Consider the following 108,942-nt stretch of genomic DNA (forward strand, 5'->3'; position numbering starts at 1 on the left):
AGTACCATCTTTCTGATCTCCCCAATGCCTCCAGGCTCCCCATTCCGGCTGATTCTGGGCCATACCTGCGAAAGCAGCCAACGTTAGGCTTATGGTAATTAAAAAGGTTTTTCTTACTACGTGTTTCACTGCATGAATAAGTTTGGATTAATCATTACCTGAATAGAGTTAGGGACAGGATCTAAAAGTCTTCGGGGGAGTACTAAAAGTCGAGAAGAAACTGGGCTTTTTCCCATCCCTGAAATCCACACTGTTTGTTATTCATACTTCTCCTTGAGGTCGCTTCTCTTGTATGAACTCCGGGATGACTGAAGGTAATCTTGCCCTAAGACGCATGGTCTAAAAGAGTATTATTAGTAAGAGAAAGAAACATCAAGTTGCTCCGTACCTGATTTAGAAGGAGTCGATTTATAACGTTCCAAATCGCGAGCAAAGCCCATTATTTGACAGTCAGTAAGTGAACTCATACGTTATTAAATTGAAAAAAACAGGTTAACAAGACAATACACAAGCGTCTGGAACGAAGACGTCGTATCACAGGAGCTTATATCTCTCGCTTTTACTAAGAGCTCAAGAAAAACCTAATAGGGCTAAGGCCTGAATGCTCTCCGATATATATCAATCAGCTAGGATCAATAAGCGGCGATAAAATCTGTCTTGTGCTTTAGGATTTTATCCTAGGCTAGTTGAAATACCCCTGTGTAATATACGTTTACGGAAATCAGCTACTGCTATCTTTGAATACCGGGAATACAGTGAAGCGTGTTCAGGGTAAAGTGCAATTCATTCGTAATCATTTTTACTTTAACCCTTGTTTAAACCATGAGTCAGGCAATTCCCAGGATGGTGGCATAAATTAGATTGGGGTTTGATTTCCAGTATCTGAACGATAAGTCCTTTTGGGATTTATGCTTTTAAGAGCAGTTCTAAAATTTATAAGTAACGCCAGAGTAATGCAAAACATCTTCAGTGGCACTTGTAATACTACAAATGTATTGTATAGTAAAATATTTAAATTGTACAAAAAGGCTTTTAATTTTAACAAAAAGGGTTTCATAAATAGATACTAAATAATTCCTTGTAAACAAACGTTTGCTACTTTATCGGATTAATTTTAGTGTTTCAGCCGATCAATTTCCTCAGGGTTGCTATTGCGTTGATTAGTTAAGACCACCTTTGAACGGCCAAACGTGTAGTTCAGACTTATCCGTACCGTGCGGCTTTGCCACTTTCGAACGGTCTTCTGTCGAATGTCCTCGTAATGATAAATCGTCTTGGATCGATCACTATAGAAGAGATCATTACCCTCCACGGCTACAAAGCCTTTTCCTTTCGCAATCCCTTTTTTCAGTCCCATGGAAACGGTGCTGACCGAGAAGATACGGGATAACTCATACAAACTGGGGGACGCATACTTAGCGAGTAACCAGGCCGACCAGCCCTTTTTGAATTGCCAATCGGAATTCAGCAGAGCCGTCCAGCTCCATTGTCCCAGATGCGTGGGCTGGTCAACGCGATTGTACAGGACCGCCAGATCCGTACTCAGGGACCAGCCCTTAGCGAGTTCCAGGGCTTGACCAGTCGCGATATACCAGGTCTGTAGCTGGCCCACGCTTTGGGGCCTGGATTGATTGACTTGCTGATGCGGGTCGTAAGTGAGTACATCAAGTGTCGCATCTTTCAAGTAAATGTAGTTGACCGTTAGAAGCCGGGTGTTTTTGAAGACGTAATTGAATTCCCCAATCTGAGCCAGTGCCGGATTGAGTGCTGGATTCCCGGCCACCACATTATAAGAGTCTAAGTAGTAAGCGAAGGGGTTTAAATTTGTGTATAGGGGCCGCATGATACTCTTGCGATACGAAAATGTCAGTTGATGAACTCTGCACTGGGCCGTCAACGAAGCGGATGGAAACAGATACTGATAGTGGCGATGCACGAGTTGACGCGTATAGTCAAAGCCCAACGTGTATTCATAACGTAAACCCGTCTTAAAGTTCAGATGCCTGAACGGTTTATGGATGGACAGGTAAATCGCCTGAATCCGCTCCCGGTACGTAAATGCATTGGCGTAGCCCGGTGTAGACTGTTGGTCGGCTCCCAGTAGCGAATCCTGATTTACTGTACTACGGTTTGCAACTGAGCTGGTCTTAAAGCCCGATTCTAGGGTAGCAAACGCCATTTTTTTAATCCAATCAACTTTGAAAGCGTAGATAGCAGAAGTACGCGATTGATCTTGCTGCGAATCAAACTGAAAATCAGGTACTGAGTTTTGTTTGTAAAGATTACTGAATTGATCTTCCTGATGCGATCCGGTGCGGTAATAGTCTCCGTCCAGACTTAGACTGGAACCCAGCGTATCCAGGGTCCAGACATAATATGCATGGAGTGCTTCACTCTGGGCTTGTGCATGATTCGTACGTTGCAGGTAAACCTGCAGTGGTATACCTGATCCCATTTGATATAACTGACCCTGGGTTCGTTCGGTAGTCCATCGGAGCATACCTTTGCCGTCTATACCAATGACCTGGTGAGAGGACAGTTGGTAGCTGATGCCGAGCATGCCCGAAAAATCCCTTGGCTGAGTGTTTTGCCGATTTACCTGGTGAAAACGATCGCCTGCGACCTGTCGGTTGTTGGTTTCGATCTCATAGGTGGGGCTATGATCCAGACTAAATTGACCATAGCCCTGCCATTTCCCCTGTCGCATGGTAGCCATCATGGTTAGGCTGGATCGGGTTCTGGCCAAGGGGGTTACCGAAAGCGTAGTATGTACCGAATAGCCATCTTCGCTACGCTGTTTGAGGTGAATGTCTATGACGCCCCCGAGCCAGCTGCATCGTAGGAAGCAGAGGGCGTCGGCAGGAAATCAATCGAGGCGATATCGCTCGCCGGTAAGCTCTTCAAATAACTTAGCAAGGCATTGCCCGTCAGGTAGCTTTGCTTACCATTGATGTATACTAAAACACCGGTTTTGCCCTGTAAGCTCAACTCGCCATCGCGATCCAGTTTTACCCCTGGAATACGGCCTAAAAGATCAATTCCCTGGTCTCCTCGCGTATGCATGGCCTGAACATCGACCCGGAATCGATCCGACTCATAATGAATCACTGGCTTTTTTGTCCGAATCACTACTTCTTCCAACGCTTGCTGACTCAGGGCAAGGGTCAACTCACCCAGTTCGATTCGCTGCTGATGACAAGCAATCGAATCTATAACTAAGGTTTGATACCCTACGTGTGAGAGCGTGAGTCGGTACAGTCCTTTGTGCACATTTTCGAAGGCGAATCGTCCTTCGTTCCCCGAAACAGCATACTGGGTAGTGATTGGAGCCGAATAGGAAGTCAGGACGGCATGAACGCCTACTAATCCCCGGGTTTCGGTGACACTATTGACTTGACCGCTGAGCAGGGAGGTCTGACTGAATGCGGTACTGAGTGACAGAATTGCTAAACCTATCACACCGCATAGAAAGTAGAAAGTAAAGACAAATCGGGGCGTTAATAGCATGAGAGAGACGTTTGTAGCAAAGATTTTGCTCTAGCCGGAAGCATGCCAATTTGTTATTTCAATGCCCTTTTTGAGTATGTCAAGGTGGGGGAGCTGGCATTCACATAATAGATGAAGCCATTCACATAATCTTTAGCTGTTGGTTGGGTTAAACCGTATTTTTGAGTGATGAAGCGAAGTCAATTACCCCTAATTTTCGTGCTGGTCTGGTTTGGCTCTACCTTATATCTATTGGTAGGAGCGATCGTCTTCAATCGGGTATCGCTACAAAGTATCTCACTCATTGTAAGTTCGCAGGTATTGCAAATGGGCGTTATTTTACCTTGTGCCCTCTTTATTTTTCCTCGGTACTGGAAACGGAGCACCTGGTTTCAGCTGGTGGGTAGTCTGAGCAGTCTTCTGGTGGGTTTTGTCTTGACTCGGTATGTAGTGGAGGAAATTCTCTTTGTTCACTGGTTAGGTTTAGCGAAGCAGGAGCGGATCGATTTGTTCTTTTTCATCTACGAGAACATGTATTACTCGTTTCCCGGCGTCTTTATCGGCTTCATCATTTACCTATTGACCAAATCCTATACCACGGAGGCCCAGAACCAGGCACTGGCTCAAGAGCTTCGGCAAGCGGAACTTTCCTTGTTAAAATCGCAACTGAATCCGCATTTTCTTTATAATACGCTGAATTATCTCTATGCAATGGCCTTACCCATGCCCGGTCCACTAGCTCCCGCAATACTAAAGCTTTCAAAGACATTACAATACACGCTCACCCAGAACCGGAGTAGACTAGTAGCCTTGAGCGAGGAGATACAGTTCATCCAGGATTATCTAAACTTATACCAGCTACGCTTTTCACCGTCCTTTTATTACCAGTTACAGATCGACGGACCCGTTGAATCTGTGGAGTTACCGCCCTTATTGCTGCTGCCGTTCATTGAAAATGCTCTCAAGCATGGCGTTACCAGTGACCCTACTTGCCCCATCTCCATTGAGCTATCTACAAACGATTCCCAGCTGATTTTCAGAGTTACAAACCGTATCAATCGGCAATCCCGCATACCATCGACGAGTATTGGACTAAAAAATTTGGAACGACGCTTAACCTTACTTTATCCCGACCGGTATACGTTGACGATTCAAAACCAGGCAGATATTTTTGATGCGTCCCTGATTCTTAGCTTATGACTAATGTAACTCCTTACCGTTGCCTGGCACTCGATGATGAGTTGTATGCCACGCAAGTCATTGAGACGTACTTAACTCAAACTCCTGACTTTACCCTAGTAAAAGCAACCACGGATGTCTACGAGAGCATACGCCTGGTCAACGCGGGACTCATTGATCTGGTCTTTCTGGACATTCAGATGCCGGAGCTGACGGGACTGCAATTCATGAAAATTTGTGGGGAGACGTGTAAAGTTATTTTGACTACCGCTTACCCTGATTATGCCTTAGAGGGATTCAATCTGGATGCGGTGGATTACCTGATCAAGCCAATTGAGTTTGAACGCTTTCAAAAGGCTTTGTCTAAGTTTTTAGCCCTTCAGGGCAGCTCTTCACCTAATGCCAGCCAGGCGAAAACCCATATTTTTCTTAAGGGGGACGCCAAACATACGTTTCACCGGGTAGCCTTCAGTGATATTCTTTACATCGAGGGCTTGAATAACTACATATCGGTATATACTACACAGCAACGCATTGTGACGTATATGGCCCTGAAAGACATCCTGGAACTACTACCGGATACGCAGTTTTGCCGGGTCCATCGCTCCTATATAGTCTCACTTGTCCATATTCGACTTATCGATGGAGGGATGGTATACATTGGCTCTAAAGGAATTCCTGTCAGTGATAGTTATAAGGCCAGTTTTTATGAATTAATCAATAGTCGGTAACGTGGCTTTATTAAGGCTAGACTTATGTAATCAACGGAAATGGTTTTTATTAAGAAAATTCTAGAAGTGATCATACATCAGAATTCATTTTTGAATGACTGATATATTTTTGATCACTTCTTTAGTTAGCTAGTTTTACATAACATTTGATTATACAACACAGCTATGTTGTCCAAATTAGCGTTTTCCAGCATGAAATGTATCAGAATTGTCTACTTGATCGCTGCTTTGCACCAAACCTGTTATGCTCAAAGCCCAAAGCTTCCCCCCCAAGCAATCCAGCAGATTGATTCGTTGTTTGCTCCTTATGCTAAAGTACCCGGCTTTTCTCTAGGCATTTTCACCCCATCTAAGGTTCTTTTCAGCAAAGGATATGGACTAGCTAATTTGGATTACAACCTTCCCAATACTTCAGCCACGGTTTTCAACATTGCTTCCCTTTCCAAACAGTTTACTGCGGCGTGTGTAGCCCTTTTAATCTTGCAGGACTCACTTTCTTTGGAAGATCCGGTAGCGAAGTATCTACCCCAAGTCGGTCAATATACAGATACGATTCGAATCAAACACTTGGTTTACATGACCAGTGGTATTGCGGAGTATCATCGCTTACCTCGTAAAAATGGCTTGCACTGGAATCTTTATGATTATTTCACCGTGGACACTGCTATTCAAGCTTCTTTAAGTCAGCCCAAGCTTGATTTTGTTCCTGGTATGCAATGGGCCTACAGTAATGTTAACTATATGCTGCTGACCAAAATTGTCGAGAAAGTCAGTGGCAAACGCTTTAGCCAATTCGCCAGAGAGCACTTATTTCTACCGCTGGGCATGAAGAGTACTCATGTGGATGACGATGTAACCTTAATAGTGCCTAATCGGGCTACGGGTTATATGCCACTCACACCAGCACTGATCGAGCAGACCCGGCAAGCCGGGTATTATCTGGAAGATCGGCATGGTTACGCTCAAATGCATCGTAATGCCCCGCACCACGGGGGAAGTGGCGTATTCACTTCCATTAATGACTGGTTTTTGTGGAATCAGAATTTTTACACCCACAAAATAGGTGGTCAAGCTTTCTATGACTTGATGCACCAACGCTTAAAATTCAATCACCCGAAGGATAATGATGCCTTTGGCTTAGTATTTGGCCGTTTCGAAGGGGAAGAAATTATTTGGTACTCGGGAGGGGATATTGGCTTTAATAGCTACTTCATGCGTTTTCCCCAGCAGCAAGTAACCGTAGTGTGTTTTTCTAACTTTGATTCAGCAGGACTAGCTGAAAAACTAGCTCACCAGGTAGGGAATATTTTAAAGAAAAACAAGGTATTAGTAAAGCTAAAGTAACTATTGAACCTGTAGTAGCAGAATTTTAAGCTATCGCTCTTCTTAAATTTCCGCTTATAACGTTTTACAAACGACCGTTTATAAAAGGTTATATTTGTATGTTTTCCCCCCGTGGAACACTAAAAATGTAAAGAGTCATTTTGTCATGCTTCAATCGTACGTAGCGTACTTCCGGGTTTCCACCCAAAAGCAAGGGCGTTCAGGCTTGGGACTGGAAGCCCAACGGTCCACCGTAGATTCCTATTTAAAGGGGCGGGGTGTGATGATTGCTAACTTTACGGACATCGAATCGGGTAAGAAAGCCGACCGTCCCCAGTTACAGGCCGCTATTGCTTACTGTAAAGAATACCGGGCTGTCTTGCTGATTGCCAAGCTCGATCGCCTCACCCGGAATGTAGCTTTTATTTTTACCCTGCGGGATTCAGGGGTAGAGTTTGTGTGTGCAGATATGCCCGAGGCCAATACGCTTACCATTGGTGTGATGGCTACAATGGCCCAATACGAGCGTGAGCTAATTGCCGATCGTACTAAAAAAGCTTTAGCTGAAAAGAAAAAACAGGGCGTAGCCTTGGGAAAGCCCGAAAATCTAACGGATTCAGCAAAATTAAAAAGCCTGAATATTCGGCAACAGAATGCCCGTATGCACGAAAATAATCGCCGGGCGGGCATATTGGCTCAGGCTTTACGCAAAAGCGGTCATAATTGGAGTACGATTGCTACCGTACTCAATGAAAATGGCTTTCGGACTCGACGCGGCAAAACCTTTCAAGCCGTTCAGGTACAGCGAATTATCAAGTTAATGGAAAGCTAGCTTTGTAGATAAAAACACGATTCACATTTGTAATCAGGTTTTCTGGTTAAATAAAACCGTCGTTGCTAAGGTAAGATTTACTGAATTCTCAAAACATTGTTTCCGAGTAAAGGCCATGGTAGCGTTACCTCTGGGTCAAATCCCGTACCTTCGTACTATACGTTTGATCTATTCCTATGAATATACTGGATTTGGATATGCCCTTTCGAATTCAGCTAAGTTTTGCTGCAATTCTTGATCGGCTCTATAGTATTGCTCAAGGTTCGGATTCCGACCAGGCTCGTTCCGCTCAAACCCTGTTGGATGAGCTGGCCCCATTTCCAGAATTCCGGGAGGGAATCACGAGTATCAAACAGGTACAGGAACACGCCGATCTGATTCGGCGTCTTTTGGAAAATTACTTCCCGCCCGAACTAACCTACAATGAAATTAAAGCGGTTAGTATTCCGCTTCTCCCGATTATTTTCAACCATACGGAACGCTTTAAGCATATCTTAGCGGCTGCAGGGCCCGACTTTGAAATGGGTATCCGTGATTTCGATGCTCATCAATTTTACGTTCTAAGTTGCTGCATCATTCTCAATGATGTATACGGTACGAAACTCGACTTTTCTAAACCACTCTTTTACGACATTCCCACGGCTCAGGGTATTATTCGGCATTACCGCATTTTGTACAACGCCGATTTTTTAGATATAATTCCTACCGAACAGGCTCTACAACTGAGTCAGGCAGATATTGAGGAACTACTGGATAACTACGACAATCTGGACCTTTGGAAAGCAAAATTTCCACCCAATAGCTGGTTGATGAAGGGATTTGCCCTGATGGTGTTGTACGACGCAACCACTGAAAATGCGGTTTCCTTATTGAAAGAAAAACTACTGGGCTCGTACCAGATTGATTTTCACGAAAACCTGCTACCCATTTTTCAATCCATATTCAATTCCAAATCGCTGCAGATTGGATTTACGATGTACAACGCAGCGAACGATACGTTCACAAAAGCCGCTTTTGGGGAGCCTTTGCCTAGCTTCATCCTTTCCGGACATGATTCCTGTGAGGCTCGGCAAACTTTATGCGAGAAATCCTACCAGAAAATTGTGAACGATCACATCTACTTTGCCGTAGCAGATACCCGGGAATATGCCGTTCATAGTTTGCTCATTGAGCACCTGAATCAACAGCAGATCCGTAGTTTTATTCTGGCTCCAGTCGTCAAAAATCAACAGCTGTGGGGCGTTTTGGAGGTGGTTTCTTCGCGACCGAGGGAATTCAACAGTATCAATGCTCATAAACTGGAGGTACTGATGCCCTTTTTAACGGAGACTATCGATCGGATGGAGGCGGAGCTACAGAACCATATTCAGGCCTTTATTCAAAACGTGTATACAACCATTCATCCGAGTGTGTACTGGAAATTTCGGCAGGAGGCTTTAGCGTATTTGTATCATCAGCAAGCAGGACAACCACATACGCTAGCCGATATTGCTTTTCCTGACGTGCATCCCCTGTATGGTCAGGTGGATGTCAAAGGATCTTCCGAAGCCCGTAACTTAAGTACACAAAAAGATCTACAGACGCAACTTGAGACCTTACAACGTGTACTGGATCAGGTAGGAATGGAAACGTTTGAAAAACAACAGGTCGCTCACTTTTTGATTGACATTTCCCAGCCCCTGCAAGCCAGTACGGAACCGTACATCACCGCGTATTTGGATCATCGCATCCATCCGCATTTACTTACGTTGAACGATCCTAGCATAGACGATTATTTTCGGGAGACGGCTTTAGACACAGGCCGATTTTATCACCACCGGCGGAAATACGATCGAGCCATTCAGCAGATCAATGATAACCTGACGCGTACCATCGACCAGCGGCAACAGGAAGCTCAGGCCATTTTTCCGCATTACTATGAACGATTCCGAACCGATGGGGTAGAGCATAATCTGTACATCGGTGCTTCTATTGCCCCAACCCTCGGCTTTCATACCGAACACCTGCGTAAGTTGCGATTGTGGCAACTTCGCGTAGTGTGTGAAATGGAAGCGAGTCATCAGCAATTGCGACCAGTGTTGCCGTATCCATTCGATGTAACAACCTTGATCCTGGTATTTCCCAGTACCATCACCATAGCTTTTCGCCTGGATGAAAAGCGGTTCGACGTGCAAGGAACCTACAATGCCCGCTTTGAAATCGTAAAAAAACGCATTGATAAAGCCCATGTAAAGGGTACTCAGGAACGTATCACGCAGTCGGGGAAACTGTGCGTGGTATATTCGGGAGAAGAAGAGGAGGCGGAATACGATCAGTACCTGACTCAGCTACAAAAGGAAGGACTGCTTGACTCCACCATAGAAAAATTGGATGTAGAAGATTTACAGGGAGTGGCTGGTTTAAAAGTACTGCGAGTCGGAATTACTGTACCAAGGGGAAAGGATTTTGCCTCCATACCGGTTGAATCCGGCCGTATTACTAAAGAACCCACTCCTAACTAGAAGTGGGTTCTAACAACTCTCCGCTTGATTTTATGTACTGTAATTTTTACCAAGAGCCTGGGGTCATTAATAAACCGTCATACTCGGTGGCATCCGGAATGGTTGAAATCAAGATGGCGGGTTTTCCCTTACTCTCGGTGACGGTATAGTAATAGACTTTCTTGTGTTCCTTTAATTCGGAAGCCGTCATTTTGCGTTTGAAATTGTGATTGTTTACGCAATTGTCCTTGCTTTTAAAATTCCCTTCGGTAGGCGTAACCGTTAATGTGCCCTCTTCTTCATTAAACTTCACATGTCCTTTTTCAAAGGAGAACACTTCCGTGCGGCAATTGTAGGCGGTAACGTTATTGATCGTATAACATTCATAGGTACCATTCTTCTTAAACTCAAAAGACATGGACTGCTCGTTGGCATGGCCTACGTAATTATCGCCATTGTCCCAGTAACTACCCGCTGACGAGCGACCAAAACTCCATTTTCCGACCACTTCATTCGGGGCGGGCGACTGGGTTGCCGGATCCAGATCGTCTCCCTTTTTACAGGAACTAGTAACCATACTCAATACCGTTAGTACTAACGCAAATACCTTTTTCATAAAATTATGATTCGTTTGATAGATTGAACGGATCAAAATTGGCCACTAATACAGCCGGTGGAAATGTACATTATTCCGAATTGTCATTATCTCCGTATGAATTGTAGATAGGTGAGGAGTAATTTGTGTAGATGAGTATAGAGTAGGATTAGATAGATGAGTGAATAATACAGTAAACAGAAATATAGGAATCTTATAACTATTAAAATTATTATAACGTAAATATAACGTTATAATAATTTTAACACTGTTTCTAATTTACATGGTATGATCTCTTTATCTACTCCACTTTACTATGAAATCTCATCTACTATTAATTGGTTTTTTACTCCTTACCTTCATAAGCAAAGGTCAATCACCACGTATCACTGATCATAATGCGATTGGTTGGTGGGTCTACATGGGTGACCACACCCTCAGTAAACGTTGGCAACTCCATACCGAATACCAATGGCGTCGGGTTGATTTCGTCAAAAGTTGGCAGCAATCATTGGCTCGGGTTGGGCTGAGGTATGACCTACGGAAAGATTTAACCCTTGGGGCTGGGTACACTCATTTCACAACATACCCCTACGGGAAACATCCCGTAGCCGATCAGGAAGTGCCAACTTTTGAGCATCGCCTCTACGAAGACGTCCAGTGGTCAGGGAGTTTGGCGGCAGCCGAGCTTCAGCATCGGATTCGTCTAGAACAACGCTGGCTGGGCGAGCCCGAAGGACTAGGCCAGCACGCCATGGGCAGCTGGGAGTATGCCAATCGTATTCGCTATCAACTGGAAGTAAATTATCCGCTGCAGGGTATAACCCTGGACGATCAGGAATTTTACCTTACTGCCTTAGATGAATTGTTTCTGAATCTTGGCCACGACGATAATGTATATAATCAGAATCGACTTTTAGGCGGATTAGGCTATCAGTTTACAAAGGATTTTCAGCTTGAACTAAGCTACCTACATCAGATTTCACGGCACACTGATCCAGATCCTGTGAGCCAACGACCCGTTTATGAAATAAACCGTGGCTTTCGTTTAACCCTGCAATACAACCTGAATTTTACAAAAACTCAACTGGAAAATAAATAATGCCTGGCCATTCGTTTAAACACTCGTTTAATATACTTTTTATAATTACTACCTGTTTATACCTTTCATAGAACGTATAAGCCGTATCTAGAGGCAAGATTGTACAAATAATTACAGTTTTAGGGGACTTTAGCTCCAAAGACTTTAGAAAACGTCCACTGACTCCTCCAAATTAATTAATAAAAAAAGTATTTACTTATTGACACGTCTTCCATTTAAAATTCTTTATGGCTAGACAAGGAGGAGCTAGCCCTCCGGCAGTAAGCCTATTTTTCGGCAGTATTTAAACGTATAGCTGTACAGACCTGCCTGCATTTTCATTTTATTTATAAATTTTTTAATTATTTGACTTAAAAATGTTGACATGGTATAGGAAAAAAAATACCTTTGCTCACGCACTTATAAACTCCTCTATGATGAACCTATGTACAATTTTATCTTATGACGTTTGTAGTTTAGCTACCGGATCATCCTTGCTTTAGCCCGTCCATTTCTGCTTTTAATTGCACGACTTATTCTCTTATTACTAACGTAAAACTTAGTTATTGGTCCACTATAAAACTGGCACTCTGTAGGTCTGTTATCATTCCATACATTCATCTGTTTACGTAGTAATTAATTGTTACTACGCTCCGTTTTGCTTTATCCTTAGTTTCTTTTTAAGAAGGGGAAAACTCATATTTCCTCACTTAATCGGATTTGTCATTGCCTTCTGTTTTCACACCTATTTGTCCGCAGTACCCTTAACTAATTTATTTTTTAACGTTCACAAACCGTTTTTCTTAACCTCAATGCCGCACCAGCGGCGAGAACCCGTATGATTAAACCCCTACTTTTTCAAGTCAGGAGGCTATTCAAGGTAAGCCTGAGTCCAATTCTCATGGCTAGCGTCTGTTTGACAACCAGTTACGCCGCAAGTAATCGGCCGGGTACCCTGAAAACCTCCGTTGTTGACCGGATTATTACCGGAAAAGTTACCGACGAAACGAATGCTCCGTTACCAGGGGTCAGCATTATTTTAAAAGGTACGCAACGCGGTACGGTTACCGATGCCGAGGGCCAATTCCGCCTGGAAGTTCCCGAATCGGGAGCTACGCTTAGTTTCTCTTCCGTTGGTTTTACGCCTCAGGAAGTCGTAGTAGGTAGCCAGACGAACCTGACGGTTTCGATGAAACCCGATAATAAAGAACTCACAGAGGTCGTAGTCGTAGGGTACGGTACTGCTCGTAAATCCGATTTGACGGGATCGGTCGGTTCGGTGAAAGAAGCTCAGCTTTTGGAACGTCCGGCTCCTTCGCTTAATCAAACTTTATCGGGCAAAGTATCTGGTGTTCAAGTAAATACCAACTCCGGACGTCCTGGCGGACGTACGACGGTACGGATTCGGGGTTTCAGCTCCATCAACTCCTCCAACAACCCCTTGTACGTAGTGGATGGGGTGATGTTACCGCAGGGTAATCAGTCGCAGTTTAGCTCTGCCATCGACTACATCAACCCGAATGACATTGTATCAGTTGAAGTACTGAAAGATGCCTCTTCGACGGCTATTTACGGGGCTCGGGGTGCCAACGGGGTAATTCTGGTTACCACTCGTAAGGGGAAAGCCGGTGAGGGTCAGGTGACGTATAACGCCGATTTCAGCGTGAATACCATCGGTCCCAACAAACCGAAAGTACTCAACGCTAAAGAATATTTGGCCGTTGAAGACCTGGCGTACGCCAACATGGCCAAGTACGATCCCGTGGGCTGGGCCGAGGGAAAATGGAGTTACCTTAATCCCAAACTCCGTCGCACGGATCCCCGTATCTTTGATAGCAATGGTAATCCGCTGTACGACACGGACTGGTTCAAAGAAGCTACGCAGAACAAACTGTCTCAGAACCACCAGTTAGGTTTTAGCGGCGGTAACGAGCGGACGCAGTACTCCGTTTCATTGGGTTATCGGGACGATCAGGGTTTGATTAAAACCTCTTATCTGAAACGTTACTCTGGACGTTTAACCATCGACGATCAGGTTAAAAAATGGCTCAAAATTGGCGGTACGCTTAGCTACAACAACCAGTCCGAAAACCTGGTCGATATTAACGATGCCGTTCCTCGCCAGATGGTGGAAGATTTTCCCTTCCTGCCCGTGAAGTACGCCGATGGTACGTATGCCAATAACCGGGATTATCCGTACGCCGAAGGTAGCATGAGCTCCGTACACCGGCTCATGGGTCGTAAGTACGTGCTGAATACGCAAACGAGTCTGGGTAGCCTGTACTCCAACATCAAGTTTATGGAAGGGTTGGAAATGCGTACGGTACTCGGCGTAAACGTGCTGACGCAGGAAATCAACGAATCCAGCACGCGTACGCTTGAAATCGGAGCTCAGGGTACCGCCGCCACCCGGAATCGGAAAGAAAGTTTCTGGTCGCTGGAAAACTACCTGACTTACAACAAGCAGTTCAACGAAAATCACTCTTTGAATGCGGTATTAGGGATTTCTTGGCAGGAAACGAACTTCTTCCGGATTGGAGCAACGGTTCAGGGTTTCTCTACCGACTACTTTGGTTACAACAACCTGGGAGCCGGTTCACGGCAACCGACGGTTGAATCGGAAGCGTCACGGAATGCCTTTAATTCGTACTTCGGCCGCATTAACTATGGCTTCATGGACAAATACCTGTTCACCTTTACGGGCCGGGCTGATGGTTCATCGAAATTCGGAGCCAATCACAAATTTGCCTTCTTCCCCTCGGCAGCCTTCGCCTGGCGGGTTTCAGAAGAGCAATTCCTGAAATCCAGTACTATTCTTTCCAACCTGAAACTGCGGACGAGCTTCGGGATGACGGGTAACTCCGAAATTCCTCCCTATACTTCGCTGTCGCTGCTGAGTGCCAACTTCGCAACGGTATTCAACGATGCACGGGCAGGTGGTACGGGTATCAGCCGCTTGGCTAACCCCGACCTTCGCTGGGAAAAAACGGCTCAGTCGGATATTGGTCTGGAAGTGGGTTTACTCAAAAACCGGATCAGCATGGAGCTGGATTTCTATTACCGCAAGACCACGGATATGTTGTTGGATGCTCCCGTACCCCGTACGAGTGGCTACGCAACCATCCGTCGTAACGTAGGCTCGATGGAAAACAAGGGTCTGGAATTCACGGTCAACACGGTCAACATTGAAAAGACCAACTTCTCCTGGAATACATCCTTCAATATTTCGCTGAACAAAAACAAGGTGCTCTCACTGGCTACGCCTTCGGACATTTTTGGCGTAGGTGGTCCGAACTTCACCAACCAGACCAACATCATCCGGATTGGCGAACCCGTAGGTTCCTTCTGGGGTCTGACCCGTCTGGGTACCTGGAGTGAAGCTGAACGCGAAGAAGCCGCTAAGTTTACTAGCTACCGGAACGGTCTGACCATTCTGCCCGGCGATATCAAATACGAAGACGTCAATGGTGACAAAGCCATTACGGATGCAGACCGTAAAATCATCGGTAACGGTAGCCCTAAAGGCTGGGGTGCCATGACGAACACCGTTCGGTACAAGAACTTAGATTTCACGCTGGAATTGCAATACATGTTTGGCAACGACGTCATGTTGATGAACCTCCACGCGAGCGAAGACCGTCAGGCCATTGCCAACAGCTACCGTACGGTACTCGATGCCTGGAGACCTGATCACCAGAATACACCGATTGCTGAGATTCGCGAAACGCGTGCGGGTTACGTAACCAACGTGGATAGCCACTGGATCAAGGATGGATCATTCCTGCGGGGCCGTAATGCTCTGTTGGGTTATACCTTCCCAGCTTCGGTAACGAGCAAGCTGAAACTCAGCCGTCTGCGGGTCTATACTTCGGCTCAGAACTTCTTCGTGCTGGTGAAAGATCCCGTCATTGGCGATCCTGAAGTAACGCCGACCAACCAGGGCGATAACAGCAGTGCCTTTACGCAGGGTATGATCTGGCACAACTACCCCAAACCGACGACGTATATGGTTGGCTTACAGGTAGGTTTTTAAGGATTCCATGGTATCAACATTGTTACAAATGAAACTTCATAGATTCAAATCCATCGGTCAGGTGGCTCTTCTTAGTGCCGTATTGCTGGCCCCAACGGGGTGTAAAAGTTTCCTGGAAGAAGAAGCTCCATCAAGTTTATCCCCGGATATTTTTTATACGTTACCGGATCACGCGACGGCTGGTCTGAATGCGGTTTACGCGGACCTTCGCTTTGTGGGTGACGGGGCCGGTATCTTCTCCTCCAACTGGCAGTTGCTCGAAGCAATGACGGGTACCGCTACGACGGAAACGGCTCAGAACTCGGACTTGAATAACCTCTACGGGTTAATTCACGACGGTAATACGGCCCACGTCGTCAACTACTGGAATGGTCTGTACCGGGTGATTGCTCAGGCCAATCAGGTACTCGACAAAGTTCCCGGTATTACGATGGATGAAGCTCAAAAAACGCGAGTACTCGGCGAAACCCGGTTTTTACGGGCTTGGGCGTACTTCACTGCGGTACGGCTTTGGGGCGACATTCCGCTCATTACCAAACCACAGACCATTACGTCAGAAGATTTCCGTCCGAGCCGTACGCCACAGGAACAAGTCTACAACCTGATTATTGAAGACTTGAAATACGCTGAAGCCGCTGGACTTCCCTGGATGGATCCGACTGGTCACGTGAACCAAGCAGCCGTTAAAACCCAGCTGGCTAAAGTATACCTGACCATGGCTGGATTTCCGCTGCGGAAGGGAGCTACGCACTACAAGCTAGCCGCCGATAAGGCTTTGGAAGTGATTACCTATGCTAAGGCCAATCCATCGACGATCAATCTGTTTTCTACCTACGGAGAAGTTCACCAGGAAGGACTGAAGAACCGGACGGAACATCTGTTCATGCTTCAGTACAATGCCGTTGTAGCTAGTAACCCCATGGATAACTACTATCCAAACTTCAAACCCGTGACTTACAATGGTCCTTCGGGTACGGGTAGTACGGTTCCTACGGCTTCCTTCTACGCTTCCTACGAAACGGGCGATTTGCGGGCCAAAGACCGTGAAGGTTACTTCTTTACTAACTACTACACCAACGGTAGCGGTGCTCTGTTCTCGCTGGGTGCTCCTTACGTGTTCAAGCACTTCAACACCACGGCCAACGGAACGCAGGGCGTACCCGGTACGCGGCAGAATAACCTGAACGTACCCCAGATTCGCTACGCCGAAACGCTGCTCATCTACGCTGAAGCTCAGAACGAAGTAGGCGGCCCCAACCAGGAAGCCTACGATGCTCTCAAACGAATCCGTGACCGGGCTAAGTTAACTACCCCGGCGTTGGGTACGTTCTCAGCCAATAGTTTCCGGGAAGCTGTATGGCGGGAACGCTGGTACGAATTCTGCTACGAGGGTATTACTTGGTTTGATATGGTTCGCCTCCGCAAAGTGTTCAACGAAAAGACGAAAGGTTTCGATGATTTTGTGGGTCACGTAAACCTGAACTCTAACCGTCCTCTGCAGGAGAAGCACCTGTTACTGCCCCTGCCGCGTCAGGAAATGCTGAACAACCCGAACCTGCGGCCTCAAAACCCGAATTATCCGGGCGTTTAGTACTGTAATTGATTTTCATGAAAAAGCCTCGATTCCCACCGGAGTCGGGGCTTTTTTTCAGGGATACGGCTAATTCTACTTTTACTAACTGTAGTTCCTGATCTTTTTTGAAACTAATCTTTCCGAATGAATACTTCTGAGCGACAATACTGATTCATTCCCCACTGGAGCTAAATGTGAGCTTTTTAGCAAAGTTACTTTGAGCTTTTTAACAAAGCAGCCCCTAGGCCAGACCACGAATTTTGTAATCGAAACAATAAACAAACATTCGCTATGAAAAAGGTTTGGTTCATTACCGGAAGTTCCCGTGGTTTAGGCCGTCAGTTAACCGAAGCCGTACTGGCTCAGGGCGATCGAGTAGCCGCTACGGCTCGTCAACCCGAATCCTTGCAGGCTCTCAAAAATCAGTATCCCGATCAACTGGAACTCCTCACGCTGGACGTTACGAACCCGGAACAAATTCAGGCCGCCGTAACGCTTACCGTAGAACGATTGGGTCGCATCGACGTACTAGTCAATAATGCAGGGTTTGGGATTATCGGTGCCGCCGAAGCGTTCACGGAAGAGCAGGTACGTAGCCAGCTCGAAACGAATTTGTACGCTCCCATTGCTATTACGCGGGCCGTACTACCCGTGATGCGGAAGCAACGCAGTGGCCGCATTCTGCAAATTAGCTCCGTAGGAGGTCGCGTGGGTGCCGCTGGGTTGACTATGTATCAGGCCGCTAAGTTTGGACTGGGTGGTTTTACCGAAGCCCTCGTCAATGAAGTGGTTCCGCTCGGGATACAAGTGACGTCCGTTGAACCCGGTGGTTTCCGTACCGATTGGGCCGGAGCTTCCATGACTTACGCCACCCCGGTTGAAGGATATGAAACCAGCGTGGGCCAGCGTGCCGAGTATTTCGCCAGCGGTCAATACATTCCCATGGGCGATCCGGCCAAAGCGGCTCAGGTCCTGATTGATGTGGTCAACCATCCGGAACCTCCGATTCATTTAATTCTGGGAAGTGAAGCCGCTAGCATTTTACAGGAAGCTGACGCCCGCCGAAAGACTGAGTTTGAAGCTTGGCTACCCGTTTCCGTTTCCACGGATCACGACGATTCAGACAATTTTCTGGATAGCGAACTGGGCCAGACTTATCTCAAAGGGAAGGCGTGAGCTTGTACCTTTGGTTGATCCACCACCATCGAACCTTCTTATCCGTAACTTGTTGCGTACACACGTACGCAGCAAGTTTTTTGATTCAGCCATGTCCGAAGTGCCACCCAATTCCCGCATTATCTATTCCTGCTACTACAACATCAGTAGGGACGGGGAGCAGTTTATCCCCGAACACGTATTCAGCTATCAGATTTCCGGTTCGCTGACGGTCAATGATGGCTTGCAGGTGTACGAGTTTAAGCCCGGCGATTTCCGTTTCAGTCGCCGTAATCAGTTGGCGAAATTCGTGAAGCATCCGCCCGTAGGAGGGGAGTTCACTTCCATTTCTGTTTTCCTCGACCAAAAAACGTTAGTAAACCTAAGTCAGGAATACGGGTATACCGCTCAGAAACGGCACCTGCCAGCTCCAGCGGTCATTCCTCTATCGCCGCACCCGCTGTACCAGGGATACATGGATTCCCTGATGCCCTATGTACCCTTGTCCGGAACTACGGACGATCCACTGTTTGCTTTAAAAGTAAAAGAAGCGGTGCTGCTGCTATTGCGTACTGAACCTGAGTTAAAGGACATTCTGTTCGATTTCGCCGAACCGGGTAAGCTCGATCTGGAAGAGTTTATGATGCAGCATTACCAGTTTAATGTCAGTCTGAATCGATTTGCGTATTTGAGTGGCCGTAGTCTGGCTACATTCAAACGCGATTTTGAGAAAATTTTTCATCTGTCGCCGCATCGCTGGCTCTTAAATAAACGCTTGCAGGATGCTTATTTCCTGATTAAAGAAAAAGGACGAAAACCATCGGAGGTTTACCTGGAAGTGGGCTTTGAAGATCTGTCGCATTTTTCCTTCGCTTTTAAAAAAGCCTTTGGTCAGGCCCCTTCGTTAGTATAAGCGGGCTATTGTTTGAATTTTATAAGTATGCCTTTGTTTTTCGTAAGTCTCAATACTCGATATACCGTACTTTTGCTACTGTATATCAACCCAAGGGATTTGAATTAAACACCCGCGAAGCGTATGGCAACGATTGAAACCTTAGAAGATTTTTATCAAACTAAATTCAATGAGCAGCCCCCCAATCTTCAACAGAATTTGGGGCATTTCAACGTATTTCGGCTGGAAGACTGCCATGGCCCGCACGGTGCCCCGGTGAAATACACCCGTCGGGATTTCTACAAAATCAGTCTGATTCGGGGAAAGAACGTCTTTCACTACGCCGATAAAAGTCTGGAAGTAGAAGGGCCGACCCTTATGTTTTTTAATCCCAAGGTACCTTACACTTGGGAGTCGCGTTCGGAAGATTATACGGGCTTTTTCTGCATTTTCAAGGATGCTTTTTTCACGGAAAAAATGCGGGACCCTTTATCCGAAATGCCCATGTTCGCCAGCGGCGGTAAACCGGCTTTCATTTTGCCGGAAGCTCAGGAACAGCAGGTGAGTGCTTTATTCGAAAAAATGCTCGCTGAAATGCAGTCGGACTACCGGTTTAAATACGATCTGCTTCGCAATTACGTCATCGAGCTGATTCACGTAGCTTTAAAAGTCCAGCCCTCGCAAACGCTCTACCAGCATCCGGATGCGAATGCCCGCATTACGGCGATTTTCTCTGAGTTATTGGAAAGACAGTTCCCCATTGAAACGCCTTCACAACGATTCAAGCTGCGGTCGGCCAAGGATTTTGCTGAGCACTTATCCGTACACGTTAACCACCTCAATCGAGCCATTCGGCAAACGACGGGTAAAACGACGACCGATCACATTACCGAACGACTGACCAGCGAAGCCAAAGCCCTGCTTAAACATACCAACTGGAATATTGCCGAAATCAGTTATTGCCTGGGTTTTGAGGAACCTTCACACTTTAATAACTTCTTCAAAAAACACGTATCCTTAACGCCTTCAGCGTACCGTTATCTCTAAGGGGTATGGGCCATCAACTTTCCGAACTTGTAGCTTTAGTTCGGAAAGTTGATGGCCTAACCCTTTCACTATACGTTAAATATTCTTCGAGATTACTAAAATTTAAACCTCCGAGTTCAAATTTGGGTTTTACCTTCGCACGTCGCAGCCACTGATTTATTCTTACAGCCCTGAATGGCCTGTATCCATTAAGCTTTTTATGATCTGGTACGAAGAAGAAGTAAAACAATTAAAACAACGAATTAACCCGGCTCAACTAAACCGTACTGTCTTTTACGGTAGTTCCTCCATTCGTTTATGGTCAACACTGGCTCAGGATTTTCCTGATACGCCCGTACTCAATCTCGGCTTCGGTGGCTCGACCCTGGCCGCCTGCTCGTGGTACTTTGAAGAGATCGTGGTGCCGAGTAAGCCTCGGGCGATCGTTTTTTACGCGGGCGACAATGACCTTGGTGATCAAAGACATCCCGAAGAGGTGTACCTGTTCTTTTGTACGCTGGTCGAACGTATGAAAAAGAATTTACCCGATGTTCCGCTCGTGTATGTATCCATCAAGCCAAGTCTGGCCCGCTGGGATTTGATTGAAAAAATCAAACATACGAACGCACTCATTGCCGAAAAAATCAAGCTGACGCCCGGATTTACGTATTTGGATATAACGCATGCCATGCTGGGAGCGAACCACCGACCCCGACCCGAACTATTCGAAGCGGACGGTTTACACCTTAGCCCGGCGGGTTATCAGGTCTGGACGAAGCTACTGCGGCCTCACGTAGAGAAATTTTAATGATTTATTCATACCAACGATACGACCAGATTTAGAAATCATTGAGAACTTAGGGGTCTTTCTTGTCATCCTTACCTATGCTTCGTAACCCACACGGCTGGTACAGTCCAGTGCTTGAGCGACACATGGATTTACTCGTCTACGGCCACGCAGGGGCTCGCGTTTTGATCTTTCCAACCCGTCGGGGTCGGTTTTACGAATACGAGAAACTGGGTCTGGTCGAGGCTCTTCGGGATAAAATCGAACAAGGGTGGCTACAACTCATCTGCGTCGATTCGATTGACGCCGAAAGCCTGTACAGCGAGAGTATTCCACCCGCCGAGCGTATTCAGCGGCACATTGCCTACGAAGCGTACATCTTACAGGAAGTACTGCCTTTTTCGGAGAAACTGAATCCGGGTTCTTTTCTGATTTCCCACGGTTGTAGTTTCGGAGCTTTTCACGCCGTGAATATTGCCCTGCGGCATCCCGAGCAATTTGGTAAAGTGGTGGCCTTCAGTGGCCGCTACAACCTAGCGGTTCCTACCTCCGAGTTCCGTGGACTATTCGACGATTACTACGACGAAAACATCTATTACCACACGCCTAATCACTTTCTACCTAACCTGCACGACGAGCAGTTGCTAGCCAAAATTCGCCAGCTGGAATTTGTCATCGTCATTGGTAGCGACGATCCCTTCCTGGAAAGTAATTTCCAGCTCGAACGCGATCTGACACACAAAGGCATTGCTCACGAATTCTACGTTTGGGAGGGCCGGGCTCACCAGGCCGATGCCTGGCAAAAGATGGTAGATATCTATCTGTAACGGGCTACTGGCTCTAAAAACTTCACTTCTGCAGATTATTCCTCAACTTTCTGTATTTGGATACCCATGCTGTATATACGGACGGGGCTTCTCTAGTCTCTTCACAGTAGAACGGATTTGACCGTTCCATAAGTTCTGAATGTTTCATGAGAGATTGTGAGGAATACGAACTCTTCTCGCTTGATACCTTGCCCGCAAGTATGGTTTCTAGATGGTCAGTTAATTCGAAAAGGTTTTAGGATCAGTATACTAGCTGTAATTATAATTTTTATTTGGACTCATTATAAATAGATATGTAATTTAGCCGTTAGAAAGAAGAAAAAAGGCCGTTAATTGTCCTTTTTGCCTGTAAGTAAACAAGCCTTCTCACTTTTCTTTAACGACTATTTTATGAAAGTAAAAGCTACTTTGTTATCGCTGGCTCTGTTTTTGAGCATCAGTAGTGCCTTCGCCCACGCCCTTTGGTTGCAAACGCCCGCTATCGGCAAAAAAGGACAGGCTCAAACCGTCAAAATTAGCTACGCCGAACCGGGTGAAACGCCGGAAAAAGTTGCCGACTGGTATTCTGACGTAAAGGAATTTAGCCTTTGGCTGATTGCTCCCGATCAGACCAAGACCAAACTTTCGGTAAGTCCGGCTAATGACCATTTTACGGCTACGTTCACGCCAACGCAGGATGGCGTGTACACGCTGGCTGTTGGACACGAAGCTAAAGACTTGGGTGGTACGACCAAGTATCAGTTCAATGCAACGGCTACCGTTACGGTGGGTAAAGCAAGCGGCAAATCCGCCACTCCCAATGAACTCAATGTCGCGTTGGCTCAAGACAAGTCTTTCAAAGTAGGAAAGCCGGTTTCACTCGAAAGTGTATTTAAAAATACGCCTTCTGAAAAAATCTATATCTCCGTTCACTCACCCAGTGGTTGGAGCCGTCAGGTCGTTACGAACGCTCAGGGTGTAGCCGAGTTCACGCCGCTATGGCCGGGTACGTACTACGTGGAAGGCTCTAAAACGGAAAAAGAACAGGGTCAGCTTCAGGGAAAAGAGTACAAATCGGTTTGGCGTTGTGCTACGTTAACCTTCGATGTTGCTCCCTAGGTCTTAACGTTCAGCGGCAGGGGATCGAAAAGAGGACCTGCCGCTTTTTTCATAAGTGATGATGTACAACATTAATAATCGGATTGACACGTACTGCATAGAACGGGGCATTCGGAAGTCCATTAAACGAAATCAGGTAGCCACAGTACTCGAGCGTATCCACGAAAGCATGGATGCCGAACAGGTTTGGTTACTACTTAAGAAGAATCACTTTCAGATCAGCATTGGTGCCGTTTATCAGGCCCTGAATTGGCTGGTCGAGCATGGCTTTGTCGAAAAACATATCCAGGCTGATCGTAAGTTTATTTATTATCTCACCACTAAAGAATCAGAGCTTTCTTGAATTTCAAAGTGTACTACTTAACAACTATTTGTATGCTGCTAAACATGCGTTTACAGAAAAAAGAGAAGTCTGTTGATCGGACTTCTCTTTTTATATAAGGGATATTCCAACAAGCTATTCCTCTCAGGAGTACCTCTTTAGACTTTTGATATACTTGATTTATTACAATCAGATCAAAAAACTGTCTTCAAGACTTTTGCTACAGGTTTTACTTAACCTTATTTCGTACAGGGAGCTTCTTAGTGCTGGTACTACCCCAGTACACCTGCCCATCATTAAAAGCTATTACCTACCTATCCATCAATATGTTATAAAAGGCTAGTTCTGTACATTTCCAGAAATTTTCGCTAAAAAGCGACCCGTTCCTTTTTCTTCGTTCGCTGACGTATCTAATCTCAATACGTAAAGACTTAAAAACCTTTTAAGTACCAAAATATTCTACTTACACGGCAAACCTTTCCATTAGTCGAATATACCCCTGCCTAAGCTAAGAAGGCGGCAACTTTGTATCACTGAATTGGTCAGAGGAGTGGCGGCTTTGCTGACCGTGTATGAACAAACTCCAAGACTTACCTGCGACGACAGACAGGCCTTAACTATGCCCCTCTGCAACAGTAGAAGGACTTTTATTTGAAGATTATATTTTATACTAATGCTTAGTTACCATTTGAACTACAGACCCATGAATAAGACAACACCCGCGATAGTAAGCCCAATGTCCGTTCAGGATTATCTGGATGCACTCATTACCATTTACGTGGACGAATATCTTAAGGGAGTAGAACAAGCTCCTACTGACTTGCCCTACCAATCCCCCTATGAGCCTCTGGTGAAGCGTGCCATGAAAGCCTACGAAGGAATCATTAAGCACCCTGGCCTTTTTGAAGATATTTACGATGACTTTAAACTTGAATTTCAGGAATACGGACTTGAGATATCTAAAGTCATAGCCGTACGGCAACACGTCTGGTAATTGTCTTTTTTTAAGATTGCAAATACGTTCTTCTTCAGAAGAATACCCTGGTAACGTCTATTATCTTGATTACCTGAAAAGGTCTAGACGATTTTCAAAGCATTAGCGTAGGGCATCGGGGCTTGATGGCCGGGTAGCTGCATCACCGGACCCTGACTCGTCTGCTCAAACGACAACGACTCCGCCCCCCAGGAGTCGGATATAAACCCTTCTCGCTAGCCAGCGACTTGATCACCACCTTTCCCCCTCGGGCCAGCCCATCACCGTGGCATATAAGGCCTCTCCCTTGCTGGCAAACCGAATAGCTGCCCCATTAAAAGCTTTGCCTTCGTTGAAACCCTGAGTCGACAGCGGAGCTGCTCCTTATTGGGCTAGTCCCTACCCGAATGTTCATAAATGTCTTCACTGTTCACTTAAAACCAAGCCCAAATCTGGCTGACAATCGCCTGCTCATCAAGCACTTTGCCAAACACCATCGCGTGCTGGTCCATACTCTTATTTGAGCCTTTCTGAGCCGTTTGTCCAAGAACGACTCTGGAAAGGCTCAATGCAGGTAGCGTACTCTTACGAGTAATCTGCGGTTCATAAATAGTATTGGGGTGAGAGCTTGAAGACCTCAAGTGCTCTAATTCATATAAAAGTATAGTATAATTAATTATTTAAATTGTATAAAAATGGTTTAAATTGTCACAAATCGGGTTTTCAATTATCTTTGGTAGCAGGAGAGAATAGGAAATGCATGGCATTTATAGCTATAAATCTGTCATTTATGCATAATACTGGATTTAAGGCGAGCTTTTCGCTATTACACACGGATTACGTACAGTTGAACAAATCGTGGAATTATCGGGAGGTAATGAGTCCGTTCTATCGAATCTATCTCATCGATGGTGGCCAAGGCTCCCTCGGCGATACCGATCAGGCTTTGGTCTTAGAGCAAGGCTATTTGTATCTCATTCCCAGTTTCACGCGGTGCGATCATTCCTGCCAAGATTGGCTAAGTCAGTATTATGTGCACATCTTAGAAGAGAACCCGACTGGATTATCACTATTTGCCTATAGTAGGCGGGTGATCAAAATAGAATCCAAACCGGAAGATGTTATTCTTTTCAAACGGCTCCTGCACTTAAATCCAGGACGTGATTTAAGAAGAAGTGATGACCCCCGAGAATATCAAAAGCAGCCCTTACTTAAAGATTTCAAGCAGCGAAACAATGATATCCCCTTTGCTGATTATCTGGAGACGAATGGCCTGATTTTACAATTACTGTCACGCTTCTTAATCAATGAGGAATGGTTGTTAGCTCAGCAAACGCGAATACCTGCCAAAATTCAGTTGGCCATCAATTACATTCAAATGCATTTGAGCAGCCCAATAACGGTGACAGCGTTAGCAGAACACGTGAATCAAAGTGCTCACTACTTTTCTAAACTGTTTTTACAGGCTACGGGTCAGCGACCCTTGGAATATCTGGTACAAAAGAGAATCGAGAAGGCTCAATTCTTAATGTTGACAACCTCGTTGAGCTTATCAGAGATTGCCATAGAAACGGGGTTTGACAGTTTATCTTATTTTTCTCGCAGCTTCAAAAAAGTTACCGGACAAAGTGCCAGCCAGTACAGCAGAGCAAATATTTTCTAATCATCGATTTATTGAAATGTTTGCTACATTACCTAAAACTTAACGCCTGCTTTCAAAATCAGCATGGAAGAATTTATCAAATTCATCAGAGAAATGATCTGGATCGATGAGGTGGATTTACAGCTCGTCCATTCCAGATGCAGAGAACGAATGCTTCTCAAAAACAAACTGATTTTACAGAAAGGACAAATTGCCCAGCAGTATTTTTTCATCGTATCCGGGGGCGTCCGTTTTTTTTACGAGAGTGAAGGGCAGGAAAATACAAGCTGGGTAATGTTTAAAAATGAATTCTTCACTGAAATATCCAGCTTACATCCCCAAAAGCCATCCCGATTCAATATTGAAGCGATCGAAGAAACGAAGTTGATTGTGATTGACAAAAAGGATATGGATTTTCTGTATGGCCAGGTGGCAGCCTGGGAAGAATTTGGCAGAAAAATCTGGGAAGCGACCACGATACGTATGATTGACCAGCTTTTGAATTTCCAAACCCTATCTGCCGAGGAACGTTACCTCTCTTTTCTCAAGAATTCCCAACTTATTCAAAAAGCCCCCGTAAAGCAGGTCGCCGCTGTACTAGGGATTACCCCCAATGCCTTGAGCCGAATCAGAAAAAAAATTCGGTAAACCTCATTCTCTACCTTTTGGTAGTTTTGCCCCTTTGCCATCCGGGTACTTTTGAGTCATAAAAAAACAACAATGACTCAACCCAAAGAAAACCCAGCGATGACTCAGAATCCGTATTCTGACGAAGCATTAATTAAAAACTTTCCGGACTTTACGAATCAGTATGCGACCGTAAACGGCGTTCGCCTGCACTACGTCGAAGGGGGCAGTGGCTTGCCCTTACTTTGTTTGCCCGGCTGGCCGCAAACTTGGTATTCCTACCAACCCGTTGCTTTGCAACTCGCCCAGAAATACCGGGTAATCATTGTCGATATCCGAGGTATGGGTAGTTCCGAGAAGCCTCCATTCGGTTACGATAAAAAAACCATGGCGGCTGATATTCTGGCCTTAGTACAGCATCTTGGTTTACTACGCGTTTCGATCATGGGTCACGATATTGGCGGGATGGTCGCCATGAGTTTTGCGTTTAATTATCCCGGCTTCGTCGAAAAGCTGATTATTCTGGATGGCTCACATCCAACCGAGGGAATACTACAGATGAGTTTGATACCTCCGGCGGGTACTTTTAGCGAGAAGATGGATGCCAATCGACCCTACGCCTGGTGGATGGGATTTAATCAGGTGAAAGGATTACCCGAACAGCTACTGGCCGGCCGCTTCCAGTACTTGCTGGACTGGCTTTTTCACTACGTCATGATTGACGATCGGAAAATGACTTCCCTGGAAAGAGACGTTTATGCCGCTTCCTACAACGATGCCGAAAGCATCCGGGCCGCTAACGCCTGGTACCAAATGTTTGTTCAGGACATCGAAGATGCCAAAAACTATCCGCCCTTGGAAATGCCCGTGTTAGCAATCGGCAGCTACATAAGTTACCAATACATGAAGATGGGACTACCTCACGTCGCCAAAGACTTACACCTGGTTGGGATTCTGGATAGTGGGCATTATCTATTCGAGGAGCAACCAACGCAGGTACTTGAGGCGGTATTCAACTTTCTGATCTAATTCAATTCACCAATCATTTTGAAGAATAAAAACAGCCATGCAAAAGAAGATTGTAGTATTCGGTGCTACGGGCAATTTAGGCCGTAGAATTACGCGTGAACTTTTACAAAGAGGGGCGGCAGTACAGGCAATCGTTCGACCATCTGCCGATCCCGAAAAAACGAAAGCGTTGGAGCAACTGGGAGCGACCGTACAAGAGGTAGATACGGATCGCGTAGAGGCCCTGGCCCTGGCGAGTGCCGGAGCCCATTGCGTGGTATCCGCTGTCGCCGGTTTGGGTGACGTAATTATTGATCTACAGAAGAGAATCCTGGATGCGGCAGTACAGGCCGGTGTCCCCCGATTTATTCCTTCTGACTTCTGTACGGATTATACCGATTTAGTACCGGGTGAAAACAGAAATTTTGATTTACGGAGAGAATTCAGAAGTTACCTTGACCGTACCCCCGTTCAGGCTTCTTCGGTTTTCAACGGTGCTTTTGCGGACATCCTCCAGTACAACACGCCAATTCTAAACCTGAAAGAGAAGAGTATCGGTTACTGGGGTGACAAGGCAGATTGGAAACTGGATTTCACGACGATGGACGATACGGCCGCCTTTACGGCGGAGGTAGCCTTGGATGCAGAAGCTCCCAGAAACCTACCGATTGCTAGTTTTCAGGTAAGTCCTAATGACCTATGGCAAGCAGTAAAACAGCTAACGCATCAGGAGTTTAGAATTCATCAATTATCCAGTCTTGACGATTTTGCACAGTTTATAAAAAAGCAACGAGCCGATTACCCCGCCGGAGAACAGGAGTTGTATGCTAAATGGCAACAGGGTCAGTATATGTATTCCATGTTTACGACCCAACATACGCAGTTAGCCAATGACCGATACAAAAACCTGACCTGGACAACAAGCTTAGATTTTATCAAGTCATTTGTTCACTAAACGAACGAAATTGTAAGTACTGCGTCTCGAATAGCTTGCGTAGAATCGTATACCAATTAATGTAGGTACGACTGCTCGTTAATAGGAGGAAGCTTTTCGAATTATCTTATAACCAGCACCGACTTTCAAAACGACGCCAATCAATTTCCGCGACTGCTTTCGAGACTATGCTCCGTCAGAAAAGCAGTCCGGAAATTGGATGGCGATTCGCCCGTTTTCGTCAGGAACAAGCGACTAAAATAAGCGGGATCCTGATAACCCAAATCGTAGGCAATTTCCTTGGCCGTAAGCGAAGTATGTACCAAAAGCCGTTTTGCCTCCAGAACAATGCGATCTTTGATTACTTCATTGGGCTGTGGTAAGCGTAAACGGTTGAACTTATGAGTAATGGTTTTGGGAGATATACACAGCAAATCGGCGTAATCGGCAACCGTATGTTTGGATTTGTAATGCTCCTCTACCAATCGGGTGAATTTGCGAAAAAATTCCAGATCACTTTGCGGTTCGTTTACTGCATTCTCCAAGTGTTGTCTTTTCCAGGAACGAGTCGCCCGGATCAACAATTGTTTCAAATAAGTCCGGACCATTTCTTCCAGAGAGCTGTCGTTAAGCTTGAATTCGTGTACCATTTCCGTAAACAAACCCTTGATAAACGCGATTTCTTCTTCCGCAGCCTCCACTTTCGGCATGTTGTGAATGTTGTTGAACAGCAATCCATCACAGGCCACCTCCTGATCGTGAATCTGTATGCAATAAAAATCACGATTGTAGAAAATGAAATAGCCATCATCCGAACCCGCTTCTTCTAGCTTCAGGTATTGGTTAGGACTAACGAAGAAAAGGGCTGGCCGCTGGGTTTCATAAACTGAAAAATCGACTCTGACCTTGTAGCCGGGAGGCAGAAACAGGATCTTGATATACTGCTTATACTCCGGGCCGTTGATGAAATCGGTCTGATCCTGACTAACAGACAGTAAGCCAAACGTTTTCAATTTATGCTCAAACAGATTTTTTTGCATGATTTTATACGCACGTTGATGGTTAGTATGGCTGATAGCAAGCGAATAACTTTAATTGACGTAAAAAGCGGAGAGTTGATTCAATCGTTGCTTCACCAGCTCGTTACGCATGGGCTCGAACCGAGCGAGCTCCTTTCCGTCTTTCATAACAATCACGTAAAAGGGTTGATTGAACTGGGTGGTCAGGTGATAAATTGTGGCCAGTTCAGCAATGTCTTCAAACCAGGCGGCCATACCGTATAACGAGGCAAATGGCGTCTTAGCGAGTTTTTGATACACTTCCGGTGCCTGGTTAATCGGCAGGGCTTGACCGCTTCGGAAACGGGTTTGTTCCAGCAAGGAATCCATATAGTTCGCGTCAGGCTTGTTCATCATACGCCAGACCCCTTTGGTGAACGGTGTTGGCTCAACGACTGCGTCTCGTTTGGAGGGATGTGGCGTAATCTCCGTCACCGCATCGACGATATGCGTAGCCTCGTGCATTAACACGTAAATAAGAGCGTCCAGGTTGCCTGCTTCCACACGTAAAGTATACTTCGCACCCGTTACCGGCTCGAAACACGTATTTTCTTTCTTCGTCGCCCATTCAGAAATGGTCTCGTCCAACAAACCCGCCCGGAAAGTAATATTAAACAGCTTGGATACGCCGCTGGTATCAATGGGTGAAATCAATGCCGTATTGGGCATGTCATCCATGAAGCTAATGCTATACAGATGCTTTCTCAGAATTCGCTGATGCATAGGGGGCAACAAGGCAAAAGCATTTTTCACCTTTTTCTGTTGAGCCGCCGTCAGCGTGCGGTTGACGGGCTTCATTCCAGCCGCCTGGAACATCGTCCATACACTGGCAGGAGCCGATTTTACGCGTTGCGAGGGATCATCTTTGGGAGTGGAAGGGGACGTTTGTGCCGCAGTAGTGAGTACTGCGAACAACAGCATGGTCAAGGCTGAAACAGCCGATATAAAGCCTGATTTTTTGATCATAGATTTCCGTATGTTGAACTTGTAATCCTTTTTGCAGCATGCTCCGGTAAGGCAATCCGCATCTTACCGGAGCATGTTCTGCGAACGTATGTACTTCATTTTTAACCTGAAATCCGTAGTGAGTTGATCCAGTTATTCTTCAGGTTCCGATGATAGGGTAGCTTAGCCGGGATTCCGGGAAAGGTACCGGTTACCCGTGCGATTTTGCCTGCCAGTTCGTTTTCAAAGGTAAAGTCCATGAACTTGCTGTTTTCTGTAGGGCAAATTTCAGTACTATACCGGCGGCCGACAAGTACGGATTTACGATTCAGATGGGGATAAATTTTTCCTATTGAACCGCAAACTTGGTATGTTTATCTTTGTACAATGTACGAACGAAAGACCTTACCCAACCTGAACTGTGGACTCGACCTGATCGGCGAAGTCCTGTACGGTAAATGGAAAATACGGCTTTTATGGTTTATCAACCAAGGGTTTCAACGACCCAGCGAGCTGCAAAGAAAAATTCCGGATGCCTCCCGACGGGTACTGAATGTACAGTTAAAGGAATTGGAAAACCACGAGTTGGTGGGCAAGGTGATTTATCCAGTCGTTCCGCCCAAAGTTGAATATTACCTCACCGATTTCGGCAAATCGCTAATCCCCGTCATTGGTGCCATCGGAGAATGGGGTGACCAGCATGAACAGCGTTTACGAACGCTCATTCTAAAGAACCTCAATACTACACCGAGCCCCGATCAAGACTAGTACAGCTTCGATCTAGTGATCATACGAAGCCGCCGAAACGGCTTCGTACGGGCTGCTTTTACACCAGGAAACACGAGGCTTCTTTCTCGCCATCGGCCTTTGAAAGGACACTTGCCGGTCCCTGACAAGCTTGTTGCAGAATGTTTTCCATTTCCCCGAGCAGACCGGGTATGGGTGAATCACTCGTGTTAGTCAAGCACAGCGAACCATTCGTCGTTAATGCCCCAATCGTCTGCTCCATTCCTTTTCCGGATCGTACCATCGGGCCATAGAGTGCATTCAATTTCAGCTTACCAAAGTCAGTATTGTACTTGACCTTAACCAGATTCGTTACCATAATCTGATGGTTGAATGCGGTCTTCAACACCTCTATCATCTGTTGCAGGTCATTCGTACCGAAAACGATACTGCGGAAAAATGATACATAGTTGGCCACGTACTCCACCGAGTGAGTTCCTTCAAGTCCGGCTTTGGCAAGTCTGGCCAAAGCCCAGAAGGAAAGCTTTTGCTCGTTTTCGAAAAACACGGATTGCGTAGTGATATTCAGGCCAAAATTATCGTCCAGTTGAAGAGCACCTCTCGTACAAATAGGCGAAACCAATTCCATTTTGACCTCACGCCATTCCGCACGCATCTTGCGGGAAGCCAGTACTACGGCAGCACAAAGGGCTCCGTGAACAGTAGTCTGTTCCTGCTTAGCCCGTTCAACAATAGTCCGGGTCGTTTGCTCGGAAATGCGTAGCGAAGAAATGAGTGGTTTGACGATACGGGTGTTCACACCTAGTTCGAGTACTTTATCGACCGTCTGAATGGGCTGATCTTCCGGAAGCCCCAGCGTTTGATCGTTGGATACTTGCGGGTCCATAGCCTTAAGCTCGGTTCCGGTGACGGCTAGCAGTAGATCCCGTACCAGATAATTTAAGGAAGTACCATCGGCAACCATATGGTTAGCTACCAGAATTAAAACGGTACGCTGCGGCTTCTGAACCAAGACCACCCGTAACAGGGGGCCTTGTGCGGTGTTGAACCGTACGGAAAGTTCCTTTTCAACCTCCGCTTCCCAGCGGTACTCTTCCTCAACCTCGATCATTCTCAGGGGAATGATCAGGCTTTCCACTGCCTGTAACGTGGGTCTCGACCGTTCGTCCATCCCAATCTTGACGGAAAGGTTGGGATGACGTTGTTGTACCAACTGTAAAGCCTTCTGCCAGTTCTCCAGGGGTTGCCTTCCCGAAATATCGGCGGCAAGGGCAAAATCTTTGGAGTCGATTTGGTCGAGCAGCCAAAAGGTCTTTTCGAAGGCACCCAAGGTGCGGTTCTGATACTTTTTCATGATAAATATATGGAGTTACGCTAACGGGGGTGAATAGTGAAGTGCCGATGAGTTCTGGCCTTAGTAATTGTTGCGTACAGTGGTTTACTGCGTCAACTCCGTTAGCGAATGCAAAGTTGGAGGACCGCAAAACGGCAGAGAATGGACAAAAGTCGAACCTTCATGCACATTTCGCCATCGGTCTACTTTCTGTTCTCCGAGAATAGGATGGGTTTACTAAAGTTAAAAAGGAGCTGAATGAGGTCAGGGAAAAATGTACAAGGTGCTTAGCTTTTTATCCATTTTTCAAGGGGAATCTTCCTGCCACCTTTGTAAAGTCAAAACGAAGCACAAACAGCTAACTACTAGCTACTTATCATTTAAACACAAACCTTCTATTCACATGAGAACTTTTGCACTTGCCCTCGGATTAGTACTGACTTTTATCCATAGCCAATTCGTAAATGCCCAGACGCGTAAGCCAGCATCGGCAGGACGGGCCGAGTATATTGAAGTAGAAAAGAACGTTAAACTTCACGTCGTTGACTTGGGCGAAGGCCAGCCCATCGTACTCATCCACGGATGGCCTTTGAATAATGCGATGTATGAATATCAGTACCAATACCTGGTGGAGAAAGGATTCAGAGTCATTGGCATTTCGCTTCGCGGTTTCGGCAAGTCCGACCGACCCTACGGAACTTACGATTTCGACACCTTCTCCGACGATATCAAAGTGGTCCTAGAAAAACTCAAGATTGAAAATGCCGTACTCGGCGGCTTTTCGATGGGAACCGCAGTAACGATGCACTACGTCACTAAATACAACGGAGCCCATATCCGCAAACTGGCTTTATTCGGTTCGTCGGGGCCATCCTGGAAGAAGCGGGCCGATTATCCCTACGGCATATCGGATGAGGACGCGGCTTCGCTCATCCAGCAGACGAAAACGAATCGGGAGCAACTTGTAGCTGGTTTCGGTAAAGGATTCGCCGGTCAGGAGGAAGGACTTTCTCCAGAAACTACGAAATGGTTGGAAAGCATCAACCTGGATGCCTCACCCTACGCCACTACGCAGGCAATTACCGCCTTACGTGACCTCGACCTGCGTCCCCAGCTGGAAAAAATCAAAATTCCCGTAGCCATCTTTCACGGAGTAAAAGACAAATTGTGTGATTTTGCTCAGGCCGAACAATTGCACCAGCGAATCAAAGGCTCTTACCTCGTACGATTTGAAAAAAGCGGACACGGTTTGTTTTTAGAGGAAATGGATAAATTCAATACTGAACTTGAAAAGTTTGCCAGAAGCTAAAGAGCCTGCTACTACCCGTGATGCCGCTAACGGTGTCACGGGTAATTGTTTTTGTAAGTTGCGTCGAATACCTAGCCATTATGAGTGCTGAAAAGAACGGGGGTCATTCCATTACAAACTGAATCAGTTGGAAGCTCTTTATCGCGATGCACGCCAGCTTTTTACCGATTGATTACACCTCCAGCACCTACCATTTCCCTGCGTTTTTCAACAGCTGTTTAATTTTTGAAGCGGCATCCTGACTGGGCCGGCTGGTGTAGTTTTCTGCGATACGGCCCTCGCTATCAATGAGTACGTAATGCGGATATACCTGAATTCCGTAGCTCTTCTCCAGTCTTTTCTCCCAAGACGCGTTGGCGTACAGATTTAGCGTGTTCAGTTTATGTTTGGCAATACTGTTTCGCCACTGTTGCGGACTGGACTGGGTACAAATGCTAATAATTTCAACGGGTTTACCTGCAAAGGTATCCACCAGTTGCTTTTCATGGGGGAATTCATGAATACAGCCCCCACATCCCGTAAACCAAAAGCACAAGTACACTACCTTCCCCTTGAATTGGCTTAAGGAAACAAGTGAATCACGGGTATCGGTCAAGAAGAACGGTGGAGCTTTGGCATCCTTGGAAAGCGTTGCCAACTGAGTTGTAGCCCGTCGGTCTAAGTAGGTTCGAAGGTACTGGTATTCAGGCAGAAAGGGATGCTGAGCTAATTCCTGCTGGACCTGTTTGGGTTCACCGAGCAAATCCAGGCCGGTGGACCAAAGTCTAAAATAGTCGGCTTGTTTTCTTCCTAAAATCTGGTTTACGTAGCGATTAAAAGCGGCTTGGTACCCTTTGGAACGATACGAAAGACCCGTCTTTTGGCGAATGTAATACGGTACATACTGGCTTAAGAACTGCTGATAATTAGAATGATACTGAGCGGAGTCATTTCGAATCGGAAGTCGCTCGAGAAAACGATAATAATGAGCCGGTAGCGTCTGCTGCTTTCTTTGGTAATCAAGTTGATAAAACGTCATATACAGTCGCAGCTCCGCATCCTGATACCGGATACCATTTTTCTCATATGCAATAAACCAGTCGGGTAAAGAATGACTTTGTAGGTACTCCTGCAGGAAATTAGTAACCTGCTGAGTAATGGAATCCAGCTGAACACTGAATTGAGCCAGGTTAGGAGCCTGGGCTCCGGTATTTAGGGCCTGCTGAGAAGGCGTCACAGGAAACGTTATCCCCTTAGCCAAATAATATTCCTGAAGCGGTTGGGAAGGCCCCCGAAAGAGAAAACGTTTACTTAATGGTTGGGAAAAAGAAGTGACCTGAATATGAACGGTATCATTCGGCGTAAGCCAGAGCTGCAGGCGATCCTCCCCAATAAAAATGCGGGCGTCCTGAGCCAAGCGAATGGGTATCTGAAGCCAGATATCTTTTCGCTCCGCGGTTAACGAATCCTGCACTTCCGTGTATTCATACGAGGGAAAGCTATGAAAGATCTGGGCAGTAACAGACCGAGTCGTATCTACCGAGGGTACCGAAAGGTGCACGGTAGTAAAGATATCCCACCGGATCACTTGGGTCCAGGCGGTGGTCGACAGGCCTAGGAAAACACTACTTAAGACTAGCCAAAATTTCATGATCGCTAAGGATATGACTACAGATTGCTTTAAGGTAGGTTAATTTACGATTATTCTGATTTACCTAAAGTGATTTTCTCTTTCGTGAACGTTGCCAATACCTAGCCAGTAATTGTCCGAAGTAGCTACCTAGCCTGCCTGGAAGGTTGGTGAGTACTGCCGCGACGAAGTACATTTTTTTGACCCAATGCATTCTAGTTGTAATTTAACGGTGTCCTTCCCACAAGGGGTTCTTACACAGGAGGCCATAGAACAAAATCTCATCCGCAGGAGTAATTCGTCTGTTCTTGCTTACTCTCATGAATCGCTTTTAACACTAAAAGCAGGCAATTGAAGATCGACTCCGGTATCGTCTCTGCAAGCTGTTTTCGTATCTGCTCGATCTGCTCAAAGCCGTCTTTGACAGCCTTACGACCTCTAGTAGTCATCGTGATCTGCAAAACTCTGGCGTCCTGATGATCTGGCTTCAAATGGATGTACGCTGCCTGAGCCAAACCTTCACAGATTTGGCTCATGGCTTGCTTGGAAACGCCCCGTAGTTGGGCTAATTCTTTTAAACTTTTTCCCTCCTGAATCAGAGCCAGGGTCAACCATTGCCGAAGGGTTAAGGAAGGCTGCCCTTTTTGAGCCAAGCTACGTTCGAGGCGATTAACGAGGATTTGTTTAGTCTCTACCAAAGCCAATAGAAAAGCCAGGGTTTCTGGTTCGTTCGTTCGTGAAGGATGGTCTAACATAGAGGTCTTTTTTAGGGAATCGGGTAGGGAATGGGCTCCAGACGACGCCATCTTCTTCTCAGATTTACCAGCTTTCGTTTATTCACGGGCTGGAAGCTTCGCAGACTTACAAAGGCCATACTGGCAAAACCCGCCAGCACGATATACCCCATCCATTCCTTCACCGTCAAAAGCACCGCCTGCATTTGTACGCTACCGAGCAAAGCTCGGGCTCCCATCATTTGGGCGGCTTCTGGCCCCAAGCTGGTCCCCGATTGACGAGCGGCCAGGTAGCGACTCGTTACCAGGGGGTCCAGGGCATCCATTTTCCCGGCCAGATTTACCAAATGTTGCTGCTGCCCCTGATAAAGCCCAAAGGCGTACACCGCGGAAAAGAGGGCAGGACCTACGAAGGAACGAAAGAGGATCATTAAGGCCCCGCTGTTAATCATGCCTACCATGGTCATTTTATTAGCTAGGTAAAGCCCTAAACCGACGTACAACAGCAACAAGCCCAAACCCTTAAACACCAGGGGTATGTAAAAATCATGCAGACCCATGTCCGGACTTACGGTAAAGTAGAGTAGGAGGTGATACAAGGTGAAGGCCGCAAATCCGAGAAGAATGATTCCTTTGAAACCGCCTTGGTACTTAAACCAGACCAGGCAAACGATGCCTCCCAGCAGTACGCCCGGTAACATCCAAAGATTAAGTTTGGCGGAAGTCAATGCATCGTAGCGAAGAATACCAGTGGTGATCGCACTTTGTAAACTACTACTGGCAAAAAAGATACCCATAACCAGAATCAGGAACAGAGCCAGCCGTACGTTTTTGCTCTTCATCACCGAAAGGTCCAAAAAGGGATGAGTCAGGTAATTCTGACGACCAATGAAGCCTATTAGTGTGAGGAGAAAGCCGAAGCTTGCCCCCTGGAGGGTGAGTGACTCGCCCCAGTTTTCGTACTTAGCAAAGCAAAGCACGTAATTCAGTAGCATCAAACTACTGAAGAGTAACACCACACTTAGCCCGTCGATGCTCTGGATGGGTGCTCGCTTCTCTAAGGGATCATTGTGATAAAGGAGCAGCGTTAAAATCAGGCAAACTAACGTAGCAAGGACCATCACGTAGTACACATACGACCAGCCATACGTATACGATATAGCGGCCGTTACGTAAGCTGACCCCTGACCAATACCAATCGAGAGGGGATAGAAAAACGCATAAAAACGGGCCCGATCACCAACGGAACTAATCATAAACATGATGGGAATGATCAGCTCAATCATGGCAAACATCTTGAAAAAGCCAATCAGGAAGCTGGCCCCAACCATTACTTCGGGATACGTAGTTTCAGCACAGAGTACACTTAGCACTAGAGTAGCTCCATACGAAAGCAGTAAGACAGTCCTCGAATTCCAGTACCCTTTTACTTTCAACAGCAGGGGATACGAACAGAGCATGCCGATGGTGGACGCATAATTGGCCATCATCACGTATTCACTCAGAGTACCCAAACCTCCTACCAGGTCAGCCGAGTTGGCGGGGTACACCCCACTTAAGGCTAGGGTAGGAACCAGCAGGATGAGTACACCAAGCGGAATGAGGGCTTTAGGTAGCCAGGCATTAAACGGACTTTTCATAATTTTTGGGCTTCGACTTCTACGTTCATCCCTGCTCGGAGCAATTTCAGATCTTCCGCCGTATTGTTTTCCAGATCAATGCGTACGGGAATTCGCTGTTGGATTTTCACGAAGTTTCCCGTCGAGTTATCCGTCGGTACCATTGAGTATTTAGAACCCGTCGCCTGCGAGATGGCCGTTACCGTGCCTTTAAACGTTTTGCCCTCCAAGGCATCGACTTTAATTGTAACGGGTTGACCTATACGAATGTGACTCATTTGGGTTTCCTTGTAGTTGGCGGTAATCCATTTTTGATCATCACGAACAATGGAAACCAAGGCCTGACCGGGCTGAATCAGCTGACCTTCCTGGAGCGTACGCCGACCCACATACCCATCGTAAGGAGCGGTAATGACTGTATAGCTCAAATTCAAGCGGGCCATGTCCAGAGCAGCCTGAGCCCGTTTGATACTCGCCGCGTTTACCGTCAAGCGTTTGCTGACTTCCGAAGTGGCCAGCTCGGTACTCTGCCGCTGGGTGATCATAGCCTGATATTTAGCCTTCATAGCCTCGTATTCAGTACTTACCATCTCAAATTGCTGACGACTCACGGATTCGTCCTTCAATAGATTCACGTACCGATTATAGTTCTGTTCGGCATTGGCCAGACGAACTTTCATTTCAGCCAGATTGGCATCGGCTACAGAGGTATTATTCCGAACGGTATTGATACTGGAACTCGTAACGCCTTGTCCGGCCTGAGCTTCCAAATAGGCCGCTTCCGCCTGAGCCACTTGGATTTTTAATTCCCGGTCGTCAATTACTAACAGCGTATCGCCCTTTTTGACGGCTTGGTGCTCGGTAAAACGAATGGACTTAATATAGCCACCGATGCGAGAATTGATAGGATTGATGAATTCCTCAATCTGGGCATCATTGGTAACTTCCTGATCTTCAAAACGGGCGAAATGTACATAGGCCCACCAGGCTCCACCTCCTATACAGGCCACGAGCAAGACATTAGTGACGATTTTTGCCAGGTTTACTTTCTTCGTTTTCTTATGGGTATGACCTTCGGTCGTTGCTTTGGTACTCATGGTTGAAAAGGAGTTTAATGAATGGGATTTCCTAAAGCTTTTTGGAGTTTATAGTAATTAAGCTGAGCGTCGATTTTGCTACTGAGCAGGTTCAGTTGCGATTGCAGCAGCAGGGATTGAGCTTCGAGTAAATCACTGGAAAGCAGCAGTCCGTTTCTGAATTTAGAATCGGTAAGCTGATAGCTGCGGGCGGCCTGGGCCAAGGCTTTTTCCGAAACGTGTACTTTCTCGGAGGCCGTTTCATTGGCGGTATACAGACCAAAAACTTCCGTACGGATGTGCTCCTGCTGAAGTTGATTACCGTGCTGAGCCTGAGCAATGCCTAGTTTCGCTTCCTGAATCCGGCCCTTGCTTGCGTACAGGGAAGAAATGCTGTACTTCACCGATACACCCAGATTGACGGCCTGTAGAAACGTATGCGTAGCCGGAATGACGTTTTTGTTCGGATTCAAATACACGAACATCGCTGAGGCGTCTACGTGCGGATACCGTATACTTTTCGTCTGAGTCAAACCATTTTCGGCGGCTTTGATGCGTAGGGCATTGGCTTTCAATTCGGGACGATTGATTTCGGCTTGTTCAAAGAGTTCCAGAGCTTTGCCCTGCACGTGGGTACCTACCGTAAGATTCGTATCAATGGCCATTTCTTCCCCTATACCAATCAGCGTTGCCAGGTTAAAGAGAGCCGTTTTCTGAGCATTGGCAAGGTCTACTTTCGAAAGTTCCAGGTTACTTTTCTGCAATTGAATTTTCAGAAGTTCATTCGAAGTTAGTACCCCTTCCCGAAGCATATTTTCTACTTCATGCTCTTTGCGGTCCAGGAGCTTCATGTTCTCTTCGAGAATCTGAGCCGATTTTATGATTTTGTAGAGGTTGTAGTAGGAGGCAACGACGCCGTATTCGAGTTCCTTGCGGTCTTTCTCTACATCCAGGCGGCTAGCTTCCGCCAAGAGTTCGGCTGACTTATGAGCGGATTTTTCGGCAAAACCCGAGAAGATTTCTTTACTGGCCGAAACCATGCCAATGGTTGCCCAAAAGGATGAAGGGTGCAAAGCAAATGCGGGCTCAGGACCACCCATTGAGAGTTCAAACGGGGAAATCACGGACAGCCGACTCACCTGCAAGGAAGATCCGACCTGAGGTAAGGCTTTTTCTTTTACTTGTTGAAATCGGGCATCGGCCACTGCGATGCGATCCATAGAAAGCTTTAGGGCTGCATTGTTTTGAAAAGCCAATTGAACGGCTTCTTCTAATGGAATAACTCGCTGGGCCTGCGAAGTCAGCGAGGCTAGGACAAGTAAAATTCCACTCAGGTACTGATAAGGTTTCATCGTTTCAAGGGAAAAAGTAAAAGGACAAACATTAAATAGCTTTACTGTAAAGTATTTAACTATTTTTTTAAAAATTTTATTCTTTCAGATTTTGTGTAATTTTTGACAATACGTTGATTACCAATTGAATCTCATAGGGTGATACATCCTGCATTGCTACCGCATACATTTCATCCGCCCAGGGCATGATGGTTGAGTTAAGGAGCTGGCTACCTTTTTCTGTTAAAAAAATACGTTTATTTCGGCGATCTTGCTCATCTTCCCGTCGGTGTACCAGCCCTCGTTTGGTCAGGTTATCGATCAAATACGTAAGGCTTGCTTTGTCTTTGACGGTTGCATTCGCAATTTCCTGCTGATTAGAACCCTCATTTTCGCTCAGAAAAGACATCACCTGTACCATTTCGAAGGTCAGATCTACTTTATAGCTCTTAAATTTCTGTTGAATAAATTGACGAAAAGCCATTGTTGCTTGAGAAGACATCTTGAAGTATCGTTTTGCTAATTCAGAGGCTTCTTCCGTAAGGGGTGCTATCGTTTGGTCTTTCATGGCATGCAATGTTCTTACTTAGGAGAACAACACAAAGGTAAAGCAAATAGTTAAATAATTAACTAATATTTTTATTCTTTCTTTAAGTTAGGTAAAAAGTAATACCATAGAAATTGTTTTATAACTTGGATTATGTTAAGTAATACATAAATTAGGATGTAGTTCGTTGCCTATTCTACCCTAGTAGTTAAGCTTAGTTACTTTTGATTCTCTTCTGCTAGCCAACGAGCCATATTTTGCTCACTCTCGGTAAGCATCATGGCAAAGGTGGCTTTAAAGTACGTACGCTCGTCATCAACGTCAAATTCAGCCACTGGAGACCCATTTTGCTTTAAAGCTTTCATGATTAGGGCTATACTCGTGGCATGACCTTCCGTCAATCGTAAGGGTTCAGGAAATCGCCTAATCTGCGATTCCGATATCGTTTAGGTCTGGGATGCTCAAGGCGTAAATCTTCTAGCTTCACGGACCGATCAGGCCCTCCCAAATTAAAAAGTATGTCTTCTCTGGATAGATAAATACCTTAGAGCAACTAGTACCCTTGGTCACTTTAGAGGGGTTAATTGCTAATGGTACATACACGAATGGATAATTAATCGGAAAGAGGCATGACGTTCCATTCTCAAGAATTTATTGGTAAGTCGGGTCTTTCATAAGAAGGGCCCTTGCTCTCTTTCCAGCTTAGGATGTCTGAAACTTTATTTTAACTTATCTAAATGCTCGTTTGTAAAACGCTATAGAGCTACACTCAAGTAAAAGGAACGTATTTTGTTAGAAGTCATATACTCTCTGGCGACCTTGAGTGATTTGAAAAGTAAAATGAGCATTAAGATAGGAGAAGACAATTACGTAATTGCCTGGGTTTAGATCTTCCACTATTACTTCATATTTGTTTGGTTTCTGTGATAAGAGTTTTGAATACTTACCACTAATAAGAGGACGCCTATCAAATCCAGCTTCTGTGTATATCGAATACGGTAATGAAATCTGCTCCAAACTTGAAGTGAATGTAATTTTAGCACTCCCAACAGGAGAAACTTCATTTTTTTGGCAAGAAAATAGAGATAAAAGACAAAAGGTAAGGAAAATCTTAAGTTTCATAGAAAGGTTGATTTAATTTGCTTGAATGCAAGATACTATACTTAGTAAATTATCGTGTTTCAAATGATAAGGAAGATCATACAATTACTTATTATAAAATCCTATATAAGTATAGTTTATGTTGAATGAGCCGCAGTCCTTAATAGAAATCGCTGTGTTACTGGCTTTTCTTCCCTACCCTATTACGTATTAGGCGTAACGGCTTAAAGCTTAAATTATAAAAGCCCCAGCATTCGGTGTCGAACGCTGGGGCTTTTGTAATCAATGCAGCTGTGTATTAGTGCTGAATAATGAGTTTGTGCACGCTTTGCGAACCCTCACCAGCGGTGATTTGTAAGAAATACAGCCCAGGCGTTACCTGTGACACGTTTAATTCGTAATGTGTATCTTTCAGTACCGCAGGTACCTTTGTATTCTGCCAGGAAGCGTTAAACAACTGAACGGTAACGTCCTTGCTGATCTGCGGGATTTTTACCAGTACCCTATTGTTAGCCGGATTCGGATAAATGTTAATCTGCCCAATCTGCTCCTGCACATACGGATTTTTCACCGAACGAATGGGTGACGTATGGCGGGTTTTATCGAAATCGACCTGACGCAATTGGTAGTAGGAAATCCCACCCAAAGGTTTTTCGTCAATAAATTGATAAGACTGCTTGGTTTGCGTGGTTCCTTGTCCTTTCACGCGACCCAGCGGTAACCAGTCCTGTAAATTTGTACTCCGCATAACTTCGAAGTAATCGTTGTTGATTTCGGTGTACGTATCCCAGCTTAGCAAGACAGACGTCCCTTCAAACTTCGCGTCAAATCGGCCCAACGTTACGGGAAGAGCTTGACTCACACTGCCAATACCCAGAGCCGTGATGGTGGTACCCGCGGGAATGGTCCCACTCAAGGTACTGCCTTCCGTTGTGCCACTAGCGGTTTGGCCGAGGCTCACCCACTGCGTACCATTCCAGCCCACCAATCTCAAGTTTTGAGCAGTAGCAAAACCGGATACGTCCGGAATTGAAACGGATACCGCTCCGGCTACGGCAGCTGATACGGGCCAGCTCCCAACCGTACTTACGGCCATAAGGTCCGTTCCCAAGCTATTCACCCCCTGCGGTGGCGTTCCCTGAATATATGCAACGGAGACAAAATCAGCGGCAGCGGTGGGTCGGTACGTTACCGGGCGATAATCCCCGCCGTTACCTACGGGAAAGTCGTACGTCGTATTCGCACTCATTACCCGGGATACGTACCCGTCGACGTGACGCGTGTCGCTAAAGTCCCCCGTAATGGCCCCAGCGTTCGTCGTATTGATTCGAACACTGTTCGCCAAAGGACTATTGCGTTGCGTAGTGGTAATACCATTGGTCAGGGTCAAGGTCCGGTTCACCGTAATTCCAGCGGAATTGGCAATGTTCATCGCTCCATTTTGAAAAACCAGATTATTAAAAATGGGAGCTGAACTACCGTTAATTTCCATAGCCTGCCTGGCCGTACCATTGCCGAAGTAATCCGTAGCCGCCGTGCCCGTAGTATACGTACCATTCGTAATAAACGTACCGGCCGTGTTGGTATTGAGCCAGTAAATGCTACCAATGTTGGTGTAGGTAGCGAGGGCATTTACCCGAAAATAGTCCGAAAAATCAGCTACGCTTGAATTCGTATTTCGGTTGGTCGCCTCTATGGTGGGGGTATTATAGACTTCATGACCAACCTGAGCTAGAGCCGGTATCGACGCTATCTGCAGAGCTAGCAGTACACCCCCTAATCGCTTGTTCATATTCGATAAGTGAAGGGTGAAACTTAATTCGTGGCCGTAATCTGCCAGTTGGCTCCGTCGGAAATGAGGGTAATGACCCGAACATTCGCTCCGGGATCCAGCGTATAGGTTAAATTGCCAACGTTCGCTACAACGAAGCGTCCACCCGCTGAACTCAGCGTCGCGGCTACCGACGTGTTGTTTTTAATGATCAACATCAAACCTGCATTGGCACTAGCTGCGGGCACCTGATAGACATCCGCTCCGGCAGCCGGTGAAAGGGCAATGTAGGAGGAAGCCGTATTGCTCAAAACCGTCGGACTTCCAGCGGCTCCACCCGCTACGTTATTGGTAACACCCAGCTTCGTTACCTTCGAAGAAATACCTCCGTTTACCGTCAAGTTTCCGTCGCGTACGGTCACATCTCCGCCGCTCGTGATGACGAGTTTATCGGCCGTAGCTTCGCCAGGACTGTAAGGGTCCGCTGCAATGCCTAAACTCAAGGTACCATTGCTTCGGTACGATATGCCCGCGTTAACCTGACCAGCCGTCACCTGATCGTAACCGCCGCTTACAAAACCGTACATGCCTTTAAAAGAATTACCCGCCGCATTACCTACGACAATATTAGACGCCGGTGCCGAGTTAAATCCCGTCGAGTTTTCCACGTACAGGCCTGGAATGGCCGTTCCCGGAGCAGGACGGGCAATATAAAGGCGTGGCACGGCCATATTCGCTCCCCCGAATAAGGTTTGTCCGGTTTCTGCACTAATGGAAATTCGGTTGGAGCCATTAGCCCGAATGTTTAAATTCTGATCGTTATTGGTACCTAATACCTGGTTGGCATTAATATTATTTCCGCCCAGTGACCAGTCAGTAATGGGATTCCAACCCGTTCCGGCATACCAGATGTAAGCCCCTACCCCGTTGGCTCGGGCACCGGCAATGTCAGCGTTCGTATTGTAGATCGTCATACCGGGAGCTGCCGAGCCAGCCATGGGAGCCCAGGTACCGGTATTCGTTAATGCAACTCGGGGAAGCTGTAAACCCCGCTGGTTATTACCGTTGGCTGTTTCGTTCTCCAACTCGAGTAACGAACCGCCCTGAATAGTGGTAGGATTAGCTCCGATTTTTACCTGAGCTTGTACAGCGAAGAAACTACCCGCCGACAACATGATTCCTAAGAGTATTCTTTTTTTCATAAAAATGGATGGTTTATGGTTGATTAGTCAGCAGGAGAAGTAACCTAGAACCGTATGGGCATAGCGAACCCGTCCCGTTCGGTGCTGTACCGCTGGTCTGTTTGGTGCTGGATTAAATGAAAGTTGGGAGATGCCTGATCAACAAGTAGCCAGAATAAGTGAGGGCTTTGGGGCTACGGAATACAGGTACTTTTGAAAAACGAAAGCGACAAATAGACGAATATCCGGCGAAAGTGAGGTCATGAGATTTGGTTGTAGCGGTTTGAAGACGCGAAACTAAATCTCTTTAATGGATATAGTTTGTAGTAATCATTGTAAACCTTTGTAGTAATAGTTGAATTTTTGCAAAAACTATAGGCATTTATACGCATAATAATCAAATATGCTGATCTTATAAAAACAGCAGCCGATTCGCTGGAAATCCAGAAAACCGGCTGCTGCTTCGTTAGGTTAGACTGGCTATTTTTCCCACCAAACCTTTGTCATTACATCATCCCCACCCATCCGTTCGGCGGCAACTTTATAATTTTGAGGATTGAATCGCCGTACATCATTGTGGTACATGAATCGCGTGGGCATTACGCCATCGTGAAGCATATATTGCGTTTTGGGCAATTTAGGAAAACCCGTCCGGCGGTACTCAAACCACTGCTGGTAATCGTTGAAAAACAGGGCCAGATACTTTTGGGTCAGTACCTGTTCGAGCGTACCGTTAAATGCCGCCTTGGGATTATTGAAATACGTGGCCGGAAATACACCGCCTTTCCATTGGGTAATCGCTGCTGCTACCCCTTTCTCGTAGGCCGTTTTAGCCGCCGCCTGATCGCCCGTTTGCAGAGCTACTTCGGCTTTGATGAACTCTACTTCGGCGTACGACATGATCACTTCAATGATTTCCGTACCTAGCGTGGTGTGTACCATTAAATCGGCATTGGGTGTACTGGGTTCGTAATCGACCTTCAGCTCATTGCGGGTCGGGTTGTGCCCACTGACAATGCCCTTGTATCCGATGTTGATTTCTTTTCCGTTTTCCACGCGTCGGGCGTTCGTCATAAACAGCGGTCGGCGGGGGTCTTCCAGTTCATTCAACAGATCAATGAAAAAAGCACTCATGGCCTCGGCGTTCGTATAATCCTGCCGACGACCCCAGGCGTAATCGTACGGAGCCAAGCCTGTAATTTTAACTAAAGCGGCGTCGGCATTACTGGTGAAAATGGGATATTCGCTCGGATTCGCTAAAATAGCTTTCAGGCGTTCAAAGCTATTGAAACCGGTTTTTTTGCTCGTCCGAAGCAGCATTCGCAGTAAAAGTGAATTATTGAATTTCTGCCATTTGCTCTTGTCATTCCCGTACAGCAGATCGTTGCCCACCATCGTACCACTTTCCTTGTAGGTTTTATTAGCTTCTTCCAGTTTGGTAATCAGTGTAGCATATACCTGCTTCTGCTCATCAAAAACGGGCTGACTAAGGCCTTCCTCCGCGTTGAGTGCTTCCGTGTACGGGATGTCGCCAAAAGAATCCGTCAGAATACCGACGATGTACGCCTCAAGCGTCGTAGCGACCGCCTGATAGATAGGTTGCTGATAAATTTCGGCGGCTTCTTTCATTTCCCGCACGTTACGCAGCCAGGTGTAGCAAGTATTCCAAGTACCATTCCCCGCCGTTTCACTTACGTTGTAATGGTGTACACCATAGCCCTCACTATTCTGAGCGTACGGTAAGCTGACTTGCATCAACTGGTTGGTAAAATCGCTATTGCGTACGGTAAAGTACGTACTCATGCCATACACAATCGGCGTGACCAAACTACCTGGTGTGACGCGATCAATGCGGTTCGGATCGGTATTGAGTTCTTCGAAACCCGTGGTACAGGCAGTGGTCAGCAATCCCAGGGTCAGTAAAGAGAGAATGTATTTTTTCATCGCTGTTTCGTCCAAATAAAAATTACAGCTTAAGATTTAAGTTAACACCCCAGGTACGCGGCGTGGGCAACTGGCCCATTTCTACGCCGGGTACAATGGTAGCACCGTTGAGTGAAGCCGTCTCGGGATCGAAAATGGGAAACTTGGAAATCATAGCCAGATCGCGACCGAAGAAGCCGATGCTTGCCGCCGAGAGTTTCCAGCGGTTGACCAGGCTACGGGGCAGATTGTACTCCAATCGTACTTCACGAAGTTTGAGGTACGAAGCATCAAAGCTATTGGTCTCCACGTTGGCCCGGCGGTAGTAATCACCGTACCAGGTCGAAATGGCTACCGGCGTGGTGTTGGGAGCGTAAGAACCATCTGCATTCCGAATTACACCCTGCCCAACGATAGTGCCCGTTTCCCGACCCGCCAGGGTATGTTTGAGCTTTCCTTGTTCGGACATCTTGTGGTGGGTCTGCGAGTACACGATGCCGCCAAACTGACCATCGAGCAGAACATTCAAACGGAGGTTCTTATACGAAAACTCGTTTTGCAGACCGCCCCGCCAGTCGGCATAGGCATTGCCAATTTTAGTAATATCCGCCGGACGAAGGGCCAAGCCCGTTTTCGCATCAAAAACCACCTGTCCTTCTGGATTCCGTACCAGACCAAACCCCCAGATGTCGCCCGTACTACCGCCCTTGGTAGCAATGATGGAAGCGTTACCGCTGGAGGCAATGATCTGCTGCTCGCTTTCAATGTCGTTACTCAGAGCCAGAATGCGATTTTGGTTTTTCGACCACGTTCCCGTCAGGGTCCAGTTAAAGTTTTTTGACTGAACGGGCTGTACACTTAGCATCACTTCAACCCCTCGGTTTTGTACTTTGCCACTATTAATAAAAGCCGAACTATAACCCGTCGTAATGTCCATCGGTACAGTTAACACTTGGTTGACCGTTGTATTGGAGTAGAAGTTCACATCCGCATTGACGCGTTTCTTGAACAGATATACGTTCAGTCCCGCTTCCCAGGAAGTAGAAATCTCGGGCTTTAGCGTCCCGTTGTACAAGATCGAGGGCGAATTGGCTGAGCCGGGGAAAGGCGACTTGTCGTAGTACTTGGCAATGCGGTAAGGCTCGGTATCGGTCCCCACCTGAGCCCAGGAAAGCCGGGCTTTGGCAAAGGAAATCACCGTGGGTAAGGGCATGAGTTCGCTCAGTACGTAGCTCGTACTGACCGAGGGATAAAAGTACGAGTTGTTACCAGCAGGCAGCGTCGAGGACCAGTCGTTACGACCCGTAATATCCACGAAAATCTTATTCTGCCAGTCCAGATTGATCAATCCGTATAAGCTATTGATCTTTCGTTGAATCAGCGAGTTATCCGCAATGGGCTGCTCCAGGGCGTTCGAGAGTTTGTAAACGCCGGGTAGCAGCAATCCGCGAGCGACGGCATTATTCTGCTTGACGTCACTGCTCATGCGGTTACCCCCTACGGAGGCGGTCAGGTCAATCGTTCGGGTCAGTTTGCTTTTGTAGGTAGCCAGGAAGTCGGTGTTTGATTCCAAAAATGCTACGTCCTGCTGTTTATAGTAACCCTGGGGGAAGTTGGAGGTATTCCAGGGACGGCGTTGTTCGCGACGATCCTGCCGACTGTTCAGACCCGAACGAATCATGAATTCCCACTTCGGAGACAGCGTATACGTCGCCTGAATATTCCCGATGATGTTCGTACTGTTCAAACTGTTCGTCATCTCGTAGGCAATCAGGTACGGGTTTTCGATGAAAGAACTGAAGGGGTGAATCTGCTGAATTTGATCCTGCCCTTTTTTCCAGCGAGGTTCGTACCAGGCCAGATCAACGTTCGGATTCTGGAAAATCATGAAGTACGAAATCGACTGGTTATTGTAACCCGTGCCCGGCAAGTTATCGCTGGTTTTGCTGGTGTAGCTCAGTTTCGTATTCAACTTAATCCGTTTGGAAAGCGAAACGCTGGAGTTAAGCGAAGCGACCAGCCGATCAAAACCCGTATTGGGCATGATCCACTCGTTGTTGGTATAAGTTAGCGACGCCCGGGCTGAGTAGTTCTCCCCGCCCCCTTCGACGGCGACATTATTGGTGAAAGTATGTCCCGTACGCCAGAAACCTTTGATGTTGTCTTTATACGGACGCCAGGGCCGACGTTCGGGGGACTGACCTTCCACGACCGGATCGTACTGAAAATATTCCTGGCCATCAAATTTCGGGCCGAAGGCACTTGACGTGGAGCCCGTATTCGATCCATCCGGCGACAGACCGTACGAGTAATACTTCGCACCGCTTCCCTGTCCGTACTCATATTGGTATTCCGGCCAGCGGAGTACATCATTAATACTGAAATTGGAATTGACGGTTACGCCTACCCCTTTGCCCTTCCGCTTGCCCGATTTCGTAGTGATAATCAACGCACCATTCCCGGCCCTGCTTCCGTACAGAGCCGTAGCAGCGGCTCCTTTCAGTACGGTAACACTCTCAATATCATCGGGATTGATGTCGCCCAAACCATTCCCGAAGTCAATGGGGATGTCTTTATCCGCTCCACTGGCACCTGCTCCGTACGCCTGATCGACGCCGGAACTTACTTTGCCGTTGATCATCGGTACGCCATCGATGACAACCAGAGCTTCGTTTTTATTGGGATCCAGCGAACGGTCGCCGCGAAGGTTAATCCGGGCTGAATTTAACGGTCCGGAACCCGATTGTAGAATGTTCAGACCCGCCACTTTTCCTTTTAAGGCGTCCGACCAGTTATTGGGCATGGCCTGCGTCAGCTGGTCTTCTTTAATCGTGGAAACACTGTACCCCAGGGCTTTTTCTTCGCGTTTGATACCCAGTGCCGTTACGACTACTTCATTTAAATCTTTCTGCCCATTTTCTAAATAGACGGTCAGGCTCGCATCATTTTTCTCCGCTTTGAACTGGTGGGGTTGATAGCCGATAAAAGTAAAACCGATGGTACTGCCCACCTCTACCTGCAACTCAAATCGGCCCTGAGCATTCGTCAGGTCAACGGCTTTATTATTCACCGAAATGGCAACACCTGGCAGCGGCTCGTTGCTGGTACGATCAATGACGGAACCTTGCAGGGTAAGCGGAGTACTTTGGGCCTGGACCTGTGAGCCCCAGCCCAGCAACACGGCATACAGACCCGCTAAAATTCCAAAACGCTTCAACAGCACAGGGAACAATGAGGTAGCGGGGCTTACGGAGCCGTAAGCTTTCTTTTCATTCATCTTTCTTCAGAGTAGTGATTTTGGAAAAACAGCCGCAAGTTTAGACCTTCAAGGTTATCTGGTCATTACGTCAATGTTACCAAATCAAGAAATGACCTTAGTCTGACTATCAGCACTCTGAGAAGAAAATGTTAAGTAAATAGATGAAAATGACCGCTATAGAATCATCTCCGCTAAAGGGAATGACTCTATAACGGTCAGCACTTTTATCTAAGAAACAGGGTATTACATTACCCTAAATTTGACCCCTTATCCCTCAGCATTTAAAAGAATGTGCGGTGACGTTCATCCCTATAGGTAACTCAGGGACAATCCCTTGACTCATTCCTATCCTGACGCTAGGTTACGGAAGTTGAATCAAATAGTTTACCTCTTCGCCCTGGCTTAAAATTTGCTCATTAAAACGGGCTTCGCTCAAGTTCATCCAGCTATTACATTTAGTAGTGTTTTTTTTACTGGTGAGCTGAAGCCGACCCAATGATTCTATACCAAGGGTGACCGTGTACAGACGGGTTTGCGGTTTTGGATTTTCAATTAAAGCATAGGAAGATTCAAAAACGACGCCATATGGTTTCGACGCAATGACTTTAAAGTCTTCGGGGGCAACCGTCTGTTCCATCCCCCAAGCATCTTTATACGTCAAGCGTACTTGCATCGCCCGGGTGCTATCCAAGGCAGCTGATCCTTGTTTATTTACAAACGCAAATTGATACGTGGGAGGCGGCGACATACAGGCCCTCTGTTCACAAGAATAGAAAGCCGTCAAAGAAGCGAGCCCTAACAGGGGAAGAACTTTCATGAGGATACGAAGATAGGTTATAAGGCTTTGTTGGGTTAGCATTAAACAACCTACGCAAGAAAGATCTTTTGCTTATAAAATCCTCGGCTGTTCTGCTTTTTTCCGGGCAAAGACTACATCCAGCAATCGCTGACTTGCAGTAATGGCCTGAGCGTAGGGTTCGTACAGAACGCGGCGGGGCGATTGTCCCGGTATGAGTTCAGCATCCCACAATCCCGACCGATGCCAGTGATCCAGATGATCCCAGTCCGGTCGATCAATGATGGGGTACAAACACAGTCCCCACAGCGGAATACCCTGCTCGATAGCCGCGGCACATTCCTCGGCCACAAAACGAATCCAGTGCGGTCGATGCTCACCCGGATGGCTCGTCTCACTTAGCACGATCGGTTTTCCATACCGTTCAAAAGCTTCGTGGAACAAACTGCGTAAAGGTCGCCAGCGAGGATCGTTCCCCTCATTAACCCAGGGAAGAAACGTATTACCACTGCCCTCATTCACGACCCATTGGTTATTGTAATAATAGTTGAGTCCCTGAATGTCCAGATAGTCTGGCGAGCCGCCCAGCTCCGGGCAAGTTCGTCCCGTCAACATATCCATGGCCTGAAACTGAGCGTGATGAGCCAGGGCTGCCTTCCGCTGCTGTTCGTAGGTAGCGTTCATTGGCGGCACCATATTCACCAGCGGTTCCGTGGACATAATTTTGACGTGAGCGTCCATTTCACGAATGGCAGCCACTCCTTCAATATAGGCCCGCATCAGGTGATACTTCACGTCCCAGCCCTGTTTGACGCAGTAAGGAGAAGTACCGCGAGCATCCCCGCCCAGCCAGGAAATGAAACTTACCTCGTTGATCGGCGTGATGATCAGGGTGCCGTCTGGATCAACGGTTCGGTAAAAGTCAACGAAGGCCCGGCATAACGCCGCAAACCGTCGGGCAAAGAGTGGATGCAGGGGCGTTAGATCGTCCGGATAACCAAAATGGCACAGATCCCACACCTGCTGAATACCCTGCTGGCGGCCTTTCTCAATCATCTGACGAACTACCGTCCAGTTATAATGATAGGGTTGTTTTTCAACGGAACTCCAGCAAATCCCTTCGCGTACCGTACGAATTTGAAAGGGCTGTAGCTGTTTATAATCATCATCCAACTGATCTAAATGTCCGGAAATCGTCAACAGATCAACCCGATTTCCGAAGCAATTGAGTTGATCTGAACATTCATAACCAGCCATCCAGAACGATTGAAAAGGATTTTCGAACCCAAGTGGCGTTGCGTGTAGGAGATTCATAGTCATTGAAAGGTGAACGAATGCTACATCCCTCCAAAAAATAGTGCCTGTTTACAAAAGCCTGGGTTAGGTACTTCCCGAAAGATCATTGTACAGGCCTGAAAATTATCGCTACTTTATTGCCTCAAATGCCCCCTATGGAAGAAATCATTCAGGCCTATCTTACGGCGTATAATGCCAAAGACGTACCGGCGATGCTGGCTTTGCTCGATGAAGCCGTCTTTTTTGAGAACGTTTCGAATGCCTCAGGGATTACGACCACGCAGTCCAAGTCCGAATTTGAAACGCTGGCTCTTCAATCGCTTAACTTTTTCAGCGAACGCCGACAATCGGTACGCTTCCAGGTGCTGAGTGATACAGCAGCAGCCGTAGAAATTGACTACCACGCGACGCTGGCCCAGGATCTGCCCAATGGCTTGAAAGCGGGTGAAACCTTACGCCTGCGGGGCGTCAGCATTTTTGAAGTTAGCCACGGTAAGATTATCCGAATCAGCGACTATAGTTAGACGATTCCAATACTAATTTATGGGTTTACGCACGCACAATTAACTAATAGTTAACGTACACTATAGCCCATTATTCCGTAGCTTTGATTCCATTACAGATTGAAACCTCTTGATCTATGTATTGGTATTATTCGCTTTGTATGACCTGGGCTTTGCTTTTGGGAAGTTTTTCTGCATCCCAGAGCCAGCCCTTTTCTCCCGTTGGTAACTCCCGTAAAATTGTACTTATTGCAGGAGAGAAAAGTCACCCGCCGGGTACGCACGAATACGTAAAAACCGTACGTCTGCTCAAAACCATGCTGGATCATTGCCAGGTACCGGGCCTTCGCACGGAGGTACACCTGCACGGCTGGCCCGAACAGGAACAGACGCTCGACGACGCCGACCTGATTTTTTTCGTATCGGACGGACGGGATGGCAATTTATTTTCGGATGTCCCTTTCATGACGCCCGAACGTATTCAGGTTATGGAGAAGCAGATGAAGCGGGGTTGTAGTCTGGCTTTGTTACATTTCTCCAACTTTGCTTCGTATCCCTACGGTCAGAAACTGCTGGAGTGGACGGGCGGTTACTATGACTGGGAGGACGCGACGGGAAAGTACCGAACCTATTCCGCCCTCAAAATCCTGGAAGCGGACGTCCGCCTGCCTTCACCCGAGCATCCCATCAGCCGGGGTGTGAAGCCCTTTCGTATCAACGATGAATTTTACTACAACCTGCGTTTCCGGGAAAATGACGCACGTCTGACGCCCATTATGGACGTTCCAGCCCTACAGGGACGGCCTGAGCAGGGGAATTTGGTTGCCTGGGCGTTGCAACGGGTTGACGGGGGCCGTGGTTTCTGTGCCACCTTTAATCACTTTTATACGAACTGGGAAAATCCGGATTACCGTAAACTGCTCCTGAACGGACTGGTTTGGGCCGCCGGAGCAGAAGTACCCGCCACTGGCGTGGATGCGAGCTTTTATACCGATGCCCAGGTTACGGAGCTTACGTACCACCAATCAAAAAAAGCACTTCTCTTTCACGATAAAAAAACAAAATCCTCCTTACAGCAGACGCTTGAAAAAGATCCAGAACTTCTGGTGGATGTTTGTACGGACCTCAACGATCTCTCGACCTACAACTTGAGTGACTACAGCTTTCTGGCTTTTGATCGCCCCGATACCAATGGCATCCACCGTACTTCCAAGGCAGCTCTGGAACAGTACGTTCAAAAGGGTGGCGGCTTGCTGGCCTTAGCCTTTCGGGCCAAAACCGATACCACGGTTCGCTCGGGCTGGGCAACGTATTCGCAATTGTTTCGTCGGGAAAAGACAACGGATTTTCGGATGGATGAACGCGTAAAGCAGGAGTCACATCCCCTTACCAAAGGACTTCCCTCCTTTCGGAGCAAGGCAGCTTTTCAGTTAAAAGGGACGGAACCGATTGAGGTGATCGTACGAAGCAAGTCCACGCCCCTGGCCTGGGTCTATACATTCGGACAAGGGCGAGTTTTTCAAACGGTACTCGATCCAGAAACCAGCCCCAAGGAGTTGTGGCAAAGGGCCGCGAACTGGGTTTCGAAAAAGCAGTAATCTAGGCTGGGTTGGTTCAGGAGGCTTGGTTAGGACGTAGAATTTTGTGCTTTACCCTTTCCAAGATTGCCGAAAAATGATGACCTTTCCGGCCCATGTCTCTTTGGATTAAGACGGATTCTAATCTGTTTTGACACTAAACAATTGCTGCTTTTTCGAGTCTTTATCAACAGTTCACCTTTTTAAATTACTCCTTATGAAAACTAGCATTGGCATCTCAGAAGAAAACCGGGCCGTAGTAGCCCATGAATTAGCTAAAATTCTGGCAGACGAATTCTTAGTCTATACCAAAACCCTTAATGCTCACTGGAACCTGGAAGGGATGGACTTCCACTCAGTTCACCTGTATTTCGAAGAATTGTACAAAGATTCCGCGGAGATCGTCGATTCACTGGCGGAGCGTATTCGTCAACTGGGTCACTATGCTCCCGGTACGATGAAGGAATTCCTGCAACTGACGCACCTGACCGAAGCTGACGGTGGCGGAAACGACAGCCGCAGCTGGATTCACAAGCTGTTGGGCGATCACGAAAGCATCATCGAATTTCTGCGGGGTAATGTCGACGATTTTGCCGATGCCCATAAAGACGCCGGTACGAGCGATTTCATCACTGGGCTGATGGAAAAACACGAAAAAATTGCCTGGATGCTTCGGGCTCACCTGAAGTAAGTTTCACTCCTAAAAAAGAGCCGTGGGAATCGATTCCCACGGCTCTTTTCGTTAACGGCCCCCGGTTACCGGAAACTGGGCGATTCGCAGACGGGTACAACCGTAGGGAATTAAAATGATTTCCTCCTCGGGTCCGTACTCCAGATTGTACGTTACGCTGTACGGAATGGGTCCGGTCATGTCATTGTACAAGCCCCAGGAAGGAATACGACGGCCTTTGGTCCGAATTCGGATCGGAGCACTTTCGGTAGTCCAGGGGGAGTTCGACACCTTTCCAGTTTTCTCCACGATATATCGCTCGGCTAGTTTGGCGTCCGAACTGACGATGAGACTGTAATTCCAGGGTGTAGTCGGCCGAACTTCTTCGTACGCATCACCGTAGTCAATGGGGTCTTTCGTATTGGTAACTTTTTTTACCTCTTCACCGAGGGGCAGGGCGTACGTCAGCGGGCCTCGTTCGATGGAATGGGAGTTTTCGTACCAACTACTTTGTCTGAGCGGCATGGGGAGTTGTACTTCGACAACATCCCCGGATTTCCAGGTACGATTGATCACTGTCACGGCATTGCCTACTACTTCTTTGTAGGGTTTACCGTTAATGGTCAGACTGGCTTTCGGACACCATTCGGGGATTCGCAGGTGCAGGGGAAACGTAACACTACGAGCCTCGGTCGTCAGTGTGAAACGAATCGTTTCTTCAAACGGATAGCCCGTTTCTTCCTTGAAGGTCACGGGCACATTTTTTCCAACCACCGTTTTAACTTCGCTCGGAGCATATACTAAAGCCGCCAAACCCTGATCGGACGTTTTGTACCACAGGTTTTGGGTAAACTTGGGCCAGCCCTGGTGCATATTCGAAGTACAGCAGGGATAGCCCGTCAGCAATCCGAAACACACATCCGTACCGCCGTGGTTTACGTCAAAGTTGCGGGTATGCCGCGTCAACATTACCTGATTGGCCTGTTGGAAGTACTGCCGACTCATAAAATCATCCGAAATCTGGGTAGGCAAGGCATTGAAGGCAATCTTTTCGAGCTGATCGGCCCAGGCTACCTTGCCCGTAATTTCAAGCATGCTTTCCAGCGAAAACATCATCTCCACGGCCGAACACAGCTCGGAGCCCTGCGTCGGGTTATTACCGTGCAGGGCCTCGTCACCGCCGTACAGGCCATGAGCCATGCCATTGTATTTTCGAATATCTGCCAGTCCACGATCCACCGCCTGTATATATTCCGCTTTCGGATGGTGCTGATATTGAATCACCGGTGTTTTCAAACCCTGAGCCAGGTTTACGCAGTGAATACTACCGGGCTGACTCAGCATGTCAGTTTGCAGGAACGCGTTGGTATAGTCAAAGGTTTGTTTGTGAATCAGGTCGCCGAGTTGCAGTAAAAAAGCATCGCCCGTAATTCGGTGCAGCCAATACACCAGCAACAGGTTATCACCGCCCCGATAACGGGCCCAGAAGGTCCAGTGGTCCAGCGGCGTTTTGGGTAATTCTTTGAGTTGGTACTTAAAATAATTGGTCATCAGACGAATCACCCGTTGATCCCCCGTGGCGGAATAATATTGCTTTAAAATCTTCAACGCAACCATTTTAGGCCACCAGTCCCGACTATTATCCCGTTGTAGTCCGGCTTCTGGACCGTAATCGTGGGAAGGGCCAAAGTAGCCGTCCGGTTGCTGGCTGTTCAACGCCCATTCGACCCAGGGTTTGGTTTTGGCAATCAGTTCGGCATCGTTTAGCAGGTACGCCAGTGGTAGTAGTCCGTCTACCCAGTACGGTCCCCGCTCCCACTGATCACCATCGCCGCCCAGCCAGCCATTTCGCGGGCCCATTACGGAAGGATACAGCACATCGAGTTTACCCGTGGCACCCTCTTTCTGGCGTATGAGCCTTTCGCGTAACCAGCCCTCGGGCCGAATCGCTCCCAAGGGCAATTCCTGGTACGGGTTCGGGCGAAGCGAGGCAGCCGGTTGGTTCGATTGCCCGCTAGCGAACAAGGTCCATCCACAAAGGATTACAGCAAGCGTTTTTTTCATACGTGAACTTAATTTCAATAGGTTTAGTAAATGCCGCGGAAAGATAGGTCCCAATTACTCAAACCCGGAAGTACCCACCTGTTTTTAGGCCTTTTCTACTTACGAAATCCTTTACCAACGCAAAAAGCCCGGATGAACCGGGCCTTTGCCATCACCTACATTCGTCTGCTTTCACTGATACTGATAGCTCACTGTCACGGCGGGCAGCGGATGGGTTGTGCTGAGTTGCTGCGTTTTTTGCAACGGATACCCCTGAGCGTCGTAGGTATACGCATAGGTTTCGACGCTTAACAGCGATTCATCCCGAGCATCCCGAACCGTCATTTTTCCGGGATTATTCACCTGAGTAGCCGTTGCTACTACGAAGGGATACGAAACCTGGGACAGATGGGGATTTTTCTTCGTATCGTAGTGCTCGTAGTACACATTTTGCCAGGGTGTAAACGTAGGATCATTTACATTTTTTCGGAATGAAAGTACACGTTGCACATTCCGCTGCCCCTCGTATTCGTAGCGGTGCTTAATAAAACTTTGTACGGCTGCCGTTTCGGTATCGTGAATCTGATCGAGTAATTCGACCAGTTGCCCTTCCCCATTGAACAGATAGAAATGCGTAACCACCAGCCGACCTTTGTGGTCGTATTCTTCGGTTTTATCGAGCAGCTTGCCTTCGTATAAAAACTTTACGTAAGGCTTCCCATCGTATAAAATCTGGGACATTCGTTTTTCTGTATCGTAAGTAAAGGCCGTCGTAGAGCTAACCGTCGATGAATCGTTGTACCTCCAGTGTAGATTCGAGCTTTGCAGCAAGCCCTGGTCATTATACTGATAACTCTGCTGATTCTGCTCGCCCGACGTAATTTTTACCAACCGATGGCTTTCAGAGCCTGCGGGTGGATCTACCGGGCGAGTCGGCTCTGGTTTAGAACAGGCCGTCACTGCTACAATAACACTCAACCAACTAAAGAACAGGTATTTTTTCATGACTTGTATCCGTCAAAACAGAGGGTTAAAGCTCACGCCTGCTGCTTCGTTAAATGATGAAAACCAGGCTTTTTTTTCGTCCACCAAATCGGATGGTCTGTCGTTGCCCCGCTATTTCAGTAGTCCAGTCCACGAGCAAACTTCGGGTGCTGGGTTCTCCCGAAAAGTGAAACAAGTTTTGTTCATTATCCGAAAGAAAAATAGTGGTTCCGGAATGGGCCAGGCGTTGAATAATGAAGGATTTGAACTCGGGGCTGCTTACCTCCACGGTTGTTGCCGTCAGGGGTTTCAGCGTAATTTCGATTTCTGCGTACGAGGTAAGGCCCCCCTGGGATGCCTGTACTGAACCGGGTCCGACAAATGTTCCCTCCAGTACCCGCGTGGGCAGGGTGGGCTGACAGGCCATCATCGTGAGTACCAGCAGGTACCCCAAGAGCATTCGTTTCATTGGTTTTGAGCAGAACGTTTCGTAGCCGTATGCACCAGGAGCTTCTGCCAGCTACGCTAGTAAGGGCTGACGGCCCTGAATCGCATGGTGATGCTGGCTTCATCACAGTTCCGGGTTAAGGCATTGAGGTGATGTACCGTACCCGATACCGTTCCCGCGACGAGTTTTTTAGCCTTATCGTATTCCGTAATATGCACGGTAATGGGTCCGTACATTTTTCTTCCGTTAGCGGAGCATTCCTCATCGTACTGGACCCCATCCCGATCATTCGCCGCTACCTTTACGGGTGATCCTTCCCCCTTCATTTCGTACGTACCCGTACCCGTAAAAGGCAAAATGGATACGTTGACAAGAGCCTGTTTTTCCTGGGGTGATTTGCCCTCCGACAGGCTAACAATCAGCAGCGTATTATCCACCACGGTAATCGCCGCCAGATCTGCGTTTTCTACTTTAGCACCCAGAAATTGAAAGGCATTCGCCGTCGTCAGCAGTACCCGGGATACCAGCATTAATTTTGCCTTGCTCTCTTTCAGTACTACTTCTACACTTACATCAAGACTGTCCGTTTCGGTAATCTTCGTGGGAGGCAAATAATGGGCTACTGCGTCCACTTTCCCCAGGCTCATCATCCCCAAAACCGGATGGGCTACGTCGATTATATCCTGACCATCCACCCGCCAGTTTTTCACTTCTTCCTGCTTGAGGGCTACGGGCTTTACCAAGGGATACGGCTCGGCAGGATCATCTCTCCGGCCCTTTTGAAAGAAAACCGTGAACGTTTCGCCCTGCCCCGCTACCAGTGTCGTTCGCTCGGGCACCATGAAAAACTGTTCGTAGAAAGCGTACGTTTGCAGACGTTTAAACGGCGTTGAGGCTTTCCGTTTGGTTTTATCCAGGGTCATGTTCTGACGACCTTTCCAGCTATGGTCGGCTTCCTGCTGGGCGATACCCAAAGCTTCGGGAGCCGATCCCGTTAATTCCGATTCTTTGTAGGTCAGAGTCAGTATTGCTTCTTTAGCTAGTTCCAGATTTTCCGGACTTATGCGGTAAGCTAGCCCCGTACCGCCAAAGGCTTTGTTTTCGACGGGCTGTACCGAAATAAGCGTTTCCTTACTCAAAGCCCCGGCGGGAATCGTAACTGTAATTCGCTGATCCAACGTCGTCAGTGTCCCTCCGGCAGAACCGATGGTTTGTTGAATCGGCATTCCCACGGGTTTCCCCACTTCGGTAGGCGTGCCCTGTGTAATGGGCTCGGGCTCCACCGTCGAAGGATTGGATGTACAGGAGGTCAATACGCCGCCTATTAACAATAGATACGAAATAGATTTCATGAAAATGTGGAAGGAAATGTTACAACTACCCGGCTCACCCAACTGTACGGACCATTCCCTAACCGCAGGAGCTGGTAACACTATTTCAAAAAAGGATGAAGGTAAACTAGTAGGTAATGGAGGCCCGGGAGGTACCGCCTGGACCGTGTTTTACTTTTTCCGTTGGCAAACCCTGTTCGTTGTAGGTATACGAGAAGGTTTCCCGACTAAGCTCCTTCCCGTTACGATCCGACACTACTTTAAGTCGATAATTATTAACCTGCAGTGGTACATTCGGCAGGAAGGGTTCTCCCGTCAGTAAATGTTCCACGTATTTCTGATCGTCGTAGTCACCGTAGGTAATTGAAAACTGCCGGACGTAGGTATCCATTTGCGGGTCTTTCACCCCTTCTATCACTTCAGTTACATTTCCCTTGCGATCATAGGTGTAAGTCAACCGAATTATGGATTTACTCAGCGGCCGATCCGTTTCCGTTTGTTTCAGGCGATTATCACTGGTGTACAGGAAGCGGTGAATCGCCGTAAGATTTCCTGCCGGAGCATACACTTCCACCCGGTGGATTTGATCACCTTCGTAGAAATACTTGCTGGTACTAACCTTTCCTAAATACGTAGTTTCAACTCGTATAAGCCGTTGATTTTCATCGTACACAAAGCGATTTTCGTGCCGCTTCACATCTCCAGTACCCATATTATAGAGATACTGACTTATGTGATGTAAAGGTAAGCCCTGAGCGTCCAGCTCCAGCTCCTGAAAATCCGTCGCAGCCCAGGTAATCCTTAGCCTCCGACCACTCACCACAGAATCGGGTCGATTCAGCGAATCTTTAGGTATTTGGCTCGTCGGAGTTGGTTTACCAAGTTTCGGTTCTATCGCATCCGGTTGGCAGGCCGTGAACCACAGGCATAGACCCATACTAAGCCTTACTAGGCACAGACGAAAGCCTACACGACTTGTCTTAATCATTATTGTTTGCATGGAAATAAAAGAAGGTTGAACGTACGCTACATTTTCTCGCCGAGATTCTCTGAAAATTACCTACCGCTAAAAAGTATACGCTAAATCTTTACTCATTTGACCAGATAAAATTCGCCGCTGAAAGAGACACTCTCCGTGGAGCAGTCATCCGTATCCGGAACCAGAAGATTTCCCGTAAAGGTGCCTTTGGCCAATTTGCCCGCTTCAAAGGCTTCTACCACTACTTTGCCCTGCGTCGAATAATAACCCGAAGAGGTGGGACAGACTAAAGCTTTATAGTTGTCATAGGAACCTTTCGTCTGCTGGTATTGTACGATGCTGATGTTGTGGTAATCGCTCATGCTTTGCCGGTAAGGAAAGGTTCCCAGGGCACGGGAGAAGATGCCAATCGACAGGTAATCTCCGTGATTACTTCCGGCCGTCATCGACCAGCCTTCAACGGTGCCGGTACCCCCGCCTCCCATCAGGGACATCGTCACATCCTTATAGGTTTTCGTGTGACCGTTAAAATTTACTTTGATGTAACTCTTCCCATTCGTCGAACCGGAGTCATCCGGTGATACGCCCGAATTTTTCTGGCAGGCAAAGGACAGCAGTGTCAATAAAAAGGTAATCAGATTCATGCGTTTCATGGCTAAACAAGGGGATAATAACGGTTGATGGGTACGATAAAATTGACACCGGCGAATTCCGAAACGTATAGACGGTGTGCTCGAATTGCTAAATACAGGGGATGAACGCACCGAAAAAGCGGCTGAATTGGTACTTGTCTGGGTTGAACTACCTTGGCCTCGTTCCTACTGCAATTGGACCTTGCAAAATTGGCGGAAAAACGGACCGGCGTCAATCGCATAAAAATGTGAAATACCAAAATAGATCTTTTTGAAGTAGCTGACTACCACCGACTTTCACGCATTTTCTACGCTCGACACAACGATTACCGCCTCACATTCGGCCTGGATTGCGAGTACGGCCAGGGTTTGCTCCGATGCCTTACCTCGTTGCCAATACAATTCACATTTTTATGCGATCCGGCAAATTTGTCTTTGGCTGGATTTCGGTGAATCTTTGTCCCCATACGTTTTCACTCACATGCGAAAAAGGCTGGAGCTTCTGCTTTTCTTTTTCTGGATCATTTCCGGTTTCCGCGTGCTGGCTCAAACCAGCCCGATTGCTTTTACCCGCTTTACGACGCAACACGGCTTATCGAGCAATGTCATAACCTCCCTGGCCAAAGATCGGCGGGGCTTTTTATGGATTGGTACCATCAATGGCCTCAACCGATTCGATGGCCTGAGTTTTAAAGTTTTCAAAAGTACCGGAGCGACTAACGGCCTTCCCAGTAATTACATCAACCTGAATGGGCTAACTACTGATTCGCAGGGCTATCTCTGGATTTCGACAACCCGAGGATTACTACGTTTTGATCCATGGAGCGAAACGGGCATACGCATCCCCTTACCCCAGAACCAGGATCAGCAGGGTGATAATGATTTCACATCGCCCGTTTTTTTCGACCGCGAAGGCTGGGGCTGGTTCACGACCTACGATAAACTGTACCGCATTCATCCGCGTACGCTGGCAAAGCAAGCGTTTGACTTACCCTTCGCCATTCCAAGTTACTATCCCGAACCTTTTCTGGATTCCAAAGGCCGCCTGTGGTTAAGCCTGTTTCGGGTGCTGTACCGGTTTGATCGGAAAAAAAGGCAGTTTCAGTACGTGCAGGGCCACGACCGGTTTCATCCGAATGAAGTCCCGTTCCATTCCCAGCGAATGCTGGAAACAAAATCGGGAGACCTGTACACCTTTTCGCACCCACTGTCCTTCCGACTAGGCCTTTGCCGCTATGATGCAGTCAAAAAAAAATTCATTCTGCATCCTACACCGGCTGTGAATGTATCGACCATGACCGAGGAGTTCGAAAAAAACGGCTCCTCTATCCTTTGGCTGGGAAGTTTCGACCGGATCTTCAGTTATCAACCCCAAACGCAAGAGCTAACCCCTTTCAAGAACGTTCCCGAAGACCCGGCCAGTTACCCCGGCGGTCGAACCAATATTTTCCTAAAAGATACGGCTACCCATATTATCTGGCTGGGAACAACCCAGGGCCTGGCGGCGAAAGATCCCAACGCCCAGAAATTATACCGACGAATCATTGAAAGTCGGGACGATAGTCGCTTGCCCATGATCCAGACCGTCCGGCAGGATATTGTTCACGATGAGGTCTACTGGGCTCTGACGCAGCAATCCGGACTAATCCGCTGGGATCGTCGGCAGAATACGCTGGAAAGGCTCACCGCCCCTCAGCCTACGGTTGGGGCGTATGGCTTCATTCAGGACCGTTCGGGTAAGCTTTGGGTAGGTTCCAAGGATGGGGTGAGCACCTACGAGCCCCGTAGCCGACAGTGGGAAACGATTAAAATAACCCCGTTCCAGGGTTCTAATTATCCCAAGGTCAACACCCACATGCCCGTATTGTGTCAGGACGCCAGCGGAAAAATCTGGATTGGCTCACTGATTAATGGCTTGTTCTGGTACGATCCGGCCAGCCATCAACTGAAACGTTGGCCCCATCCCTTGAACGGCCAGCCTAACTTTACGATCAACCGTATTCAGGAAGATGCTCAACGACGACTTTGGCTACTAACGAATCGGGGTATTCTGCGGCTGGATGCGGAACGAAAAAACTTCGAATGGCTCACCTTTCGGGGACTGCCGTCGGGTATTTCGCCCACGGATGAATTACACAGTACCTTTTATCTGGATCGAAACGGAAACTGGTGGCACTCGGGCATTGGTTTTCTGGTCAAGGCCGATTACGACGGGAAAGTCCTGCAAACTTACACCTTGAAAAATGGACTTACGTCCGACCATATTTTTGGTATTTGTGAAGACCAGCGGGGCCATCTGTGGCTGCATACGGACGAACGCCTGCACGAACTTGACCCGACTAAAAAACCCGGACAGGCGGGCTTGTTTCAGTATTACAGTCAGTCGAGTGACGGCTTAATGGGCAGTGATGGCATTCTGTCCGGCAATTTATTTGATCCCATTACCCGCAATCGTTCGGGTGAACTGTTCATCAGTGCTTCCGAAGGATTCAATTATTTCAAACCCGGAGATCTGCGTAAGAATACGCTGATTCCGCCCGTATGGCTTACGGAAATTCGAATTAACAATCAGGTTCAGCCGCTGGATACTACCCAGCAGATTACGCTCCATCCCGGCGACAATACGCTGACGGTTTCCTTCACCACTCTAAACTTCAGTCAGTCCCGAAAAAATCAGTACGCGTATCGGTTACTGGGCTTTGATAAGGAATGGTTGGTGACGTCCGCCCGGACTGCTACGTATACCAATCTGGCTCCCGGCGATTACGAACTCTGGGTCCGGGCGTCTAATAACGATGGCGTCTGGAACAAGCGGGGCACCCGCCTGTGGATTCACGTCATTCCGGCGTATTACCAGACCTACTGGTTCAAGGCCCTGATTGGCTTGCTAGTCCTCGGCATTTTGTACGGCATTTTCCGCTACCGCATGGCCCAGCAGCAGCATCTCGCTCTCATTCGCGACCGCATTGCCACGGATTTACACGATGACATTGGCTCAACGCTGAGTAGCATTCGCATTTTCAGTGAAGTGGTACAGGGGCAAATTGCCGACGTTCGGCCCGACTCCGTTCCCCTGCTCAAACGCATCAGCGATAACGCCAGTACGCTGGCCGAATCCATGCAGGATATTATCTGGACTATCAAATCCAATCAGGAAGGCCTCGACGACCTGGTGAGCCGGATGCGGGAGTTTGCCCTTCGCCTGACCGAAGCCCGGGGAATTGTCCTCAATATGACCGTCGGTGAACCCTTTCCCATCCTTCGGCTCAGCGTCGAACAACGTCGCAATCTGTATTTGATTTTCAAGGAAAGTATTAACAATGCCGTCAAGTACTCCGCCTGTAGCCGCATCGACGTGCGACTCAGTGTGGAGGGTCGCGTGTTACATCTTAAGATTCAGGACAATGGTACTGGCTTTGATCAGGACCATACCCGCTCGGGCAATGGGCTGCCCAACCTGCACGCCCGAGCCCGCGACATTCGGGGTACGATTGTGCTGCATACCGCACCGGGTCAGGGTACTTCTATTACGTTAACCGCAACGATACGTTGAGATCATATGAGCGAAATTGGAATTGTTTATTACGAAGATAACCGCGAACTCCGCGAAGGTTTGTCCTTTTTAATCCAGGCTACGCCGGGCTTACAACTGCTGGGAGCTTTTTCCAACTGCCAGAGCCTTACCCAGGAAATCCAAAGCCTGCAACCCCACGTGGTACTCATGGATATTGACCTGCCGGGTATGAGCGGTATCGATGCTGTACCACTGGTGAAAGCCGTTTCCCCGCAGAGTCAGGTGTTGATGTTGACGGTTTTTGACGATGAGGACAAAATTTTTCGGGCGATCCGTAATGGAGCCAGCGGTTACCTACTCAAACATACCTCCCCTTCGGAGCTGATCTTGGCTATTTTTGATTTGCACCGGGGCGGATCACCCATGACGGCCAGCGTCGCCCGCAAAGTGCTAGTCCACTTTCAGCAACCGCAGAGTGCCCCTTCGGAAGGAACGCTGCTATCGCCCCGCGAACTCGACATTATCAAAGGCTTAGTCGCCGGATACAGCTACAAGCTGCTCGCCGATCACCTGTACATCAGCATTGATACCGTTCGCTCGCACATTCGCAGCATTTATGACAAACTTCAGGTGAATTCCAAGACGGAAGCGGTACTCAAGGCCATGCGGGAAGGACTCGTATAGTGCCTGTACCAGGCTGGGGGTGGGCACGGGCTACCTCAAAAAGAGGCACATACGGAACGGAATAAGGCCTGACTATTAATTACTTAATACTAGGCTTTGAATGGATAGTACTAGGTAAGATGGGTGGAACGGTTGTTTTTGCAGGGTTTGACGTATAACCAATTTCACGTTAAACTTTTAACTTTCTACCAGTATGGCAAATGAATTCAATCCCGAACACAAAGAAGGGAAAGTAGCTACCGCTATCGAAGAACAAACGGCAAAATTGCCCTCTGACGTATTTTTATGGGCTGCCCTGGCCTCTATGGGCGTTTCAGCAACGCTTAAAATCCTGGGTGAGCGTCACACTTCATTATTTGTAGGCCAATGGGCCGCACCCTTCCTGCTCCTGGGAATTTATAATAAATTGGTAAAACTGGAAGGTCACGATTAATGCCTTGTCAGTAAACCACAAAAGCCGTTTTTAGCCATGCTAAGAACGGCTTTTCGTTTTTAGCATGGCCGTTTATTTGGGTAAATACCGAGTCTTGTAACGCCGCACCAGGTAGGCTCCAACCGTAACCGTCGCTAGCGAAGCCCCCAGCACTAATGGCCAGAATTGCCTTCCCTGATTCATCCGCGTAAGGGTTTCGGCCCAAAAGGCCGCGTACAGGCCAATGACCGACCAGTTCATGAAGAAGTAGTGAAAATATAACCAGCCCGCAATACGAGCCCGTTGATACATGGGAATCATACCGCCCGCGATACAAATCGTGCTGAAAATAGCCGCGATGTGAAAGGGTCCGAAGCGGCCAAACAGATTGTAAATGCTGAAAGCCGTCAGATTTAGCACAAGCATCGCTACGACATATACATACCCAATTTTCCGGTGAGTAGCGGTACCTTTCGTTAAAAGGAGTACACCCGCTCCTGTCAACATGGCGAGCACCGCAGCCACGGTGTGCGTCAGGCCCAGAGGATTCGTAAAAAAGTTCATAGAGGTTAAAAAATGGAGGACCCCAGTAAGATACGACAATAGGATGGATGAGTTTCTTCATTCCGCCCTAAAAATTAGTTTTCACTTCAGAAAAGGCTTTCCGATCGGGAAAATACCGGTTCTCATTGTCTATCCAGGATTCTTTTCCGTAGTTGCCGCCATGCAATGGACGAACCCGATTACTCAGCTCTACGGTATTGATTACCCCATTATTCAGGCTCCCATGCTGGGCGTAACAACGCCAGCGATGGTGGCAGGCGTTTCGAATGCGGGCGGATTGGGTTCACTTCCGGTAGGAGGCCTATCCGCTGATCTAACGCAAACCCTGATTCGGCAGACGAAGGCTCTGACAAATCGGCCCTTTGCCGTCAACTTGTTCACCCACGCGATTCCGGAGCCGGAACCCACGCAGGTAGAGGCGATGCAAGCTTACCTTAGTCGCCTCGCTCAACGCCACGCACTTCCCTATGAATCCCCGGATTTTTCGAAATTAAAGGGCCATTCGTACACGGAACAGCTGGAAGTTTTGGTGCAGGAAAAAATACCTATCGTTAGTTTCACCTTTGGCCGACTCAGTCCGGAAGCGATCAGGCTGCTGAAAAATGCGGGTTGCCTGCTCAATGGTACCGCCACTTCCGTTGCTGAAGCCGAAGTACTGGCCAAAGATGGCATGGACGTCATAACCGTACAGGGCATTGAAGCAGGCGGACACCGCGGGACGTTTCTAACCGAAGAACCGCTCCCACAGGTAGGACTCATGGCTTTGCTCCCGCAAGTAGCCGAGCGGGTTTCCATACCGCTACTGGCCGCCGGAGGAATCTATAACGGTCGGGGTATTCGAGCCGCTTTCACGCTGGGAGCCTCGGGCGTTCAGATGGGTACGGCCTTCACCGCGAGTGCGGAAAGTGCGGCCATTCCGGCGTATAAGGACAAATTGTTTGAATCTTCCGAAACTGATACGGCTCTTACCCGGTCTTTTTCGGGTCGTTGGGCACGGGGGATTCGAAACGCGTTTTTGCAGGAAGTAGAACAATCGGGGCTTGTCATTCCGGCTTACCCCATTCAAAACAGCCTGACGACGCCCCTCCGAAAAGTCGCTCAACAGCAAAACAACGCTGCCTGTACTACCCTGTGGGCCGGGCAGGCCGCATCCAAAGCCGAAGCAAAATCGGTGGCGGATATTATCAAACGATTGGTGGCAGAAACGGAAGCCGTATCCGCTTTACACTTTTAATGTGCCTTCGTTCGCAACAAGAATAGTACAGCCAGTAAGATTAGCTGTACACCGTTGACCAGCAAGAGAATACGAATGAAAGGAATGTGTTCGGTATTCGTATAATAATACAAACCAATGGTTACCAGAAAGCAGGCAAAGACGGTTACCAGGGCCATGGTACTGGGTTTATCTCGGGAAGTAAAGGCATTAATCGACCGTACAAACAGCAATGATTGGACGAGAATAAAGGTAAACAGACTAATGACCGAGCCTAACTGATGTAAGAAATTCATACTTGGTTACTGGCTACTTGAAACGAAGCGTACTGGTTTATAAGTCCCAAAGTACCTCAATTGATTCCCTTCCGCTCATTTTCTTTTAAAAGAACACCCGTCAGTTGTAGCCGAAATGCCTCCTGCAACAGGTATAGTAACTTATCTACGGCTAATTCGATGGATAGGCCCTGGGGGCGGATGTTTGAGATACAGTTTCTTCGCTCATCCGTTAGGCCAGGCTTAGGGTCGAAGGTCAGATAGAGTCCCATGCTATTGAAGGAACTTAAGCCGGGTCGTTCGCCAATGAGTACGACCACCAGCCGGGCTCGTAGCAACTTTCCAATTTCATCCCCAATCGCTACCCGCCCCTGTTCCACCAGACAGAGCGGAGCCAGTGAATAACCCCGTTCCCCCGCTTTCGTCCAGAAACGATCCAAAAAAGGCTCCGCGTTTTCCGTAAGGGCCGTTGCGGAAAGGCCATCTGCTATGACTACAGCAACATCGACCGGATTCGCATGCAGGGCTTCCAGCAACTGTACCGACTCTTCATGCAGCTTACGACCCAGATCGGGCCGTTGCAGGTACTGATCCCGGTGAAGTGCCTGCGTTTTCAGGGTGTACACGGGCATCCCGTACTTCTGCCAGCGAGTCGCCAAAGCCTGCGTATCAAGGCTAGAGTATACGGCATCTTTGGCATGAGCGTGAGCCAGCTTGAACGCTAGTGACTCCCGTAGGGGAATGGAAACGCCGGTTTTGCCCAGGGCAATGCGAGCATCCGTAAACGTTTTCAGCGACGCCCATTCGTCGGGAGGTGTAGGGTATTTTTGAATTTCATTCATTAGATAAAAGGTTTAGTGTATATCGTAACAGTTCTGTTCTACTCTCGTCGACACGGCTGGTCTTTTAGGTCGTATGTATTCCAAGCGGGGCATTCCATACTGAAATCTGTTAATAATCCACTAGTAATATAAAATCAGTATCTCGTCCTACTGAGACGGCTGATCATTTAGTCCGTATGCATTCCATGCCGGGCATCGCATGCGGGGCATCCCATGCCGGCACGCCCACCGCTCTTTTCATCCTGCTCCGTGCCACCGCGTTGCGGATGAAGCCGCCATGGAATGGAAGGCGGCTTTTCGCGATAGGACGGGGGCTGGTTTTATGCTGTCCACTATACTAACTCGCCAATAACTCACAACCATCAACTATTACTGGAAGATGAAAACCTCTCCCGCCCCTGAGCCATTCCATGGGGCCACCATGGAATGGCAACGGAACGACCTACGACAGCCGCAATAAGGTGGCCTAAAGCGGGCCGGTCGCCGCCATGGAATGATCAGGCGTGGAGAGGTCCTGCCTGGAAGGCTCAGGGGCTACCGAACAGCCGTGCTTAAAGGACCAAACGCAGTCTAGGTGAATAACGAGGTATCTATACTCTGAAACATAATTTACACTTACTCTCTTTAAGAAGACTTCATCAAAAGCTCATACATCCGTTCAGAAATGCCTTTTTTCAGCTGTCCTGTATCCAGAATTCCCTGCCGCAGCAGCCACGCTTCGAATTCGGGAGCGGGCCGGAGTCCCAGCGTCCGGCGGAGGTACAGGGCATCGTGAAAGGACGTAGACTGGTAATTCAGCATAATATCATCGGCACCAGGTACCCCCATGATGAAATTCACGCCCGCCACACCGAGCAGCGTCAACAGCGTATCCATATCATCCTGATCCGCCTGAGCGTGGTTGGTGTAGCAGATGTCCATGCCCATGGGTAAACCCAGCAGTTTCCCGCAAAAATGGTCTTCGAGTCCGGCTCGTATAATCTGTTTTCCGTCGAAGAGGTACTCCGGACCGATGAATCCGACCACTGAGTTCACCATAAAAGGTTTAAAATGACGGGCCACTGCATAGGCACGGGCTTCGCAGGTTTGCTGATCCACGCCGTGGTGACTTTGGGAAGACAATGCACTGCCCTGACCCGTTTCGAAATACATAACATTCGTACCGACCGTACCCCGATTCAGCGACAGTCCCGCCTCGTAAGCTTCCTGCAAAAGACCCAGCGAAATCCCAAAACTGGCATTCGCCTGCTCGGTGCCAGCAATGGATTGAAAAATCAGATCCACCGGAACGCCCTGCTGGATGAGTTCCAGCGTCGTGGTCACGTGACTCAGTACGCAGCTTTGGGTGGGCATTTCGAACCGCTCGCGTAGGCCATCGAGCATGTACAGCAAGCGGGAAACAGTAGTCGGACTATCCGTAGCCGGATTAATGCCGATGACCGCATCGCCACTGCCGTAGAGTAATCCATCGATGATGCTGGCGGCAATGCCCTTGGCGTCGTCGGTGGGGTGATTGGGCTGTAAGCGTACGGATAGATGGCCTTTTAAACCTAGCGTATTCCGAAATCGCGTAATGACTTCACACTTCTGAGCCACCAGAATCAAATCCTGATTTCGCATCAGTTTGGATACGGCGGCCACCATTTCGGGCGTCAGAGCCGGGGCAATCTCTTGGAGTTGTAGCGTGTCAGCGTCGTCGCTTAGTAGCCAGTCGCGTAAATCACCCACGGTAAAATGATGAATACGAGCAAAAACCTCCGCCAGATGCGTATCCACTATCAGCCGCGTCACTTCATCCCGTTCATATGGAACTACCGCTTCGTTCAGAAAAGTCGGTAAAGGTACCTCGGCCAGGGCCATCTGAGCGGCAATGCGTTCTTCATAGCTTTCAGCCGCCAATCCCGCCAGCTGGTCACCCGACCGGAGCGGACTTGCCTTGGCCAGCAGTTCCCGCAGGGAAGGGAACCGGTACGTAAATCCCCGGATGGTAAAATGGTAGCTCATAGGAAAATCGTGGTTTCATTCAGTTAAAGGGCTTTCCTCCGGCTTCGACGCAGGCGGAAGCCGTAGCCCAGTAATAAAACCAGCAGTCCGCCAAAAAACAGCAGGGCCAGTGGCCAGTAAAAATACGCCATCGCAATCAAAGCCAGGGTAGCCAGACCCAGGGCAATTGCCGGGAAATACGGATACAAGGGAGCCCGAAACGGACGGTTCAGTCTGGGTTCGGTCCGGCGAAGCTGAAACAGAGCCAGCATACTGATGATATAGACCACCACGGCTCCAATGGTTGAAAGAATGACAAGCTTACTGGTATCCAGCACCAGTAGAGCAGTCATCCCCAACACAGCCCCCACGAGTAACGCAACGTATGGTACCCGACGTCGGGAACTGACCAAGGCCAGAGAAGCGGGCAGGTATTCCTCACGGGCCAGGGCGAAGAGTTGTCGCGAATAACTAATGATGATGCCGTGAAAGGAAGCAATCAGCCCAAACAGGCCGACGCTGGCAAAAAGCTTCGTCAAGGGATTTTCCCGTCCTAGAATCAAGGCAATGGACTCGGGTAGCGGATAATCGATGGTGCTCAGGTTTTCCCAATGCGTCACGCCGCCTATACTGATCATAACGCCTAAAGCCAGCAACGCAAGTGTCAACAAAGCGGAAATGTATCCTCGAGCTAAGGCCCGATTGGTATCTTTCACTTCTTCGGCCACCATGGCAATACCTTCCAGACAAACAAACAGCCAGATCGCGAATGGTAAAGCCGCAAATACGCCCGCCCAGCCATACGGAAACGGACGATACAGGAACGTTTGCAGGTCGAAATGCGGCAGTACGACCCCCAGAAACACGAGCAGTTCGGCAATGGCGAGGAGCGTCATAATCAGCGAAAACCAAGCCGCTTCCTCAACCCCCAGCAAATTGATCGCTGTGAACAAAGCGTACGAAGCCAGCGAGGCCGGAATGACGGCAATACCAGGATAAAGAAAGTGAACGTAACTACCCAGAGCCAGAGCAATGGCGGGCGTCGCGAACAGGAATTCGATAAGGGTAGCGTATCCGGCAATGATGGCTCCCCAGGGGCCAAAGGCCTTAAGAGCGTAGGCAAAAGGCCCACCGGCCTGCGGAATGGCCGTGGTGAGTTCGGTAAAGCTAAAAATGAAGGTCACGTACAGCAACGTGATAAGAAGCGTAGCCAGCAGCAGGCCCAGCGTTCCGGCCACGCCCCAGCCGTAATTCCAGCCAAAGTATTCGCCCGAGATGACCAGTCCCACGCCAATGGCCCAGACGTGTACAGCCGTCAGAGCTTTCTTTAATTCTGCCATGTTCAATAGGATTAAGGGAAGAAAAGGGAAGATAGGTTTTTCTGGACAAAAGCGGAAGGGATTGGGCAAGGAATCCCTGAGTCTTTGCTCGATACGTAACCATTCAAAGCATTGGCGGCACGAACGCAGGGCATCAGGTGCGGAAGTACAAAGCTGAATCTGTAATCAGACGGGTACGAAAACCAATCTTAATGATTCGGTAACAATTCCTTTGTTTACAAATAATAAACACTGTTTACTATTGTATTCGTAACCCAATCACTCTAAACATGGCAATCAAGTTAGTAGTATTTGATATGGCGGGAACGACCGTCTACGATGAAAACCACGTAAGTCAGGCCTTGCAAAAGGCCTTGCAGAAACACGGCTTTTCGTTTTCGCTGGAAAGCATTAATCCCCTAATGGGCTATAAAAAGCCCCTGGCGATCCGGATGTTATTGAACGAAGCAGGAGCCGAGATTACGGATACGCTGATCGATCAGATTCACGAAGATTTTGTGCGGGACATGCTAACCTTTTACCAGACGTCGACCGACCTGCGAGCCCTGCCCGACGTCGAAGAAACCTTCCTCCGACTTCGGCAGGCTGGGATCAAAGTGGGTTTGGATACGGGTTTCTCCCGGGATATTGCCGAAGTGATTGTGCAGCGTCTCGACTGGCAGGATGCCATTGATCACCTCGTAGCCAGCGACGAAGTTGCCAATGGCCGTCCGTACCCGGACATGATTTACCAGACCATGCAAACCCTGGGCATCACGCACACCGAAGAAGTAGCCAAAGTCGGCGATACGGAAGTCGACATGAACGAGGGCCGAAATGCGGGTTGCCGGTACGTCGTTGGCGTGACAACGGGGACGTTTACGCGGGAGGAACTTCTCCAGTACGAGCCCACCCATACGGTTGATTCGGTGGCTGAGGTGGTAGACATTGTTCTGGCCTGATACTCCTGGTATGACTACCCTATCGCGTAAGCGGGTAACCCCTTCCTGGCTGGTTTCACTGGTGGCCGGACTAGCCGCCTTTGGGACGTACAGCTGCATGTACGCTTTCCGGAAAGCTTTTACGGCGGGTACTTACAGCACGTTACAGCTGGGTCCGCTGGATTATAAAGTCTGGTTGATTCTGGCTCAGATGCTGGGGTACACGTTGAGTAAATTTTACGGAATCCGGTTTCTGGCCCAGCGTCGGCCGCAACAACGCATCCCTACCCTGATTGCGTTGCTGAGTATGGCCGGGCTGGCGTTGCTGGGTTTTGCCCTGTGTCCCGTGCCGTATAACATCGTATTTCTGTTTTTGAACGGACTGCCCCTGGGCATGATCTGGGGTCTAGTTTTTTCTTTTCTGGAAGGCCGACGGCATACGGAACTCATGGGGGCCGTCATGGCGATCAGTTTGATTTTTGCTTCGGGACTGGTGAAAACGGTGGGACTTCTACTCATTCGCTGGGGAGGAATATCGGAATTCTGGATGCCCTTTCTGACTGGACTGGTCTTCAGTGTACCGTTGGCGGGATGTCTTTACGTATTGTCGCAGATTCCGGCCCCGAGTGCCGAAGACAAACGTCTGCGGACCGAACGGCGACCCATGAACCGAACCCAACGCCGTTTGTTCATTCGGCAATTCCTACCCGGTATTGTTTTGACGGTTCTGGTCTACACGCTGCTTACAGTGGCTCGGGACATCCGCGACAATTTTGAAGTAGAAATCTGGCAACGATTAGGTTACGGCAATCAGCCCGGCATTTATACGCAGGTAGACGGCCCCGTGGCGTTGAGCGTACTGCTGTTACTGAGCTTACTGATTCTGGTTCGGAATAACCTGAAAGCCTTTTCCCTGATCCATCTGATGATCATCGGGGCTTGTCTCTTAATGGGTTTTGCTACCCTGGCCTACAACGCCGGACAGCTAAGCGGTCTCCACTGGATGGCCCTGAGTGGGCTGGGTCTGTACCTGGCGTATGTGCCCTACAACGCTATTTTCTTCGAACGCATGCTGGCCACTTTTCGGGAAAAGGGCAATGTCGCCTTCGTGATGTCCCTGGCCGATTCGTTTGGGTATCTGGGCAGCGTGGGCGTGCTTTGCCTGAAAGAATTCAGTCAGGAGGGCCTTTCCTGGGGCCAGTTTTACAACCAGATTTTACTTTTCGTAGCCTTAAGTGGAGCCGTACTGGCTCTGGCTTCGCTCTACTATTTCCGTAAAAAACATTCGATACCTTCCGTTTCTTATCCAGCACTGGTTCATGACTAAATCTGCAATTATAATTGGAGCCGGCATCGTTGGTCTGGCTACCGCCCGGGCTCTGGCTCTTCGGGGTTATCAGGTAAGCGTTTTTGATCGCAGCGAACGGGCCGTCGGGGCTTCCATCCGCAATTTTGGTATGATCTGGCCCATTGGTCAACCCGAAGGAGCCTTGTACGAACGGGCACTCCGTTCGCGAAGCATCTGGACGGAGGTATTGCAGCGGTCCGGTTGCTGGTACAGTCAGCAGGGAAGCCTGCACATGGCCTATCACGCGGACGAATGGACAATATTGCAGGAATTTAAAGAAGCCAGTCAGCCGACCCGCCCGCTGGCCTTACTGTCGCCCGAACAAACCCGCGAACGTTCATCCGTCGTACGGCCTGCGGGACTATTGGGTTCCTTATACTCCGCCGATGAAATGATTGTCGATCCCCGGCAGGCCATCGGTAGCATTCCATCCTATCTGGCCGAACAGTATGGCGTAACTTTTCACTGGAATACGGCCATCAGTCAGATTACGTACCCCAGCGTCTGGTCCGGCAAACGGCAATGGTCTGCCGACGAAATTTACGTGTGCAGCGGCGTTGATTTCGAAACCCTGTACCCGGAAGCCTTTGCCGAAGCCCCCATTACCAAGTGTAAAGTACAAATGCTGCGGCTCGAAGCTCAAAACGGGGACATCGGTCCTTCCCTGTGCGGGGGCCTATCCCTGATTCACTACAAGGGCTTTCTCAGTGCTCCTTCGCTGCCCCGGTTACTGGAACGTTACCAGCGGGAAAAAAGCGAGTATATGCAATGGGGCATTCACGTGATGGCTTCACAAAATGGGTTAGGCGAGATTACGGTAGGCGATTCGCATGAATACGGCCTGACGTTTGATCCTTTCGACCGGACGGCGGTCAATGCCCTGGTGCTCGACTATCTGCGTACCTTCACTACCTTCCTCTCCTATCAGATTCAGCAGACCTGGCACGGTATCTATCCCAAACATTCGCAAGGTAAAACTGAGTGGGTCACCTCTCCGGAGTCTGGAGTTACGGTGATCAACGGTCTGGGTGGTGCGGGCATGACGCTTTCGTTTGGATTATGTGAAGCGGTGGTGGCCGGAACCTATCAACCCCTCGAAGTGGTGCATTCCTAATACATCAAACATAAAAAGACTCCCAGGCTATTGGCTTGGGAGTCTTTTTATGTTTGATGTACCAATCCCTAGAAAAGCTACAATGGCTCGGCTAAGGGGTACTAACCAGTGAATCTCTTTTCGTACCTGAGTTACCGCTGATCAAAGAAGTACACAATCAACATCTGGCAGGATTGCCGGCCGGTATTACGGGGCAGGTGGGGTAGGCGGCCATCGAAAAACAGAGCATCCCCCGCTTCCAGGAGATACGACTGCCCGTTGATGAGGTAATCAACCTGGCCTCTCAAAATGTATTTCAGCTCAAAAGCTTCGGTTCTCACTTCTTCGCGTTGCGAATGCGGAGCCAGTTCCAGCAGCACGACATCGACGGTCGAGGCGGCCATACTCCGGGTTAAAATGCGTTGGTACTGAAAGCCGTGGGCATCTTCCTTTTCAAAGGCCTCGAAGGAATCTTTCTTCTGAACCAGTACGACCGGTTCGCTAAGTTTTAAATCTTCAAAAAATTCTCCTACTTCAATATTCAGGGATTGAATGATCTGAAATAATACCGGCAGTGAAGGAATACTACGGCCATTTTCGATCTGTGAAATCAGCCCTTTACTAACGCCTGCCCGATCGGCAAGCTCCTGTACCGTAAGGCGTTGATTGGTTCTTCGTTCTTTAATACGGCGGCTTACTTCTACTAAAAACGCTCCTTCCATAATCATCATTCAACTGGTAGACAGGTTCGAAGATAGGGCTCATTTGCTAAGCTCTACGTCATTTGCTGGCTTTTCTGGAAAACCCCGGTCAGGCATTCCGTACTAACGTTTAAAAATAAACGGGGCCTGCCCCGTGTGGAGCAGGCCCCAAGATGGGCTTATTTCAATACCCAGAGTTCATCTTTTACATTGTCCTGCGTGGCTGAACCAAACTGTCGTTGCAGAGCTTCGCGGTAATTGGTTTCGTTGTACAACCGATCCGAAACCGGATACTGCCAGCGACGGGGAATACCCCGTGTACCAATGCCAGCTCCCTGAGTAGCGAAGTTGTCGGGATAGCCCGTTCGCCGCCAATTGAAGAAGGGTTCGATACCCGAGGTCATGAACATGGCCAGGTATTTCTGATTCAGAATCTGCTTGCGGCCTTCGGTAGTGTTACCGGCATACTTCACCAGCGACTGGCCCAGGTACGCCGTCGGATCGAAGCTGATGGTAAAGGACTGTGACGTGGCTACGCCCGCATTCCGGATTTCAAAAACTACGGTGTTCGTTCCATTTTTGATGCCAAAGAAATCCATGTTGGCCAGAATGCCTTTCTGGTAGTAATCGGCGGCATCACCCGTTGCCCAGCCCAGGTTAATGGCTTCGGCAATGTTGAACGATTGCTCGGAATAACCCAGAATAACCGTTGGTTCGGGCGTGTAACCTTTGTAATAGCGATTCCGGTTGATGAAGGAGTACTCCCCATTGTTGGCTCCCGTCGACATTACATCCAGACTCAACGCCGGACTCGGAGCTATGAACGCCGCAAAATCCGTGGCTTTCACTCCTTTTTTGAGTTGAGCTTCGGCGGGTTCGGCGGTTACGAACAGACGCGGATCCTGGTAGCGTTTCAGTAGTTCCACGTGCGTCGCCGACATTTCCTGACGGGTCGCGTCGTTCCCGAAGTTATCCGGATTGATGGGATATTTGTTGTAAACGGCGTTGTACACAAACTGCAGGTTATCCGCATTACCCGTAAACAGGGGAAATTTTGTAGGATTAGCTACTACTTCAGAAAAGCGGGTTTTTACCTTCAAATCGGCATCGTCGGTACGCTTACTCAGGTTGATCAGTACGCGAAGTTTAAACGCATTAACCACTTTCTGCCAGGAATTCAGGCTGTTGTTGAGGTAAATATCACCTTTCAGGGGTAGCGTAGCCTGACCAGCGGCCTGTAAACTCCCCAAATCCGTGTTGGCTTCGTCCAGCCAGGTCAGCACCTGTAGGTAGATGTCCTTCTGCGTATCGTAGCGAGGTGTAATGTTCGCTTCTCCCTGCAGGGCGTCTTTCAGGGGTACATCGCCCACCCGCTGGGTCATCCAAAACCAGAAGTAGGCCCGGAAAAATTTACCTAGTGCAGCGTACGCATTTTTATCGGTCGAGAGGTTTTTCTTGGCCTCTTCTTCCATTTTCAGGACATTTTTCAGCGTCGTGTACCGCAAATCCGACGTCGTCCAGTCGTACTCGTTGTTGCCGTAATAGTTGTAATTGACGGTGTAATACTGATTGTACCGGGCATCCTTGTTCCAGGTCCCTTCATACATATCCATCAGGATGTCCTTCAGTACTAGATCAGCTGGTACCTGTACGGGCAGGTTGGGATTTTTTTCGAGTTCTTCGAATTTCTGGCAGCTTCCCAGGCTCAGCAGCAGTACCAGACTATAGAGTATCTTTTTCATTGCGTGATTGCTAGGAAATCCGTTAAAAAATCAGGTTGATGTTTACCCCGTACCGACGCGTAGTGGGCGTTTGCAGGCTCGATCCCCTATCTGAGTAGCTAACAAACTGCTCGACATCAAGGTCCTTCTTCTCAGCCCAGTACAGCAGGTTACGACCTACGAACGAAATGCTGGCCGATTTCACAAAACCTAAACGACCCTGTAATACCTGACTCGGGATCTGGTACCCGAATGTCACTTCGCGAAGCTTCACAAAGCTCCGGCTAATCATGTTGGCTTCGTTGGTGTTGTAGTAACGGCTGATCCAATCCTGAAGGTAGGTTTTATTGGCGTCCGACATGGGTGAGAAACTCAGCGATTCAAAGTTGGTGATGTTTCCATCCACATCGTACTGGATGTTTCCGTTAGTCAGTACCACCCCAGGACCTACCCAGGAAGCTACCCCTTTGTAATCCTGGTAGCGGGCTTCACCCATCTTTCCCTGTACCGTTTCGATATGACGACCGCCCCGGAAGGTTTGTTTCTGGATGTAATCCTCGATTACGCCCCCTACGCGACCATCGACCTGTACGTTCAGGAAGAAATTGCGGTAGTTGAATTTGTTGATGAACCCGAAAGCAAAGTCGGCATTAGTATAACCGAGGAATTGATTCACGGGATTAACCACGGGTCGTCCGCTTGCGTCATTAATGATTTGTCCTTCGCGGGTACGGGCAAAGGCCGATCCGTAATAGGCATCCAGACGGTCGCCCACTTTATAAAACTGGTTGAGTCGCGTTTGTGAACCGTAAATTTCTTTCAGGTACTCCTGAAACGTACTCCAGTTCAGCGTTACATCCCAGTTCAGACCACGGGCACTTTTCAGGGCCGTACCCGTCAGGGCGATTTCTAGACCGCGTTTCTGCGATTTAATTCCGTTGGTGGTCAGGGAAGAATACCCCGTAGCTTCGGGCAGGGTCAGGCCAAAAATACGCGGACCGTCGAGGTAGCTGAAGTACGCGACGTCCAGACCGATCCGGTTTTTGAGGAAGCGTACATCCAGACCCGCTTCAAAACTCGTCCGTGAAGAAGGTTTCAGGTTAGGATCCACCAGAGCGTTGGCATAACTGGCTGCGGCTTCGTTGTTGTACGGACGACTGATCGTATAAGCAACCGTCGTTCCGTACGAAGGTCCCTCGTAGGGTGAAGCAAAGGTCTGACCATAACCCAGGGGGTTGCTACCATCCAGGGGAGAGAACGCCGTATACACGTTCTGCTGCGTAAAGGCCTCTTTTACGTTGGCGTACGAAGCCCGCAATTTCACAAAAGAAATGGCCGCAGGAGTCCGAACATAATCCGATACTACCGTGCTCACCCCGGCTGACGGGTAGAAATATACGTTCTTGTCCGAGGGCAAGGTAGAGTTTTTATCCCAACGACCCGTCGTCGAAAGCGTTGCATAACGACCCAGGTTCACGTCGACGCTGTACAGGGCACTCAGTACCTGCATCCGGGAGTTGAAGCTGTTCGCCCGCGTGGGGTTCAGGGAGTTGTCGAAGGTATAAACGCCCGGCACACTCAGGTAATCCGTTGAAGCGTAGTTGCTGTTATACCGGAAAAAACGTCCCGAAAAACCACCCACAGCCCGCAGGCTGATGCCATGAGCAAAGGTTTTGTTATAGTTCAGCAATACGTCGGTATTGTTTTCCAATAAGGAACGGCGGTCTTCGCGGTAATCTCCCTTCGCTTGCTCCCGTCCGTACGTGGTGGCCGAATACGGCATTTTTTCATTCCGGAACAATTCGTAACCTGTCACCTGCGTACGAGCCTGTAGTTCCAGGTTTTTCAGCAGATCGAATTTCATCAGGGCGTAGCCATTGTACGTATTGTTGTAGTGCCCCCGCAACCATTCTTTTGCCACAAACCAGGGGTTGTTGTAGCGTTGGTATTCGGCGTAAATCTGCTGGATACCTTCCTTGCCGGGCTGCCAGAGTTGCTTCATGTCATCGACATTCCAGTCAGCTCCCGCCCAAATCACGGTGTTATAAATCAGGGAGTTCGGACCGTAATTTACATCCGGGTAATTGGCCGAAGCCTGACGACTGAAGTTAAAATTCGACTCAAAACGAACGCGGTCGGAAATGTTCTGACCCAGCGTTGCACTGAAGGTAGTACTATTCAGACTGGTATTCGGCACCATACCTTTCTGGTACTGATTGGTGATCCCGAAACGTAAATCCGTTTTACCGGAAGTTGCCGAAATGGCTACACTGTTGGTAGACAGGACGCCCGGACGCAGAAAACGCTTCAGGTTGTCTTTACCGCGAGCCACCCAGGGCGTAGGGATTCGCTTGCCGGTTTGCGGATCGATGGGGCTGTCGTACTGGGCAATCAGCTGACCTTCGAATTTAGGTCCCCAGACGTCGTAATCGCCGTCGTTGAGTCCACCACCGCGACCATCGACGAAGGAATAGGTTCCTTTGTTTCCCGGACCGTACTCATCCTGTACTTTAGGAATGGCCAGAAAACCGTTTTCCGTCATCGTACTCGAATTGACTTCTACGGAAAACCCACGTTTGTCTTTCGAGCCTTTTTTGGTAGTAATGATGATGACGCCGTTCGTCGCCCGTGATCCGTACAGGGCTGAACCCGAGGGGCCTTTAATCACGTCATAGGACTCAATATCATCGGGATTGATGTTGTAGGTATCGGATACAATGGGTACCCCGTCTACCACGAACAAAGGGCGGCCACCCCGCAACAGTACCTGCGGAGCCCGCAGTAATTCCGCACTAGCACCGATGTTCAGACCGGCCACTTTCCCCACCAGAGCGTTTACGGGGTTCGGTTCGCGGGCCTTCACCAGATCCTGGGCTTTAATCGTTTGCGTAGCGTAGGAAAGGTCCCGTTTCGCCTTAGTAATACCTAGCGAGGTAACCACTACTTCTTCCAGCAATCGCTGATCAGTAGCCAGTAATACGTCGATTTGAGTCCGGCTACTAATGGCTTCTTCCTGCGTCGTATAACCGACAAAGGTGAAAATCAAGGTTTCGCTGCTCGCTGGGACTGCCAGACGATAGGTACCGTCGGCGTTGGTGGTTGTCCCCTGATTTGAATTTTTAACCCGTACGGCCACACCAGCCAGGGGCTGCTGGTCATCCTGGCCGCGTACGGTTCCGCTAAGCGTTCGGTCCTGAGCCTGGGAAGTCAGGGAAAAAAGTACCATCCATAAAGCGGTCAGCAACGAAAGATAACCCAATGATCGCTGCGGCTTCGGTAAAAGCTGTTTCATGAGGAGTTTGTTTGGAACAAATGTTCGGTAATCTCCCCGCAAAGGTCAGTGGCAGCTTTTAGCTAATGTTGAAGGCAGTATGAACGAATTATTAATATAAGTATTCAATTGTTAAGAATATGTAAACGAAGGCTTTAAGCCAATAAATCTGCTGCTCTTTACGACTACTAACGTCCCAATTCTTCCTCAATAAGTTGTAATAACTGCGGCAGCTTTTCGTGATCATTATTGCAGAGTACAATCACGGTCTTGTCGGCCTCGATGTACCGAATAATTTCATTCTTGTAACCGGGATTGTCTCCGCTATGGCGAACCACTTTACCCAAGTGTGGATGCTGTTGAATCTTCCAGCCAAATCCGTAATTAGAGAGTGAATCGTTGCTCAGACGAACGGGCGAAAAGGCTTCCTGCAAGGTGGCGGGACTGACCAGTTCCGTGGTATACAAAGCCCGATCCCAGCGGAGCAAATCGTTGGTCGTCGCACTCATTCGGCCCGGCCCTTTGCGATTGCCCAGCCAGATGGCGTAGTTGAACTGAGGAAACGAATCCGCCCGAACGTATTGCTTCTTTTCCGGAACGTACAAATGACCCCAGGCCATCCGCTCCATAGCCTTTTTTTCGGGCAATGATCGAATGTCAGTATCCTTCATTCCCAGCGGTCGGTAGATACGGGAGCGGGAAAATGCGATGAAATCCTCTCCGGAAACCTTCTCCACAATACTTGCCAGGAGCATATAGCCAGTGTTGCTGTATTCGTAGCGACTACCGGGCTCAAACTGGCGTTCGGGATGGTATTGAATCAAATACGCGATATTATCCGCATTGCCTGCTACCTTACTCTTGTCCCAGTGCTGGTCCATCACTTCCTGGTAATCGGGCAACCCCGAGGTATGATTCAGCAAATGCCGGATGGTTACGCCGGGGTACGGCAAACCCGGCAAATAGTTTTCGATGGGGTCGTCATACTGTAGTTTGCCTGCTTCTTTCAGCAAAAGAATCGTCATGGCGGTGAACTGCTTGGAAAGCGAGGCGAGTTCAAAGACCGACGCTGTCGTCATGGGTTGACGGGTGTCAAAATTCTGGTACCCGAAAGCCCGATGGTACACAGGTTTCCCTTTTTCGGCGATCAGCACTACACCACTAAAATCCGGAGCCGTTTGGAAAAAGGCGTCCAGCGGTTGATCGACGCCGGCCGTTTGCATTCGTTTCTGACAAGAACTAAACAGGAAACTAAGCGACAAAAAGGTAAGCAGGATTTTCATAGGGAAGAGCGGATTCAGTTTTCCAAAGTACGCATTTTCTGGATTTCTTCCGCTAATGTGGCAACCTACTGTACTAGATTTAGTATGCGTCCACACTTCGTATTGGCTCTTTTCCCGGCGGTAAACGTACGTAATTCTGTGCTAGTTCTTCCGGGAAATGTGTTAGTCGCCCCCCGTAGCAGCCCGGTACCTTTGTCCTATCCAAACAACGCAAAAACAAGTAAGATCATGGCAAAGACTATTTTTATTACCGGAGCCTCACGTGGATTTGGCAAACTGTGGGCCGAAGCATTTTTAAAACGGGGCGACAAAGTAGCCGCCACTTCCCGTAACATCAGCGGTCTGCAGGACCTGGCCGATCAGTATGGCAGTAACTTTCTTCCTATTGCCCTCGACATTACCAATCGTGAGCAAAGCTTTGCAGCGGTCAATCAGGCCAAAGACCATTTCGGCAGCCTCGATGTAGTCATCAATAATGCGGGTTACGGGCTATTGGGTGCCGTGGAAGAGGTGAATGAAGCCGAAACCAAGGCCGTGTTTGAAGCCAACGTCTTTGGTACACTCTGGGTAACGCAAGCCGCTTTGCCCATTTTCCGGGCCCAAAATAGCGGTCATATCATTCAGCTTTCCAGCGTACTGGGCGTGTGGTCGTTGCCTACGCTGGGTATTTATAATGCGACCAAATTTGCGGTCGAAGGATTCAGCGAGGCATTGGCTAGTGAAGTACAGCCCTTTGGAATTCACGTGACGCTAGTTGAACCCAATGGGTATACGACCGATTTTGGCGGAGCTTCCGCCGTGCAAAGTCAGGGAATTCCAGCTTATCAGGCTTTGAAGGCTGGTTTGGGCCAGTTAGAAGGCCTTACTGCCGATGATTACGGCAAACCCGAAGCAACGGTGGCGGCGATTACGAAACTGGTAGACAGCGAAAATCCTCCCCTGCGACTATTCCTGGGAAAAATTGGTTACGCTAAAACGCAACGCATATATGCCGAGAAACTGGAAACTTGGAAATCCTGGAATGAAGTAGCCGTTGAAGCCCATGGCTAATCAACCCGTATAGCCTCAACGCGGGGCTATACCTTTTTCACGGCTGGTATTTATTGATTTGCTCAGGTAATCGTCAGCATTTCGGAGACTTGGCAATGTATAGTTCAGAAAAACAACTATACATTGCCAGCGAATTCTGGTTGTTTGCCTTCGGTATAGGATTTACCTCAAATTTCACACTAGCTAACTGACCATTAAAGGCATATCTTGATGCTATGAAACATTTTAAGACCCTGAGTGACTTGCACCGGGCGAATGGCTGGCCTCCGCCAGAACATCCGCTACTGAGTCTGGCGAATTGCAACCGGGATTGTCCGCTGGGCGACCGGGAGTTTACCAGCGATGCGTACCTGATTGGCTTCAAAAAGTTAAAAGCGGGAGTGATTCGGTACGGACGCACGCAGTACGATCACAGCAATGGGTCGATGATGTTCGTCAAGCCCCGGCAGATTATTGAAATGCGGGATCTGGAGCTTGAAGAAAAAGGCTTTATGATCTTTATTCACGAAGATTTTCTGAATGGACATGAGTTGCATCATACGATCCAGAAGTACGGTTTCTTTGATTACGAGGTCAACGAAGCCCTGCACCTTTCACCCAAGGAAGAAGAACTCATCTGGAGCCTGCACGAAAAGATCGGTACCGAATACACCAATAATCCGGACGAGTACAGCCGGGAAATTATGCTGAGCCACCTGGCTTCCATTCTGATGTACGCTCAGCGGTTTTATAAACGGCAGTTCATCAACCGGACGGAGCTTTCGGGAATAATGATCTCTAAATTCAACCGGGTCTTGACCCAATATCTGGAAGCGGGGACTTTGCAGGAAAAGGGGCTTCCCTCGGTCAACGCCCTGGCAGATACCCTAAACGTTTCTCCGCGTTACCTGAGTGATTTGCTCAAGCAGGAAACGGGCAAAACCGCCATGGACTTGATCCACCTCTTTCTGATTTCTGAAGCGAAAAACCGCTTGCTGGCCGAGGATCAGAACATTGCTTCCGTGGCCTATCAGTTAGGTTTCGAAAACGTTTCGTACTTCACCCGGCTTTTTAAGAAACAGGTGGGTTTGAAGCCTTTTGAGTTTAAGAAAATGAACTTGAATTAAGGGCAGTGGGCAAGCTGTAAGGGATGTCCCCCATGAGCGTACGGTCACTGTCTTATTTACCAAATTACTTTTCTACTTGACCTCTAACAAACGCAGATCCTATGTCCTTCCAAGCGTATCTTGACAATATCAAAGCCAAAACGGGTAAGTCTCCGGAAGATTTTAAGAAGCTTGCCAAAGCGAAAAACTTCATCCTAAACGGTACCCTTAATCCCGCTGTCAAAGCCACCGCTATCACGAATTGGCTGAAGGAAGAATTTGAGCTGGGACACGGCCACGCCATGGCGATTTATGCGACGTTTAAGGGGAAGACCGAGTGATCGCTTTATGAAGATTCCTACTGGGTAAGCGTACGGGTCAGATGACGGATTCTGTACCTGCGATGTCCGTACAAAAGCGGGTTCGCAAAGCGTTTTGTTCTGTATCGCTATACTGGTTTTAGACCTTCGTATCTTCTTGTCGTGTAGATGAAAGATCCAAGCGTCCGTTGAAAGGGTCGATTTTAATTCAGGCCAAGTCTATTAATCAGGCCTGGATGTGCTGAAAATGCCGTATTTTACACGATCATTTTCCCATGTAAAGCATCCTTAACCAGACCCCTTTCCCATGAACGCTTGGAGTACATTTGTGCTTTCAACTGTATTGACGGGTACGGTGTGGGCTCAGCAAACCCCTTCCCTATCGGCCCAGGATTACGCCCGGGCCGAGCGTATGCTGGCCTCCACCACACAGCAGTACATTGATCATACCGCCAGTCGACCCGTATGGTTGGTAAAAGACCGCTTCGTTTACCGCACCCTTACGCCCCAAGGCAGTGAATTCATTCTGGTCGATCCAGCCAAGGCGACGCGTTTACCAGCGTTCAATCATCAGAAAGTCGCGGAGGCGTTGTCTTCCGCCACGGGCAAAACGTATACGGCCCAACGATTGCCGTTTCAGGAAGTAACGTTCACGCCCGACGAAAAAGCGATTCTGTTTGCGTCCGGTGGTAAATCCTGGCAATACGATCTAACCAGCGGTCAGCTTACCCCCGCGAAAGAGAAGGCGAAAGCCCGCCGTAATGAGTCCCTTTCCCCCGATGGCAAAAAAGCGGCATTCATTAAAGATTACAACCTCTGGGTACGGGATCTGGCGACGAATCAGCTTACCCAGCTGACGACCGATGGCGTCAAAGATTTTGGTTACGCCACCGATAACGCGGGCTGGAAACACAGCGACCGGGCCATCCTGCTCTGGTCCCCCGATTCCAAAAAAATCGCCACCTTTCAGCAAGACGAACGCAAGGTGGGTGAAATGTACTTAGCCACCACCAACGTAGGTCATCCCACGCTGGAACAGTGGAAATATCCACTCCCCGGTGATAGTACCGTAGCAATGCTACACCGCGTCGTCATCGAGGTTGAAAATCCGAAAGTCATTCGCTTACAGGTAGCCCCGGATCCGCACCGCTCTACGCTAGGCGACGACATTTCATCCATGGGTAAACTCAGTGATGTGGCCTGGAATGACGATGCTACGCAACTGCTTTTCGTGTCCACCTCCCGCGATCACAAGCAGGAAAAAATTCGCCTGGCCGATGCAACGACGGGACAGGTTCGGGAAATTTTCCAGGAAACGTCTGCTACGCAGTTTGAGTCCGGCCACGAAGGCATCAGCTGGCGGTACTTACCCAAAACTAACGAAATCATCTGGTACTCCGAGCGGGACGACTGGGGCCATCTGTACCTCTACGATGCCACCAGCGGACAGCTCAAACAGCAGATTACCAAAGGCGAATGGCTGGTGACCGATGTACTGAGTGTGGATGAGAAAAACCGGGTCATCTATTTCATGGCCAATGGCAAAGAACCCGGCAATCCGTACTATTCGCACCTCTATAAAATCGGTCTGGATGGCAAGAAGCTGACGTTACTCACGCCCGAACGGGGTAAACACCTGACGACCCTCTCGCCTTCGGGAGCTTATTTGGTCGATACGTATTCAGAACCAGATGTACCTCCAATTATGGTACTTCGTTCAAATACGGGTAAGCTCGTAGCAACGCTGGAAAAAACGGACCTAAGCCGCCTGCAGGCAACGGGCTGGAAACCGCCCATTCCTTTCTCCGTCAAAGCACACGACGGCAAAACGGATGTGTACGGACTTCTGTACACCCCAACCAAGCTCGATTCCACGAAAAAATATCCGGTTATTGATTACATCTATCCCGGCCCTCAGGGCGGTAGTGTACGGAACTTCTCGTTTACGGCTTCGCGACGGGATAATCAAGCTCTGGCCGAGTTAGGTTTTATTGTGGTAGAACTCGAAGGTACCAGCAATCCGCTACGGTCCAAGCGTTTCCACGATATGAGCTACGGTAACATGGCCGATAACACGTTGCCCGATCAGATTGCAGCCATCAAACAGCTTGCGGCGGTGCGTACCTACATGGATACCAGCCGCGTAGGCATTTGGGGGCATTCGGGCGGTGGCTTTGCTACGGCTTGTGCGATGTTTGTATACCCCGACTTCTTTAAGGTGGGTATTTCCGAATCGGGGAATCACGACAATCGGAACTACGAAGACGACTGGGGCGAGCGGTACATTGGTTTGGAGACCAAGAACGCCAAAGGCGTTTCGAACTACGAAGCTCAGGCGAATCAGGTTCACGCCAAAAACCTCAAAGGTAAACTGATGCTGGCCCACGGCATGATGGACGACAACGTTCCACCCTACAATACTCTGCTGGTGGTGGAAGCCCTGGAAAAAGCCAACAAAGATTATGATCTGGTGATTTTTCCCAACAGCCGTCACGGCTTTGGGGCCTATACGAATTACATGATGCGGCGGCGTTGGGACTATTTCGTGCAGCATTTGCTGGGCCTGAATCCTCCCAAAGAGTACCTTATCAAAAATGGTACGGACCCCAGAAATGTAGATTAAGCGTTCGAAATTAAACAAAATACCCGCTGGATAGTCTGGCGGGTATTTTGTTTATACGTACCCCAAAGTCAGGCTAGCTTTTTGTCTAACTTATTATTTTTCAGAAGAATACCAGGGTACGTTTCTTCTTTGGACCTCTTACTATTAATGAAAATTTAAAGGCTTTAATTAAAGAAAAATATAATTATACAGACAATCGATAGGATAATTTAGCGTACTTTATAGCTTTAATCGACCGCACCTATGGAACCTATCTCCGACGATACACTCTGGCATTTGCTCCGACAGGGCGATCGTTCGGCCTTTGCTCAACTTTACGAGCGATACTATTCCATCTTGTACAGCTACGGTTATAAACTCTTCCCTCAAGTAACCTTGGTAGAAGATGCCGTTCAGGATTTGTTCATTGATCTTTGGCGAATGCGGGAGAATCTTTCAGCGGCCGATTCGGTGAAATTTTATCTGTTCAGATCGCTTCGTCGCAGTATTCATCGTTTGTCCGAAAAGGAAAAAAATCAGCTGCCTTTTACTTTTGATGCGGTAGAACCAGCAATGGAAGCCTCTTGGATCGATCACGAACAGGAAGCCCTGCTGATCCGGAGGCTGACCGCTTTGCTTCAAAATTTGCCCACCCGGCAACGGGAAGTCATTACGCTTCGGTACTACGAAAACTTCAAAACCGAAGAAATTGCTCTGATCATGGGTATTACGGAAAAAGCAGTCCGCAATACGCTTTACAAAGCCCTTACCCAACTCCGGGGCCATCTGCCCGTCATGACGGCACTGATGAGCCTAATGGCTGGTTTATTACTAGTTTTCTGGGCTTACTAAAAAAATTTCTGTTTTCGAGGGGACACTTGGCTAGCGGGCTGCTCTTGGTTATTGAACGAAGGAAAACCGATCCTGCGTTGTTCGATCCGGCCTATGCCTAGCTACGCTACCTTTACTGCTGAAGCATTTATTGAAGACGACTTTTTTCGCCAAAGTATTCAGTCGCCCACGGCTGAAACGGATGCGTTTTGGCAGGAATTTCTCCGGAATCATCCCGAACAAAAGCAGGCCATCCATTCGGCCCGTGCTTTTTTGACAGCACTCGACCAAACGCAGACGCGACCTAGTGCCGAACAGGGTGAGCGGATGTGGCAAGTCATCCAGCAGCAAACGCAACCAGAAGCGTATCCGGTGCAAATTTCTGTATCGCACCGCCGTAATTACGTGTGGTGGGCCGCTGCCGTAATTTTAGTATGTGTAAGCTTGGGCGGACTTTGGTACAGTCGTACGCAGACTCCAACTTCGGAGCAACTCAGCAATAACAGAAGTACCGAACGTTCGGCCTGGATTCATCGAATCAATACGACTCAACAGTTGATGACAGTACAACTCAACGATGGCAGTACGGTCATGCTTTCGCCCCAAAGCCAGATTCGGTATCCGCGTCGCTTTGCTTCGGAGAAGCGGGAAGTGTATTTAACGGGTGAGGGCTTCTTTAAAGTCGCTAAAAATCCGAATCAGCCGTTTTATGTATTTGCTAAAAATTTGATTACCAAAGTCGTCGGCACCAGTTTTCGGATTACAGCCCCGCCGCAAAATCAGAACGTGCAGGTAACGGTTCGTAGTGGAAAAGTAGCCGTGTACGCACTTCACAGTTCAGACCATCCGCTTTTCTTAACGGCCAATCAGCAGGTGTACTTTGATACGAGTAGTCAGCAACTGACCAAGAGCGTCGTTCGGGCACCGATGTTACTCAAATCGCCGGAGGGGACGCAATCCTTCGTATTTGAAGAAACGCCCATAGCTCAGGTCTTCCATACACTGGAGACTTCTTACGGAGTAACCATTACCTATAATACCGATCTGTTGAATCATTGCCGACTAACGGCTCCGCTGGGCAACGAACCCTTTTTTAAGAAACTGGATCTGATCTGTCAGACGCTCGGGGCTACCTACGAAGTCTGGGGGAATCAGATCATTATTACGGCCAAAGGCTGTTGAATGAACTCTCTTTATTACTCCTTGTTGAACGCTCTAAACAAAACCTAATGATGCTATTTCACTCCTGGCTTACAACCACTTAATCGGAATCCGTTCTTATTAAACTCCGACTCTGCTAAGTCCGCACTCGTTCGATTCTTGGCCCTTCCTTACCGGCAGGTGCCTGTGATCAGTATGCCTTTCTCGATAACCATTAAACCTCTATTCCGCATGAATAATCGTTGGACTCTCTTTTTGTATCAGTGCCTCAAGCGTACCGGGCTGCCTTTACTGCTGCTGGTGACTTTCGCCGGTATTTCGCTGGCTCGCAGCGGTTTGGCTCAGGAAGTACTGCATCAGCCCGTATCTTTAAACGTCGAAAACCAGGACCTGAAGGCAGTTTTGAATGAACTATCCCGGGCGGCTCGAATCAAGTTTACCTACGTACCTCAGGTGATTGCGGTTGAAAACAAAGTAACGCTGAAAGCCAAGCACGAACGCCTCGACGTGGTACTCGATCGCCTGCTTACGCCGCTGCACATTAGCTACCAGGTTTCTGGTCAGTATATTGTGCTACGGAAGCAGACGCCCCAGTCCTCTACATCCAATCCAAACCAGCCTTTTGAAACTACGGCCGACCGGACGATCACGGGAACCGTAACCGATGAAAAGGGGGAAGCCATTCCGGGCGTGAGTGTACTGCTGAAAGGTACCCAGCGGGGAACCGTAACCGATCCGCAGGGCAGCTTCCGACTGGCTGTACCAGATGAATCGGCGGTACTGCTGTTTAGCTTCGTGGGTTATAAATCGCAGGAAATTCCCGTGGGTTCTCAAACCCAACTAAGCGTACAGTTGCTCAATGACGAAACCTCCCTTTCGGAAGTAGTCGTGGTTGGGTACGGAACCGTTCGGCGGGCGGATGTGACGGCAGCCATTGCTTCTGTACCCATGAATGAGCTGAAAGACATGCCCGTTTCCAACGCAGCGACGGCCTTACAGGGCAAAATTGCGGGCGTGATCGTCCAGCAGAACAACGGAACACCTGGCAGTACGCCCGCCATCAAAGTTCGCGGCTTCGGCTCCATTTCGGCGGGTAATACGCCCCTGATCGTAGTCGATGGCAACATTGTAGATCCTAACGTGTTTAGTCTGCTCAATAGCAATGACATCGAAAGCATCGACGTACTTAAAGACGCGTCTTCGGCTGCTATCTACGGTTCAAAAGGGTCCAACGGGGTTATTCTGGTGACCACTAAAGGGGGAAAAGTTGGTAAAACCCGATTGAATCTGGACGTCTTCACGGGGGTTCAGGAAGTAACGAAAAAGCTGGACGTGTTAACCTCCCAGCAATTTGCCGAATTTGGCAAGGAAGCCTCCAACAATGCCTACCTCGACAATGTGCCCGGAGCCTCAATCAATGACCCCAATCCAGCCCGACCTTCTTCGTACTTACGCTACCGTTATCCCCGCGGTGAAATATTCCCCTGGCTCAACTTTGATGATCCGGCTGCTGTGGCGGCCTTGCCGGATTACCGCTACCAGGATCTGATTTTCCGAAAGGCCCGCATCAGCAATTACCAGCTCAGTGTGTCGGGGGGTACGGACAAAGTGCGGTATCTGGTGAGTGGCGGCTACTTGAGTCAGGACGGCATCATCAAGAAATCAAGCCTGGATCGCTATACCATTCGGGCGAATGTGGACGTCAGCGTAACGCCCAAACTAAAGGTAGGCTTAACCCTGAACCCTTCGTACAAGAGCCAGCAGGAAGTACAGTCGAACGGTCACTGGGCCGATAACGGGATCATCAACTCCGCCCTGTCAGCCATGCCCTTTGCTCCGATTTATGCAGCAGATGGCATCACCTACTCCTCGCAGACGGCCCTGGCTGCTCCTTACAACTATCCCGGAATTACCAATCCGGTGGCCAATATTAATGAGTACAATAGTCGCTATACCCAGACTAACCTGCTCGGAAATTCCTACCTGGAATACGCCTTTCTGAAGGATCTGAAGTACCGGGCCTCGGCGAACCTTACGTATTCAGGATACCGTCGCAACGCCTACCGTACCTCGCGTATTCCCCTGAATCAGCTACTGCCGCCCAACCTGGCCGTGGGTACCATTGCCTCGGATCAAAGCATCAGCTGGCTGTTCAACCAGATTGTCAACTACAACAAAACGTTCCGGGAAGTACACAGTCTGGACCTACTGGTAGGGATGGAATCAACGCGACTGAACTACGAAAACAGCGACGGTTCGGCGAGTGCCTACGCGAATGATCTGGTCGAAACGCTGAACGCCAGTGCGGGCGGAGCCACGTCTCGGGTGAGTTCTAGTGCCCGGCAGAATGCTTCGATTTCCTACTTTGCTCGCGTCAACTATAGTTACATGGGCAAGTACCTGGCCAACGTGTCGGTGCGTCGCGATGGTTCGTCCATTTTTGGTTCGCAAAATCGCTGGGGAACGTTTCCGGCGGCTTCGCTGGCCTGGCGGATCAACCAGGAAAATTTCCTCAAGAACGTCTCGCAGCTTTCGGAAGCCAAGCTTCGCCTGAGTTACGGTCTTTCTGGAAACAACGCCTTCAACAATTTCTACCCGTACGTGGCTACGCTGAACTCGGACAATTATTCCTTCAACAATAACCTGGTGAATGGGCTGGTTCCGGCTTCGCTGGCCAATACGCAGCTAGGCTGGGAGAAAAACCAGCAGTTGGACGCCGGACTGGATCTGGGTATCTTCTCGAACCGGATTTATCTGGTGGTGGACTACTACCAGCGTATCACCCGCGATCTGCTGCTTTCCGTAAACGTACCCTCCGTGTCCGGTTTTACGACGGCTACCAAGAACATCGGCAAGATGGAAAACAAGGGCTGGGAATTTGGGCTGAATACCCGGAATTTAACGGGAAGCCTGACCTGGAATACCAGTGCCAACGTTTCCTTTAACCGAAATAAAGTACTGGCTCTCGGGCCCACGGGTGACCCCATTAAAAGCTCCAGCGGCATCGGCGAAACCAACATTACGCAGATCGGGTCTCCCATTGGCAGCTTCTATGGCTACCGACAAATCGGTATCTTCAACAATCAGGCCGATCTGGACGCCTATCCCCACGATGCAACGTCCCGGCCCGGCGACGTGAAGTATGAAGATGTAAACAAGGACGGGAAAATCACGGCGGATGACCGTACCCTGATCGGCAACAACCAGCCCGACTTCATTTACAGCCTGACCAACACTTTTAGTTACAAAGGCTTTGACCTGAGTATTGCCTTGCAGGGAACGCAGGGCGGTCAGGTACTGAACCTGAGTCGGCGGTTTTTTGAAAACCTGGAAGGCAATGCGAACCAGATTACGACGGTCCTCTCCCGCTGGCGTTCACCAAATGATCCCGGTAATGGCTTGACGCCCCGGGCCAATGCCCGTACCACGGGGAATAACAACGCCGTATCCTCCCGCTGGGTGGAGGATGGTTCGTACCTCCGCATCCAAAACGTGAGTATCGGCTATCAGTTACCCAAACCCTGGCTCGACCGGATTGGTCTGGAACAGGCTCGTCTGTACGTTTCGGGTCAGAACCTGCACACCTGGACCAAGTACCTCAACTACAACCCTGAAGTGAGCAACTACGAAGGACCGCTCACGGGTGGGGTCGATTACGGCTACTACCCATTGGCTCGTACGGTTACGATCGGCCTTAACCTTGGTTTTTAACGGATCTCTCAAACCGACCTTATGAAAGCATCGCTTGTTTATACTACGCTGGCTCTTGGTTTATTAGCTACTTCCTGCCAGAATTCTTTTATCGATTTACAACCCATTTCCTCGGCTAGCACCGATAATTTTTACCGGACCGCCGAAGATTTTCGTATCGCGGTTAACGGTGCCTATGCTTCTCTGCAAATGGGTGGCATTACGGGCAACAGTTACGTATTTGGCGAGGTAGCTTCGGACAATACGGTACCGCCCGCTTCGGGTTCCGTCACGGATCAGGATGAGTTCGATCGTTTTTACATCCGTACAACCAATCCTTTCATCAATGGCCGCTGGAATGACAGTTACAACGCCATTGCCCGGTACAATACCATTCTTGATCGCATCAACGCTGTCAGTATGGACGAGTCGCTGAAGGGTCGCTACATCGCCGAGGTAAAAGCCTTACGGGCTCACGTGTACTTCAATCTGGTTCGGACGTTCGGCGATGTACCGCTGGTACTCAAATCGATGACTACGCCGGATGAAGGCTATGCCTATGGCCGTTCGCCTCGAACCGAAGTGTACGCCCAGATTGAAAAAGACCTGAGCGAAGCCGAAGGCGTATTACCCGTTTCGTACGCGGCTGCCGACCTGGGTCGGGTTACCCGGGGAGCCGCCAAAGCACTTCTGGGAAAGGTCTATCTGACGCAGCGGAAGTACGCACCAGCGGCGTCTAAACTGAAAGAAGTGATCGATTTGAATGTCTATGACCTCCTACCTTCGTATGCCGATGTGTTTAAGGTGAGTAATAAGAACAACAAAGAGTCCGTCTTCGATGTGCAGTATAAATCGGGCGGAGCCGGAGAGGGTAATCCCTGGCCCAATGACTTTGCTCCGGAAAACTCTGGTAATGCGGTCATTGCCTTTGGCGGTTCGGGAAATAACCAGCCCTCGGCCGATCTGATTGCCGCTTACGAAGCGGGTGATGTCCGGAAAGACGTATCGCTGGCGACTTCTTACGTAAACGCCAGCGGTCAGACTATTCCGGCAAACTTTGTCAAAAAGTATTACGACGTACCCGTTACCCGCGGCGATAATGGCAACAACATCCCGCTGATTCGTTACGCCGACGTTTTGTTAATGTACGCGGAGGCTCTGAACGAGGTTTCCTACCAGCCCGAAGCCCTCACCTATCTCAATCGGATTCGTACGCGGGCCGGATTAAAAGCTAAAACCACCGCTGATGTTCCCGATCAGGCGGCCTTCCGGCTGGCCATTGAACAGGAGCGACGCGTAGAACTGGCCTTTGAAGGGCACCGCTGGTTTGATTTGGTACGGACAGGACGGGCCATTTCGGTGATCAACAGTAAGAAAGATCAAATTCGACTGGTGAATACGCTGACGGAAAACAATCTCGTTTTTCCGGTTCCGCAGGCTCAGATTGACATCAATCGCGACAAAATCAAACAAAATCCGGGGTATTAATTAAATAGGCCGGGCAGTGAACCTGCCCGGCTTTCTTAGTTTTATGAGCTTACGCATTCGACTTAGTCTAGGTTTAGTACTGGTTTCTCTGATAGCCTCCGCTCAATCATCGCTGACTTCCTGCCGGGTTGAGTTGGTGGGTGATACGTTACGATTGGGGAATGCCTTCATCGAACGGCTGTATCTGTTCAATCAGGGACAGTTACGTACAGTGGCCGTCATCGACAAAGCCCGGAACAAACGCTGGAATCTGAACAGTCAGCAACCGGATTTTTCTTTCCCGAATACTACGGTTTCGGCTTCGGTTCCAGGAAGTTTTACCCGTAAAACCGTCGCGGCTACGGCTACTACACCAGCGTATGTACAGGCAGAAGTACTGACACCCCTGGGAGACTTGTGGCTCAAACGCGTCTTCCGGATTTATCCGGATTGCCCGGCCATTGCCTGCGATTATCACCTCAGGGGTCGTCTATCGGTAACCGAGCAGCGGAGCGAAACCGCGGCCTATGACCTGCGAAACATCGAATCGCAGGCGGCCCAACAGGCCGGACAGGCCCAGGCTGCTTTCCTGGATCGATTGACGCTACCGAGTCTGCACGTACAGGCTAAGGCGGTCGAGTTCTTCGATGCAACGGATCAGAATAATACCCTCGTGCAGGAGTATCCTCGCCTGGCCTATCGTCAGGAAGTACGCTTACGTGGCAACCTGCTGTTCTTCCAGGAAGTCGGTCAACCGGCGGGCTGGTTTTTTCTGAAAGAGGCTCCCGTATCCGGCGTACAATTGGCGTATCCGGGTTTTGATTTTACCCTGAAAACCAACGAAGTGAAGGTGGCTGGATTGGGTATTGCACCGCAGGATCTACGTCCCGATGCCTGGATACGGGGTTACAGCGTAGTACTCGGCATTAGTGATGGCACGGAAACCGGAGCCCTGCTGGCTCTTCGTTCGTATCAGCGTCAACTTCGGCAGTCGCCCGCGGATGAAATGATTCTGCTCAATACCTGGGGCGACCGCGGACAGGATAAAAATATTAACGAATCCTTCGTACGGCAGGAATTGAAACGAGCCGCCCGGCTGGGCATTACGCATTTTCAGCTGGACGATGGCTGGCAACAGGGCAAGAGTGCTAACTCGGCCTTCCAAGGGGGCAGTTTTACGAACATCTGGCAAAAGCCGGATTACTGGCGACCCGACCCCGCTAAATTTCCCAACGGTTTTACGTCACTCCGGCAGGATGCCGAGAAAGCCGGAATTTCCCTTTCGACTTGGTTTAATCCGAGCATAGACAGCAGCTTTAAGTACTGGGATAAAGACGCGTCGGTACTCATCGATCAGTACCGCACTTACGGCATTCACATGTGGAAGATTGATGGCGTCCGGATTGCCGACAAGCAGGCGGAACTTAATTTTCGCCACATGCTCGATACCGTCATGCAGGTTACGCAGGGAAAGGCCTTGTTTAACCTCGATGTGACCGCAGGACGGCGGTTTGGCTATCACTATTTTTACGAATACGGAAATCTGTTTCTGGAAAATCGATACACCGACTGGGCTAATTACTATCCTCACTATACGCTGCGAAATTTATGGATGCTTTCGCGGTACGTACCCCCGCAACGCCTGCAAATTGAATTTCTAAACAAGTGGCGAAACACGGATAAATACCCCAAAGACGACCCGTATAGTCCGAGTCGGTATTCCTTCGACTACCTCTTTGCACTAACCATGCCCGGACAGCCGCTGGCCTGGATGGAAGCTCGCAATTTACCCGAGGAGGCTTTTAAACTGTCAGAATTGATCGGTATTTACCGAAAACACAGTCATGACTGGCACCGGGGTGCCATCTTCCCGGTGGGCGATACGCCGACGGGTACGAGCTGGACGGGTTTTCAATCCCTGCTCGATTCGCCGAATGTGGGCTATGTACTGGTTTTCAGGGAAGATCATCCGCAAAGCCAAGGTATTTTTTCATTGATGAAGCTTTCTCCGGGGCGTTACTCGTTCACCCTACTGGCTGGCGAAGGCAAGAGTTTTCGTACGCAAGTGGGGACAGAGGCTAAAGTCGCCTTTCAGTTACCTACACCCCGTAGTTTTAGCTGGTACCGCTACGAAAAAATTCCTTAGACGTTTCAGGCAGTCATCTCGACTATACTTGAAATGATTCCCGTAAAATGGATTTCGTACCGTATGCTGCCATCTGCAAGCGGCTCTACGTACAGGCTGGCTCCGATGGATTGGCTTAGGTGTTTGATTAAAAACAAGGATAGGTTTTCGCTAAGGTTTTGTTTGGTACCCTTGTTTTCTTGCTGCGTTAATTCCTGGGAAAGTCGTTGTAATTGAGCCACTTTCAGGGGTTGAACTGGATTCGTATCCTGAATCGTAACCACCCAGACCGAGTCATTGCGGGTATCCCAAGATACCATAATCTTACCCGCTCGCTGCGATCCTTCCGGGGTTTGACGAATCAGGTATACCAATAGCGTCTGAATCAATCGCTCCGTCTGATGGGCGTCATTCATTACCGACAAATACTCCGCTCCGTTAGCCAGGAGTGTTAAACCCCGGGCCAGAGCCTGGGGTTTGGTTTTTTCGATGATGTGTTGGAGCAGGGCCGCCACATCAAAGGTTTCCGGTATTTCTTTTAAGGTTTTAAGGCGGGCCAAGTCCGTTATATCTTCGACCAGCCCATGAACATTTTCTAAATTTCGGTGCAGGATTTGTAAAATCTGTTGCCGTTGTTCAGGAGTAAGGTCCGGCTGGCTGATCAGTGCAGCCGCTCCTTCTACCATGCCTAAGCTACCGCGTAGGTCATGGGTGGTTATCCGCATCAGTTCATGACGTTCCTGTTCTAGTTGGTACAAGCGGTTGAGCGTTTGCTGGACCGCTTGCGTCTGTTGCTGTTGTGTTTCGGTCTGTTTTGCCGTAAACTGCTCAACAACCGCCCCGGTTACTTCCTCCCAAAAGGTACTCGTTTGTTCGTATACATCGTCTACGGGTGTTGCATAACGCTGCCCATACGCCCGGATGGTACACCCGGTAGCTTTTCGGATGTACGCCATTTCCCGAAGTAAGCCTCCCAGGGAATATCCCTGTTGGTAGCGTTGCGAACCGTGCTGAGCCGCTATCTTGTAAGTATCCCGGGCTATAGGTTGTTCAAGTAAACGGTCTAGTAATTCGGGGATCCGATTTTGAAATACTGTATGGGAATCGTTCCGGGAGCTAAACAGATTTGCATCGCACCAGGCCTGCCACTGCTCAAGTAAAACCCTTCGTTGAGCAATCAGATAAGCAGCCAGAGATTCCATAGTCATACCGGTTCAAAGATCATTGAATCACTGCAATATACCGGGTAATGAATGGCCGACACTACTTCTCATGCGTACCTGTGCATTTCTTACCGTAAGTCAAATCACTCGGCTGAGCTGGTGAAGCAATTTTATTACAATCTTAAAATAAAGATACGCATTAGTGTTCTAATCCTCAGGAGGTTGGCTAGAAAGATTACAGTAATATCCCCTTTCCGAAGCAGAATATAAAACATTTCCAGCCTTTTGGGGTTCAAACAGCATGTTTGAAATGCTATACGCCGACGAAAAGCCCTGAGATGAAACGAAAGGACAAACAAGTAGTATTGATTGTGGAAGACAACAAAGAGTATCAGTCCTTATTAGCGTTAGGGCACGAAAAAAGTCGCATCTCCTGCGATTATATCTTTGCAGATTCAGCGGAAAACGCTCTTTTGTACCTACATGATGAATCTCCTAATCTCATTCTGTTGGATTACGAGCTTCCCGGTATTAATGGTTTACAATTGCTGGATCAGCTCAAAAAGAGTGAATCCTGGAAGGGAATTCCCGTACTCATGTTTTCGATGCATGGTACGGACAAACTCGTGGATCGAGCTTACGCTCGCGGAGTACAGGGTTTTATGGATAAACCCGATGATTATGCGAGTGCCATCGAACTCTGGCAGGATCTGCCTACGTTCTGGCGGTCGAATGACGTAATCCGTGAATGGGACTAATTTTAACCCCGTTCGCCGTAGCGAATACTCCGGCGAACGGGAACCGACGTTACTAGGATTTCATGGGTATCCGACTCAGGATATACCGATCAATATAAAAGGTTCCAAAGGGCACTACGCAGGCTAAGAGTACTTTCCAGGTAGTAGTTTTGAATCGCCAATTCTGCTCTACGCCCACACTGAGGGTATTGATCACAAAGAGTAAAAACAAGCCGCCGTGGATAGGCCCGACGAGTTTAGATAAGGCCGGGTTTTGTCCGTAATACTTGAGAGGTACGGCGACAAACACCAAGACTAAAAGAGATACACCTTCCAGAAAGCCTAGAATCCGAAGGCGGCCAACGCTGGTACTGAGCAGATTTTGCATGGTTAATAGGGTCTAAAATAAGGACGAGTGGCCAGGGGAGAAAAGGGCCAGGGAATGGCTACGAAAATCAGTAGCAAGGCCAGCGAGAACCACACGATCTGCGTAAGGAACTTACCGTTAGCGGTGGGCTTACGTTTGGCCATGGAAGATCCTAGCGTAATACCCACAACCGCCAACAACATCAGAGCGATGTGAATAATGCTGAAAAAGAAAGGCTCGGCTAGTGCTTCCTTGCGGGAAGTACCAAAGTAATAAGATACCAAAGGGCTTTGTGTATACAGGATGATTCCGATCAGGAGTTGTACGTGGGCGATGGTCGCCGTCCAGTGGCGTACGGAATCATCGGTTTTCGTAAAAACGCGTCCGGAACGATACCCTTGAATAGCCCGAACCAACGCGTAGATCAGACTTAGCAGAACCAGCCATCGAAAAATGGAATGCAAAAAAAGTAAGGTAGGGTACATAAGGGGAGAAAAATAAATACTGATTGGTATGTTTTTAATAAAAAATTAGCGTAACGTTTGTAAGTAACTTTTCAGTTCTTTCAGATACACCAGATACGATGATCTTCCCAGAATTTTACCCAAGTTCCGTACGCCACTATAACCGGTAATGATAAAGGAGGCTACCTGAGCGGGGTTGACTTCATCGCGAATGATCTGTCGGTTTTGGCCCTGTCGCAGAGCTTCCTGAATCGCCTGATCCCATTGCTGAACGAGTCCGGCCAGTGCCTTTTGAAAAGCCGTGTTTAATACGGCCATTTCATCAATAAAGTTGACTGCTGGACAACCATACTGCACTTCGAAGAAAGGATCCTGTAATAGCAGACGATACACGACCGCATACAAATCCTCCACCGGATCCGTCGAATTTCGTAAGGCTTCAACCATCGCCTGTTGCATGGCCGGTACCATTACTTCCGCAATGACGGCTAGGCCCATTTCATCCTTATTCTTGAAATGGTAGTAAAAAGCCCCCTTCGTTACTTGTGTCGTAGCAATGATATCGTCGATGCTGGTAGCCTGGTATCCCCTTCGATACATCAGTTCAAAAGCCTTCTGCAAGATCATCAAACGAGTAGTAGCCGCTTTTGACATAAAATACCAGTTAGTATGTTTTGCAAACATACAGGTCGGCTTGCATTCTACCAAACGCTTGAGAAAAAATGGTTCAGCCTAACCTTTTCTAAGCTTGAAAATGACCCGGCCTTGTCGCTGATTTTTAAAGCGTATAGACTGGCACGTGTATTTTCTGTTTTTATGAACGAATGTCTTCCTGTACGCAGGGGTATTCGTTCCACCAAAACCGATCTTATGTATGGGTACCAACCATTTCCCTAGAGACTTTCAGGCTGATTCAATCCTAATAATTTTTGCCAATCCCTTGCATTTAGACCCTGATTATTAACGACTTAAATAGCAACTAGAATGTCTGAATAGCTCGTTTCAACGTCTGAGTAAAATCCTATCAATCGTTTACGCTGACCAGCGTGACAGCAGAGCAACTGGAAAATGCTCATTCACAAAATACCAGGAACCTTACCGTTTCATTCGTAATCTTTTCTCTGATCCACCTATTCATTTTTATTACGAAACTCCTATGGATGCTACGATGAAAGCAGCACTGAAAACGGCTCAGGGCGAATTTGAAGTGACAGAAGTTGAAACGCCTCAGCTACCCAAAGCGGATTGGGTACGGGCCCGGATTCGGGTAGCGGGCATTTGCGGTACGGATCTTCGACACTGGAAAAAAGAAGAACCGCACCTGGAATGCCGTATTATGGGGCACGAAATGGCGGGCGAAGTCGTGGAGGTTGGTCCAGAAGTGACGCACGTAAAACCGGGAGATCGAGTAGTGATTGAGACCGTACTCGGCGACGATACTTGTGAGTGGTGCCGGGTGCAACAGTATAATTTATGTCCGCATCTCTATGAAGTTCGCATGGATACGGTTTCACAGGCTTTTGCTACGTACGTAGTTGGACCGGCTAAAAAATTCTATCCGTTACCCGATCACGTCAGTTTTGAGGAAGCTACGTTACTGGATACCTTTTCCGTTTGTATGCACGCCATTCAGCTCAGTGGAATCAAAATAAACGATAAAGTTGCCATCATTGGAGCGGGTCCCATCGGCCTTGGTCAGTTACAGCTGGCTAAAGCCTGCGGAGCGGATGTGATGGTACTGGATATTGTCGACACATCGCTGGAGCTGGCTTTGGAACTGGGTGCGGATTTGGTTGTGAATACGAAAAAAGAGGATGGGTATGCCAAAGTGATGGAATTTACGAAAAACCGGGGGGTCGATATTGCCTTCGAATGTGCCGGTGGCCCTTCGATGCTCGAAACGTTACCCCAGGCCGTATCGTTTGCCCGAATCGGGGGAAAAGTAGTTATTGTGGGGGGATTCGATACCGGGAAAACGTCTATTCCACTGGAATGGCAACATATTCAGATGTCGGAAATCAAGCTGATTTGCAGTGCCAGTTACGCGTTTTGGGACATTTACTCGGAAATGCAGATGTGTCTGGATTTACTGGCCAAGGGGAAGCTCAATGCTCAGAAACTCATCACGCACCGTTTTTCGCTGGACGAGATCAATGAGGCCTTTGAAACGGCTCAGAATAAGGAAAAAACCGGAGCCGTATTCGTCGCTCTACAAATTTAAAGTCATTCCCCTGGCTGTTGCTTTAGGGACAGCAGCCAGGGTTTTACCGATGTGGGTTTCCTATCGAACGAAACCGATCGGTTGACTTTATAAGTCCGTACGGCTTCACTACCCTTTCAATCGATCGGTGATGACTTGTGTCAGCAGATCCAGATTAACGGGTTTCACCAGATGTTCGTCAAAACCGGCTTCCTGCGTACGACGTTTATCTTTCCATTGGCCGTAGCCAGTGAGTGCAATGAGTAAGATGTGCTGCCCCCAGGCTTCTTTTCTGAGTAATCGGCAGGTTTCGTACCCGTCTAACTCCGGCATACCGATGTCGAGTAAAATGACATCCGGGCGTAGCTGTTCTGCCGCCCGAATTCCTTCCAGACCGCTATTTTGAGTAAACACTTCGTAGCCCTTCAGTTCCAGTAACATGCCTAGTGTTAAGGTCGCATCGGGGTTGTCGTCGACTACCAGAATCCGGTGACGAACGCTGGTTTGAGGCTGAGGAGCCACTATGGGCTGCGGCGAAGGAACGGGCAGATTGGGTAGATAAATCGTGAAAGTGCTACCCAGCCCCAGACCTGCACTATACGCTTCGACGCGTCCTCCGTGCAGCTCGACTAACCGCCGAACCAGCGTAAGGCCCAGGCCTAAGCCACCTTCGGAACGGGCTACTGAATTGTCGACCTGTACAAATAAGTCGAAGATGGATACCAGCTGATCCGCCGCTAAACCGATTCCATCGTCTCGTACCTGTAGTAACACGGCCTGACCATACTGCTCATCCTCCTGGACGTTCAGTACTAACTCGATTTGCCCCTCCGCTTGGGTGTACCGGACGCCGTTGGTTAATAAATTGGTGAGTACCTGACTCAATCGCAGAGCATCGGCCTCTATCCGAATCGGACGGTCGGGCAGGTTCAGGTGTAACTGGCGACGTCGTTCTTCGAATTGAGGTCGGACGATTTGAGCGACCTCCGTGACCAGTTCAACCAGATCTAGCGATTCTTTCTTTAATTCAATTTTCCCCTGACTAATCCGGCTTACATCCAGCAAATCATCGACCAGTCGTACCAGATGCTCCGATTGCCGGTTCATCAGAGTCAGGGTATGTTCGTGTTGCCGATCATTCGTAGTATGCAGCGACAGAATTTGCAGGCCATTGCGAATCGTCGCCATCGGATTACGAAGTTCGTGGGCCAACATGGCCAAAAACTCATCTTTACGGCGATCCGCCTGCTGAAGTGCTTCTTCGGCCTCCTTACGCTGCGTAATGTTTAAAGCAGCTCCCGTTACAAATTGGGTAAGACCGTTTTCATCCCGCATTACTTTTCCCTTGTCCTTCAGCCAGATTACGGTACCGTCGGGACGTTGTACCCGGAAATCCAGGTTAAACTCACGCCCCTGCGAAAGGCACAACCGTACCTCTTGCTCCACCAGAGGCCGATCCTCGGGATGAATCGCGTCGATAAATGCCTGTTGCGGAATAATCTGCGTTTCGGGTGATAAGCCCAGTAATTGACTCATACTGGAATCAAGAATGTTGTCATTGGTCTCCAGCCGATATTGCCAGGTTCCTATCTCTCCCGCCGATAAGGCTAATTGCAAACGTTCCTCACTATCCCGCAGTGCCTTTTCGACCCGTACCCGTTCGACGACCTCCCAGGTACGCTCGCCTACTTCCCGAATCAACTCCCGTTCTTCGCTGGTCCAGGTACGGGGTTTAATACTACCCACCGCAAGAGCCGCAATCAGTTGCCCTCCCTTGATCAGCGGTATGCATAGGAAGGATTGAACCGCAAGGGCCACGTACGACAAATGAGCGTCCGGTAATCGATCGTTCGACCAGAACGCATGGCCCGCTTGCAATACTTCGATCAGGGGCTGTACCAGGCTAAAGGTATACGTCCCTACCAGACTAGGACCCTTTCCGCGAGTGTAATCCCGTTCGACTACTATCTGCTTCTGAGGTACATCGATTCGGACGTAGCAGGCCCGATCCGTTTGCAGTTGTTCTCCCAGTAAACGACAAGCCTCTCCCTGGATTTGAACAGGATCGATCAGCAGACGCAGCGTATCATTGAGTTTTAACAAAAAGCTCTGTCGCTCTTCACTTTTACGTAAGGTTTCTTCGGCTTTTTTACGCAGTGTAATGTCAGAGAAGAAAACCGCGAAACGTTCCGCTCCGTACCCTACGGCCCTCACCTCAAACCAACGGTCTAGGGATGAAGCAAACTGTTCGATGTGCAGGGACTCCTGCGTCCGTACGACCCGATCATATAGCGGTACCGTAGGATCCATCACGGGTAAGATTTCACTTCGCAAACGACCGACTACCTTTTCATTGGCGATACCCGTATGCCGTTCATAAGCCGGATTTACTTCCAGGAAACGAAAGTCAACGGCTTGACCATTGGCCGTACGTACAAGCTCACAGAGGGCCAGTCCTTCTTCCATAGAATCAAACAGCGTTCGTAATTTCTTTTCCGACTGCCTGGAAATGACTTCGGCTTTGGCTCGTTCGGTAGCCGCCCAAATCCGCTCGGCGGTATCTTCCAGCAAGGATAACTCGGGAGGGGTCCAGACGTGCGGTTCTGGAAAGTGAATGGCAATCATGGCCACTAGTTCGCCCTTTTTAACCAATGGAATAGTAGCCCAAGCTTTGAGATTAAGACGTTCATAAATAGCCTTTTGCTCTTCGGAAAGATGTTCTTGCTGCGTAACATCATTTCGAAAGCTCATTTGACCCGCACACCATTCTTCAATTACTTCCGGTGTAAAATCAGTAAATGGAAAGCACTGGCCCAGCAGGTCTGTTTCGCCGGGAGCCGAGTCGACTGCAATGACTTTCAGGCTTTTATCGGATAGAGCTTCCGTATACGAAACCCGGCTGGCCTGCAGGTGCTGTCTGAGTACTCGTATGGCTTCCTGCTGAATCGTTCGGGGTTCGGTCAGATCCCGAATTGCATCGCTTAATTCTAGTAAAAAGGCCTTTCGAATCTCACTGTGTCGCAGCGTCTCTTCGGCTTTTTTTTGCTCGGTAATATCCGTATAGACCAGAGCGAAATGCTCGCCTTCCGTGGCGTATACGGAAACTTTGTACCAGCAGTTGGTTTCTTTAAAATAATGTTGAAATTGGGCGGCCTGACCCGTATCTACGACCCGGCTATAGGTTTCAATCCACCAATCATCGACGGTTGGAAACAGATCCCGGCAGGTACGGCCCAGAGCCTGTTCAATGGGCATTCCAACCAGCCGCTCAAAAGCAGGATTGATTTCCAAGAATCGAAAATCAACACCTTTGCCCGTATCATCTCGGATAAGTTCCAGGATCTCAAACCCCTCTTCCATCGAATTAAAGAGCTTCTGATACTTATTCGTGGCCTGCTGGGCAGTCGCTTCCATCAATCGGAGATGATTGTATTCTATCTCTTTTTTATCACTGATGTCAATATTGATGCCCAGCCACTTTTTTACGGTACCGTCAGCGTTGTAAATCCGGGTGGCCCGTACGTTAGTCCAACGCCAACCTCCATTGGGGCGTTTTAGTCGAAATTCAGCATCGACGGGTCTATTCTTAGCAATGGCTTCTTTCCATTGTTGAAGTGCATAGGTCTGGTCATTTGGGTGAACTGCGGTAATCCAGCCTTCGCCCAACCACTCTTCCAGACTTTGACCCGTATAGGTTCGCCAACTAGGAGAGTCGCTAACGACTAATCCCTGAGCATCTGTCTCCCAGAAAGCCTGAGCGAAGGATTCAATTAAGGTCTGATAATCTTCCGCTGTGGTGGGATCTAACGAATCGGCAAAGTCAGACAGATAGGCGGTAGTCATACGCTTGGGGATTAATGGGTAAGCGGCTCGTTCGAATGATTGATTTCTCTACACTATTAGTTAGCGAAGATTTTCGAGTAAACCCGTTACTGGTAATAACATCGTTAACGGCACGGTGTTTCTACAACGTCCCTTTCTGTAGCTTGCACAAAAGAGTCGATTAATCCAGCATCACGGCGTATAGTGATCAATTTGAAAGGCTTGTACCCATAACGCTGCAAAAGGATCGGACTGTGCATTGGCTAGTAATGCAAAATTAAACTTAGCAACGTTGGAAAGATCGAGCGGCGTTTTTCCACCCGTAAATGCAGTGAAATAAAGGGTACACGTTCGAAATCGCGAAGTAGCCGGAAGCGTAATGTGGGGATGTACACCCCCATGAACGCCCGTTTGACGCAATTGCAGTACAACCGGTACATTCGCTTTGTACCGCAGTCGCAGCCACCGACTCTGGCTTAAATCCACTCGCCGGGCTTCTTCGCCCGAAGGGGTACGCGGGTCAATGGGGAACGAAAGTTCACCGTAACCTTTCACATTAAACTTGACGTAAGCACGTACTCGGCCTCGTTTTTCAATCAATGCTTGCCGCCCTTGCACAGGCTGTAGCTGTTGGGTTTGCTCGTCGTGTCCGGTTAGCCACTGCGAAAAACCGTCGAGCGTTAAAGGAGAGATCGGCTGAGCCTGTAGAGGAACCGTCTTCATCATCAAAACCAGGAAAGCAAGCAGGAAAAATCGCATGGATCGTTTCAAATAGGAATAAGTAAAACAAGCGTTTAGCTTCTGTAAGTCTATCTTCTAACAAATTTGTCAAAAATAAATTAGCGTGTATACCCTTCCGTTCGTAGTTTACCGCCAGTCCTGCTGCTTACCATAGCCGTATCATTTTTTCTACTTCTAAACCTTGATCATATGCGTTTATATTCTGGACTCTTTATTCTGTTTGCATGGCTTGGTTTCGGCTGTCATTCCCCGGAAAAATCCACTGAAACTGAAACAAAAAAAGGACGCGTTACCCTCCGGGGTAAAATCGTGGCTACTAAAAGTCCCCTTTTATATTTCCCCGTGGCAGAACACTTATACGATATTAAAGAGGATCGTTTACTAACCGAAGGGCGAGTTGATCAGGGAGGTAATTTCCAGATTCAATTTGATTTGGATGCACCAAAAGTTTTAAAAATTTTAGGTCGAAATGCGTACGTAACGCCGGGTGAAACCGTGGAATTGGCAATCACTATTCAAAAACCTTATGAGGGACTCGAACGGGTTCAATGGCAGGTAAAAGCTGACTATCCCGGCAATTATCTGTATTTTACGGATACAACCCTTGCTCCCCTACTTCCGCCATCTGGTTTTTCTGAGATGGCTGAGACCCCTTCTGTTAACGACCTCACAGCTCAAAAACAATTGCTGATTGATCAGCGAGCCAGGGCTGATTCTACCGTGGATCATTACGCGGGGCAAGCTATATCGCTCGGTTTTCAGCAATGGTTAAAAATGAAAAATAAATACGCTTATCTAAGTGCTTTACTGGATAATCTGCCGACGACGGACGAAGGTATGTTTAAACCTTATCCAGCTGAATACCTGGAAGAGTTAAAAGGTTTTCCTTGGAATTCAGATACCTCATACGCCAGTTTGCCTGATTATTATTACAGTTTACATAGGTATACTTTTCAAGCCCTTGCTCCCAAAAATCTGGATGACGCCATTGAGCTGATTGATCAAACGTATACGGGGCGTAACCGTGAGTATTTGTATTATGGGGTTATTCTTCAGCACCGCCGTACCCTTTGGGGAATTGCGGATCCTGAAGAGTTTAAACGGACGCGTAAAAACCTTTCTTACCTTTACAATCAAATCCACGACGAACGATTTACTTCTTTGTTGCACCAAATCGATAATGGAATACCCGCCGAAGTTCCTTTTACTGATTCAGTAAAAAACCTACTCGTAACGGATGTTAATGGCAAGGAATTTCGCTTGGAGGAAATCTTAAAACAGGTCAAAACGCCTTACATCTACGTAAATTTTTGGGAATCCGAGTGCAAGCCTTGTATGGATGATTTGAAATTTTATGAGGATTTTGCTAATTCTGACCTGACCTCCAAAATTACGTATCTGATGTTATCATCCGATCGGGATGACAAACATCACAAATGGGTGAATACCCATTATCGTTCAAACCTTCCCAAACAGTCTAGTTACCGGTTTAAAGGCGACGGGTATCAGGTCACCAAGCGAGCCTTTAATATTCGAATGCAACCTCGCTATACCATCGTTAGTGAACGTAACGTGCTTTTCCTAAATGTACCTGCTTTAAATCGTTATCAACGGCTAAGTAATTATCTCAAACTAGCTAGTATTTGAGGAAACACTACTAAATACAGATGGTTTTTCCATACCGTGTATAGATTTAGGTTTTCTAAGTATATTACTCAAAATGAATGAATTGAGTAGAAGATATAGCATTAGTCTTGCTGCTACCAACTCAACATTTTATTTTTGCTACTAACCTTTAGTACCCCGTCCCTTTTGATGAACGAGGTTCTAGTTATCCCACACTACAATACGGTATACGAGGTACGTTTGTCCGCATCAGTTGACTAATCTTCCAGTTAGCACTGATTAATTGCTATTACCTAACTATCCGCCATGATCGAACCAGCCATTCCTAACAATGAATCCGAACGCTTAGCGGCTTTGGAAGAGTATAAAATTATGGATTCTCTACCCGAAATGGCCTACGACGCCATTACGCGGCTAGCTTCCGAAATTTGTGGTACCCCCATTAGTCTCATTACATTACTGGATCAGTCCCGGCAATGGTTCAAATCCAAGCAGGGTCTCCAAGTCAGCGAAACCCCGCGTGAACTGGCATTCTGTTCTCATGCCATTCTTACCCCGAACGTTCCGTTCATTATCGCTGACGCCCGGGAAGATGAACGCTTTCACGATAACCCCTTAACAACTGGTGAGCCGCATGTTATTTTTTACGCGGGGATTCCACTGATTACTCCCGAAGGGTATCCCCTAGGCTCTTTGTGCGTCATTGACGAAAAGCCCAAGCAACTCAGTGAAGATCAGCTGCAAGCCCTCAAAGACCTATCCTATCAGGTAGTCATGCTGCTCGAACTTCGCCGCAAGCACTTTCAGGCCGAACGGGCCCGGGCCGAAGCCGAAGACGCCCGTCAGGCCAAAGCCCGTTTCCTCTCCACCATGAGCCACGAAATCCGTAATGCCCTCAGCCCCATCATCGGCTCAGTGGGT

General features: G+C 48.4%; 89 protein-coding genes (1 of these 89 only partly in view). 45 read left to right on the top strand and 44 right to left on the bottom strand.

Annotation, left to right across the window (positions count from 1 at the left end; all coding sequences use genetic code 11):
- The 3 genes from C5O19_RS22425 to C5O19_RS22435 all read right to left on the bottom strand — a co-directional run.
- Nucleotides 1–81, bottom strand: partial view of a glycoside hydrolase family 43 protein gene (locus tag C5O19_RS22425; RefSeq protein ID WP_207766521.1) — the start only. It extends 1,473 nt beyond the left edge of the window; the window shows 81 of its 1,554 coding nt (coding positions 1–81); its start codon is at nt 79–81; its stop codon lies off the left edge, out of view.
- A gap of 1,033 nt (nt 82–1,114) precedes the next feature.
- On the bottom strand, nt 1,115–2,719 hold the full coding sequence (locus tag C5O19_RS22430) for an outer membrane beta-barrel family protein (protein ID WP_104715628.1): 1,605 nt from the start codon (nt 2,717–2,719) through the stop codon (nt 1,115–1,117).
- A gap of 92 nt (nt 2,720–2,811) precedes the next feature.
- A complete protein-coding gene (locus C5O19_RS22435) occupies nt 2,812–3,507 on the bottom strand; it encodes a carboxypeptidase-like regulatory domain-containing protein (protein ID WP_104715629.1) in 696 nt (231 codons plus the stop codon).
- A 168-nt stretch (nt 3,508–3,675) separates the two neighbouring features.
- Between C5O19_RS22435 and C5O19_RS22440 the strand changes: the two genes are divergently transcribed.
- The 5 genes from C5O19_RS22440 (at nt 3,676) to C5O19_RS22460 (ending at nt 10,052) form a co-directional block, all read left to right on the top strand.
- Nucleotides 3,676–4,686, top strand: a complete 1,011-nt coding sequence (locus tag C5O19_RS22440) for a sensor histidine kinase (protein WP_104715630.1) — start codon at nt 3,676–3,678, stop codon at nt 4,684–4,686.
- Nucleotides 4,683–5,396 (top strand): LytR/AlgR family response regulator transcription factor, encoded by a 714-nt coding sequence (locus C5O19_RS22445; RefSeq protein WP_104715631.1) that lies wholly within the window; start codon nt 4,683–4,685, stop codon nt 5,394–5,396. The genes C5O19_RS22440 and C5O19_RS22445 overlap by 4 nt, the downstream gene beginning before the upstream one ends.
- 165 nt (nt 5,397–5,561) lie before the next feature.
- A complete protein-coding gene (locus tag C5O19_RS22450; protein ID WP_104715632.1) occupies nt 5,562–6,740 on the top strand; it encodes a serine hydrolase domain-containing protein in 1,179 nt (392 codons plus the stop codon).
- Between the two features lie 145 nt (nt 6,741–6,885).
- Nucleotides 6,886–7,551 carry a recombinase family protein gene (locus C5O19_RS22455; protein WP_104715633.1) on the top strand — a complete coding sequence of 222 codons (666 nt, stop codon included), beginning with the start codon at nt 6,886–6,888 and terminating at the stop codon, nt 7,549–7,551.
- Nucleotides 7,552–7,727: 176 nt separating this feature from the next.
- Nucleotides 7,728–10,052, top strand: coding sequence for a GAF domain-containing protein (locus C5O19_RS22460; RefSeq protein WP_108724071.1), 2,325 nt, complete (start codon nt 7,728–7,730; stop codon nt 10,050–10,052).
- A gap of 46 nt (nt 10,053–10,098) precedes the next feature.
- On the opposite strand, the gene C5O19_RS22465 is transcribed toward C5O19_RS22460, so the two are convergent.
- Nucleotides 10,099–10,647 carry a hypothetical protein gene (locus tag C5O19_RS22465; protein WP_104715634.1) on the bottom strand — a complete coding sequence of 183 codons (549 nt, stop codon included), beginning with the start codon at nt 10,645–10,647 and terminating at the stop codon, nt 10,099–10,101.
- 295 nt (nt 10,648–10,942) lie between these two features.
- On the opposite strand from C5O19_RS22465, the gene C5O19_RS22470 reads away from it, so the two are divergent.
- From C5O19_RS22470 to C5O19_RS22520, 11 genes are all read left to right on the top strand, one after another.
- Nucleotides 10,943–11,728: a DUF2490 domain-containing protein gene (locus C5O19_RS22470; RefSeq protein WP_104715635.1), complete on the top strand. Its 786-nt coding sequence runs from the start codon at nt 10,943–10,945 to the stop codon at nt 11,726–11,728.
- An 880-nt stretch (nt 11,729–12,608) separates the two neighbouring features.
- Entirely contained in the window at nt 12,609–15,740 is a 3,132-nt protein-coding gene (locus tag C5O19_RS22475) for a SusC/RagA family TonB-linked outer membrane protein (RefSeq protein WP_394341802.1), read from the top strand.
- 28 nt (nt 15,741–15,768) lie between these two features.
- Nucleotides 15,769–17,331 carry a RagB/SusD family nutrient uptake outer membrane protein gene (locus C5O19_RS22480; RefSeq protein WP_104715637.1) on the top strand — a complete coding sequence of 521 codons (1,563 nt, stop codon included), beginning with the start codon at nt 15,769–15,771 and terminating at the stop codon, nt 17,329–17,331.
- 273 nt (nt 17,332–17,604) lie between these two features.
- Nucleotides 17,605–18,489 (top strand): oxidoreductase, encoded by an 885-nt coding sequence (locus C5O19_RS22485; protein ID WP_104715638.1) that lies wholly within the window; start codon nt 17,605–17,607, stop codon nt 18,487–18,489.
- A 52-nt stretch (nt 18,490–18,541) separates the two neighbouring features.
- Nucleotides 18,542–19,381 carry a helix-turn-helix domain-containing protein gene (locus C5O19_RS22490; protein ID WP_243406479.1) on the top strand — a complete coding sequence of 280 codons (840 nt, stop codon included), beginning with the start codon at nt 18,542–18,544 and terminating at the stop codon, nt 19,379–19,381.
- A 123-nt stretch (nt 19,382–19,504) separates the two neighbouring features.
- Nucleotides 19,505–20,407: a helix-turn-helix domain-containing protein gene (locus C5O19_RS22495; RefSeq protein WP_104715639.1), complete on the top strand. Its 903-nt coding sequence runs from the start codon at nt 19,505–19,507 to the stop codon at nt 20,405–20,407.
- Between the two features lie 199 nt (nt 20,408–20,606).
- On the top strand, nt 20,607–21,194 hold the full coding sequence (locus tag C5O19_RS22500) for an SGNH/GDSL hydrolase family protein (RefSeq protein ID WP_104715640.1): 588 nt from the start codon (nt 20,607–20,609) through the stop codon (nt 21,192–21,194).
- 77 nt (nt 21,195–21,271) lie between these two features.
- Nucleotides 21,272–22,000, top strand: a complete 729-nt coding sequence (locus C5O19_RS22505) for an esterase family protein (RefSeq protein WP_094812633.1) — start codon at nt 21,272–21,274, stop codon at nt 21,998–22,000.
- A gap of 390 nt (nt 22,001–22,390) precedes the next feature.
- Nucleotides 22,391–23,098: a DUF4198 domain-containing protein gene (locus C5O19_RS22510; protein ID WP_104715641.1), complete on the top strand. Its 708-nt coding sequence runs from the start codon at nt 22,391–22,393 to the stop codon at nt 23,096–23,098.
- 58 nt (nt 23,099–23,156) lie between these two features.
- A complete protein-coding gene (locus C5O19_RS22515; RefSeq protein ID WP_104715642.1) occupies nt 23,157–23,441 on the top strand; it encodes a transcriptional repressor in 285 nt (94 codons plus the stop codon).
- A 682-nt stretch (nt 23,442–24,123) separates the two neighbouring features.
- Nucleotides 24,124–24,414, top strand: a complete 291-nt coding sequence (locus C5O19_RS22520; RefSeq protein WP_133163431.1) for a hypothetical protein — start codon at nt 24,124–24,126, stop codon at nt 24,412–24,414.
- A gap of 413 nt (nt 24,415–24,827) precedes the next feature.
- On the opposite strand, the gene C5O19_RS26420 is transcribed toward C5O19_RS22520, so the two are convergent.
- Nucleotides 24,828–24,962: a hypothetical protein gene (locus C5O19_RS26420; protein WP_262509740.1), complete on the bottom strand. Its 135-nt coding sequence runs from the start codon at nt 24,960–24,962 to the stop codon at nt 24,828–24,830.
- A 191-nt stretch (nt 24,963–25,153) separates the two neighbouring features.
- Between C5O19_RS26420 and C5O19_RS22525 the strand changes: the two genes are divergently transcribed.
- The 4 genes from C5O19_RS22525 (at nt 25,154) to C5O19_RS22540 (ending at nt 28,625) form a co-directional block, all read left to right on the top strand.
- On the top strand, nt 25,154–26,056 hold the full coding sequence (locus C5O19_RS22525; protein WP_104715644.1) for an AraC family transcriptional regulator: 903 nt from the start codon (nt 25,154–25,156) through the stop codon (nt 26,054–26,056).
- Nucleotides 26,057–26,119: 63 nt separating this feature from the next.
- Nucleotides 26,120–26,683, top strand: a complete 564-nt coding sequence (locus tag C5O19_RS22530) for a Crp/Fnr family transcriptional regulator (RefSeq protein WP_104715645.1) — start codon at nt 26,120–26,122, stop codon at nt 26,681–26,683.
- Nucleotides 26,684–26,755: 72 nt separating this feature from the next.
- Nucleotides 26,756–27,691: an alpha/beta fold hydrolase gene (locus C5O19_RS22535; protein WP_104715646.1), complete on the top strand. Its 936-nt coding sequence runs from the start codon at nt 26,756–26,758 to the stop codon at nt 27,689–27,691.
- A 37-nt stretch (nt 27,692–27,728) separates the two neighbouring features.
- Nucleotides 27,729–28,625, top strand: coding sequence for an NmrA family NAD(P)-binding protein (locus C5O19_RS22540; protein WP_104715647.1), 897 nt, complete (start codon nt 27,729–27,731; stop codon nt 28,623–28,625).
- Between the two features lie 140 nt (nt 28,626–28,765).
- On the opposite strand, the gene C5O19_RS22545 is transcribed toward C5O19_RS22540, so the two are convergent.
- From C5O19_RS22545 to C5O19_RS26105, 3 genes are all read right to left on the bottom strand, one after another.
- A complete protein-coding gene (locus C5O19_RS22545) occupies nt 28,766–29,644 on the bottom strand; it encodes a helix-turn-helix domain-containing protein (RefSeq protein WP_104715648.1) in 879 nt (292 codons plus the stop codon).
- 51 nt (nt 29,645–29,695) lie between these two features.
- Nucleotides 29,696–30,628 carry a hypothetical protein gene (locus tag C5O19_RS22550; RefSeq protein ID WP_243406480.1) on the bottom strand — a complete coding sequence of 311 codons (933 nt, stop codon included), beginning with the start codon at nt 30,626–30,628 and terminating at the stop codon, nt 29,696–29,698.
- 101 nt (nt 30,629–30,729) lie between these two features.
- The gene (locus tag C5O19_RS26105) at nt 30,730–30,867 is read right to left on the bottom strand and encodes a hypothetical protein (RefSeq protein WP_165796104.1); all 138 of its coding nucleotides are present in this window, start codon (nt 30,865–30,867) and stop codon (nt 30,730–30,732) included.
- Nucleotides 30,868–30,994: 127 nt separating this feature from the next.
- Between C5O19_RS26105 and C5O19_RS22555 the strand changes: the two genes are divergently transcribed.
- Nucleotides 30,995–31,375, top strand: coding sequence for a winged helix-turn-helix transcriptional regulator (locus C5O19_RS22555; RefSeq protein WP_104715649.1), 381 nt, complete (start codon nt 30,995–30,997; stop codon nt 31,373–31,375).
- 58 nt (nt 31,376–31,433) lie between these two features.
- Here C5O19_RS22555 and C5O19_RS22560 read toward each other — a convergent pair whose 3' ends face one another.
- A complete protein-coding gene (locus C5O19_RS22560) occupies nt 31,434–32,708 on the bottom strand; it encodes a condensation domain-containing protein (protein WP_104715650.1) in 1,275 nt (424 codons plus the stop codon).
- A gap of 382 nt (nt 32,709–33,090) precedes the next feature.
- Here C5O19_RS22560 and C5O19_RS22565 point away from each other — a divergent pair, with 382 nt between their 5' ends.
- A complete protein-coding gene (locus tag C5O19_RS22565; protein WP_104715651.1) occupies nt 33,091–33,996 on the top strand; it encodes an alpha/beta fold hydrolase in 906 nt (301 codons plus the stop codon).
- A 187-nt stretch (nt 33,997–34,183) separates the two neighbouring features.
- On the opposite strand, the gene C5O19_RS22570 is transcribed toward C5O19_RS22565, so the two are convergent.
- The 14 genes from C5O19_RS22570 to C5O19_RS22630 all read right to left on the bottom strand — a co-directional run bounded on the left by C5O19_RS22570 (nt 34,184) and on the right by C5O19_RS22630 (nt 52,257).
- Nucleotides 34,184–35,626 carry a TlpA family protein disulfide reductase gene (locus tag C5O19_RS22570; protein WP_104715652.1) on the bottom strand — a complete coding sequence of 481 codons (1,443 nt, stop codon included), beginning with the start codon at nt 35,624–35,626 and terminating at the stop codon, nt 34,184–34,186.
- Nucleotides 35,627–35,886: 260 nt separating this feature from the next.
- Complete coding sequence (locus C5O19_RS22575) at nt 35,887–36,360, bottom strand: MarR family winged helix-turn-helix transcriptional regulator (RefSeq protein ID WP_165796105.1); 474 nt, start codon at nt 36,358–36,360, stop codon at nt 35,887–35,889.
- Nucleotides 36,361–36,371: 11 nt separating this feature from the next.
- The gene (locus tag C5O19_RS22580; RefSeq protein ID WP_104715654.1) at nt 36,372–37,979 is read right to left on the bottom strand and encodes an MFS transporter; all 1,608 of its coding nucleotides are present in this window, start codon (nt 37,977–37,979) and stop codon (nt 36,372–36,374) included.
- On the bottom strand, nt 37,976–39,055 hold the full coding sequence (locus C5O19_RS22585; protein WP_104715655.1) for an HlyD family secretion protein: 1,080 nt from the start codon (nt 39,053–39,055) through the stop codon (nt 37,976–37,978). Before C5O19_RS22585 ends, C5O19_RS22580 begins: the two co-directional genes overlap by 4 nt.
- A gap of 14 nt (nt 39,056–39,069) precedes the next feature.
- Entirely contained in the window at nt 39,070–40,386 is a 1,317-nt protein-coding gene (locus C5O19_RS22590; protein WP_104715656.1) for a TolC family protein, read from the bottom strand.
- Nucleotides 40,387–40,462: 76 nt separating this feature from the next.
- The gene (locus C5O19_RS22595) at nt 40,463–40,867 is read right to left on the bottom strand and encodes a MarR family winged helix-turn-helix transcriptional regulator (RefSeq protein ID WP_104715657.1); all 405 of its coding nucleotides are present in this window, start codon (nt 40,865–40,867) and stop codon (nt 40,463–40,465) included.
- A gap of 263 nt (nt 40,868–41,130) precedes the next feature.
- On the bottom strand, nt 41,131–41,277 hold the full coding sequence (locus C5O19_RS26110) for a hypothetical protein (protein WP_165796106.1): 147 nt from the start codon (nt 41,275–41,277) through the stop codon (nt 41,131–41,133).
- A 427-nt stretch (nt 41,278–41,704) separates the two neighbouring features.
- Nucleotides 41,705–42,034: a hypothetical protein gene (locus tag C5O19_RS25880; protein WP_133163432.1), complete on the bottom strand. Its 330-nt coding sequence runs from the start codon at nt 42,032–42,034 to the stop codon at nt 41,705–41,707.
- Nucleotides 42,035–42,311: 277 nt separating this feature from the next.
- Nucleotides 42,312–43,805, bottom strand: a complete 1,494-nt coding sequence (locus C5O19_RS22605) for a T9SS type A sorting domain-containing protein (RefSeq protein WP_104715659.1) — start codon at nt 43,803–43,805, stop codon at nt 42,312–42,314.
- 23 nt (nt 43,806–43,828) lie between these two features.
- On the bottom strand, nt 43,829–44,986 hold the full coding sequence (locus tag C5O19_RS22610; RefSeq protein ID WP_133163433.1) for a hypothetical protein: 1,158 nt from the start codon (nt 44,984–44,986) through the stop codon (nt 43,829–43,831).
- Nucleotides 44,987–45,445: 459 nt separating this feature from the next.
- A complete protein-coding gene (locus C5O19_RS22615; protein WP_104715661.1) occupies nt 45,446–46,909 on the bottom strand; it encodes a SusD/RagB family nutrient-binding outer membrane lipoprotein in 1,464 nt (487 codons plus the stop codon).
- Nucleotides 46,910–46,931: 22 nt separating this feature from the next.
- Entirely contained in the window at nt 46,932–50,165 is a 3,234-nt protein-coding gene (locus C5O19_RS22620) for a SusC/RagA family TonB-linked outer membrane protein (protein WP_104715662.1), read from the bottom strand.
- Between the two features lie 343 nt (nt 50,166–50,508).
- A complete protein-coding gene (locus C5O19_RS22625) occupies nt 50,509–50,964 on the bottom strand; it encodes a hypothetical protein (RefSeq protein WP_133163434.1) in 456 nt (151 codons plus the stop codon).
- A 72-nt stretch (nt 50,965–51,036) separates the two neighbouring features.
- Nucleotides 51,037–52,257: a glycoside hydrolase family 1 protein gene (locus tag C5O19_RS22630; protein ID WP_104715664.1), complete on the bottom strand. Its 1,221-nt coding sequence runs from the start codon at nt 52,255–52,257 to the stop codon at nt 51,037–51,039.
- A gap of 137 nt (nt 52,258–52,394) precedes the next feature.
- Between C5O19_RS22630 and C5O19_RS22635 the strand changes: the two genes are divergently transcribed.
- From C5O19_RS22635 to C5O19_RS22645, 3 genes are all read left to right on the top strand, one after another.
- Nucleotides 52,395–52,763 (top strand): nuclear transport factor 2 family protein, encoded by a 369-nt coding sequence (locus C5O19_RS22635; protein ID WP_104715665.1) that lies wholly within the window; start codon nt 52,395–52,397, stop codon nt 52,761–52,763.
- A 116-nt stretch (nt 52,764–52,879) separates the two neighbouring features.
- Nucleotides 52,880–54,340 (top strand): ThuA domain-containing protein, encoded by a 1,461-nt coding sequence (locus tag C5O19_RS22640; protein WP_104715666.1) that lies wholly within the window; start codon nt 52,880–52,882, stop codon nt 54,338–54,340.
- 196 nt (nt 54,341–54,536) lie between these two features.
- Nucleotides 54,537–55,010 carry a Dps family protein gene (locus tag C5O19_RS22645; RefSeq protein WP_104715667.1) on the top strand — a complete coding sequence of 158 codons (474 nt, stop codon included), beginning with the start codon at nt 54,537–54,539 and terminating at the stop codon, nt 55,008–55,010.
- 51 nt (nt 55,011–55,061) lie between these two features.
- Here the strand turns inward: C5O19_RS22645 and C5O19_RS22650 are convergent, their stop codons facing one another.
- The 6 genes from C5O19_RS22650 to C5O19_RS22675 form a co-directional block, all read right to left on the bottom strand.
- Nucleotides 55,062–57,053, bottom strand: coding sequence for a beta-L-arabinofuranosidase domain-containing protein (locus C5O19_RS22650; protein WP_104715668.1), 1,992 nt, complete (start codon nt 57,051–57,053; stop codon nt 55,062–55,064).
- A gap of 171 nt (nt 57,054–57,224) precedes the next feature.
- Nucleotides 57,225–58,037: a hypothetical protein gene (locus C5O19_RS22655; protein ID WP_104715669.1), complete on the bottom strand. Its 813-nt coding sequence runs from the start codon at nt 58,035–58,037 to the stop codon at nt 57,225–57,227.
- A 49-nt stretch (nt 58,038–58,086) separates the two neighbouring features.
- Nucleotides 58,087–58,485, bottom strand: a complete 399-nt coding sequence (locus C5O19_RS22660; protein WP_133163435.1) for a hypothetical protein — start codon at nt 58,483–58,485, stop codon at nt 58,087–58,089.
- 56 nt (nt 58,486–58,541) lie between these two features.
- A complete protein-coding gene (locus C5O19_RS22665) occupies nt 58,542–59,816 on the bottom strand; it encodes a hypothetical protein (protein WP_104715671.1) in 1,275 nt (424 codons plus the stop codon).
- A gap of 106 nt (nt 59,817–59,922) precedes the next feature.
- Nucleotides 59,923–60,732: a hypothetical protein gene (locus C5O19_RS22670; protein ID WP_133163436.1), complete on the bottom strand. Its 810-nt coding sequence runs from the start codon at nt 60,730–60,732 to the stop codon at nt 59,923–59,925.
- A gap of 155 nt (nt 60,733–60,887) precedes the next feature.
- Nucleotides 60,888–61,418 carry a hypothetical protein gene (locus C5O19_RS22675; protein WP_165796107.1) on the bottom strand — a complete coding sequence of 177 codons (531 nt, stop codon included), beginning with the start codon at nt 61,416–61,418 and terminating at the stop codon, nt 60,888–60,890.
- 469 nt (nt 61,419–61,887) lie between these two features.
- On the opposite strand from C5O19_RS22675, the gene C5O19_RS22680 reads away from it, so the two are divergent.
- From C5O19_RS22680 to C5O19_RS22690, 3 genes are all read left to right on the top strand, one after another.
- The gene (locus C5O19_RS22680; protein WP_104715674.1) at nt 61,888–64,959 is read left to right on the top strand and encodes a sensor histidine kinase; all 3,072 of its coding nucleotides are present in this window, start codon (nt 61,888–61,890) and stop codon (nt 64,957–64,959) included.
- 6 nt (nt 64,960–64,965) lie between these two features.
- Nucleotides 64,966–65,604, top strand: coding sequence for a response regulator transcription factor (locus C5O19_RS22685; RefSeq protein WP_243406481.1), 639 nt, complete (start codon nt 64,966–64,968; stop codon nt 65,602–65,604).
- A gap of 193 nt (nt 65,605–65,797) precedes the next feature.
- Entirely contained in the window at nt 65,798–66,037 is a 240-nt protein-coding gene (locus C5O19_RS22690) for a hypothetical protein (protein WP_104715675.1), read from the top strand.
- A gap of 72 nt (nt 66,038–66,109) precedes the next feature.
- On the opposite strand, the gene C5O19_RS22695 is transcribed toward C5O19_RS22690, so the two are convergent.
- The gene (locus C5O19_RS22695; protein ID WP_104715676.1) at nt 66,110–66,580 is read right to left on the bottom strand and encodes a DUF2306 domain-containing protein; all 471 of its coding nucleotides are present in this window, start codon (nt 66,578–66,580) and stop codon (nt 66,110–66,112) included.
- A gap of 43 nt (nt 66,581–66,623) precedes the next feature.
- Here C5O19_RS22695 and C5O19_RS22700 point away from each other — a divergent pair, with 43 nt between their 5' ends.
- A complete protein-coding gene (locus tag C5O19_RS22700; RefSeq protein ID WP_165796108.1) occupies nt 66,624–67,814 on the top strand; it encodes an NAD(P)H-dependent flavin oxidoreductase in 1,191 nt (396 codons plus the stop codon).
- On the opposite strand, the gene C5O19_RS22705 is transcribed toward C5O19_RS22700, so the two are convergent.
- The 4 genes from C5O19_RS22705 to eat all read right to left on the bottom strand — a co-directional run bounded on the left by C5O19_RS22705 (nt 67,811) and on the right by eat (nt 72,233).
- Nucleotides 67,811–68,089, bottom strand: a complete 279-nt coding sequence (locus C5O19_RS22705; protein ID WP_104715678.1) for a hypothetical protein — start codon at nt 68,087–68,089, stop codon at nt 67,811–67,813. The two genes, C5O19_RS22700 and C5O19_RS22705, sit on opposite strands and share 4 nt — an antisense overlap.
- A 56-nt stretch (nt 68,090–68,145) precedes the next feature.
- Nucleotides 68,146–68,910, bottom strand: coding sequence for an ethanolamine ammonia-lyase subunit EutC (gene eutC, locus C5O19_RS22710; RefSeq protein WP_104715679.1), 765 nt, complete (start codon nt 68,908–68,910; stop codon nt 68,146–68,148).
- Nucleotides 68,911–69,534: 624 nt separating this feature from the next.
- Complete coding sequence (locus C5O19_RS22715; protein ID WP_104715680.1) at nt 69,535–70,914, bottom strand: ethanolamine ammonia-lyase subunit EutB; 1,380 nt, start codon at nt 70,912–70,914, stop codon at nt 69,535–69,537.
- Nucleotides 70,915–70,937: 23 nt separating this feature from the next.
- On the bottom strand, nt 70,938–72,233 hold the full coding sequence (gene eat, locus C5O19_RS22720; RefSeq protein ID WP_104715681.1) for an ethanolamine permease: 1,296 nt from the start codon (nt 72,231–72,233) through the stop codon (nt 70,938–70,940).
- A gap of 269 nt (nt 72,234–72,502) precedes the next feature.
- Between eat and C5O19_RS22725 the strand changes: the two genes are divergently transcribed.
- From C5O19_RS22725 to C5O19_RS22735, 3 genes are read left to right on the top strand one after another with little or no spacing between them, the layout of a single operon-like run.
- Complete coding sequence (locus C5O19_RS22725) at nt 72,503–73,174, top strand: HAD-IA family hydrolase (RefSeq protein WP_104715682.1); 672 nt, start codon at nt 72,503–72,505, stop codon at nt 73,172–73,174.
- A 10-nt stretch (nt 73,175–73,184) separates the two neighbouring features.
- On the top strand, nt 73,185–74,480 hold the full coding sequence (locus tag C5O19_RS22730; RefSeq protein ID WP_104715683.1) for a DUF5690 family protein: 1,296 nt from the start codon (nt 73,185–73,187) through the stop codon (nt 74,478–74,480).
- A complete protein-coding gene (locus tag C5O19_RS22735; RefSeq protein WP_104715684.1) occupies nt 74,473–75,615 on the top strand; it encodes a TIGR03364 family FAD-dependent oxidoreductase in 1,143 nt (380 codons plus the stop codon). The genes C5O19_RS22730 and C5O19_RS22735 overlap by 8 nt, the downstream gene beginning before the upstream one ends.
- 131 nt (nt 75,616–75,746) lie before the next feature.
- On the opposite strand, the gene C5O19_RS22740 is transcribed toward C5O19_RS22735, so the two are convergent.
- The 4 genes from C5O19_RS22740 to C5O19_RS22755 form a co-directional block, all read right to left on the bottom strand.
- Nucleotides 75,747–76,325 carry a helix-turn-helix domain-containing protein gene (locus C5O19_RS22740; RefSeq protein ID WP_243406482.1) on the bottom strand — a complete coding sequence of 193 codons (579 nt, stop codon included), beginning with the start codon at nt 76,323–76,325 and terminating at the stop codon, nt 75,747–75,749.
- A 149-nt stretch (nt 76,326–76,474) separates the two neighbouring features.
- Nucleotides 76,475–78,037, bottom strand: a complete 1,563-nt coding sequence (locus tag C5O19_RS22745; protein ID WP_104715685.1) for a SusD/RagB family nutrient-binding outer membrane lipoprotein — start codon at nt 78,035–78,037, stop codon at nt 76,475–76,477.
- A gap of 22 nt (nt 78,038–78,059) precedes the next feature.
- Nucleotides 78,060–81,308: a SusC/RagA family TonB-linked outer membrane protein gene (locus C5O19_RS22750; RefSeq protein WP_104715686.1), complete on the bottom strand. Its 3,249-nt coding sequence runs from the start codon at nt 81,306–81,308 to the stop codon at nt 78,060–78,062.
- A 167-nt stretch (nt 81,309–81,475) separates the two neighbouring features.
- Complete coding sequence (locus C5O19_RS22755; RefSeq protein ID WP_243406483.1) at nt 81,476–82,570, bottom strand: serine hydrolase domain-containing protein; 1,095 nt, start codon at nt 82,568–82,570, stop codon at nt 81,476–81,478.
- A 228-nt stretch (nt 82,571–82,798) separates the two neighbouring features.
- On the opposite strand from C5O19_RS22755, the gene C5O19_RS22760 reads away from it, so the two are divergent.
- The 9 genes from C5O19_RS22760 (at nt 82,799) to C5O19_RS22800 (ending at nt 96,922) form a co-directional block, all read left to right on the top strand.
- A complete protein-coding gene (locus tag C5O19_RS22760; RefSeq protein ID WP_104715687.1) occupies nt 82,799–83,620 on the top strand; it encodes an SDR family NAD(P)-dependent oxidoreductase in 822 nt (273 codons plus the stop codon).
- Between the two features lie 215 nt (nt 83,621–83,835).
- Nucleotides 83,836–84,726, top strand: coding sequence for a helix-turn-helix domain-containing protein (locus tag C5O19_RS22765; protein WP_104715688.1), 891 nt, complete (start codon nt 83,836–83,838; stop codon nt 84,724–84,726).
- A 101-nt stretch (nt 84,727–84,827) separates the two neighbouring features.
- Complete coding sequence (locus C5O19_RS22770) at nt 84,828–85,046, top strand: DUF4287 domain-containing protein (RefSeq protein ID WP_104715689.1); 219 nt, start codon at nt 84,828–84,830, stop codon at nt 85,044–85,046.
- A 286-nt stretch (nt 85,047–85,332) separates the two neighbouring features.
- Nucleotides 85,333–87,648: a S9 family peptidase gene (locus C5O19_RS22775; RefSeq protein WP_207766523.1), complete on the top strand. Its 2,316-nt coding sequence runs from the start codon at nt 85,333–85,335 to the stop codon at nt 87,646–87,648.
- 243 nt (nt 87,649–87,891) lie between these two features.
- Complete coding sequence (locus C5O19_RS22780; protein WP_104715690.1) at nt 87,892–88,479, top strand: RNA polymerase sigma factor; 588 nt, start codon at nt 87,892–87,894, stop codon at nt 88,477–88,479.
- Between the two features lie 93 nt (nt 88,480–88,572).
- On the top strand, nt 88,573–89,640 hold the full coding sequence (locus C5O19_RS22785) for a FecR family protein (protein WP_104715691.1): 1,068 nt from the start codon (nt 88,573–88,575) through the stop codon (nt 89,638–89,640).
- 210 nt (nt 89,641–89,850) lie between these two features.
- A complete protein-coding gene (locus C5O19_RS22790; RefSeq protein WP_104715692.1) occupies nt 89,851–93,330 on the top strand; it encodes a SusC/RagA family TonB-linked outer membrane protein in 3,480 nt (1,159 codons plus the stop codon).
- A gap of 21 nt (nt 93,331–93,351) precedes the next feature.
- Nucleotides 93,352–94,797, top strand: a complete 1,446-nt coding sequence (locus C5O19_RS22795; RefSeq protein ID WP_104715693.1) for a RagB/SusD family nutrient uptake outer membrane protein — start codon at nt 93,352–93,354, stop codon at nt 94,795–94,797.
- Between the two features lie 43 nt (nt 94,798–94,840).
- Entirely contained in the window at nt 94,841–96,922 is a 2,082-nt protein-coding gene (locus C5O19_RS22800) for an alpha-galactosidase (RefSeq protein ID WP_104715694.1), read from the top strand.
- A 5-nt stretch (nt 96,923–96,927) separates the two neighbouring features.
- Here C5O19_RS22800 and C5O19_RS22805 read toward each other — a convergent pair whose 3' ends face one another.
- Complete coding sequence (locus tag C5O19_RS22805; protein ID WP_133163437.1) at nt 96,928–98,109, bottom strand: sensor histidine kinase; 1,182 nt, start codon at nt 98,107–98,109, stop codon at nt 96,928–96,930.
- 293 nt (nt 98,110–98,402) lie between these two features.
- On the opposite strand from C5O19_RS22805, the gene C5O19_RS22810 reads away from it, so the two are divergent.
- Nucleotides 98,403–98,822 carry a response regulator gene (locus tag C5O19_RS22810; protein ID WP_104715696.1) on the top strand — a complete coding sequence of 140 codons (420 nt, stop codon included), beginning with the start codon at nt 98,403–98,405 and terminating at the stop codon, nt 98,820–98,822.
- A 52-nt stretch (nt 98,823–98,874) separates the two neighbouring features.
- Here the strand turns inward: C5O19_RS22810 and C5O19_RS22815 are convergent, their stop codons facing one another.
- From C5O19_RS22815 to C5O19_RS22825, 3 genes are all read right to left on the bottom strand, one after another.
- Nucleotides 98,875–99,189, bottom strand: coding sequence for a DUF3817 domain-containing protein (locus C5O19_RS22815; protein ID WP_104715697.1), 315 nt, complete (start codon nt 99,187–99,189; stop codon nt 98,875–98,877).
- A gap of 2 nt (nt 99,190–99,191) precedes the next feature.
- A complete protein-coding gene (locus C5O19_RS22820; protein WP_317046527.1) occupies nt 99,192–99,632 on the bottom strand; it encodes a hypothetical protein in 441 nt (146 codons plus the stop codon).
- 66 nt (nt 99,633–99,698) lie between these two features.
- A complete protein-coding gene (locus tag C5O19_RS22825) occupies nt 99,699–100,316 on the bottom strand; it encodes a TetR/AcrR family transcriptional regulator (protein WP_243406484.1) in 618 nt (205 codons plus the stop codon).
- A gap of 484 nt (nt 100,317–100,800) precedes the next feature.
- Between C5O19_RS22825 and C5O19_RS22830 the strand changes: the two genes are divergently transcribed.
- Nucleotides 100,801–101,853 (top strand): zinc-dependent alcohol dehydrogenase, encoded by a 1,053-nt coding sequence (locus tag C5O19_RS22830; protein ID WP_243406485.1) that lies wholly within the window; start codon nt 100,801–100,803, stop codon nt 101,851–101,853.
- 108 nt (nt 101,854–101,961) lie between these two features.
- On the opposite strand, the gene C5O19_RS22835 is transcribed toward C5O19_RS22830, so the two are convergent.
- Nucleotides 101,962–105,675 carry a PAS domain S-box protein gene (locus C5O19_RS22835; RefSeq protein WP_104715701.1) on the bottom strand — a complete coding sequence of 1,238 codons (3,714 nt, stop codon included), beginning with the start codon at nt 105,673–105,675 and terminating at the stop codon, nt 101,962–101,964.
- A gap of 171 nt (nt 105,676–105,846) precedes the next feature.
- Entirely contained in the window at nt 105,847–106,413 is a 567-nt protein-coding gene (locus tag C5O19_RS22840; RefSeq protein WP_104715702.1) for a hypothetical protein, read from the bottom strand.
- A 171-nt stretch (nt 106,414–106,584) separates the two neighbouring features.
- Here C5O19_RS22840 and C5O19_RS22845 point away from each other — a divergent pair, with 171 nt between their 5' ends.
- Together C5O19_RS22845 and C5O19_RS22850 are read left to right on the top strand one after the other, a co-directional pair.
- A complete protein-coding gene (locus C5O19_RS22845; RefSeq protein ID WP_104715703.1) occupies nt 106,585–108,042 on the top strand; it encodes a peroxiredoxin family protein in 1,458 nt (485 codons plus the stop codon).
- 285 nt (nt 108,043–108,327) lie between these two features.
- Nucleotides 108,328–108,942 (top strand): GAF domain-containing protein (locus C5O19_RS22850; RefSeq protein WP_133163438.1); only part of this gene is annotated, 615 nt, incomplete at its 3' end.

The sequence above is a fragment of the Siphonobacter curvatus genome, assembly GCF_002943425.1.
Classification (GTDB): domain Bacteria; phylum Bacteroidota; class Bacteroidia; order Cytophagales; family Spirosomataceae; genus Siphonobacter; species Siphonobacter curvatus.

What these genes read in the sequence shown, in the direction of transcription:
- C5O19_RS22730 (WP_104715683.1), top strand. Translation starts at nt 73,185, where the DNA reads ATGACTACCCTATCGCGTAAGCGGGTAACCCCTTCCTGGCTGGTTTCA.
- C5O19_RS22590 (WP_104715656.1), bottom strand. Translation starts at nt 40,386, where the DNA reads ATGAAACCTTATCAGTACCTGAGTGGAATTTTACTTGTCCTAGCCTCG.
- C5O19_RS22640 (WP_104715666.1), top strand. Translation starts at nt 52,880, where the DNA reads ATGTATTGGTATTATTCGCTTTGTATGACCTGGGCTTTGCTTTTGGGA.
- C5O19_RS22435 (WP_104715629.1), bottom strand. Translation starts at nt 3,507, where the DNA reads ATGCTATTAACGCCCCGATTTGTCTTTACTTTCTACTTTCTATGCGGT.
- C5O19_RS22700 (WP_165796108.1), top strand. Translation starts at nt 66,624, where the DNA reads ATGGATGAGTTTCTTCATTCCGCCCTAAAAATTAGTTTTCACTTCAGA.
- C5O19_RS22690 (WP_104715675.1), top strand. Translation starts at nt 65,798, where the DNA reads ATGGCAAATGAATTCAATCCCGAACACAAAGAAGGGAAAGTAGCTACC.
- C5O19_RS22460 (WP_108724071.1), top strand. Translation starts at nt 7,728, where the DNA reads ATGAATATACTGGATTTGGATATGCCCTTTCGAATTCAGCTAAGTTTT.
- C5O19_RS22825 (WP_243406484.1), bottom strand. Translation starts at nt 100,316, where the DNA reads ATGTTTGCAAAACATACTAACTGGTATTTTATGTCAAAAGCGGCTACT.
- C5O19_RS22795 (WP_104715693.1), top strand. Translation starts at nt 93,352, where the DNA reads ATGAAAGCATCGCTTGTTTATACTACGCTGGCTCTTGGTTTATTAGCT.
- C5O19_RS22830 (WP_243406485.1), top strand. Translation starts at nt 100,801, where the DNA reads ATGAAAGCAGCACTGAAAACGGCTCAGGGCGAATTTGAAGTGACAGAA.
- C5O19_RS22575 (WP_165796105.1), bottom strand. Translation starts at nt 36,360, where the DNA reads ATGTTAGACCATCCTTCACGAACGAACGAACCAGAAACCCTGGCTTTT.
- C5O19_RS22815 (WP_104715697.1), bottom strand. Translation starts at nt 99,189, where the DNA reads ATGCAAAATCTGCTCAGTACCAGCGTTGGCCGCCTTCGGATTCTAGGC.
- C5O19_RS22550 (WP_243406480.1), bottom strand. Translation starts at nt 30,628, where the DNA reads ATGATCAAAAAATCAGGCTTTATATCGGCTGTTTCAGCCTTGACCATG.
- C5O19_RS22625 (WP_133163434.1), bottom strand. Translation starts at nt 50,964, where the DNA reads ATGAAAGTTCTTCCCCTGTTAGGGCTCGCTTCTTTGACGGCTTTCTAT.
- C5O19_RS22835 (WP_104715701.1), bottom strand. Translation starts at nt 105,675, where the DNA reads ATGACTACCGCCTATCTGTCTGACTTTGCCGATTCGTTAGATCCCACC.
- C5O19_RS22645 (WP_104715667.1), top strand. Translation starts at nt 54,537, where the DNA reads ATGAAAACTAGCATTGGCATCTCAGAAGAAAACCGGGCCGTAGTAGCC.
- C5O19_RS22665 (WP_104715671.1), bottom strand. Translation starts at nt 59,816, where the DNA reads ATGAAATCTATTTCGTATCTATTGTTAATAGGCGGCGTATTGACCTCC.
- C5O19_RS22610 (WP_133163433.1), bottom strand. Translation starts at nt 44,986, where the DNA reads ATGAAAAAAAGAATACTCTTAGGAATCATGTTGTCGGCGGGTAGTTTC.
- C5O19_RS22505 (WP_094812633.1), top strand. Translation starts at nt 21,272, where the DNA reads ATGCTTCGTAACCCACACGGCTGGTACAGTCCAGTGCTTGAGCGACAC.
- C5O19_RS22570 (WP_104715652.1), bottom strand. Translation starts at nt 35,626, where the DNA reads ATGAAATTTTGGCTAGTCTTAAGTAGTGTTTTCCTAGGCCTGTCGACC.
- C5O19_RS22540 (WP_104715647.1), top strand. Translation starts at nt 27,729, where the DNA reads ATGCAAAAGAAGATTGTAGTATTCGGTGCTACGGGCAATTTAGGCCGT.
- C5O19_RS22565 (WP_104715651.1), top strand. Translation starts at nt 33,091, where the DNA reads ATGAGAACTTTTGCACTTGCCCTCGGATTAGTACTGACTTTTATCCAT.
- C5O19_RS22465 (WP_104715634.1), bottom strand. Translation starts at nt 10,647, where the DNA reads ATGAAAAAGGTATTTGCGTTAGTACTAACGGTATTGAGTATGGTTACT.
- C5O19_RS22555 (WP_104715649.1), top strand. Translation starts at nt 30,995, where the DNA reads ATGTACGAACGAAAGACCTTACCCAACCTGAACTGTGGACTCGACCTG.
- C5O19_RS22810 (WP_104715696.1), top strand. Translation starts at nt 98,403, where the DNA reads ATGAAACGAAAGGACAAACAAGTAGTATTGATTGTGGAAGACAACAAA.
- C5O19_RS22475 (WP_394341802.1), top strand. Translation starts at nt 12,609, where the DNA reads ATGGCTAGCGTCTGTTTGACAACCAGTTACGCCGCAAGTAATCGGCCG.
- C5O19_RS22800 (WP_104715694.1), top strand. Translation starts at nt 94,841, where the DNA reads ATGAGCTTACGCATTCGACTTAGTCTAGGTTTAGTACTGGTTTCTCTG.
- C5O19_RS22760 (WP_104715687.1), top strand. Translation starts at nt 82,799, where the DNA reads ATGGCAAAGACTATTTTTATTACCGGAGCCTCACGTGGATTTGGCAAA.
- C5O19_RS22560 (WP_104715650.1), bottom strand. Translation starts at nt 32,708, where the DNA reads ATGAAAAAGTATCAGAACCGCACCTTGGGTGCCTTCGAAAAGACCTTT.
- C5O19_RS22515 (WP_104715642.1), top strand. Translation starts at nt 23,157, where the DNA reads ATGATGTACAACATTAATAATCGGATTGACACGTACTGCATAGAACGG.
- C5O19_RS22485 (WP_104715638.1), top strand. Translation starts at nt 17,605, where the DNA reads ATGAAAAAGGTTTGGTTCATTACCGGAAGTTCCCGTGGTTTAGGCCGT.
- C5O19_RS22845 (WP_104715703.1), top strand. Translation starts at nt 106,585, where the DNA reads ATGCGTTTATATTCTGGACTCTTTATTCTGTTTGCATGGCTTGGTTTC.
- C5O19_RS22670 (WP_133163436.1), bottom strand. Translation starts at nt 60,732, where the DNA reads ATGGGTCTATGCCTGTGGTTCACGGCCTGCCAACCGGATGCGATAGAA.
- C5O19_RS26105 (WP_165796104.1), bottom strand. Translation starts at nt 30,867, where the DNA reads ATGGACTTTACCTTTGAAAACGAACTGGCAGGCAAAATCGCACGGGTA.
- C5O19_RS22735 (WP_104715684.1), top strand. Translation starts at nt 74,473, where the DNA reads ATGACTAAATCTGCAATTATAATTGGAGCCGGCATCGTTGGTCTGGCT.
- C5O19_RS22440 (WP_104715630.1), top strand. Translation starts at nt 3,676, where the DNA reads ATGAAGCGAAGTCAATTACCCCTAATTTTCGTGCTGGTCTGGTTTGGC.
- C5O19_RS22775 (WP_207766523.1), top strand. Translation starts at nt 85,333, where the DNA reads ATGAACGCTTGGAGTACATTTGTGCTTTCAACTGTATTGACGGGTACG.
- C5O19_RS22685 (WP_243406481.1), top strand. Translation starts at nt 64,966, where the DNA reads ATGAGCGAAATTGGAATTGTTTATTACGAAGATAACCGCGAACTCCGC.
- C5O19_RS22535 (WP_104715646.1), top strand. Translation starts at nt 26,756, where the DNA reads ATGACTCAACCCAAAGAAAACCCAGCGATGACTCAGAATCCGTATTCT.
- C5O19_RS22650 (WP_104715668.1), bottom strand. Translation starts at nt 57,053, where the DNA reads ATGAAAAAAACGCTTGCTGTAATCCTTTGTGGATGGACCTTGTTCGCT.
- C5O19_RS22755 (WP_243406483.1), bottom strand. Translation starts at nt 82,570, where the DNA reads ATGAAAATCCTGCTTACCTTTTTGTCGCTTAGTTTCCTGTTTAGTTCT.
- C5O19_RS22545 (WP_104715648.1), bottom strand. Translation starts at nt 29,644, where the DNA reads ATGCAAAAAAATCTGTTTGAGCATAAATTGAAAACGTTTGGCTTACTG.
- C5O19_RS22430 (WP_104715628.1), bottom strand. Translation starts at nt 2,719, where the DNA reads ATGATGGCTACCATGCGACAGGGGAAATGGCAGGGCTATGGTCAATTT.
- C5O19_RS22805 (WP_133163437.1), bottom strand. Translation starts at nt 98,109, where the DNA reads ATGACTATGGAATCTCTGGCTGCTTATCTGATTGCTCAACGAAGGGTT.
- C5O19_RS22455 (WP_104715633.1), top strand. Translation starts at nt 6,886, where the DNA reads ATGCTTCAATCGTACGTAGCGTACTTCCGGGTTTCCACCCAAAAGCAA.
- C5O19_RS25880 (WP_133163432.1), bottom strand. Translation starts at nt 42,034, where the DNA reads ATGAAACTTAAGATTTTCCTTACCTTTTGTCTTTTATCTCTATTTTCT.
- C5O19_RS22595 (WP_104715657.1), bottom strand. Translation starts at nt 40,867, where the DNA reads ATGTCTTCTCAAGCAACAATGGCTTTTCGTCAATTTATTCAACAGAAA.
- C5O19_RS22580 (WP_104715654.1), bottom strand. Translation starts at nt 37,979, where the DNA reads ATGAAAAGTCCGTTTAATGCCTGGCTACCTAAAGCCCTCATTCCGCTT.
- C5O19_RS26110 (WP_165796106.1), bottom strand. Translation starts at nt 41,277, where the DNA reads ATGAAAGCTTTAAAGCAAAATGGGTCTCCAGTGGCTGAATTTGACGTT.
- C5O19_RS22500 (WP_104715640.1), top strand. Translation starts at nt 20,607, where the DNA reads ATGATCTGGTACGAAGAAGAAGTAAAACAATTAAAACAACGAATTAAC.
- eutC (WP_104715679.1), bottom strand. Translation starts at nt 68,910, where the DNA reads ATGAATGAAATTCAAAAATACCCTACACCTCCCGACGAATGGGCGTCG.
- C5O19_RS22840 (WP_104715702.1), bottom strand. Translation starts at nt 106,413, where the DNA reads ATGCGATTTTTCCTGCTTGCTTTCCTGGTTTTGATGATGAAGACGGTT.
- C5O19_RS22745 (WP_104715685.1), bottom strand. Translation starts at nt 78,037, where the DNA reads ATGAAAAAGATACTCTATAGTCTGGTACTGCTGCTGAGCCTGGGAAGC.
- C5O19_RS22495 (WP_104715639.1), top strand. Translation starts at nt 19,505, where the DNA reads ATGGCAACGATTGAAACCTTAGAAGATTTTTATCAAACTAAATTCAAT.
- C5O19_RS22695 (WP_104715676.1), bottom strand. Translation starts at nt 66,580, where the DNA reads ATGAACTTTTTTACGAATCCTCTGGGCCTGACGCACACCGTGGCTGCG.
- C5O19_RS22785 (WP_104715691.1), top strand. Translation starts at nt 88,573, where the DNA reads ATGCCTAGCTACGCTACCTTTACTGCTGAAGCATTTATTGAAGACGAC.
- C5O19_RS22770 (WP_104715689.1), top strand. Translation starts at nt 84,828, where the DNA reads ATGTCCTTCCAAGCGTATCTTGACAATATCAAAGCCAAAACGGGTAAG.
- C5O19_RS22790 (WP_104715692.1), top strand. Translation starts at nt 89,851, where the DNA reads ATGAATAATCGTTGGACTCTCTTTTTGTATCAGTGCCTCAAGCGTACC.
- C5O19_RS22675 (WP_165796107.1), bottom strand. Translation starts at nt 61,418, where the DNA reads ATGAATCTGATTACCTTTTTATTGACACTGCTGTCCTTTGCCTGCCAG.
- C5O19_RS22630 (WP_104715664.1), bottom strand. Translation starts at nt 52,257, where the DNA reads ATGAATCTCCTACACGCAACGCCACTTGGGTTCGAAAATCCTTTTCAA.
- C5O19_RS22655 (WP_104715669.1), bottom strand. Translation starts at nt 58,037, where the DNA reads ATGAAAAAATACCTGTTCTTTAGTTGGTTGAGTGTTATTGTAGCAGTG.
- C5O19_RS22445 (WP_104715631.1), top strand. Translation starts at nt 4,683, where the DNA reads ATGACTAATGTAACTCCTTACCGTTGCCTGGCACTCGATGATGAGTTG.
- C5O19_RS22715 (WP_104715680.1), bottom strand. Translation starts at nt 70,914, where the DNA reads ATGAGCTACCATTTTACCATCCGGGGATTTACGTACCGGTTCCCTTCC.
- C5O19_RS22450 (WP_104715632.1), top strand. Translation starts at nt 5,562, where the DNA reads ATGTTGTCCAAATTAGCGTTTTCCAGCATGAAATGTATCAGAATTGTC.
- C5O19_RS22660 (WP_133163435.1), bottom strand. Translation starts at nt 58,485, where the DNA reads ATGAAACGAATGCTCTTGGGGTACCTGCTGGTACTCACGATGATGGCC.
- C5O19_RS22620 (WP_104715662.1), bottom strand. Translation starts at nt 50,165, where the DNA reads ATGAATGAAAAGAAAGCTTACGGCTCCGTAAGCCCCGCTACCTCATTG.
- C5O19_RS22635 (WP_104715665.1), top strand. Translation starts at nt 52,395, where the DNA reads ATGGAAGAAATCATTCAGGCCTATCTTACGGCGTATAATGCCAAAGAC.
- C5O19_RS22525 (WP_104715644.1), top strand. Translation starts at nt 25,154, where the DNA reads ATGGCATTTATAGCTATAAATCTGTCATTTATGCATAATACTGGATTT.
- C5O19_RS22780 (WP_104715690.1), top strand. Translation starts at nt 87,892, where the DNA reads ATGGAACCTATCTCCGACGATACACTCTGGCATTTGCTCCGACAGGGC.
- C5O19_RS22615 (WP_104715661.1), bottom strand. Translation starts at nt 46,909, where the DNA reads ATGAAAAAATACATTCTCTCTTTACTGACCCTGGGATTGCTGACCACT.
- C5O19_RS22705 (WP_104715678.1), bottom strand. Translation starts at nt 68,089, where the DNA reads ATGAATTTCTTACATCAGTTAGGCTCGGTCATTAGTCTGTTTACCTTT.
- eat (WP_104715681.1), bottom strand. Translation starts at nt 72,233, where the DNA reads ATGGCAGAATTAAAGAAAGCTCTGACGGCTGTACACGTCTGGGCCATT.
- C5O19_RS22725 (WP_104715682.1), top strand. Translation starts at nt 72,503, where the DNA reads ATGGCAATCAAGTTAGTAGTATTTGATATGGCGGGAACGACCGTCTAC.
- C5O19_RS22750 (WP_104715686.1), bottom strand. Translation starts at nt 81,308, where the DNA reads ATGAAACAGCTTTTACCGAAGCCGCAGCGATCATTGGGTTATCTTTCG.
- C5O19_RS22480 (WP_104715637.1), top strand. Translation starts at nt 15,769, where the DNA reads ATGAAACTTCATAGATTCAAATCCATCGGTCAGGTGGCTCTTCTTAGT.
- C5O19_RS22585 (WP_104715655.1), bottom strand. Translation starts at nt 39,055, where the DNA reads ATGAGTACCAAAGCAACGACCGAAGGTCATACCCATAAGAAAACGAAG.
- C5O19_RS22470 (WP_104715635.1), top strand. Translation starts at nt 10,943, where the DNA reads ATGAAATCTCATCTACTATTAATTGGTTTTTTACTCCTTACCTTCATA.
- C5O19_RS22740 (WP_243406482.1), bottom strand. Translation starts at nt 76,325, where the DNA reads ATGATGATTATGGAAGGAGCGTTTTTAGTAGAAGTAAGCCGCCGTATT.
- C5O19_RS22605 (WP_104715659.1), bottom strand. Translation starts at nt 43,805, where the DNA reads ATGAACAAGCGATTAGGGGGTGTACTGCTAGCTCTGCAGATAGCGTCG.
- C5O19_RS22510 (WP_104715641.1), top strand. Translation starts at nt 22,391, where the DNA reads ATGAAAGTAAAAGCTACTTTGTTATCGCTGGCTCTGTTTTTGAGCATC.
- C5O19_RS22520 (WP_133163431.1), top strand. Translation starts at nt 24,124, where the DNA reads ATGAATAAGACAACACCCGCGATAGTAAGCCCAATGTCCGTTCAGGAT.
- C5O19_RS22765 (WP_104715688.1), top strand. Translation starts at nt 83,836, where the DNA reads ATGAAACATTTTAAGACCCTGAGTGACTTGCACCGGGCGAATGGCTGG.
- C5O19_RS22530 (WP_104715645.1), top strand. Translation starts at nt 26,120, where the DNA reads ATGGAAGAATTTATCAAATTCATCAGAGAAATGATCTGGATCGATGAG.
- C5O19_RS22680 (WP_104715674.1), top strand. Translation starts at nt 61,888, where the DNA reads ATGCGAAAAAGGCTGGAGCTTCTGCTTTTCTTTTTCTGGATCATTTCC.